Below are 115,343 nucleotides of genomic sequence, written 5' to 3' on the forward strand. Positions count from 1 at the left end.
CTGCGACTGGGTCTGGTGGCCAGCGGCGAGGCCACAGTCGCCTACAGCGCGCCGCAGCTCACGGCGCTGCTGACCGCCGCCGACCGCGCCGACACCCTCGTCGTGGCCGCCCGGCGCTGAAGCCGGTGCCCGGTCCCGGCCACCGGCCGCGGACCGGCCCGACAACCACCCCGCGCAGCCGCCTGGTTCAGGCGCCGCGCGGGGCGAGGTCCAGGCGCGCCCAGTCGCGGAAGTCCATCTCGAAGCCGCGCAGGCTGGTTGGGCGCGACAGCCCGACCCCCCGGTCGTCCAGCGTCAGCACGCTGAACCCCTGCGCAGCGGCAAGGTCTCGGCACCGGGCACGCCGGGGTGGGAAGCCTTCATCGGGGGGCCTTCGGGCGCTGGCGGACGGCGACACCCCCACCCGCAGCACGAGGCCGGCGGGATCGGCCGCGAGTTTGGTCACGCCGGCGGCGCCGTTGTTGAGCACCCAGGAGCGTGGGCGGCGTTCAGCGTGCGGGCGCGGGGTCGGTGGCGGGGCGGAAGCGGCCCATGAAGCCGCTGTCGATGTGGTCCTTCCAGTGCCAGGCCCAGCGGCCGTGGGCGCCGAAGGGCCCGCGCGCGGCGATGGCGCGGCCGTCGGCCGTGGCCAGCAGCGCCAGGAAACGGCGCTGCGGCTCGTAGGTCTGCAGCGCACCGCCGCTGAGTGCGGCGCGCAGGTTGTGCAGCAGCACCGGACCCTGGCGCACGGCGTAGACGCCGGCCTTGGGCAGCGCCGGACCGGGCGCCCAGTTGGCGCCGTCGCCGACGGCGAACACGCTGGGGTGGGAACTCGAGCGCAGCTGTGCGTCGACGTGGATGAAGCCCTCGTCGCTGGCGGCCAGGCCGCCGCGGCGCGAGGCCTCGCGCTGCCAGTCGTGGGCCTGCGCACCGGTGGCCCACAGCACGACGCCAGCGCCGGCCAGGGTGGTGGCGTCGCCGGCTTCGCCCAGCTTGAGCGCGATGCCGGCGGCGGCCAGCGCGCGCTCGGCGGCGCGGCGGGCCGGGGCGGCAAAGCCGGGCAGCAGCTCGGCGCCGCGGCTGAACAGCGCGCCGCTCACCCGGCGGTCAGGCCGCAGGCGGCGCAAGTGGGCCACCACCGCGAGCACGCTCTCGACGCCGGCCGCGCCGCCGCCCACCGCGGCCACGTCCAGCGGCGCGGTCGAAGCGGCGGCCTGCCACCCGTGCAACAGCGCCTCCCAGCCCGGCCGCAGCGCCGACAAGGGGCGCAACGACAGCACGTGCGCATCGGCCAGCACCGGCGGCCGCAGCGTGGAGCCGACGTTCAGCGACAGCAGCGTGTAGGGCAGCACCTCGCCATCGGCCAGTTGCGCGCGCTGCGCCGCGGCGTCGAGCGCGTGCAGCTCACCGGCCACCCATCGCGCCCCAGCAGCGCGCGCCAGGGCCTGGAAGTCGATGACGATCTCGTCGTAGCGGTACAGCCCTGCCAGCCAGCCCGGCACCATGCCGGAGTAGGGCGCCAGCGCCTGCGGCGACACCACCGTGAGCGCCACGCCCGGCAGCGGCGCGAGCGCCCAGCCCTGCAGCACCTGGGCGTGCGCGTGGCCGGCGCCGACGAGCAGCAGCTGCTTCACGGCCGTGCCTCGGACCAGCCAGCCGGCAGGTGGGCCAGGTCGGCGGGCTCGTCGATGTCGGGCAGCGGCGCGAGCAGCGCCGTGCGCAGGCCGAGCCCCGCGGCACGCTCGCGCGTAGCGGCCATCACCGCCGCCGTGCTCCAGGCGATGCCGTCGAACAGCCGCGCGGGTGCCGCCGGTTGGCGCGCGAGCCCCACGAGCGCGTAGCCGCCGTCGAGCGCCGGCACGAACACGGCATCGTGCGCGGCCAGCGCCGCGGCGGCGTCGTGCAGCACGCCCGTGTCGAGCGCCGGCGCATCGGTGCCGATCAACAGCACGCGCGCATGCGTGGCCAGGCGCCGGCTCAGCGCCCGCTGCATGCGTGCCCCGAGGTCGCCGTCGCCCTGCTCCGTGAGGGCCGCTCCGTGCGCCTGCGCCGCGTCCACCAACGCCGGGTGGCTGGCGTCGGGCGCCGCGCACAGCTCCAGGGTCCCGAAGCCGGCCGCCGCGCCCTGCGCCAGCGTGTGCCGCAGCATTCGCGCCGCCAGCGCCGCCGCCGCCTCGGCGCCCAGCGCGGGGATCAGCCGCGTCTTCGCCTGCCCTGCCACCGGTGCCTTGGCGAAGACGATCAGCGCCGTGTCCGGCCTCTCACTCATCGCGCAGCTTCATCCGCGCTCCCAGGCGTGGTACTTCGCCACCCACCGCAGCAGCCTTTGCGGCGCGCGGGCGCGCTTCCACGCGCCGGCCGCGTACTTGTTGGCCTCGGCCAGCGTGGGATAGGTGTGGATGGTGGCGAGGATCTTGTTCAGGCCCAGCCCATGCTTCATGGCCAGCACGTACTCGGCCAGCAGGTCGCCGGCGTGTTCGCCGACGATGGTCACGCCCAGGATGCGGTCCTTGCCCGGCACGGTGAGCACCTTGACGAACCCGTGCGCCGTGCCATCCGCGATGGCGCGGTCGAGGTCGTCGATGCCGTAGCGCGTCACTTCAAACGGCACGCCCTGTTCCCGGGCCTCGGTCTCGCACAGGCCCACACGCGCCACTTCGGGGTCGGTGAAGGTGGCCCAGGGGATCACCGAGTAGTCGGCCTTGAAGCGCCAGAAGCGGCCGAAGAGGGCGTTCACCGCCGCGTACCAGGCCTGGTGCGCCGCCGTGTGCGTGAACTGGTAGGGCCCGGCCACGTCACCCACAGCGAAGATGTTGGGGTACAGCGTCTGCAGATAGGCGTCGGCCTCGATGGTCTTCTTCGGCGTGAGCGGGATGCCGAGCTCCTCGAGCCCGTAGCCGGTGACACGCGGACTGCGGCCCACGGCGCACAGCAACTGGTCGAACGGGATCGCGAGCTCCTGCCCGCCGTGCTGGGCGATCAGGCGTCTCTGCCCCTCCACCACCTCCACGCGCACCGCCCGGTGGCCCGTGAGCACGGCCACGCCGTCCTCGCGCAGCGCGCTTGCCACGAGCTCGGAGACCTCGGGGTCCTCGCGCAGCAGCACGCGCGGCGCCATCTCCACCTGCGTGACCTGGCTGCCCAGCCGCGCGAAGCTCTGCGCCAGCTCGCAGCCGATGGGGCCTGCGCCCAGCACGACCAGGCGCTCGGGGCATTCGGTCAGGCCCCACAGCGTGTCGCTGGTCAGGAAGCCGGCCTCCTTCAGACCCGGGATCGGCGGCACGAAGGGGCTGGCGCCGGCGGCGATGACGATGTTCTTCGTCTTCAGCACCTGTGTCGTGCCGTCAAGCAGCGTCACCGCCACCGTCCAGGGGCTGGTGATGCGGGCGTGGCCCTGGAGCACCTCCACGCCCAGGCCGGTGTAGCGCTCGACAGAGTCGTGCGGCTCGATGTCGGCAATGACACGGTGCACGCGCTGCATCACGGCCGCGAAGTCGACGCGGCCCTTTGCATCGGCCACGCCCAGGCCCTGGGCCCTCTTCAGCTGCTTGGCAAGCTTGGCCGAGCGGATGAGCGCCTTGCTCGGCACGCAGCCGAAGTTCAGGCAGTCGCCGCCCATCCGGTGGCCCTCGATCAGCGTGACCCGGGCCTTGACGGCCGCCGCGATGTAGGCACTGACGAGCCCGCCCGCGCCCGCGCCGATGACGACGAGGTTGCGGTCGAAGCGCGCTGGTCTGGGCCACTTCGCGTACACCCTGCGCCGCTGCAGCCAGCCCACGCCGGCCTTGGCCAGCAGCGGGAACAGGCCCAGCAGCACGAAGCTGCCCAGGAGGCCCGGCGAGACGATGTCGCGCGCCGACTCGATGGCCGCGAGCTGCGTGCCCGCGTTCACATACACCGCCGTGCCGACCAGCATGCCGACCTGGCTGACGAGCGCGAAGCGCCACGGGCCCATGGGCGTGAGGCCCATCAGCAGGTTGACGAGGAAAAACGGGAACACCGGCACCAGGCGCAGCGTCAGCAGGTAGAAGGTGCCGTCCTTCTTCACGCCCTCGTTGATGGGCGCGAGCTGCTGGCCGAAGCGCGACTGAACGGCGTCGCGCAGAAGGTAGCGAGCGGCCAGGAAGGCCAGCGTGGCGCCCAGTGTGGACGCGAAGCTCACGACCACGAGGCCCAGACCGAGCCCGAACATCGCACCCCCGGCCAGCGTGAGCACCAGCGCGCCCGGTATCGACAGCGCGGCGGCCAGCACATAGAGCGCGAAGAAGCTGGCCACGGTGACCAGCGGGCGCGCCTCGTAGGCCCCCACCAGCGCGTCGCGGCTGGCCTTGAGCTGATCGAAGGTGAGCAGTTGCCCCAGGCCGAAGTGCCGCCAGGCCAGCACGGTGGCCAGCGCCAGCACGGCCACCACGGTCCAGACGACGGCCTTGTTGGGGCCAGGCTTGGCGGCTTCGGCCATCACGCGGTTTCGGCCATCACGCGGCCTCGGCCATCACGCGGCCTCGGCCATCATGCGGCCTGGGCCAGCGGATCGGCCGGCGCCAGCGCGCCGCCGCAGCTGCTGCCCTGCCCGGCCGTGCAGCCCCAGCAGTGGTCGGCCACGCGGATGGCGCTGCCGGCGCCGTCGGTGTGCAGCAGCTCGCGCAGGTGGGCGCGGCCCGTCGTGGAGCCCAGCCGAGCCGGCAGCGCCAGCATCTGGTTGAAGTCGCAGTCGAACAAGAAGCCCTGCCAGTCGACGCTCACCAGGCTGCGGCACATCACCGTCTCGAGGTTCTCGTCGCGGTGGGCGCCGCGCAGCAGCGCCATGTAGCCCTCGAACGTGCCCTTGCTCACCAGGGTGCTGCCGAAGCGCCGGATGGGCATGTTGGCCAGCGCGAACAGGTGGTTGAAGCGGATGCCGAAGTGCTGCATCAGCTCGCGCTGGTAGTCGGCCTGCAGCGGGCCCTGCGGCGGCGGCAGCGACGGGCCCTGTGGGTTGTAGACGAGGTTGAGCACGAGGCCCGAGCCCGAATCTCCAGCCGGTGCGCCGTAGCCCAGCGCGTTGAGCGCCTGCAGGCCGGCGATGCTGCGCTCGAAGACACCGTCGCCGCGCTGGCGGTCGACGTTGGCGGCCGAGTAGCAGGGCAGCGAGGCCGTGACCTCCACGCCCTGCGCAGCCAGAAACCCGGCGAGGCCTTCCTGCCCGGGCTCGGACAGGATGGTCAGGTTGCAGCGGTCGATCACGCGCACGCCCAGGGCGCGCGCCGCCGTCACAAGACGGCGGAAGTGCGGGTTGAGCTCGGGCGCGCCGCCGGTGAGGTCGAGCGTGGGCACGCCGCGCGCGGCCAGCACCTCGAGCACGAGGTCGACCGTCTCGCCGTCCATCTGCTCGGTGCGCTGCGGGCTGGCGGCCACGTGGCAGTGCAGGCAGCTCTGGTTGCAGGTGTAGCCGAGGTTGACCTGCAGCGTCTCGAGGCGACGGCGCACGAGCGGCGGGAAGTCGGTCTTGATCAGCAGCGGCAGCGTCGGGTGCATGGGCAGGCGCGCCAGGGGCGCGGGTGGCGGGCCGACCACAGGCCCGATCACCCTTATACGCGCACCCCCGGCCGGAGGTAACAGCGGCCGCGTCAATCGCAGGGCTGGTCGGCGGCCACAAAGCGCAGCGCGGCGAAGCCGCTGTGGGCCGAGCCGCCGGTGTTGTCGGTGTCGGCGGCCACGGCCAGCTGCACCAGGCGCGCTCCGGGGCCGTGCAGGCGGCGGATGTCCGCGGCCACGTCGCGCCGCTCGGCCAGCCAGCGGCCGCGCTCGGCGCCGCCGCTGCGAAGCACCACCATGGTGGTGCGGCTGGTGTAGGCGTTGGGGTGCTCGCTGCCCACGGGCTGGCGCTTGTCCCAGACGTAGTTGATGGCGGCATCGGGCACCTGCTCGCCGAAGCGCGAGCGCGCCAGCGCCAGGGCGAGGCGGTCGCCAAGGCCCAGGCGATCGGGGGGCAGCGCCAGGCCCAGGTAGACGCGCGCAGCCTGGTCGTCGCCGGCCTTGCGCGTGAGGTCGGCAGCCTGGAGCACGCGCTCGATGCGCCAACGCCAGCACAGCACCGGCGTGCGCGCCAGGTCGACCTCGACCGCGCGCGCCATCAGCGACATCGCGCCTTCGGAGCGCACCTCCAGCGCGTCCTGCCCATCCCAGCGCCGCAGCGGCTAGGAGTGTGGGCGGCAGAAATCCAGCCCCGCGTTGGGCCGACTTCGGGGCCCAGGCCAGGCGCCGCGCGCAGCCCGGCCCAGGGCGCCAGGCCGGTGTCGAAACGGCCCACCCAGTCAGCGGCCTGCGCCGGTGCGGGTGCCGGCAGCAACAGGGCGACCGTCGCAGCGGCGGCGCAGAGGTTCAGGGTCATCGGCAAGTTCGGCGTTGGCGCTGGCCAGCCCCGGGAGCAGGGCCGGCGCGCATTCTGGCAGCGCGCCACGGCGCCGGCCGTGGCGGCAGGCCGGGCATGGTCGGAGCCGGCAGGGGCAGCGTGAGCATCGGTGCGGACGCGAGGCGACAGCGGGGATTCGTCCGAGGTGGCCGCAGGGTTACGGCCCCCGTGCCGCACACTGGCGGCATGAGCTTCGAATCCGCGCCCTCCGTCACCGCCGACACCGCCTTGGTGCTGCCGCCCGCCGCTTTCCCGCCCTTCGACAACAGTTACGCCCGCGAGTTGCCGGGCTTCGCCGTGGCCTGGCGGCCGGTGCCGGCGGCGCGACCGGCCCTCCTGCACCTGAACGCGCCGCTGGCGGCCGAGCTGGGGCTGGATGCCGAGGCCCTGCTCGGGCCTGCGGGCGCGGCGGTGTTCGCCGGCAATCTCGTGCCCGAGGGCGCCGAGCCGGTGGCCCAGGCCTACGCCGGACACCAGTTCGGCGGCTTCTCGCCGCAGCTCGGCGATGGCCGGGCGCTGCTGCTGGGCGAGGTGCTCGACCGCCAGGGCCGGCGCCGCGACATCGCCCTCAAGGGCTCGGGCCGCACACCGTTCTCGCGCGGTGGCGACGGCCGCGCCGCCGTGGGCCCGATGCTGCGCGAGCTGCTCATCGGCGAAGCCATGCACGCGCTGGGCGTGCCCACCACGCGCGCGCTCGCGGTGGCGGCCACCGGCGAGTGGGTGCTGCGCAACGAACGGCTGCCCGGCGCCGTGCTCACGCGCGTGGCCGCCAGCCACCTGCGTGTGGGCACCTTCCAGTTCTTCGCCGCGCGCGGCGAGCACGACCGGGTGCGCCAGTTGCTGGCTTACGCCGTGGCGCGCCACGACCCCGATCTGGCCGACCTGCCCGAGCCGGCGCGGGCGCTGCGCTTCCTGGAGCGGGTGGCGCAGCGCCAGGCGGCGCTGGTGGCGCGCTGGATGGGCCTGGGCTTCATCCACGGCGTCATGAACACCGACAACATGACGATCTCCGGCGAGACCATTGACTACGGCCCCTGCGCCTTCATGGAGGCCTACGACCCCGGCACCGTCTTCAGCAGCATCGACCACCAGGGTCGCTACGCCTACGCCAACCAGGCGGCCATCGCGCGCTGGAACCTGGCGCGGCTGGCCGAGACCCTGCTGCCCCTGCTGGACCCCGAGGCCGACGCCGCGCTGGCCCGCGCCACCGCCGTGATCGACTGCTTCCCGGGCTGGTACGAGGCCGAGTGGCGCGCCGTCTGGCGCTGCAAGCTGGGCCTGGCGCTGCCCTTCGACGACGAGGGCGACACCCGGCTGGCCGAGGCCTGGCTGCGCCTGCTGCAGGCGCAGGCGGTGGACTTCACCCAGGCCGCCCGCGCGCTGGCCCCGGCCGCCGAAGGCGACGAGGCACCACTGCGCGCCTTGTTCGCCGCCGCCGACGGCGGGCCGGCCGGCATCGACGCCTGGCTGCGGCACTGGCACGCCCGCGGCAGCCACGACGGTGCGGCCCTGCGCGCGGCCAACCCGCGCATCGTGCCGCGCAACCACCGTGTCGAGGAGGCGCTGGCGGCGGCCACGGCCGGCGACCTGAGGCCCCTCGAAACCCTGCTGGCCGCCCTGCGCAGGCCCTTTGACGACGATCCCGCGCTGGCCCCCTACGCCGAGCCTGCGCCGGCCGCGTTGACGGCGGCCTACCAGACCTTCTGCGGCACCTGAACGGGCAGACCGGTCATGGACGGCCGGCCGCGATCAGGCCGGCAGCTTCAGCACCGCGACGAGCACGACGACGATGCCGATGGCCAGGTTGACGCCCACCCAGCGACGCAGCGCGGCCAGCTGCACGGCGCCCAGCGCCCAGTCGGCCGCCGCCACGGCCAGCGACAAGCGCTTGTAGAGCACAAAGCGGATGTGGCCGAAGATCAGCATCATCAGCAGACCCAGCAGCGCCATCAGCGTCCAGCTCGGTGGCATCGAGAAGCTGCCGCCGCCCTGCACCACCTGCTTGGCCACGCGGCCGATCATCCACAGTCCGGTGGCCAGCGTCACGGCGGCCGCGGCCAGCACGGCCGCGAAGAAGCGCCCCAGCACGGCCTGCATCAGCGGCAGCCGCTGCGGCGGCGGCAGCGCGGCCACCGCCGGACGCAAGAAGAAGTGCGCAAACACCATGCCGCCGACCCACACGACAACCGCGAGCACGTGCAGGGCATTCAAGAGGGCATACAGCATGGGGAAGCGTCCTTGCGCGTGGCGCGCACCGTCGGGCCCGGCGGGACCGCCCGGCCAAGCTCGGCATTCTCAACGGGCCGCGCTTGCCCCCGGTGGCGTCGGGCTCAGCCCTCGCTCTCGCTCTCGCCCTCGCCCTCGGTCGGAGCCGAAGCGGCACGGGGCAGGTGCAGCAGCTTCGTGTCGGGGTGCAGCACGAACTCCACCTGTAGGGACGTGAGCATGAGGTCGACCTTGGCGGTGAGCGTGACCGGACCGTCGACGATGGGCCGGGCGCGCAACTCCTCCGCGGCGAGCGCGAGCATGTCGCGCATCTGCGCCACGGCCTCGCGGGTGGCGGCGTTGCCGGCGCGGTCGCCCAGCTCGAAGGCCTTGCGCTTGGTGGCGCTGACCGCGTCGCCGGCCTGCGCGACCACCGCGCCGGCGCCGTCCTTGACGGTGACGGCCACCTTGGCGGCCGAGCTGGAGAGCTGGCCCCCCAGTTCCTTGATGCGATCGAGCATGGCGTGCGGGCCGCGGCAGCGGACAGGGAGGCAAGGAACCGCAGTGTCGCGGCGCGCCGCGGCGGCGGCAAGCGCACAAGGGGCGTGGGTGGATGTGGTGTCGGGGGCGGCACGGCCCCGGGGTCTCGGCCGGCTTCATCGCTAGACTGCGCATCCGCCGCCCGCCCGCAAGCCCGCATGAACACCCACCCCGACACGCGCCCGGTCATCGTCTGCGGCGGCGGCATCGGCGGCCTGGCCGCGGCGCTGGCGCTGGTGCGGCGCGGCCTGTCGGTGGTGGTCCTGGAGCAGGCGGCCGAGATCGGCGAGATCGGCGCCGGCATGCAGCTCGGGCCCAACGCCTTCCACGCCTTCGACGCGCTGGGTGTCGGCCCGCAGGCCCGCAGCCGCGCCGTCTACACCGACTGCCTGGTCATGCACGACGCGGTCGACGAGTCGCTGGTGGGCCGCATCGAGACCGGCGAGGCCTTCCGCCGCCGCTTCGGCAACCCGTATGCGGTGATCCACCGCGCCGACGTCCACACGGCGCTGCTCGAAGGCGCGCAAGCCAGCGGCCTCGTCACCCTGCACACCCACACGCGGGTTGCGCGCATCGAGCAGGACGCGGCGGCCGGCACCGTGACCGCGATCGATCAGGCCGGCCGCCGCTGGACAGGCTGCGCGCTCATCGGCGCCGACGGCGGCAAATCGGTGGTGCGCGCGCAGTACGTGAACGACCCGCCGCGCGTGACGGGCCACGTCGTCTACCGCGCCGTCGTCGACAAGGCGGCGTTTCCGGAGGACCTGCGCTGGAACGCCGCCAGCCTGTGGGCCGGCCCGCGCTGCCACCTGGTCCACTACCCGCTGCGCGGCGGCGAGCAGTACAACATCGTCGTCACCTTCCACAGCCGCCAGCCCGAGCAGTGGGGCGTCAGCGACGGCAGCAGGGACGAGGGGCGGCTGTATCACGCCGCGGGCGTGGAGCGTCTGGTGCGCAACGCGCTGTGGAAGGGTCGCTCGCAGGAGCGCTTCTACGATGCCCTGGACTGGCTCTACCGTTGGAACGTCGACAACTGCCTGCAACAGGGCTGAGAGCGTGAGCCCCGGAGACACCTCGCCATGACCGAACTCGGCCGCCTCGAAGACCTGCCCCAGGACTACCGCGACGAGCTCGCCCGCCGCAACCTGGTGCCGCTGTGGCCCAGCCTGCGCGCCCTGCTGCCGCCGGGCGTGCCCGGCCGCCAGACGCGCCCCACCCACTGGCCCTACGCCTCGTTGCGCCCGCTGCTGATGCGGGCCGGCGAGCTGACGCCCATGCACAAGGCCGAGCGCCGCGTGCTGGTGCTGGCCAACCCGGGCCACGGCCTGGACGCGATGAAGGTGAGCCCGGCCATCTACCTGGGCATGCAGCTGCTGTTGCCGGGCGAGCGTGCGCCCAGCCATCGCCACACGCCCAACGCCGTGCGCATGGTGGTCGAGGGCCGCGGTGCCAGCACCACGGTGGACGGCGAGCGCTGCCCGATGGAACGCGGCGACCTGATCCTCACGCCCACGGGCCTGTGGCACGAGCACGAGCACACGGGCGACGCGCCGGTGGTGTGGCTGGACGTGCTCGACCTGCCGCTGATGCACTATGCCGAGGCCTCGTATGCCGTTGAAGGCCCTCGCCAGGCCGTGGTACCCGGCCGCGGCGACCAGGTCTACGCCCGCGGCGGCGTCGTGCCCTCGCCCGCGTTCGGCCGCAGCGGCAAGGCCTACCCGATGCTGCGCTATCCCTGGTCCCAGGTGCGTGCGGCCCTCGTGGCGCTGGCCGCCGACCGCGCGGGCGACGATGCGGTGCAGGTCTCCTACGTCAACCCCGAAACCGGCACCGACGTGCAGAACAACCTCGGCTTCCATGCCCTGATGCTGCGCCCGGGGCAGACGCTGGCGCTGCCGGCACGGTCGCCCGCCAGCGTGTTCCACGTCATCGAAGGTGCGGCCGAGGCCGCCATTGACGGCCACACCCTGGCGCTGGCCGAGGCCGACACCTGCTGCGCCCCCGGCTACACCCCGGTGGCGCTGCGCAACCGGCAGGCCGACGCGCCGTGCTTCGTGTTCATCGCCGACGAAAGCCCGCTGCACCGCAAGCTGGGCGTGTACGAAGTGCGCGCCTGAAGACCGCGCGCCGAGCGCGAACGGACGCTTCGGCGAGCGCGACGGCCGAGGATCTGCGGACCGTGCGCGAGCCGCTGTGCGGGGCCGTCAGACCTCGGGAGCCTGGGTGAACAGCGAGTGGCCGTCCTGGCCGTTGGGGGGGTACGGCACACACACGCCCACGCCGCCCTTCGGCGACGGAGGCCAAGAGACCTTCACCGCTGACCTCCTGGTTGAGCCGGTTCCAGGATGGATCTGGCGGCGGTGCCGGACTGTCGGAGTCGGAACTTGTAGAGCTTGCCGCTGCCCACCGTGGGGTAGTAGACGGTGCCGCCGCAGTCCGGGGTGATCACCAGTCCGGCGCCGCGTTCCACCCATGGCCCGCTGGCGAGTTCAGCACCGGTGGAAGCTTCACGCCAGACCACCCTTTCGCGCTCGTAGTTGAAGCGCCCGTTGGCTTCGGTGGCCGATGAGATGAACACGCGGTCACCCGTCGGGCCGATCAGGGCCGAGAAGCTGAACGAGCTTTGCTGCGCCTGCCAAAGCTCGGTCAGTCCCGAGTCCAGGTTGAACTGCAGGGCCACGAGACGGTTGGCGCCACCATCGAAGGAAAAGACGGTTTGCGCGTCGGGATCCACCGTGGGCATCGAGGGCATGAACGAGCCGGGTCGATCGCGAAACGGCTGCAGCCGCCAGACACGCTGCGCATCCGCCTGCGAGATGGCCAGAATCGACATCGGGGTGCGCGACGGCAAGGCGTTGGTCTGCAAGACAACGACCGCCCCCATGGCGGCCGCCGCGGTCGCCGTCGTCTGACCCTCCAGCCGGTAGGCGACGGGGCCCCACGATTCGTCGCGTCGCAGCTGCGCACCTTCCCACACAAATCGGTGGACAAAGTCCTGCCCGGGGGCATAGATCAGGTCTCGGCCGTTCCAGGCGGTCGCAGTGATGCGCCCACCCAGCGCCTCAGGGGCCTGCAACACGGAGACGACCTTCATCGACTCCGGGTCCACCGCCACGAGCATCGAGGGCGGAGTCGCCGCACTCCCGCAATCTCCCATCACCGCCCGAAAGCCATCGACCGTGCAGCCTGGCACACGGTGCAGGGACTTCATGACCAAGGTCCCGTCCGAGGTTGCGACGAATCCGTTGTACGCGACATCCGCGGGGCGCTGTGCCGTGGGCAGCACGGTGATGGCCAGGACACGCCCGCTGGCGGCATCGAGCTTGGCCAGCCGGTAGCCGAACAGCGCGTAGAGAAACCCATTGGCGTGGATGCCGACCGAGCCCGGGTAGTTCCACTCTCCCGTGGTGCCGGGAGGAAGCAGGCGCGTGCGCCATTGCTCCCGCAAGGAGTCCGCATCGAGCATGGCCACGAACGGGCCGCCCGCGCTGCCCGTATTGGCGCCCAGCGCACCGGCCAGCACCACGAGCTCGCCCGGTCCCCGGGTGGCGAGGTTCCAGATGCCCGGGAGGTTCTCGGCCAACTGCACCTCGACCTCGATCGCCTTCCCGCGCAACTGCGATGCGGAGGGCTCGGTGACGGCGGCAAACAAGTGCGACCGCGAAGAGTCCGCATGTTCGAAGGGCGCGGCCGACGGGAACCAAGGCCCGACCGCGGGGCGATCACGGACTGGGCACCCGACCGCTGCCACCGCGCATGCGAGCGTGGAGGCGGCCAGTGTGGCCTGCAAAGCCGCTCGAGCACGCACGGAAGCTCCTTACTTGGCGAGCACGGTCAGGCCGTCGACGGCACCCCTCAGGTACGGAGAGAGGCCGTCCTGACTGAGTGTGCTCGCGGCCTGCGCATCACGCTTGAGGTGAAGGTCGAAGAATCGCAACGTGGCCACGCGCACGATGGGCTGCACGTCGGCCCGGGTGGACGAAGGCGCGACGAACTCGCCCTGTTCGGGCGCGGAAGTGAAGTCGAGATGACGGGCGTTGTTCATCCACACGAAGCGGTGCCTGCCTTCGTTCTCGGGCCAAACGGAGAAGGCCTGCAGGCGCCCGATCGGCGGATGGTGTCCCTGTTGTCGGTCCAGGGTTCCGGAGATGCCCAGAAGCGGCATGGCCAGCGAGCGAAAGCTCTCCGCCACGAAGAAGGGTTCGGCCACACCCTGAGGGGAGAGCGCAACACCACAGGAAACCCGCCGATCGCGCAAGTCCGGTCCCAAGGTGTCGCCTTCGCCCCGGGCAGGCTGGAGCCACTTCAAGGCTGGCCGCATCCCCCCCACGACCATCGTCGTGTAGGCGCCGAAGGAATGCCCCATCAGGCCGATGTGCCTCACATCGAGCTTGCCGCGAAGCTGCGGGTGGGACCTGTTCCATTCCTCGGCACGATCGATCGCGAAGCTGACATCCACCGGTCTTCCGAGCACTTCCTCCCGGTCGACGATCATGTCCATGAGGGTCTGCATCATGCGCAGCCCGCCCCGCCTGAGCCGCTCGGTGTTGCTGCCGACATGTTCCAGCGCCAGCACGACGTATCCATGGGAAGCCAGGTGCTGGTTCTGCCCGGCATGGGTGTCCCAGTTTCCTCCCGCGCCATGCGACACGATCACGACCGGAAAGGGGCCGTCTCCCTGAGGAAGGTGGACCTTGATCGGTAACTCGCGGCCACCACGCGAAGCATCCATTTCCCTTGGAAACGGCATCACCCGCACTTGGAATGCCCCTGGCGCCGCCCAGTCCTGGGCGAGCGCAGCGCTTGGCAGCGACAAGACGAGCCAGAGCAGCAGCCCCATCGATCGGATGAAGGCTGGCCCCACGGTGAGCAGGCGAGATCGGTTCATGAGTGTGTCGGCTCAGTCGACGGTGAGCAAGGACACCACGGTCGCGCCTCCAATGCCCTGGTTGTGGCACAGGCCGGCGCGGGCGCGAGGAACCTGGCGCATGCCGGCTTCTCCTCGCAACTGTTGCACCACTTCAACCACCTGCGCGACTCCGGTTGCACCGAGAGGATGGCCTTTGGAGATCAGGCCGCCAGAAGGATTGACCACCCAGCGCCCGCCGTAGGTGTGCTGGCCATCGTGGATCAGCCGGACCGCGGCGCCGGCATCTGCCAATCCCAAGGCCTCGATGGAGACGACGGCGTTGATGGCGAAGCTGTCGTGAAGCTCGACAAGCTGACAGTCGGCCACGCCCAACCCGCTCGCCTCATACACCGCCGCGGACGCCCGGCGGGACTCGTCTGATCCCATCAGGGCCATCGCCGAACCGGATTCGAAGGTGGCTGGCAGGTCCGTGGCCATCGAGATCTCCCGCAGGGCGGGGCCGCGCGTGAGCAGGCCGCGCCGTTGCGCAAAGTCGTGCGAGCTCAGGATCAACGCGGCTGCGCCGGAGGTTGGTGCGCAGCACTGCAGGCGCGTGATCGGCTCGCACACCGTGGCCGACCGCAGGACGTCCTGCGCGCTGACCTGCTCTCGAAAGACTGCGACCGGATTGTGCGCGGCGTGTCGCCTGAACGCCGATACCACCTCTCCCAGCACCGCACTCGTCTGGCCATGCAGGGCCAGGTATTCGCGCGCCGCGGCCGCATAGAACTGAGCCGTGACCGACAGGCTGGGGTCAAAGTCCATGAGTCTGACCAGCGACTCGCCGTGGCGCCTCAGGGGAGACGGGTGGTGCGGAAAGGCCGACTGCAGCGCCCCGGGCAGCATCTGCTCCATTCCAAGCACGAGGATGCAGTCCGCACCCGCCCGGATGGCCTGCGCACCAAGATAGAGAGCACTCGCGCCCGAGGCGCAGTTGTTGTTGACGTTGACCACCGGCAGCCCCGTCATGCCCACCCCGTACAAGGCGGACTGGCCGGACGTGCTGTCACCGTACACATGCCCGACAAATGCCTGCTGCACATCCGCGTAGTCGAGGCTGCTGTCCGCCAGCGCCAGCTTCACGGCTGCACTGCCCATGTCGTGCAGGGAGGCGCCGACGCCCGGCTTCGCGAACGGCAAGACCCCGGCACCGACGACCCTGACCCAATGGCTCATCAGGCTTGCGGCGACGCCGACTCGCAGCGTGCGTCCGACTCGATCGAAGAACTGGCGCTGGCGCCTTCGAGGCAACGGGTCACGAACGCGAAGCAATCGTCCGCGAACTCTGCCGGGCACTCCAAGGGCGGGCAATGTCCTGCCGTCTCGTATTGGGTCATGCGCGCGCCCAGCCTCCCCGCCATCGCCTCGGCCTGGGTTGCCGAGAGGACCGTGTCGGCGCCGCCGTGCGCCACCCAGATGGGCGTGCTGATCTGTCCGACGGTGGCCCTCTGGTCGTCGCGGGTGACCACGGCCCTGATCAGGTTCGACATGCCGGGAAGGTCGAAATGCCGCACCTCCTCGTGCCACAGAGAGACCCAGTTGGGGTATGCATCCAGGTGCCGCTTCCCCACCAGCGAAGCCGCGTAAAGCGCAGCGGTCTCTTCCGACCAAATCAGCGGCAGGAACTCGGAGGCACGCTGGAGCTCGGTCGCCTGCGTGGGGTCGAAGGGTGCATCCGTGGTTGCCACGAGTGCCAGACCCGCGAGGCGCTCGCCCATCAGGGCCGCCAGCTCAATCGCGATCATCCCTCCCATCGAGTGGCCCACGACGATGCAATGCCGAACATCGCGTCGCTCGAGTTCCTTCAGCAGCTCCCCGGCTTCTTCGCGCAGCGTCCACCCGGCTGGCGGCGCGACCCGGTCTCCGTGTGACCGTTGCCACGGCGCGATGCACGGTATGCCGGCCCGCTCCAGCCTTTGCACGCACGGGTCCCAGATGGCCGGCGACATCAGGTAGCCGTGGAGAAACACCACCGCCGATGCTGAGGACCCCCGGGCGTGGTGGCTCGTGCGGGCCGGTCTCACACCCGGATCTCGAGACAACAACCGACCCGTGGCCGCCGCGCGCAAGAAGCGCCCGCAGGCACTGAAGAAGAGTTCCGGATCTTCCCAGAGAAAGAGGTTGCCGCCCCGGGGAACAGCGGCCAGGGACGCATTCGGAATGCGGGACTGCAGCCGTCGCAGCGTATGGATGGGTGCCCAACCATCGAAAGCCGGTGCCACGATCAGGACCGGTGTGGCGTTGTCCTGGAGCTCGCTCGGACGAAAGAAGTCCGAAAGCTGAAGCTCCATCCAGCGGCGCACGCGGGAAGGGTGAAAGCGCCCCTTGTCGGCCTCGAGCCTGCGATGAACGATGGCCTCCAGCGCATCGAAGTGCCGGTCGGCGAACTCCGGCGTGACGCTGGAGAGCAGCCACCACCACGTGTAGTGTTCGAGATCGTCCGATCCTGTGATGCTGTCGACGAAACGCATGGCGAGGTCGCGGATGCGGGGGTGCTCCCCGGTGCGGGTCGGGGGCGAAATGAGCACCACCGAGGCCAATCTGCCGGGATGCTCGACAAGCATCGTCAGGGCGATGCAGGCGCCGCCGGTCCAGCCGACGAGATGAAAGGCCGGGTTGCCCAGTTCCTCCGCCATGGACACGAGCAGCTGTCCATAGCGCGAGAAGAGCTCGCGCGCATCCTGGGTCTCGTCCACCCAATCGACGGGTAGGTTGGGCGCGACCAGGCTGAAGTCCCTTGCGAGCTCGCTCCAGATGCCAGCCCACAGATTCATGCCCACTGGCGCGGCCCGAACCAGGAAAAGAAGGGGCTTGCCGGCTCCCAGCTCCACTCGGGCGCCCACACCGCAGATCACCGCCTCGCGCGGTAAGGGCGCGGCGGCGTCAAGCTGCAAGGGGCTCATCCCTGCCTCACTGGAGGCGCGAGCCCAGACCACTGTTCCCGCAGCGCGCGCTTGAGTACCTTGCCGAGCGCGTTTCGCGGAAATTCCTTCACGAACTCCAACGAGGCCAAACGCTGGATCTTGCTGACCCTGTCGTTGCACCACGCGCGCAGCGTCTGGGCATCGACCTCGGCACCGGGCTTCGGGATCACCAACGCCAGCGGCGTTTCTCCCCATTTCTCGTCAGGCACGCCGATCACGGCCGCTTCACGCACGTCGGGGTGTGTCATCAGCACCGCTTCGATGTCCGAGGGGTAGACGTTGAAGCCACCCGAAATGATCATGTCCTTCTTGCGGTCGACGATGTGCAGGTTCAGGTCCCGATCGAGATAGCCGATGTCGCCGCTGCGAAAGAAGCGCAGTCCGTCTCTATCGCACCACACGCAGGCGGCATCCAGGTCGGGCTTTCGGAAGTACCCGGTGAGCAAGACCGCGCTACGGCCAACGATTTCCCCGACTTGCCCCGAAGGCACTTCCTGGTCCGACGAGTCGATGATCCGCAGCTCAGTCCCCGCCATCGGCGACCCCACCCCGCATTCCAGCGGCTGCTCCTCCCGGGCGGGCCGCACCAAGGTGCCGAACCCCTCCGTCATGCCGTACAGCTCCACGAAGGCCGGGCCCACCACCTCGAGCCACCGCTGCTTGATGCCTTTGGCGAGTGCGGCGCCGCCGCAGACGAGACCCTCCATCGACTCCAGGTGGTCTTTGGCGAACTGAGGCGAGCCGAGGACGACGGCGCACTGCAGGGGCACGACAAAGGTGTGTGTGATGCGGGCCGTCTTGCAGGTGGAGAGAAAGCCATCCACCGTGAACACCGGCATCACGTGCAGGGTGCCCCCCATCAGGAGAGTGGGCAGGATCATCAGCCAGGCGCCGTTGCTGTACATCGGGGTGGTGAGCAGCACGCGCGACCAGCGGCTGATCGAGAGTTCGGCGGCCATTCCCAGAGCGAACATGAGCCGCCCGTGGTGGGAGTGGGCGATCCCCTTGGGCAAGCCGGTGGTGCCCGAGCTGTAGAGGAGGGAACACGCGTCACCGGGCTCGAGCGCGGACGGGCTGAATGCGCCGAGGTCCTCCCGAGGCCGCGTGAGATCGTCGACGGCGAGGACTCGGGCAGCCGTCGTGCTCGCGAGGGTGGCCAAGGCGCCATGCAGCGGGTCGCGCAGCTCATCGGAGCAGACGATTGCGTGCAGGTCTGCATCCTCGATCAGCCTGCCCAGGGCGTCTGCAGGCAGCATCGTGGAAAAGGGCACCACGACTCCGCCAGCCAGCCAGATTCCGACCATCAGGGGCAGGAAGCTCAACTCGTTGCCCATCAGGACGCCCACCCGGCCGCCGCGGGACAAGCCCGTGGCCGACAACGCGGAAGCGACAGAACCGCTCTGGGCGCTGAGTTCCGCGTAGCTCATCGACTGCGACCCACGCTGCGCGCAAGGTCGTGCGGGCGTGCTGCGCCCATGAAGCCAGATGGCGTGCCCGACGTGATCGAAGAGAGCCTCGGGAGAAGGCGAAGAAGGCGATTTCATGAGGAGCAACCGACAGCTCGTGGGGAGAAGGACTCAGCAAAGTCTCGCGGCGAGCTCACAGATCGACAACTCGGATTCGGCATCCCGCGCCAGGCGGCGCGCGATGCGTCCCTGCTCACGTGTGCAGCGGACCCATGTCGCCGTGAATGGTCCGCAGCAAGCTGTCTACGCTTCGTTGACGCACCTGCGGACTGACCAGCTCGCCCGCTCCGCCCAGGCCGCCCATGATGGCCCTCTCAATGTGGGCGAGCAGCTGGTCGTGACACCTGGCAGCCGTGTCCGCCAGTCGGCGCTCGCGCTCGCGGCCTGGCGGGAAATGAGCATCCAGAAGGCGTTGCCAGCGCCAGGAGAATTCCCGGGCGCAGCGTGCGCACTGCTCGTCCGTGGAGATGGCGTACACGGCATGCGCGATCTGGCGCCACACGTGCAGCTTGTGCGCATAGCGTTGGAAGACTCCCGCGACGATCGCATCGACCTGCACCTCCAGCGTGCTGCCGCCATCGTCATCGAGCAGCCGGTCGAAGTCCGCCAGCAGACGGCTGCTGTGGCTGTACAGCCAAAGGGCGAGCACCGTCTCCTTGTTGGAGAAGTACTCGTAGAAGCTGCCAATGCCCACTCCGGCCAGATCGGCGATGTGGTTGGTCGTGCAAGCCTCGAAAGACTGGGTGCCGAGCACCTTCTCGAACGCCTCCAGGATGGCCTCGCACACGGACCGTGAGCTGCTGCGGACCGGTCTACGCCTCAATCGGACCTTGTTGCTGCGGGTTCCGACCCCGGCTTCGAGTCCGCCGCGGGCCGCGGCCGCGCTGGGCCAGGCGTGCGGCATCCGGGCGGTGGGTGACGTCGACCCTTGGCGGGTGTGGTTCATGGCATGTTGCCCTCTGCCTGGATGCCTCGGGATCCGGCCCCTGCCCGGAAACCGCCGAAGGCGGCAATCGCGAGACCCAGGCTACGGCGTCGCGGACGACTGTAGGCAGGCCATCACTTTCAGTCCAATGATATGATTTGAACAAGTAATCAATTCATCCAATACGTGCAGGAAGACCTGCCCCAGTCGAAAGTCGCCTTCCTGAGGTTGCGCGACCTGTACATGCTCGACCTCATCGCGGAGGCAGGCAGCCTGAGCGGCGCCGCGGAGCAGCTCCACTTGACGCAACCCGGCGTTACCCAGGCGCTTCAGGCACTGGAGGCGGCCTTCGGGGTCAAGCTCGTCGATCGCGGCAGGCGGGGCCAGCGTGGGGTGGCCTTGACGGCGGCCGGGCGGGCGGCCCTGGTCAGGCTGCGCCTGGCCAGGCGCGAAGTTTGGGCGGCGATCCAGGCTTCGCGTGCACCGGAAATCGCCTCGCTGCGTATCGGCACGCTGGCCACTTCGCTGGTGGACCTGCTTCCGCGCGCGTTGGGTCGACTCCAGGAGGCTGTTCCGTCTCTGGAGGTGGTCTTGGTCGAGTCCAACGTCCCGGACCTGTGGAAGCGGCTTTCCACAGGCGATGTGGACGTCATCGTATGCCGCCTGCCCGAGATCGAGCAATGGAGCGCCCTGCTGCCCTTGATCATGTACGACCGGGTCCAGGAAGAGCGCCTGGTGCTCGTCGGCGCTGCGGATCACCCAGCCGTCCGCAAGCCCGCGCGGAGCTTGCAGCAGCTGCGTCAGCACCCCTGGGCACTGCCACCCAGCGGCTCCTTCACCCGCGCGGCCTTCGAGCAGCTTTACCTGCGCGCGAACCTCGAACCACCACGCCCGGCGGTGACTTGCCTGTCGTTTCACGCCAACCTCCAGCTGGCCTGCCGCAGCCCGTTCCTGACAGTGGCGCCGTTGAGCGCTGTGGAAGCCTATCAGCGGGCGCTGCGCTTGAAGGTCATCGACGTCCCCTGGGGAGACCACCACGCCGAGATCGTGGTCGCGTTCCGACGCGTGGACGCCGGCCATCCCCTGATCTCCGAGTTTCGACGCTGCATCACGCCCGTTGCTTGAGGCTGCGCGGGCAGGTCCTGCAACGGTCGCTCGTGATCCACTGCCCGACACATGCGCTCGATCTGCGGCACATGTCGAGTTCCCGCGAACCCGAGTCGCCACGGCCCGTTTCACTCTTAAGATCGCCTCACCCTGACGCGCGATGTCGAGGGCGACAGCCCGAAGTGTCTTTTCCCGCCGCCGGTCTCGTGTCGCCACGAACCCTCATCCAATGGATGCCGCCGACCCTTACCTCGATGCCTTCCTCTACACCTTGCCCGTCTATGAAATGGCGCGTGTACGCCATGTGGCTGTTGGTGGCGCGGAGGGCTCCAGCCGGGGGCGAGTCAATCGGCTCGGGCACCGGCGCACGCTGAGCGACCACCACGCCCGCAGCGTCACCACACCGAACAACGACACCCTTTACTCGAGCGCCTGGCTCGACCTCGACGGCGGACCGCTGCTTTTTCGCCTGCCCCGCATCACCGGCAGATATTGGTCGGTCCAGTTCTTGGACATCTACACCAACAACGTCGAGATAGTGGGCGGAAGAAGCAGTGCGCTGACGGCGGAAAGCAGTGAGCTCAAGCTGTGGATCGCCCTGAAGGGCGACCCCACGCCCGTGCCGGCCGGCCACCAGGTCGTCCGATTGCCCGGGCGAGATGCTTGGATGCTGGTACGCATGGAAGTTCGATCGGATGCCGACTTGAAGGAACTCCACGTGCTGCAGGACGCCATGATCCTGAGTGCGCCGGAGACCAACCGGCCCCCGTCAGGCGCAACGGTGCCTGTGCGCAGGGAGGCAGGCCCGCGCGCGGGCGCCGAGTACCTGGCGGTGGTCAACAACATGCTGCTGCGCAACGGCGTACCTGAACCGGAGCAGGGCCTGGTGGCGCGCTGGAAACCGTTCGGCATCGGTGTCACGCAGGAGCCCGAGGCCGAAGGTGTCGCACTCGAGTGGAGTCGAAGGCTCTCCGACCTCCACGCCTACCTGGCACGGCCCGACCCGGCCCAGGACCGCCCATCCGGCGGATGGAAGCATCCGGACCCTGCCGTCGGCGACTTCGGAGCCGACTATCGACTGCGCGCGCAGGTGGCCCGCGAAGCGCTGGCCTCCCTTCCGGCCCGCGAGGCGGTCTACTTCACGGCCCGCACGGACGCGGGTGGCCTGCCACTGGACGCCGCCGCGTCGTACCGGATTCGGTTTCCGACTGGCGGCTTGCCTGCCGACTCGTTCTGGTCGGTATCGATGTATCAGGTCGAGCGCGACGGCAAGCTCTTCTTCTCCGACAACCCGCTGCGCCGGTACTCGATAGGCTCCCGCACGGAAGGCCTCGTTCGCGAGGCGGATGGATCTTTCGAGATCGTGATGCAGCGCACCGCCCCGGAGGGTGCACAGGGTCGGGCCAACTGGCTGCCAACGCCCGGCCCGGAGCACACCCGCTTCCATCTGGTTCTTCGTGCCTACCTGCCCAGGCCACAGCTGCTGATGGACCGGAACCTGCTGCCGCCTATCCGGCGGGTGGACTGACAGGCCAACGGGCCGCCAGCCTGGCCCCAGCGGTGGGTCAACCTGGCTTGAGATTGGCGCGGCGAACGGCCTCGCCCAACCACCTCAGGTCCCGCTCGATGAGCCTGCCGAACTCCTCTGCACCGGCAAATTGCGACGACATGCCCAAGGGTGTCAACCGCTGCTGCAACCCAGGTGTGCGCGCAGCCGCGGCCAGGGCGCCTTCGAGCGTGGCCAGCACGTCGCGCGGTGTGCCGGCCGGTGCTGCCAGGCCGCCCCAGTACTGGACCGCGGGCACCTCCACGCCCTGCTCCCGGGCTGTGGGAAGGTCCGGCAGGGAAGCAGAGCGCTGGTCCGAGAGCACCGCGATTGCGCGGAACCTTCCAGGCGCCTGGACGAGCACGGAGACGGCCATGGTCATGGCATCGATCTCGCCGCGTGCCAGGGCCAGTGCAGCCTCGGGCCCGCCCTTGAAGGGAATGTTGCTGGCGGCGGCCGCTTCCTGGCCGAGGATGCTCACCATCATCAGGTGATCCATGGATCCGGGGCCCAGCGAGCCGTAGCTGAGCTTGCCCGGGTTCGCCTTGTTCCAGGCCACCAACTCGGGCAGGGTGCGAAATGGCGCCTGGTTGGAGACGGCGAGCACCACGTCGGACGCTCCCATCCGGCCCAGCGGAGCAAACTGTCGCAGCAGGTCGAACTTGCGAGTGGACGCTTGCACTGCGCACATGGTCACGTTCAGGTGGATGAGCGTGTAGCCATCCGCCGGTGCAGACAGCGCACCTTGCACGCCTATCGTGTACAGGCCCCCCGGCCTGTTGTCCACGATCACGCCCTGGCCCAGGTGGGGCCGCAAGTACTCGCCCAGGATCCGGACGGACTGGTCGGCCGCGCCGCCGGGCGGCAAGGGAACGATGATCCTTACCGGCCTGTTCGGGAATGCCGCCTGCGCAAAGGCCTGCCAAGGTGTCGGCAACAGGCTCGCACAGCTTGCCTGGACGAGTCGGCGGCGGGATCGAGAGTGCGACATGGCAGCTAGGCTCTTCGCGGGCGGGGCGAAACGCGTGACGACCGCTAGAAGCGCATCTTCGCTTCCACTTCCACCGTGCGAGGCTCGCCGATGTAGGCTTGGAATGTCCCTGGCTGGGCGGTGCCCGCGAAGACGATGGTGCGGTAGTAGACATTCGTCAGGTTCTGACCGAACGCCGACACTTCCCAGGCTCCGCGCGGTGCCCGCATGCCCAGCCTGGCACCCACGAGCGTATAGCCCACCTGCTCGGCATCGGCCACCAGCGAGGTGCTGGTGTTGACGCCCGATTGCTGCTGCGAATTGACGTTGAAGAAGACGCGCACACCAGCCTGTGCCCAGGGATGCTCCACCTCGACCTGGTTTTGCCACACGCGCTTGGGCGCGTTCACGATCTGACGGCCGCGCAGGTTGGCGTCGGCCGTGGCGGGCCCATAGACGGCCGTGTTCGAAAGCAGGCTCGAGCTCAGGCTGAGCCAATGGAACGGGCGCCAACCCGCCTCCACCTCCACCCCCTTGCTGTTCACTTCCGCTGCATTGGAGATGACGAAGGACGTGCCGTTGAACGCGTTTTGCTGGAAGTTCTGGATGTTGGCCGTGAAGTACGTGACGCTCAGGCGGGCCATTCCCTTCAGGAAACTTGCCTTGGCGCCCACCTCCTGACTGTCGACGATTTCCGGCTGGAACGTGGCCCCCGAACTGCCGCCGAGGCCAGCGGACCGATCGAGGTTGATGCCGCCGGCCTTGTAGCCGCGGGAGGTGCTCGCGTAAACGATCGCGTTTCGTCCGGGCTCGTAGGAGAGCGCGGCTGTGCTCACCGTGGCACTGTCCTTGAAGGTGCTGTCGAAGTCGGGAACCGGGCAAAGCGACTGCGCGCCGGCGGGCACCCCGGTCTTGCACGAAGGACTGTTGAAGGTGAAGCGCCCACCACCGTCCTTGGACTCCGACAGCGCTCGTGCACCGAGGGTGACCTTCCAGCCTTCTGCGACGGTGATGATGTTGTGGGTGAACACCGAGGTGCCGCTGGACGACTGAAAGAAGTTGCGTGCGGTGTCGCCGCCCCCAACGGGGTAAAGAGGCGCAAGCAGCGTTGCCTGCGCAGGGAACAGGCTCTGGAAGAACTTGGCCAGGTCGGCGCCGTACACGAGCGAGGAAGCCTGGTCGGTCTTCTGCTGGAAGTAGTAGGCCCCGACCAGCCAGTCGAGCCTCCCTGCTTCGCCACGCAGGGTCGTCTCGGCAGTGACGAAGCGCTCCCGAGTGTTCTCGCCGGGAAGCTGCAGCAGGTCCAGATTGATGTAGTCCGCAGCATCGCCCGCGCGCAGCGACTTGTAGTCTCGATAGGACAGGATGGTCTTCCAGGTGGCCGAGCCCAGGTTGACCAGCGACTGTGCAGAGATGCCGGATTCCTTCGTATTGGCCACGTAGCCGCCGTTGGCGCCCACGTCCAGCCCATACGGGTTGGTTGGGACGAATCCACCCAGGTTCCTGATGATGGTCGTCCGTGAGCCGTTGACGATGGTCGTGGCTGCGCAGCAGTGCTCTTTCTTTTCCGCGTAATCTGCGATCAGCCGCAAGGAGATGTTCGGGGAGGCCTCGACACGGAGCTGTCCCCTCAGGCTGACACGGTCACGGTCGTTGTACTTCTCCCCGGTGCCGACATCGTTCAGGTACCCGTCACGCTTGTTGACGACGCCGGAGACCCGGAAGGCCACCTTGTCGTCGACCAGGCTGCCCCCGTAGATTGCGGTCACGCGCAACGCATTCCTCTGCCCAACCGAGACGGAAGCCTGTGCCTCGCGCGCGAACCCGGGCTGTCGCGTCTGAATCAACAGGGCGCCAGCCGACACGTTCTTGCCGAACAGGGTACCCTGCGGACCTCGCAGCACCTCGACCTGCGAGATGTCGTGCAGTTCGGACAGGGCGATCCCCTGCCGTGACAGGTAGACGCCGTCCACGAACACGCCAACGGATCCCTCGAGACCCAGGTTGCTCCCGCTCGTGCCCACGCCGCGCAGGCGGATGGTCGACGAGGTGGCCTCGGCCCCACCCACCGTGATGACCAAACCGGGAGCCAGTCGCGTCAGGTCCTGCGTATCGCGTACTGAAGCGGCGTCCATCGCGTCGGCCGAAAGTGCCGTGACGGCCATCGGTACGGAATCGACCGTCTGAGTCCGGCGGTTGGCCGTGATGACGATGGTGGTGCCCGCATCGGCCTCGGTCGCAGTGGCTGTCTGTGCCGTGGCCGCGCTTGGCACGCAGACGGCCACCAACGGAGCCGACAACCATGCGAAAGCTTGGCTCGCAAAGTTCTTGCTGGCGATCGGCCGATGCGTGGGGTTGATGCGCCCGCGGGAAGCGCCCGATGCCGGGCTGCGATGGCCCAAGAGCCGTCGCGCAATCCTACGGTCTTTGCCCATGTTTTGGATCTCCAAATTGTCGAAGCGGCTTGCTGCTGTGAGCCGCGTTCCCGGCGATGAATCGGCTTTGGCTCTGGTGCGAACCGATCGCACACCTGCCAAGGACCAGTCTTAGTCAAGGGAAACGGCCTGGCAACTCGGATTTGGATCGACGTGTTGGTGCCGTCAGACTATCGGCAGCATCAAGAGACTGGCGGCTTACCACCGGTACTGCGCAGTGATTGCGGCCGCGGCTTTCACAGGGCGTGCGGCCAATCGGTGCTGGTGCTGACCGACCGCACCTGAAGGCACTGCTGAATTCGAGGGCTGGCCCTCATTGGCCGCACCCGCTGCATGGTGGCCCCTCACTCCACAGCATGCCTCGCCCAGACCAGGTCCCGCGCTGGCGGCGGCGTTGCGCGTGGTAGAACCGCCCGCCAAGGGCAACTTGGGTGGTGTGCCGATCGCCACGCGGCGCGGGCTTCTGGTGCCTGACGAGTCGACGCGGTCTTCACCGCTGGCGCGGCATGCAGCGCCCCCGGCCCATTTGTCGGTCTCCTGAATCCCCCTGTCGCCCGTGTCCCGAGCATGACCCCCACCCGCCGCCGCGTGCTCCAGGCGGTGCTCTATGAAGCGGGCGCCATCGCCTTCGTCGGGCCGGTGCTGGGCCTGGCCTTCGGCAAGCCGGCCAGTTCCACCTTCCTGCTGGCCGTGGTGCTGTCAGGCATCGCGCTGTGCTGGAACTATGTCTTCAATGCGCTGTTTGAGCGCTGGGAGTCGCGGCAGGCCGTCAAGGGCCGCGGGCTGGGGCGGCGGCTGGCCCACGGCATCGGCTTCGAAGGCGGGCTGACGCTGATCCTCGTGCCGGTGATGGCGTGGTGGCTTGAGACGGGCTTCTTGGCAGCCTTCCTCGCGAACCTGGGGCTGCTGGCCTTCTTCTTCGTCTACGCCATCGGCTACACCTGGGCCTTCGACCGGATCTTCGGGCTGCCCCAGTCGGCCCGGGCCGCCACGGACCGGCCCTGAGACGGGCGTCTAGAGTCCCGGTTCCCCAACCCAGGAGACAGGCCCATGTTCAGTCACGTGATGCTCGGCACCAACGACATCGAGCGCGCCCGGCGCTTCTACGACGCCGTGTTCAAGCTGTTGGGTGCCGGCGATGCGGTCGAGAACACCAACAGGACCGGGCAGCGCCGCCTGTTCTACCGCCACGAGGGGGCCACGTTCTGCCTGAGCGAGCCCCTCGACGGCCAGCCCGCCAGCGTGGGCAACGGCAGCACCCTCGGCTTCAAGTGCGACAGCGCCGAGCTGGTGCGCCAGTTCCACGACGTGGCCGTGGCGGCCGGCGGCAGCTCCATCGAAGAGCCGCCCGGCCCGCGCGCAGGGCCGTCCGGCGTGCTGCACCTCGCCTACGTGCGCGACCCCGACGGCCACAAGCTGTGCGCCCTGCACCGCCCACGCTCCTAGGCTGAAGTTCCCCCACACCCGAGCCGAATTGCCCTTTTCCATCAACCACTTGCGATGGATTTCGGGTTTGGTTTTCTGACTACGGCTGGATGGCCTGTATCAGCGCCATGGCGCGCTGTTGGTGTGCCGTGGCGGTGGTGAGCACCTCGAAGGTTGGCGCATCTGCGCCAGCGCTCGGTGCGCGGCAGGTGTTGCGCACGAGGGTGGACATCTCTGCCATCAGGGTTGCGAAGCTATGCGCAGGCTGCTCGTCCTCGAGCACCTTCGATGCAGCCTTGGCGCTTGCCGAAGCCGAGCGCATGGCTGGCGCTACTGGATCGCGCGTGGCCTTGGCGGCCTGATCGGTGTCGGCGAACATCAGCTCGCGCCAGGCCTCGCGCATGTGCCACTCGACGTAGAACGCCAGCATGCACAGCAGGATGTGCGCGCGCACCCGGTCGGCCAACCGATGGTGGATGGGCCGCACCTTCAGGTCCACCGTCTTCAATGATCGGAACGCCCGCTCCACGTTGGACAGGGCCTTGTAGCTGCGCACGCAATCCGGTGCGTCCATGCGCTTGGCGTCCAGTGAGGTGCGAATGACATACAGCCCGTCCAGTGCCGCCTCGGCGTTGATGGCGTCTTGCCTTCTCGCCCAGTTCAACGCCGCATCTCCGATGCTCAGCTCGAAGTGCTTGGCCACCTTGTGGCGGTTGATGATCTTGCCCACCTGCACGCCGATCTTGTCCTGCCCGGTGAGCCGGCCCGCATCCACGCTGGCCTTGACCAGGCCCAGCAAGGCCTCGGTGGACTGCAGCAGGCTCTCACGCTTGTGCGCCCGCAGCCTGGCCAGGGCGTCGTTGCGGCAGGCTACCAGGCGCTCGCCGGGATAGTCGGGCGACGTGATCTCGGCCAGGTTGCGCTGATCGAACAAGCCCAGCTGCAGATGGCCCTGCTCGACCAGGGAGCGGATCGAGACGCTCTTGAGCGCTGTGATCCAGTCGATGCCGCCTTGGCCGCGAAGCTCGTCGATGGCCTTTTGCGACACCATCCCGCGGTCGCCCACCATCACCACCTGCGCCAGGCCGAAGCGCTCGCGCACACGCTGCACGGCGGGCAGGAAGGTCAGGCTGTCCGACGTATTGCCCTCGAACACCGAGACGGCCACAGGGCAGCCACGCGCATCGGTGAGCAGCCCGTAGTTGACCTGCAACGTGCCGGGCCGGCCATCGCGGCTGTAGCCCCGCTTGGCCAACGGGCAGGTGCTGCCCTCGAAGTAACTCGAAGACAAGTCGTACAGCACCAATGCACCCTCGCGCAGGTGACGTGCGGCGAGCTTCTTCTCGATGGCGTCCTGGCGCGTCAGCAGCCAATCCATGGCGACATACAGATCGTCCTCGGTGGCGTCAGCAACGCCGAAGTCCTCGGCCAGGGTCGAGCTGTGCCAGCGCCTGGAGGTGGCCAGCTTGGTGTCGGGTTGCACGATGCGCGAGGCCACCATGGCCAGCACCAAGTCGCGTTCACGGCTGGGCGTGGAGGCGATCACCCAGGCCAGCCCCAGACGCTGCATGGCCACAGCGACGGCCTGCACGTGGCCATGAGCGCGGGAGCGCAAAACCTCGAAGGCCTGGGAGGCGGGAACGAAGGTCTCGCCCTGTAGCGAGCGCCGGATGATGTCGATCAGCGCATCGGGCAGGTGGGACAGGTTGCCCAGGGTTTCGTTCTTGACCTTGCCGTCTTCGCGGTAGCTGCGGCGCAGCAGGTGGGTGAAGTAGACCTTGTCCTTGTACGCCCGCTTGGTGGTGACGACGTGAGCGGTTCCTGTGCGGGATGCCATGCTGGCAATTCTGCCTCAGAAGGCGCACAGAAGCAACACGTTTTCGTGACTACACAGTCAGGCACAAAAAAGGCCCGGAAGGGCCGAAATTGTGAGTCGTGACAGGTACTTGGCTCAGCCACGCCTTACGTTGGGGCGGGGAACTTCAGCCTAGGAGCGTGGGCGGCCAGTCGGCCCCAGAGGTCGAGCTCGTCACCCACGACCAAACTGGCGCCGACGCTGCGGGTGGTGGTGGCAGGCAGGGGGTCGGGTGGTTCCAGCGCGCGGTTGGCGGCTTCGGCACGCGCCAGCAGGGCCTGCAGTTCGGGATCGGCGGGGTGGCGCGTCACCCGATCGGGCAGCGCGGCAAAGCCGGTGTGGTCCAGGGTCATCGCGCGCATCGTGCCGCATCGCGCGGCGGGCGCTGGCCGATAGAGTGAACGCCATGCGCCAAGCCCCCTGGAACCTCGGGCCGCGCTGCTGCCGGCCGCCGCTGGCGCTGGCGGCCGCCGCGCAGGCCGCCCCGATCGACTGGCAGCGCGTCGGCGCCTTCGAGATCGCCCGCACCGAGACCACCATCGCGCAGTTCCGCGCCTTCGCGCAGGCCACCGGCGCCGTCACGGCCGCCGAGCGGCGCGGCGGCGGCCAGGTCTACGAGGCCGGCTGGGTGACCCGCAAGCCCGGCTGGACCTGGCAGCGCGCCCTTCGGCCCCGGCCACGCGCCGGCCGACGACGAGCCCGCCGTCCACCTCACCTGGCACGAGGCGGCAGGCCTTCTGCCGCTGGGCCGGCGGCCGGCTGCCCACCGACGCCGAGTGGGCCGGCGCCGCCTATACCGAGCAGCGCGCGCAGCCGCCCGCCCCCTTCGAGCGCGGCCGCCGCTATCCGCTTGCCCACCGGCGATGCAGCGCGCGCGGCGCGCAGTGCCTGGGCGATTGCGGCCCCGAGGCCGCGGCGCGCGCCGTGCGCCACGGCGCGGCGCTGTCGCGCGGCGACTGGGCCATGCCCGCGCCGGGCGCACGCCAGCCGGGCGTGAACGGCCTGTTCGACATGGGCGGCAACGCCTGGGAGTGGGTGGACGAGCCCGCCCGGCGCGGCCGTGCTGACGCCGAGCGCCGCACACGCGGCGGCTCGTGGTGGTACGGCACCGGCGCCGATGCTGCGCCGGTCACCACCAGGCCAAGCCGGCCGACACGGCGGTGGTCTACATCGGCTTCCGCTGCGCACGCTGATCGCGCGGCTCGCGCGGCGTGGGGCGTGAGGACCACGCCCCGATGGACTTGCCGGCCTTCGGCGTGGCGCGCTCCGCCGTGTCGCTGCCGCACACGCTGCTGCCGGGCTCGGTGCTGTGGCGCAGCACGCGGCGGCGGCCGGCCGCGGGTACGCCCCCGCAGCGGTGCCGCCCCCCGCGGCCCGGTTGCGGCAACATCGGCCCCCCGCCCACTACCCGCCCGCGCCGTGTTCCGCCACCAGTACATCGACAACGACCAGCTCACCGATCAACTCCAGCGTTGGGCGCAGCAGCACCCCGGCCTCGTCCACCTGGGCTCGCTGGGCCGCAGCGCCGGTGGCCGCGACATCCCGCTGCTGACCATCGGCCCCGCCCCGGGCGAGCCCGGCCGCGCGCGCCCGGCCGTCTGGGTGGACGGCAACATGCACGCCAGCGAGGTCTGCGGCACCAGCGTGGCGCTGGCCATCGCCGAGGATCTGATCGCCATCCACGGCGGCGCCACCACGGCCGGTGGCCAGCCGCTGCCCGCCCCGATGCTGCAGACGCTGCGGCAGACGCTGTTCTACGTGGCGCCGCGCCTGTCGCCCGATGGCGCCGAGGAGGTGCTCTCGCGTGGCCGCTACGTGCGATCCAGCCCCGTGGACGACCGCGTGGCGCAAGGCCACGCGCACTGGGTGGCCGAGGACCTCGACGGCGACGGCCACGCCGGCTACCTGCGCAGGGCCGACCCCGACGGCGACCTCGTCGAGCTGCGCGGCGACGACGGCAAAGCGCTGGTGCCGCCGGTGATGGTGTCGCGCATGCCCGGCGATGAAGGGCCGTTCTACCGCCTGTACCCCGAGGGCCGCATCGCCCACTTCGACGGCCGCACGGTGCCCGACGCCGGCTTCCTGGGCGACAACGCCTACGACTTCAACCGCAACTTTGCCTACGCCTGGGCGCCCGAGCCGCAGCAGGCCGGCGCCGGCCACTACCCCGGCAGCGCGCCCGAGGTGCGCGCGGTGATGGACTTCGCCAGCCGCCACCCCAACATCATGGTGTGGCTGAACCTGCACACCTTCGGCGGCGTGCTGATCCGCCCGCTGTCCGACCAGCCCGACGGCAAGATGAACCCCGACGACCTGGCGGTGTACCAGCAGGTCGAGGCCTGGATGAGCGAGCACACCGGCTACGCCACGGTGAGCGGGTTCCACGAGTTCCTGTACGAACCCGACAAGCCGGTGTACGGCAGCCTGTCGCAGTACGCCTACCGCCAGCGCGGCGCGCTGGCCTATGTGGTGGAGCTGTGGGACTTGTTCCACCAGCTCGGCATCGCGCGCAAGAAGCCCTTCGTCGACCACTACTCGAAGTTGACGCGGGCCGACCTGCGCGCGCTGGCGGCGTTCGACCGCGAGCACAACGAAGGCCGCATCTTCCGCCCCTGGCGCAAGGTGGCGCACCCGCAGCTCGGCGAGGTGGAGGTGGGCGGCTTCGACCCCCGCATCGGCATCTGGAACCCGCCGCTGGCGCGGCTGGCGCCCACCTGCGCGCAGCAGAGCGCCGCCTTCCTGCGTGTGGCGGCGCTGGTGCCGTGCCTGAGTGTGCAGGTGCTGGAGCAGGCGCCCGAGCAGGGCCACACGCGTGTGACGCTGCGCGTGGCCAACCACGGCTACCTGGGCAGCTGCGGGCCGGCCTCGGCGGCCGGCCTGCCGCACGCCGAGCCGCTGCGCCTGAAGGCCCAGGCTGCGGGCGGCGCCACGCTGCTGGCGCCCACCGAGGCCGTGGTGGAGCTGGGCCACCTGCAGGGCTGGGGGCGCGGACTGCATGGCACGTCGATCTTCTCGCCGTGGTCGCGCGGCAACGGGCACGAGCGCTTCGTCACGCTGCGCGTGGCCGGCACGGGCACCGTGCGTGTCGAGGTGGGCAGTTGCCGCGTGGGCTTTGAGGTGCTGGAGATCGCGGTGGCTTGAGCCGGCCGCTGCGCCTGGAACCCTGGGCCGGAAGGGCCCGCCCGGGGGTGGGGGCAATCCGGCCGACTGGCCAAACCGGGGCCACGGCCCTTAGTCTCCGCAGTGGTTGCGGCGCTGCAAGAGTCAGGCAGCGCGCGTCCACTACCGGAGAAACCGAAGCCCATGGATCGTCGACAGCACCTTGGTGCGCTGCTGGCCGCTGCGGCCGGCACCACGCTGCCCCTGGCCGCCCGCGCGCAGGCCTATCCCAACAAGCCGGTGCGCCTGATCGTGCCCTTCGCGCCAGGCGGCACCACCGACATCATCGCCCGCATCGTGGCGGAGCGCATGAACGCCACCATCGGCCAGAACATGGTGGTCGAGAACCGCGCCGGTGGCGGCGGCACCGTCGGCACGCTCGAGGTGGTTCGCGCCGCCCCCGACGGCTACATCCTGGGCATGGGCACCGTCTCCAGCACCGCGGCCAACCCGGCCATCAACCCGCGCATCCAGTACGACCCGCTGGTGGACCTCACCCCCATCAGCAACATCGCGGCCACCCCGAACGTGATCGCGGTGCATCCCTCGTTCCCGGCCAAGGACTACAAGGGTTTCGTCGAGGTGCTGCGCCGCAACCCCGGCAAGTACAGCTATGCCAGCTCGGGCACCGGTGGCAACAACCACCTGCTGATGGAGCTGTTCAAGGTGCTCACCAAGACCTTCGTGCTGCACATCCCGTACCGCGGTTCGGGGCCGGCCATCAACGACACCGTCGCCGGCCAGGTGCAGGTGCTGTTCGACAACCTGCCCTCGTCGCTGCCCTTCATCCGCGACGGGCGCCTGGTGCCCATCGTCGTGGCTGCACCCAACCGGCTGAGCGTGCTGCCCAACGTGCCCACCTTCAAGGAGATGGGCCTGGATCCTGTCAACCGCATGGCGTTCTACGGCTTCGTGGGCCCCAAGGGCCTGCCGCGCGAGGTGGTCGACCGCATCCACGGCGCCACCCGCACCGTCGTGCAGGATGCCGGCGTGCGCAAGCGCATCGAAGACACCGGCTCGGTGATCCTGGCCAACACGCCGGCCGAGTTCGCGGCGCAGATCCGCGCCGAGCTCGAGGTGTTCCGCCGCGTCGTGCGCGAGCAGAAGCTGACGCTGGAGTAAGCCGCGGCGCGGCTGGCCGAGAATCCAGCGTGCGCGGCCTGCCGCCGCCCGCCGGAGCCTCATGAACCCGCCTGTCCTTCGCCTTCTCGCCGCGGCCGGCGCCGCGCTGCTGCTGCCCGCCGCGTTTGCGGCCACCGTGGCCGGCGTCGCGATGCCGCCGCCCTTCGCGCCCTGCCCGGTGGTCGACACCCACTGGGGCGAGAAGATCGAAGACCCCTACCGTTGCCTGGAGAACACCGCCGACCCGGCGGTGCAGGCCTACATGAAGGCGCAGGCCGACGCGACGGCGCAGGTGCTGTCGCGGCTGCCCGGGCGCGAGCGGCTGCTGCGGCGCATCCAGGAGATCGACGCCGAGGTGCCGGCCAACGTGACCGACGTGACGCGCGACGCGCGCGGCAACCTGTTCTACGAGAAGCGCACAGCGAGCGACAACCAGTTCAAGCTCTACATGCGCCGCGGGCTGGACGGCCCCGAGACGCTGCTGGTCGACCCCGAGCGCCTGTCCCAGGCCGGTGGCCCACCCCATGCCATCGGCGGCTACGCCACCAGCCGTGACGGCCAGCGCGTGGCCTACACCGTCTCGGCCGGCGGCGCCGAGATCGGCAGCTTGCACGTGCTCGACACCGACAGCGGCCGTGAGCTGCTGCCGCCGATCGACCGCATCCGCGGCGGCGGCATCGTGAGCTGGCTGCCCGACGGCAGCGGCTTCTTCCACACCCGCCTGGCGCCGGACTGGAGCCAGCGCCCGCGGGCCGAGCGCTTCCTGGACAACAGCGTCTTCCTGCGCCGGCTGGCCGAGCCCGCGGCCGAGGTGGCGGTGTTCGGGCCGACCGTGCACCCCGAGCTGGGCCTCGCACGATCGGACAACGCGCAGGTCTTCGTGCTCGACAGCCTGCCGCTGGGCGTGGCCGTGGTCTATCACGGCGTGAGCCGCTATCGCTCGCTGTACCTCAGCGACCGCGCCGCGCTGCTGGCGGGCAAGCCGGTCTGGCGCAAGGTGTTCGATCAGTCGGCCCTGGTGGGCGAGGTGGCCGTGCACCAGGGCTGGCTGTACCTGCGCACGGCGCAAGACGCGCCGCGCCACCGCGTGCTGCGTGTGGCGCTGCCCGCGGCCGACATGACCCGGGCCGAGGTGCTGGTGCCGGCGGGGCCTGGGGTCGTCACCGCCGTCGCCGCGGCGCCCGAGGGGCTGTACGTCACGCGCCGCGAGGGCGCGGTCAAGAAGCTGTTCCGCCTGCCGCACGGTGCGCCGCCCGGCACTCAGCTGCAAGCCATTGCGCTGCCCTTCGAGGGCAACGTGACGCTGGCCGACGCCGACCCGGCCATCCCGGGCGTGGTGCTGGGCCTGTCGGGCTGGACGCGGGCGCTGCGGCACTACGTGCTGGAGCCGGGCGAGACCACACCACGCCCGCTGGCGCTGGCGCCGCCGGGGCGCTTCGACGTGCTCAGTGGCGTGACGGCGCGCGAAGTGATGGTGCGCAGCCATGACGGCGTGGAGGTGCCGGTGTCGATCATCGCGCGCAGCGACCTCAAGCTCGACGGCTCCAACCCGACGCTGCTGTACGGCTACGCCGCCTACGGCACCGTCGAGGAGCCCGCGGTCAACCCGCGGCTGCTGGCCTGGCTGGAGCAAGGCGGCGTGTTCGTCATCAGCCACGCGCGCGGCGGCGGCATCTTCGGCGACGCCTGGCACAAGGCCGGCCACAAGGCCACCAAGTTCAACAGCTGGCGCGACGGCATCGCCACCGCCGAGTGGCTGATCGCGCAGGGCTACACCTCGCGCAAGCGGCTGTCGGTGATCGGCGGCAGCGCGGGCGGCATCTTCGTGGGCCGCGCCGTGACGGAGCGGCCCGACCTGTTCTCGGCGGCCGTGATCAGCGTGGGCAACCTCGACCAGATCCGCAGCGAGACACGCGCCAACGGCGTGGCCAACATCCCCGAGTACGGCAGCGTCAAGGTCGAGGCCGAGTTCCACGCCCTGCGCAACAACAGCACCTACGAGCACATCCGGCCGGGCACCGAGTACCCGGCGCTGCTGTTCGAGCACGGCGTCAACGACATCCGCGTCGACGTGTGGATGAGCACCAAGACCGCGACGCGCTTCCTCGCCGCCCAGGCGCCGGGCCGCCCGGTGCTGATGCGGCTGGAAAACGACGCCGGCCATGGCGCGGGCGCCACCCGGGCGCAGGCGCAGCAGCGCACCGCCGACCGTTGGGCCTTCCTGCTGTGGCAGGCGGGGCTGCCGGAGTTCCAGCCCACAGGCCCGAAGGGCCCGTGACCCGGCGCCTGTTCAGGACTGCCGAAGCTCGCGGCGCAGGATCTTGCCGACGTTGCTCTTGGGCAGCTCGTCGCGGAACTCGATGTACTTCGGCCGCTTGTAGGCGGTGAAGTTGTCGCGGCAGTGGCGCATGAGGTCGTCTTCCGACAGGGTGCCGTCGCTGCGCACGACGTAGAGCTTGACGGCTTCGCCGGACTTGTCGTCCGGGATGCCGATGGCCGCGCACTCGAGCACGCCCGGGTGGAGGTTCACCACCTGTTCGATCTCGTTCGGGTAGACGTTGAAGCCCGACACCAGGATCATGTCCTTCTTGCGGTCGACGATGCGCACGTAGCCGCTGTCGTCCATCACGCCGACGTCGCCCGACTTGAAGTAGCCGTCGGGCGTCATGACCTTGGCGGTCTCGTCGGGCCGGTTCCAGTAGCCCGCCATCACCTGCGGGCCGCGGATGCAGATCTCCCCCGGCTGGCCCAGCGGCACGTCGCGGCCGTCGTCGTCGCGGATCGCGATCTCGGTGCTGGGCACGGGCAGGCCGATGGTGCCGCTGAAGGAGGTCAGGTCCAGCCGGTTGCTGGTGGCCACCGGCGAGGTCTCCGACAGGCCATAACCTTCGACGACCGGGCAACCGGTCACGCGCAGCCACTTCTCGGCCGTCGCCTGCTGCACCGCCATGCCCCCGCCGTTGGAGACCACCAGCCCGGAGAAATCGAGCCGGGCGAAATCGGGGTCGTTGGCCAGGGCGTTGAACAGGGTGTTCACGGCCGGGAACATGTTCACGCGGTGCTTCGACAGGGTCTTGATGAAGCCGGGCAGGTCGCGGGGGTTGGGGATCAGCAGGTTCATCGCACCGAAGTGAGCCCCCATCAGCGCGCAGATCGTCAGCGCAAAGATGTGATACAGCGGCAGCGCGCAGACGATGGTCAGCTGCTGGTCGGCCACCTTCTGCAGCATGGGCTTGAACCAGGCCTCGCATTGCATCAGGTTGGCGACGACGTTGCGGTGCAGCAGCGTCGCGCCCTTCGAGACCCCCGTGGTGCCCCCGGTGTACTGGAGGAAGGCGACGTCGTCGGGTGAGATGTCCACGCGCCGCAGGTTCATCCGCGATCCACGCTCCAGGGCCTCGCCGAAACGGCAGACCGTGCGCCCGCCGTCCAGCGGCAGCGTGAACTCCGGCACCATGCGCCGCACGTGGCGAACCGCGAAGTTGATCAGCCGCCCGCGCCAGAAGCCCAGCAGCTCGCCCAGCGACGCCAGCACCACGTGCCGCACCTCGGTGCGCTCGATCACCTCGCTCAGGGTCGACGCGAAGTTTTCCAGCACCACGATCGCCTTGGCGCCGCTGTCCTTGAGCTGGTGCTCCAGCTCCCGCGCCGTGTACAGCGGGTTGACGTTGACCACCACGTAACCGGCGCGCAGCACCGCGGCCATCGCCACCAGGTACTGCGGCACGTTGGGCATCATCAGCGCAACGCGGTCCCCGGGCTCCAGCCCCAGGGTCTGCAGCCAGGCACCGAATGACGAGGACAGTTCGTCAAGCTCGCCATAGGTGAGCCGGCTGTCCATGCAGGACAGCGCGTTGCGCTTGGCGTTGCGGCGGAAAGCCGCTTCCAGCACATCGGCCAGGTTCCGGTAGGCCGTGATGTCGGCCTCGGCCGGGACACCTTCGGGGTACTGCAACAACCAGGGCTTTTGCACGTCAGGACAGGGCGTGGAACACGGTTGCGCATGGTGGCGGCAGCGCGCCGCCCCGCGCACCCGGGCTTGCACTAGGAGCGGGCGCTGGATTTCTGCCGCCCCCGCTCCTGGGAGCGTGGGCGATCACCCCAGATCGGGCGCCGCGCCACCGCCGAACAGCCGCAACGCCAGCGCGCGCTCGCGCGATGCGATGGTGTCGAGGAAGAACTCTGCCCCGGCCATGTCGCGGAAGGTGTCGAACCCGCGCTCGAGAAACCCCTGCAGGGCCGCCAGCCCTGCCGCCGATGCCGGCCCGCGCATGAGGCGCAGCGTCTGCCGCAGCCAGGCGTTGCGGGTGTAGCGGTCCAGGGCCTGCCCGACCGAGACCATCAGCCCGATCTGTCGCTCGCGCGACAGCGGCTCGCCCACGTCGCGCCAGGCCAGGCCGTAGGCCGCGCCGCCCGGCGCCGCCGCGTCGGGCGCGCGGGCGCGCCAGGCCCGGGCCATGGCGGTGTCGAGCCGCTCCGACAGCGCATGCAGCTCCGCGAGCTCCGAGACGGTGTGCACGATGTGCTCGGGGAACAAGCGCACCAGCGCCGGCACGATCCGCGCGAACTGCGCGTCCCGATCCGCGAAGTCGGCCGGGCCGTAGAGATCGGTGAGGAAGAACTCGGCCGCACGCGCGTAGCGTGGCTGCGCCATCAGGTCGGCGTAGGTCATGCCGAAGCGGGCGTGCTGGTAAAGCTTGATCGCGCGCACCGCCGCGTCCAGCGGCGCATCGGATGCCCGCAACGCGCGCTCCGCGGCCACGGCGCGCAGCCCCTGCAGGATGCGATCTGCCGCCGATGACATGGGCCTTCTCCTGCGCAGTCGCTTAGTTGATCCACCCTAGAGCGCGGGCCCGCGATGATGCAACACTCCGCGCATGCAGCGCCGTACCCTGCTCCGCGTGGGCCTGGCCGCCGGACTCGCCCTCGGGGCCGGCGCCGGGCTCGTGGCCCTGATCCAGCCCGGCCGTGCCGAGGGCCGCCTGAGCACCGCCGGGCGTGCGCTCTATGCGGCGGTGGCGCGCGGCGTGCTCGGCACCCTGGTGCCGGCCGACGCCGCCGCGGCACAGACGCTGCTCGATGCGCACCTGGTGCGCCTGGAGCAGGCCATCGCCGGCATGCCGCCCGCGGTGCAGGCCGAGATCGACCAGCTCACCACGCTGCTGGCCAGCGCGCCGGGCCGCCGGCTGCTCGTCGGGCTGGCCACGCCCTGGGCCCAGGCCTCGGCCGCGGAGGTCGAGGCCGCGCTGCAGGGCCTGCGCCACTCGCCCCGGTCGCTGCGCCAGCAGGTCTACCAGGCGCTGCGCGAACTCACGAACGCTGCCTTCTTTGCCGACAGCGCCACCTGGGCCTTGATGGGCTACACCGGTCAACGCCCGGTGCCCAACCTGCCGCCGGCCTGAGCGAGGCACCCGACGCATGAACGAACCCATCCACGACCCCGTGCGCGCCGGCCTGGCCCGTGGCTGGAAGGTGCTCGGCGGCCCGCATGGTGCCGCGCCGGCGGAGCTGAGTTGCGATGTCGCCATCGTCGGCAGCGGCGCCGGCGCCGGCATCACCGCCGAGCTGCTCACCGCCGCCGGGCTGCGGGTGGTCATCGTCGAAGAAGGGCCGCTCAAGTCCAGCAGCGACTTCCGCCAGCTCGAGGCCGACGCCTACGCCACGCTCTACCAGGACAGCAACGGCCGCAAGACGGCCGACAAGGCCATTGCCATCCTTCAGGGCCGCTGCGTCGGCGGCTCCACCACCGTCAACTGGACGAGCTCGTTCCGCACGCCGGCCGACACCCTGCAGTACTGGGCCGACCACTACGCCCTGCCCGAGATGAACGAGGCCGACATGTCGCCCTGGTTCCGGCAGGCCGAGGAGCGGCTGCACATCGGCGCCTGGCTGGTGCCGCCCAATGCCAACAACGACAAGCTCAAGGTCGGCGCCGCGCGGCTGGGCATCCCGGCGGCGGCCATCCTGCGCAACGTCAAGGCCTGCTGGAACCTGGGCTCCTGCGGCCTGGGCTGCCCCACCAACGCCAAGCAGTCGATGCTGGTGACGACCATCCCCACCGCGCTCGACCGCGGCGCCACGCTGCTGGTGCAGACGCAGGTGCACACGCTGGAGCTGCAGGGCGGCCGTGTGCAGGCGCTGCGCTGCCGGCCGGTGGCGATCAACGGCACGCCGGGCAGCGGCGGCGCGCGCATCGTGGCGCGCCACGTCGTCGTGGCCGGCGGGGCCATCAACTCGCCGGCCCTGCTGCTGCGCTCGGGGGCACCCGATCCGCACGGCCGCCTCGGCCAGCGCACCTTCCTGCACCCGGTGGTGGCCACCATGGCCACCTTCGCCGAGCGCATCGAGGCCTGGAACGGCGCGCCGCAGACCATCTACACCGACCACTTCCTGGGCACGCAGCCCATCGACGGCCCCATGGGCTACAAGCTGGAGGCGCCGCCGCTGTACCCGCTGATCTCGACGATCGCGATGCCCGGCATCGGCCAGGACCAGGTCGAGGCTCTGAAGCGCTTCCCGCACACGCAGGCGCTGCTGGCGCTGCTGCGCGACGGCTTTCACGAGCAGTCGCCGGGCGGGCGCGTCACGATCAAGGGCGACGGCACGCCCTCACTCGACTACCCGCTCACCCCCTTCGTCTGGGACGGCGCGCGCCGCGCGCTGCTGAGCATGGCCGAGATCCAGTTCGCGGCCGGGGCCGAGCGTGTGATGGCGCTGCACGAGAAGGCCACCTGGCTGACAAGCTGGCGCGAGGCCCGGGCGCAGATCGGGCAGCTGCCGATGGCGCCTTACCAGACACGTGTGCTCAGCGCCCACGTCATGGGCGGCTGCGGCATCGCCGGCAAGCCCGAGCTGGGCGTGGTGCGGCCCGACGGGCGGCACTGGCAGCTGGAGAACCTGTCGGTGCACGACGGGTCCCTCTTCCCCACGAGCATCGGCGCCAACCCGCAGCTGTCGATCTACGGCCTCGTCACCAAGCTGGCCACGGGGCTGGCACGCGAGCTCTCGGGCCGCAGCGTGCAGCTGGGCTGATGCTGGCGCGGCTGCTGCAGGGCGTCGTCGCGCTCGTGCTGCTGCTGGCGCTGGGCGGCGCCGCCTGGGCCTGGCAGCACGGCTGGCACGGTTGGGCCTTGGCCTGGGCGGTGTTCGTGCTGGGCTTCCACGCCTGGGTGATGGCGCTGGAGTTCGTGTGCCTGCGCCTGGCGCACGGCGCCGACCCGGCGCCGAAGGCCACGGCCGCGCAGGTGCTGCGCGCCTGGGGGCACGAGGCGATCACCGCCCCGCAGGTCTTTGGCTGGCGGCAGCCGTTTCGCAGCCAGGCCGAGCCCGACTTCCTGCCGGCCGACGCTGCCGGCCGCCGCGGCGTGCTGCTGCTGCACGGCTTCGTCTGCAACCGCGGCCTGTGGACGCCGTGGCTGCGCCGGCTGCGCGCGCAGGGCACGCCCTTCATCGCCTTGAACCTGGAGCCGGTGTTCGGCTCGATCGACGACTACGGGCCTCTCATCGCTGCCGCGGTGGAGCGGCTGCATGCGGCCACGGGCCGGGCGCCGGTGGCCGTGGCGCACAGCATGGGCGGCCTGGCGCTGCGCGCCTGGTGGGCGGCCGACGGGCGTGACGAGCGGCTGCACCACGCCATCACGCTGGGTTCGCCGCACCACGGCACCTGGCTGGCGCGCTTTGCGATGACGCGCAACGCGCGCCAGATGCAGCAGCTCTCGCGCTGGCTGCAGACGCTGGCCCCGCGCGAGACGGCAGCCCGCCGCGCACGCTTCACCTGCTTCTACAGCCACTGCGACAACATCGTGTTCCCGCCGTCCACCGCCACCCTGCCCGGCGCAGACAACCGCCACGTCCCGGGCCACGCCCATGTGCACCTGGCCTGTTTCGAGGGCTGGTGGCAGGAGCTGCAGGGCCGGCTCAAGGGTTGAAGCGGCGCTCGCCCGGCAGCACGGTGCCGGCCTCGATCTCGCCCTCGCGGGCGATGCGCCCGCGCACCTCGGCGTAGATGGGCGTGAAGTCCGGCGCCGTGGCGTCGAACAGCTGCTGGAACGAGTCGATCACGAAGTACGTGGCCTGGAAGGTGTCGATGCGGTAGCGGCTGCGCATCAGCCGCTGCAGCCCAAAACCGACGCGGCGGGGCTCGGGGCTGGCCACGCTGTAGGGCAGTTCACCGGCCGAGCTGAGGATGCCGGCACCAAACGCGCGCAGGCCCTGCGGCGTGGCGATGAGCCCGAACTCCACCGTGTACCAGTACAGGCGCGCCAGCAGCTCACAGGCGTCGAGCCGGCTCGCCTTGAGGCCGCCCGCGCCGTAAGCCTGCATGTAATCGGCAAAGGTGGGGTCGAACAGCAGCGGCACGTGGCCGAAGAGGTCGTGGAAGACGTCGGGCTCGACGACATAGTCGAACTCCTCGGGCCTGCGGATCCAGTCCGTCACCGGGAACCGGCGCGCCGCCAGCAGCGCGAAGAAAGCCTCTTCCGGGATGAGCCCCGGCACGCCGACGATCTGCCAGCCGGTGGCCTGCTGCAGCCGCTCGCTCACGGCCTCGAAGCGCGGGATGCGCTCGGGCGTGCCGAGCTGCTCAACGGCGGCGATGAACTCGTCGCAGGCGCGGCCGGGCAGCTGCTGCAGCTGCCGGGTGTAGAGGCGCCGGTAGGTGTCGTGGTCGGCGGCGCTGTACTGCGCCCAGTCCTGCTCGCAGGTGTAGTCGGCGCGCGCCTTGGCGTAGTCGCCGCGTGGCGGGCGCTCGCCGGAGCCGTAGGTGACGGGGGCCACCCCCTGGTTCACGCCCTTGGCGATCCGCCGGTCCATGTTCAGGCCTTGGCGAGGACGCCGCGGCGGAGCTGATCGAGCTCGATGCTCTCGAACAGCGCCTTGAAGTTGCCTTCGCCGAAGCCCTGGTCGCCCTTGCGCTGGATGAACTCGAAGAAGATCGGCCCGAGCTGGTTCTCCGAGAAGATCTGCAGCAGCAGCGCGCCCGCCTTGCCGTCGACCAGGATCTTGCGCCTCTTCAGCTCGGCCACGTTCTCACCATGGCCGGGGATGCGCCGGTCCACCAGCTCGTAGTAGGTGTCGATGGTGTCCAGCAGCTTCAGGCCCTGGCCGCGCAGCGCATCCACGGTCTTGAAGAGATCGGTCGATCCCAGCGCGATGTGCTGGATGCCCTCGCCGTGGTAGGTGTCGAGGTACTCCTGGATCTGCCCGGCCTTCTCGTTGCCCTCTTCGTTGATGGGGATGCGGATCTGGCCGCAGGGGCTGGTCATGGCCTTGCTCTTGACGCCGGTGACCTGGCCCTCGATGTCGAAGTAGCGGACCTCGCGGAAGTTGAACAACCGCTCGTAGAACTCGGCCCACTCGGCCATGCGGCCGCGGTGCACGTTGTGCGTGAGGTGGTCGATGTAGGTGAGGCCGTGGCCGGGCGGGTTCAGCCCCGCCCGGGCGGCCCCGGGCAGCGGCTCGAAGTCGACGTCGTAGAAGCCGATGTTGCCGATGTCGCCGTCACCCGCACCGTTCTTGCCGCGCCAGCGGTCCACCAGGTAGATGAGGCTGTCGCCGATGCCCTTGATGGCCGGGATGTTGAGCTCGCCCGGCCCGGCCGTGCCGGCAAAGCCCCAGGCGCCCAGCGACAGGGCGCGCTCGTAGGCCGCCTTGGCGTCGGCCACGCGGAAGGCGATGGCGCAGATGCTCGGCCCGTGCTGCCGTGCAAAGCGCTGCGCAAAGCTGTCGGGCTCGGCGTTGACGATGAAGTTGATCCCGCCCTGGCGGTACAGCAGCACGTTCTTGCGCCGGTGGTGCGCGATGGCCGTGAAGCCCATGCGCTCGAACAGTGCGCCCATGGCCGCGGGGTCGGGCGCGGCGTATTCGATGAACTCGAATCCGGCCGTGCCCATCGGGTTGTCCCAAGGCTTGAAGTCCATCGTCGTGTCTCCGGTGCGGGCTGTCGAAAACGCCCACTGTAGGGGGCCTGGAGCGGCTTTGCACCAAAGAGCGCAAGAAGTTCCACGACAGCGGCCTGCTGCAAGAATGGACCCCATGTTCGAATGGATCACCGCACTGCAGGCGTGGCTGCAAGGCTGGATGGGTGCCGAGGCCGGGCTCTGGGGCCTGTTTTTCTCGGCCTTCGTGTCGGCCACGCTGCTGCCCGGCAGCAGCGAAGTGGTGATGACGGCGCTGGTGACCGCTTTCCCCGCCATCGCCTGGCAGGCCTTTGCGGTGGCCACCGCGGGCAACGTCATCGGCTGCCTGCTCAGCTACGGCATGGGCCACGGCGCACGGCAGGGCTTCCAGCGCTTTCAGCGCGTGAAGGTCGACCTCGAGCATCCGCTGGTGCAGCGGCTGCGGCGTTTCGGGCCGCCGGCCCTCTTTCTGAGCTTCCTTCCACTGGTGGGCGATGTGCTCGTGGTGGCCGCCGGCTGGCTGCGGCTGCCGCTGGGCCGCAGCATGCTGTGGATCGCCGCCGGCAAGGCCACCCGCTACCTGGTCTTGGTGCTGGGCCTGCTGGGGGTGCTGTCGCTGGCCTGAGCAAGCCAGGCTCAGTCGGCGTCGATCTCGTGCAGCAGCCGCGTGGTCGCGTCGATCGACAACTGCAGCAGCTCGGCGACGTCGCGCACGTCGTCGGGCAAGGCGGCGTTGTCCCAGCCCGCCGCGCTGTGCCGCGCCACGCGGATCGCCAGCAGCACGTTGCGCAGCTGCGGCGTGCTGCGCAGGGCATGGTCGTCGGTCAGCTGCACCAGCAGGCCGGGCAGCCGCCACTGCTGCATCAGCGCGTGCTGCAGATCGGCCAGCTCGATGCCCAGCACCTGCTGCTGCGCCACGGCCGAGCGCAGCGCGGGATCGGCAGCCTGCATCGCCGCGATGCGCAAGGCCAGCCTCGGCGCGTGCAGCCACAGCAGCAGCTCGGCGAAGTCGTGCAGCAGCGCCGCCTCGTGGATGAGCGGCGCGTCGTGGTCCATGCGGTGCACGGCAAAGCCGATGGCAAAACGTGCCGCGCGGTGCGAGCGGCGCAGGACGCCGCGCAAGCCCTCCAGCGCCTCGGGCAGGTCGGCCAGCTCTTCCTCGGCCACGGCCAGGTCGGCAAAGTGCAGGAAAAAAGGCGGGATGCCGATCATCACCAGCGCAGCGGTCACCGTCTCCACCTCGGTGGCCTCGCGGCCCCGCAAGAGGTGGCCCACGTGGGCCAGCAGCCGCAGCGTCAGCAGCGGGTCGGCGGAGACGGTCTCGCTCAGCAGGTGGGCGTCGACGGCGTCTTCGTGCCCGCGCAGCTCCTCCAGCCGCGAGGCCGTGTCGGCCAGCACGGGCAGGGCCTGCGGCCGGAACAGCGCCGTCCAGCCGCGCAGGTCGCGCGGCGGCTGCTCGATGCGGGCGAGGCTGGGCATGGTGGCGAAGGACTCCGGCTCTACCGGGGTTTTCGGCCGCGCGCGGCGCGGGCTTGAGCCGGCGCCCGCCGTGCTCAGCGCAGCGACAGCATCACACCCTCGCGGGCGTCGGCCGTGCCGTCGAGCAGCGCACGATAGGCCGCCTCGGCGGCCTCGGTACCCGGGCGGGTGACGATGCGCACCCAGGGCTGCGAGCCCTGCTGCACGGTCGCCAGGAAAGCCCCCCAGGCCTGCCCCAGGCGCTGGCCGAAGGCCTCGGCGCCCCAGCCTTCGGGCGGGGGTGCGCTGCGCTTGCCGGCCTGGGCCGGCGCAAAGAACAGGGTGGGTCGCGGCCCGGGCAGGCCGCCGCCAGCGCCCAGCGCGCGCCAGTGCGTGCCGCCGATCGAGCTGCTGTAGGCCAGCCGATCGCCCCAGTGGCCGTGCACGCGGCGGCGCAGGCTGGCATCGCCCGCAAAGTCGACATAGACCGCGGTCTCATCGGCCGGCAGGGTCTCGACGGCGTCGTAGCCCAGCACGCGGTCGTAGCAGCCCAGGCCCTGCACGAAGCCGGTGCGCGCGGCCGAGGTCAGGCCCACGATTTCGGGCCGCGCGGCGCGTGGGCGCTGGGCCAGGCAGAACGCCGTGGCGTAGGCCGTCTTGCTCGAGGCGCTGGACAGCAGCAGCCGCCGCGCGCCGAAAAAGCCGCCCTCGGCCAGGAAGTCGTCGAGCAGGAAGGCCGTCATGAACAGCGGCTTGAGCACGGCCTGCAGGCCCTCGAGCGCGGGGCTCCAGGCCGGATCGGCGTCGCAGAAGGTGTAGGACTGGTAGGCCGCGGCGAGCTCGGCGCGGTGCGGCGAGCGCTCCATGAAGCCCCCCGCGCGCAGCCGGCCCGGCTGCACCACCAGGTGCGTGCCCAGCGGCAGGAAGCCCCAAACGCGCCGGCCCACGGCCAGCCCTTCGGCCTGCGACTCCACCACGGTGGCAAAACCCCAGGTGGGCAGGCAGCCGTGCGCCGCATCGGGCGCGGGGAAGAACTGCCAGTACTTCATGGCCTCGCCAAAGGCGGCGTAGGTGATGTTGTTGGCGGTGAGCGCCACCTGCTCGATGGCCAGGCGGGCCTGCCCGGGCTCGAGCGCCCGCGTGGCGTCGGGGTCGGGCACCCAGGTGGTGCGGTGGGGGTCGCCGCGGGCGATCAGCAGGCGGTGCGAAGGGGTGCGGTCCATGCCGCGATCGTGCACCGACTCGGCCGCTCTGCCCACAAAGAAAAACCCCTCAGGGCGGACCCTGAGGGGTGTGCCGTTGGCCGCGTCACGGCCTCACAGCCGCGTCACGCCGAGCACGCGGCCGACGAGCTGGCCGTTGACGTACAGCGCGCCCTCGGGCGCAGCAGCGTCGGCGTGGAACTCGAGCACCGGCTCGGTCACGGGCGGCTCCTCGACGAGGGCCACCTTCTCGGCCAGCGTGTCGAGCACGCGGCTCAGGCTGCGCAACGCCGCGGCAAAGAAGCCGCGGGCCTTGCGCTCCTCGGCGGGGACGGGGAAGTAGAACAGTTCACGCGTCGTCATGATCGATCTCCATCGGGCTGGCCGATTCACCCCGCGCTGCGGGCGTGGCGGGGCGTTCAGGGGCTGGGCTTCAAGCGGCTGAGTTCGCCGCGCAGCTCGCGCTGCATCTGCTGGCGGCGCTTGCCACCGCCGTGGCGGCCGGCGCTGCGGGAGCGGGCCAGGGCCACGAACGGGTTGCGCGGCTTGCGGGTGTCGAGGATCGGCTTCATCGGAGGCTCCTTTCGTGGGCGGGTGGGTGGGCGGGTCGGTGGGCGGGGGCAGAAAACAACAAGGCCCGGGTGCTGGCGCAGCCCGGGCCGTGGTGGAGGTGGCGTGTGCGGTGCGGGTGCGCTACCGAATGCGCCACCGCCTGGCTCGCCGGTTCACCGGCACCCGGGATGGGGTGAACGACAGGTTCAGGTCCATGGTGTCGGTTGAAGGATGGATGGGCTGTGCGGGCGAGTGCCGGACCGGTGAGCGGCTGGGCAAGTCGTCTTTCACAGGATTGATCAAATGATAAAGCCTTGGTTATCAGTCAGCAAGGGGAAAGAGACCCGGGAAAACCCGCGCCTCGTCCTGTCTGCCGGGGACCGGCATCGATGCCGGAAGGTCGACGGCGACGCTGCGCTATCGCTTGCGCTTGAGGGGGGCCACGCCCTGCTGGCTGCGCAGCCACAGCGTCTGCGGGTCGTCGGCGGGCGGGCGCGGCAGGGGTGAGGCCGGGCCGCCGAGGCGAGGGCCGGCCGTGGACGCGGCGGGTGCGGCCGGCGGGGGCGTGAGCACCTCGCCGAGCAGGTCGAGCAGCCGGGTGCGTGCGCGCTGAGGGTGGCGGCGGTAGTAGGTGAGCACGAGGCCGACGATGAAACGCTCATCGTCGTCGGCCGGCAGGCTGTCCTCACGCGGCGCGGCCGGCGGCGGGGCCGGCTGCGCGGGGCCGGCCGCGCGGTAGTCGGCCGGCAGCGTGGCGCCCAGCGGCGGGGGCAGCGCCTCGCTGCCGGGGCCGTGCGGCACGTCCATCCAGCCGCGCGGTTTGTGGCACTGCTGCTCGAACTGCCGCGCCAGGCGCTCGCCGATCTGGCGGCTGCGGCCCTTGATCTGGCTCCAGTAGCTGGGCTGGATCAGCACACGCTCGGCAAAGCGGCGCTCCAGGCCGCGCAGCGTGGCGGCGTCGGCGTGGCGCGCCGTCGCTCGCACGAACTCCTCGAACAGGGCCAGCGCATTGCCCAGGCGCACCTGGGCGAGATCGGGGGGGCTGGCCTGCATCGAGCGCGGATGATAAATCCGCGTTCACCTGGACAAGGGCGCTCAGCCGCGGTCGGACGCGCCGTCGGCGTCGTCGATCTTCGGCGCCGTCTTCACGCTCCAGATCATCGTGATGGCCAGGATCGCGACCACCACGCCCAGGCTCCACGCCACCGGGATCTTGTAGACGTCGATCAACACCATCTTCGTGCCGATGAACACCAGGATCACCGCCAGGCCGTAGCTCAGCAGGTGGAACTTGGCGGCGATGGCGGCCAGCAGGAAGTACATCGCACGCAGGCCCAGGATCGCGAAGATGTTGCTCGTCAGCACGATGAACGGATCCATCGTGATGGCGAAGATCGCCGGGATCGAGTCGACCGCGAAGATCACGTCGGTGATCGCCACCAGGATGATCACCAGGAACAGCGGCGTGGCGATCTTCTTGCCGTTCTCGAGGGTGAAGAACTTCTCCCCGTCGAAGTTCTTGCTCACCGGCATGAGCCGGCGCAGCAGCTTCAGCGCCGGGTTGCTCTCGAGGTCGGGCTCCTGGCCCGCCGCCCACCACATCTTCACGCCCGTGAGGATGAGGAAGGCGCCGAAGACGTAGAGGATCCAGTGGAACTGCTGGATCAGCCAGGCGCCCACCAGGATCATCACCGTGCGCAGCACGATGGCGCCGATGATGCCGATCATCAGCACGCGCTTCTGGAACTCCGGCGGCACCGCGAAGTACGTGAAGATCATCAGGAACACGAAGATGTTGTCCACCGCCAGGCTCTTCTCGATGAGATAGCCGGTGAGGAACTCCATGCTCTTGGTGTTGGCCAGGGCGACGCCGTGGTCCTGGTAGACGGCCCACCAGAACAGGCCGTTGAAGGCGAAGCTCAGCAGCACCCAGACGATCGACCAGTTCAGCGCCTCCTTCACGGAGACGGCGTGCGCGCCCTGCTTGCGCAGCACGACGAAGTCGACGAACAGGGCCACCAGCACGGCAGCCACGAAAAAGATCCAGAGCCAGGTCGGCGCAATGGTGTCCATGGACACGCTCCCTCGGGTTGAAGGTTGTTGGAATAAGAACCGCGAGCGCGCCGAAAGGTCTTGCGATTCGGCCGGGGTGGCCGAGTTGCGGTCCCGGGCGGGGGCCAGACAGCACCACACGCCGGATTGACGGGGCTCCGCGGCCGCGTTGCACGGCCTGCTACTCCCCTTTCGACGAAGGGAGTATGCCGAGGCGCAACCGGTGGCCGGCGCCCCGCCCCGAATAGCCCCGCGTGGCCGCGGGGCACCGCGCGAGGAGAAACCTGCGCGTCCGCTCGCGTCTGGAGCCAAGCGTTGGCGCGCGCGTTGCCGCTTGCTTGCGCAGGAGATCCAGCCTGGCCAGGGCGGTGAAGGAGCCGTTGCGCCGCATCAGGCCGCGAGCCAGAACCACCTGCGCGGGGCTCAATGCCTGGCGGCCACGGTCGAAGCGGAGGGTGCGGCGCCGCGGCACAATTTCGCAGACACCCACCGCGCGACAGCCCACACGAGAGTTCCGCTCGCATGGACTCCCCCTCCATCACCCAGACCTTCCTGGCCCTGGTTCTGCTCTCGACCGCCGTGCAGGCTGGGTTGGCGCGTCGCCAGATGCGCCACGTGGCCCGGCATCGGGTTGCCGCGCCGGCGCTGCTCCAGAAGACGGTGCCGCTGGAGTCGCACCAGAAGGCTGCGGATGACACCTTGGTGCGAGTGCGCTTCGGCCTCGTCAGGCTCGGCGTCACGCTCGTGCTCATGCTGCCGCTGGCCGCGCTGATCCTGTGGCTCCTGGGTGCGGCCGGGCCGGCCGGGTGGCGCTGGGCGTGGGGGGCCTATCTGGCGTTCACGCTGCTGCTTGTGGCCATCTTCCCCACCCTCATCGCGCCCTTGTTCAACCGCTACGAGCCGCTGGCCGATGCCACGCTGGCCGAGCGCGCGCCAGGCCTCATGGACCGCTGCGGATTCGCTTCGCGCGGCTTGCTCGTCATGGAAAGATCCAGGCGCTCGGCGAAGTCCAACGCCTGCTTCACCGGGCTCGGGCGCGCCAGGCGCGTGGGGCTCTGCGACACGCTCATCGCCCAACTGACCCGGGGCGAACTGCTGGCCGTGCTGGCCCACGAGCTGGGGCACTTCAGACTGCGCCACATCCCCAAGCAGCTCGGCATCTCGCAGCTCGCGGCACTGGCGGTCTTCGCGGCCCTGGGCTGGCTCGCCGCGCAGCGCGCGTTCTGCGTCGGCCTCGGCACCCCGCCCGTGGCCGGGCTGCCGACCGAAGCACTGGCGCTGGTGCTGTTCATCGCCGCCGCAGGATTCGTCGGCGTGTTGTTCTCGCCGCCCGGCGCGCTGTTCTCGCAGGGCCTCGAGTTCGAAGCCCATGCCTACGCCGCCACGCACGCCGACGGCGGCAATCTCGCCATGGCGCTCGTCAAGCTGTACCGCGAGAACCTCGGCACGTTGACGCCCGATCCCGTGTACTGGCGCTTCTATGCCTCGCACCCGACGGTGCTCGAACGCCTTTCGAGGCTGCCGCAGCCGCAACCGACCCGGGTCGCTCATCCTTGAAGGCGCACCCTCAGCCCCCCGTTCTGCCCGCCATCGTGCTGGCCCAACTGGGCGGCACCTCGAGCTGGTTCGCCGTCAACGCCGTGATGCCCGACCTGCAGGCCGCCTTCGGCTGGGATGCCGCGGCCGTGGGCACGCTGACCGCCGCGCTGCAGGGTGGCTTCATCGCCGGCACGCTGGTGTTCGCGCTGCTGGCCGTGGCCGACCGCTTCCCGGCGCGCGCCGTGTTCCTGCTGTGCGCGCTGCTGGCCTCGGCCACGACGCTGCTGGCGGCCGTGGTGGCGCACTCGGTGCCGGCGCTGCTGGCCTGCCGCGTGGCCACGGGCTTCTTCCTGGCCGGCATCTATCCCGTGGGCATGAAGATCGCCGCACAGTGGCACCCGCAGGGCCTGGGCCCGGCGCTGGGCTGGCTGCTCGGCGCGCTGGTGCTGGGCAGCGCCAGCCCGCACGCGCTGCGCGCGCTGGCCGCGCAAGGCGCGGGGCTGCCCTGGCAGGCGGTGTTTGTGGCCGTGGCGGCCGTCACGGCGCTGGCCGGGTGGCTGCTGTGGGCGCGCGTGCCGGCCACGCCGGTGGCGGCCGGGCGCGGCCCGGGCCTGCGGCTGCGCGCGCTGGCCACGCTGGTGACCGACCGCCGCGTGCGCGCCTCGGTCTTCGGCTACTTCGGCCACATGGTCGAGCTCTACACCGTGTGGGTGCTGGTGCCCACCATCCTGCTCACGCGGCTGCAGGGCGCGGCCGTGTCGTGGGCGGCCTTCGCGGTGCTCGGCGCGGGCGCCCTGGGCTGCGTGCTCGGCGGCCAGTGGGCGGCGCGGGTGGGCAGCGCGCGTGTGGCCGCCACCATGCTGGCCGGCAGCGGCCTGTGCTGCCTGCTCGCGCCCTGGGCGCTGGGCGCGCCGGGCGGGCTGTTCGGCGCCTGGCTGGTGCTGTGGGGCGTGACCGTGGCCGGCGACTCGCCGCAGTTCAGCGCGCTCACCGCCACCAACGCCCCGCGCGAGGCCGTGGGCAGCGTGCTCACGCTCACCAACAGCATCGGCTTCGCGATCAGCGCCGTCAGCATCGAGCTGTTCGTGCGGCTGGCGCAGACGGTGCCGCTGGCGCAGCTGCTGCCCTGGCTGGCGCTGGGGCCGGCGCTCGGGCTGCTGGCGCTGCGGCCGCTGCTGCGCGCGGCCTGAGCGGGGCCTGACCGGGGCCTGAGCGGGGCCTGGGTGCAGCCAGAGCGCGGCCGGCTGCCGCTGCCGCCAGCCGAGCAGCGGCCGTCACAGCACCTTCACGAACGGCGCCGAACATCGGGCGTTTTTCGCGCTTCGGCGCCCACACGACACCGCCATGCCTCAAATCTCCAGCCATCCTGCCCCCCGCCGCCGGCACCCACTGCGCTTGCTGGGCGCCTTTGCCCTTGGCGTCGCCCTGCTGAGCGCCTGCGGCGGTGATGACGACGTGGAAGAGACCTCCACCGAGGCCACGCCCGTGGCCATCAGCCTTGCCAAGATCGGCGGGTTCAACGGTGGCGCGGCAGGGGCTGCCGAGATCACGGCCTACGAGGCGGCCAGCAAACGCCTGTTCGTCGTCAACGGGGCCAACGGCACGCTCGACGTGCTGGACCTGGCCGACCCGACGCAGCCCAAGCTCATCAGCACGATCGGCGTGACCGCACTGGGCGGCTCGGTCAACAGCGTGGCGGCCGATGGCGGTCTGGTGGCCGTGGCCATCGAGGCGCAACCCAAGACCAGCCCCGGGACGGTCGCGTTCTACAACGCATCGAGCTTGGTCCTGCTGGGCACGGTCGCGGTCGGCGCTCAGCCGGACATGCTCGTGTTCACGCCGGACGGCAAGACCTTGCTGGTCGCCAACGAGGGCGAACCGAACAGCTACGGCCAGGCGGGTTCGATCGACCCGGAAGGCTCCATCAGCGTCGTCACCGTCAACGGCGGAACCAACCCCAGCGTGGCGACGGCCGACTTCAAGGCCTTCATCGGCCAGGAGGCCGCGCTGCGGGCGCAGGGCATCCGCATCTTCGGCCCCGGCGCCAACGCCGCGCAAGACCTGGAGCCGGAGTACATCGCCATCAGCGACGACGGGAAGACGGCGTATGCCACGCTGCAGGAGAACAACGCCGTGGCCGTGGTGGACATTGCCACGGCCAAGGTGACGGCCATCAAGCCGCTGGGTTTCAAGGACCACAGCCTGCCTGGCATGGGCCTGGACGCCAGCGACGAAGACGGCGGCACCAACACCAACAGCGGCACGGCGGCCATCAAGATCGCCAACTACCCGGTCAAGGGCCTGTACCAGCCGGATGCGATTGCGCACTTCTCGGCCAACGGCAAACGCTACCTGATCACCGCCAACGAAGGCGAGGCGCGCGCCGACTGGCCGGGCTACAGCGACGAGACCCGTGTTCGCAGCCACTGCAGCGCCGGCCTCGACCCGACGGTGTTCCCGGATGCCGCGAACCTGATCCTGGACTCCAACCTCGGCCGGCTGCGCATCACCGCCAACCCCAATGGCAGCAGCACCGGCAAGAACGCGGCCGGTCAGTGCACCGAGCTTTACAGCTTCGGGGCCCGCTCGTTCACGATCTGGGACACCGAGTTCGTGCGCATCCATGACTCCGGCGACGAGTTCGAACAGCGCACCAAGGCGCTGAGCAACGTGCCGTTCAACAGCAGCCACGACAACGCCACCCTGGACGGCCGCAGCGCCTCCAAGGGGCCCGAGCCTGAGGGCGTTGCGGTAGGAACCATCGGCAAGAAGACCTTCGCCTTCATCGTGCTCGAGCGTGTCGGTGGCGTGATGGTGTACGACATCAGCACGCCCGCGCAGCCCGTGTTCATGACCTACCTGAACACCCGCGACGGCGTCAACGGCGACCGCGGCCCTGAGGGCGTGGTGTTTGTGCCTGCGGCCAAGTCACCGAACGGCAAGCCGCTCCTGATCATCGGCCATGAGGTGAGCGGCACCACCTCGGTGCTGCAGCTCAACCTGAGCTACTGATCAGCCGCTGCGCGATCGCGCAGGGGGCCGCGGGCAGACCGCGCTCCGCCCCTTGGGCGCCCTGTTCACCCCTTGGGCGCTACCCCTTGGGCGCCCTGTCTGCTACTGGAACGCCACCTCGGCAAAGCTGCGCAGCTTGCGGCTGTGCAGGCTGCCGGGCCGCTCCTGGCGCAGCAGCTCCACGGCGCGCATGCCGATGCGCAGGTGCTGGTCCACACGCTCGCGGTAGAAGTGGTTGGCCATGCCCGGCAGCTTGATCTCGCCGTGCAGCGGCTTGTCGCTGACGCACAGCAAGGTGCCGTAGGGCACGCGGAAGCGGAAGCCGTTGGCCGCGATGGTGGCGCTTTCCATGTCCAGTGCCACGGCGCGGCTCTGGCTGAAGCGGCGCTCCGGGCCGCTGGCCGGGAGCAGCTCCCAGTTGCGGTTGTCGGTGGAGACCACCGTGCCCGTGCGCAGCACGCGCTTGAGTTCGTAACCGCTGAGCTGGGTGACCTCGGCCACCGCCTGCTCGAGCGCGAGCTGAACCTCGGCCAGCGCGGGCACGGGCACCCACAGTGGCAGGTCTTCGTCGAGCACGTGGTCCTCGCGCATGTAGGCGTGGGCCAGCACGTAGTCGCCGAGCTGCTGGCTGTTGCGCAGCCCTGCGCAATGGCCCAGCATCAGCCAGACGTGCGGGCGCAGCACGGCCACGTGGTCGGTGATGGTCTTGGCGTTGGCCGGGCCGACGCCGATGTTCACCATGGTGATGCCCGAGTGCCCGGCGCGCTTGAGGTGGTAGGCCGGCATCTGCGGCAGGCGCGGCGGCGGGGTGCCGTTGGCGTCGCCCACTTCGGCCGTCAGACCCGCGCGCCGCGTGAGCACGTTGCCGGGCTCCACAAACGCCTCGTAATCGCCGGCCGGGTCGGCCATCAACGCGTGGCCGAGCTTGATGAACTCGTCGATGTAGAACTGGTAATTCGTGAACAGCACGAAGTTCTGGAAGTGGTCGGGCACCGTGCCGGTGTAGTGGCGCAGGCGGTGCAGCGAGTAGTCGGTGCGCGGCGCGGTGAACAGGGAGAGCGGCTCGGGCTCGCCCGAGCGGCGGGGCCAGGTGCCATTGGCGATGCTGTCGTCCATGGCGGCCAGGTCGGGCAGGTCGAAGCGGTCGCGCATGAGCAGCCGGCGCTCGGCGCTCAGGCTGCCTTCGAGGTGATCACCATCGGCCAGCGAGAAGTGCACCGGGATCGGCTGGTTGCTGGTGCCCACCTCGAGCGCGACGCCGTGGTTCCTGAGCAGCAGCCGGAACTGTTCGTGCAGGTAGCCGGCAAACAGATCGGGCCGCGTGATCGTGGTCTCGAAGGTGCCGGGGCCGGCCACGAAACCGTAGGACAGGCGCGAGTCGGCACGCGCCACGGTGTCGGTGCGCACGCGCACGAAGGGGTAGAAGGCGCGCACGGCCTGGCCATCGTCGGTGCCCGAGACGAAGCGCTGCAGGGCCGTGCGCAGGTGCTCGACGCTGTCGCGGTAGACGAGTTGCACCTGGGCCAGCGCCGAGTCGGCGTCGGTGTGGCGCGTGGGGGCGATGAAGAGGGGCAGCGAAGGCATGCGGGGTCCTGTTCTGTTGTTGTGGGATCCCCGGCGCCGCGGCGGTGCGTGGTGGACGCTGCGTCACAGCGCCGGTCGCGGATTATCCGCGCTTTGCGATGACGCCGCCGTGGCGCCGGGCCGGCGTGCGCGCGTCGGTCACAGGATGTAGCGCGACAGATCCACGTTGTCGGCCAGTTCGCCCAGGCGCCGGTTCACGTCGTCGGCATCCAGCGTCACCGTCTGGCCCGACAGGCGCGGCGCGTCGAAGCTCAGCTCGTCGAGCAGCCGCTCCATCACCGTGGCCAGGCGCCGCGCACCGATGTTCTCGGTGCGTTCGTTGACCTCGAACGCAATCTGCGCGACGCGCCGGATGGCTGTCGGCGTCAGGGCCAGTGTCACGCCCTCGGTGGCCAGCAGCGCGGCGTACTGCTTGACGAGACTCGCCTGCGTGCTGGTGAGGATGGCCTCAAAGTCATCGACGCTCAGCGACTGCAACTCCACGCGGATGGGCAGCCGGCCCTGCAGCTCGGGGATCAGGTCCGAGGGCCGCGCCAGGTGGAAGGCACCGCTGGCGATGAAGAGCATGTGGTCGGTCTTCACCGGCCCGTACTTCGTGCTGACGGTGGTGCCCTCCACCAGGGGCAGCAGGTCGCGCTGCACGCCCTGGCGTGAGACATCCGCGCCGCCGTGTTCGCTGCGCGTGGCGACCTTGTCGATCTCGTCGATGAAGACGATGCCATTGCCTTCGGCGTTCAGCAGCGCGGCGGCACGGATCTCTTCTTCGTTCACCAGCTTGGCGGCCTCCTCGTCCACGAGCCTGGGCCAGGCCTCGCCGATCTTCATCTTGCGCTTGCTGCGCTTGCCCGCGCCCATCTGCGAGAACAGGCCCTTGAGCTGCTCGGCCATCTCGTCCATGCCGGGCAGGCCATGTCCCGCAGCGGGCCCCAGCACCTCGAGCGTGGGCCGCGCATCGGCGACGTCGATCTCGATCTCCTTGTCGGCGAGCAGGCCCTCGCGCAGGCGCTTCCTCAGCACCTGCCGTGCCGTGTTGTCGGCCGGCGGCGGTGCGGTGTCGAAGCCGATGGCGCCCGCGCCGCGTGGCGACGGCACCAGCGCGTCGAGGATGCGCTCCTCGGCGGCATCCTCGGCGCGCGTGCGGTGCATCCGCACCTGCCGCTCGCGCTCCTGCTTGACGGCCACGTCCACCAGGTCGCGCACGATGGTGTCCACGTCCTTGCCCACATAGCCCACCTCGGTGAACTTGGTCGCCTCCACCTTGATGAAGGGTGCGTCGGCCAGCCGCGCCAGGCGGCGCGCGATCTCGGTCTTGCCCACGCCCGTGGGGCCGATCATCAGGATGTTCTTCGGCGTGATCTCGCCGCGCATCGCGCCCGGCACCTGCTGGCGCCGCCAGCGGTTGCGCAACGCAATCGCCACCGCGCGCTTGGCCGCGGGCTGGCCCACGATGTGGCGGTCGAGCTCGGAGACGATCTCCTGCGGCGTCATGCCCAGCGGCGCGCGCTCGTTCTCGGCACTCATGCGCCGTCTCCCAGCGTCTCGATGGTGTGATTCTGGTTGGTGTAGATGCACAGGTCGCCCGCGATCGTGAGCGCCTTCTTCACGATGGCCGAGGGCGGCAGCTCGGTGTGCTCCAGCAGCGCACGCGCGGCGGCCTGCGCGTAGGCGCCGCCGGAGCCGATGGCCACGATGCCGAACTCGGGCTCGAGCACGTCGCCGTTGCCGGTGATGATGAAGCTGCCCGTGCGGTCGGCCACCGCGAGCATGGCCTCGAGCCGGCGCAGCACGCGGTCGGTGCGCCAGTCCTTGGTCAGTTCGATGGCGGCGCGCTGCAGCTGGCCCTGGTGCTTCTCGAGCTTGGCCTCGAAGCGCTCGAACAAGGTGAAGGCGTCGGCCGTGGCGCCCGCAAAGCCGGCGAGAACCTGGTCCTTGTAGAGCTTGCGCACCTTGCGGGCGCTGGCCTTGATGACGATGGTGCCGAGGGTGACCTGGCCGTCACCGCCCAGGGCGACGAGCGGGCCGCGGCGCACGCTGAGGATGGTGGTGCCGTGGTAGGAGTCCATGGCGGCAGCATAGCCGCACGCGGCGGCTTGCCGCTGTCTGCGTCAGTCCCTGCGCAGCTTCACCTTGGCATGCTCGTTGAAGCCCATGGCCCCGAAGAACAGCGCCAGCAGGCGGTGGGCCTCGACGAAGTGCACCGAGCGCGACTCGCCGCGGCGGGCCAGCACCCAGTTCAGCAGGTCGCCGGCGGCGATGAAGTCGACACGGATTAGCCGCGCGCACGAAACGCTCACCGCCGTCGCCAACCCGATCTGGCCCTGCAGCCTGGTCAACGTGGCACTGATGTCGCCGATGAGCTGGCCCGACAACTCCACGTGTGCCACTGCCACGCCGCCGTCGGCACCGTCGGCCCGTTCGCTTTCGAGGAAACGGGTGGAAACCTCGGAGACCATCGACATCGGCGGGCTGCGCGTGCTCATCGCACCGCCGCTGATGTGAACGGCGCAGCGCGTGGGCTCCCAGGAGGGCGGGCTCACCTCGTAGGTGACGCAGTAGTCGATCGCGGCTTCTTCGAACTGGTCGGCGCGGTTGGCCAGGCGAAGGGCGTCCAGCCGCGTGAGCCAGAAGGCCGGATCGGCATCGCGCACCCCGGTGGGCGCCGACTCGGCCAGCACCTGGAACAGCCGGTCGCCGTCAAGCCAGCGCATCGAGAGCTGCTGGCCGGCCCAGAGCCGGAAGACCATCGACAACTGCATCGCCGCCTCGGGGTCGATGGCGCGCAGCCTGCCCCAGTCGAAGATCCAGGGCAGCGGCATCTGCAGCGTCTGCGCGCGCAGCCGCGTCGCGGCCTCGATGTCCAGCAACTCGGGGCAGACCCAGCCGAAGTCCCCGCCGGAGGGGCTGCCGGTGCCGTCCGGACGACGCACCTCGGGCCCTTCGGCCAGCTGATCGGCCACCAGCTTGGGCAGGCTGTACCACTGCGGCGCGCTCCAGCCGAACTGCCGGGCGTAGTCGAGTGCCAGGCTCTCGAAACGCCGCTGCTGGCCGGTGGCGCGGTACAGGTCAAACAGTGCCCGCCAGGTCTCGGCGTGCCGCGCGCGCGCGCCGCCGGGGCCGATGAGGGCCTGCAGGGCGTCCTCGCACGGGCCGAAGTCGGCATTGGCAAAGGCAATCACGGCCTCGTCCAGCTCGGGGTCGTGCCCGACCTCGCTCACCTCGACGGCAAAGGGGCTCGACGGTTCGGTCGGCGGGCTGCCGGGCGGCAAGGCCGAACGCTCGCCGAAGTGCATTGGCAAGGTGGCGTGGCCGTCTGCGGACAGGGGCGACAGCGGTGGCAGGTCCGGGGCCACCGGCACCGGCGCCGGGGCGCCGGCCGGAGAACCGGGCAGGGGGAAAGCCGCCAGGCGGCTGCTCAGATCGAGGCCACCGCGCCGCGAAAAGCCAGCCGACAGCCCACCCTCGACGACCATCTGCTGCTCGATCTCGTCGATCTTGGCCTTCACGCTGTCGGCGCGCGGCGACACCGCCCCGGAACTGCGCGAGTCCGCGTCGTCCAGCCGCGACGAGCTGCCCAGGGCCCACAGCTGCTCGGGCGAGAGGCCCTCGCGCCGCAACTGGCGCAGCACGTCGAACTCGCGCCTGCGCACGAAGTCGTTGCGCCGCTTGCGCTCGATCATGGCCTTGAGCTCGTTCTTCTCCTGTTCGAGCTGCTGGGTCTCTTCCTGGCGCGCACCGAGATCGGACCAGTGGGTGGCGGGGTTGACGACGAACCTCACCACCTTGCGGTAGAAGCTCTCGTTCTTCTCTTGCTCGGCCATGGCACGCGGATACTACCCCGGGGTCCTGCGCCGCCACGCCCGCACGAAGGCCCGCAAGGGGGCCTTAATCGCCGAACATCTTCTGCTTCATCTCGCGGCGCTGCTGTGCCTCGAGCGTGAGCGTGGCCGTGGGCCGCGCCATCAGGCGCTGCAGCCCGATGGGCTCGCCGGTTTCGTCGCAAAAGCCGTAGTCGCCGTTGTCCAGCCGGGCCAGCGCCTGGGCGATCTTCTTCAGCAGCTTGCGTTCGCGATCCCGCGTGCGCAGCTCCAGCGCGTGCTCTTCCTCGATGGTGGCACGGTCCACCGGGTCGGGCACGATGGAAGTGTCCTCGCGGAGATGCTCGGTGGTCTCGTCGGCGCTGGACAGCAGCTCCGCCTTCTGCATCTCCAGGCGGGCGCGGAAGAAGTCGAGCTGCTTGTCATTCATGTACTCCGACTCCGGCATCGCCAGGAGTTCGGCTTCGCTCAGATCGCGTCCGGCCTTGGTTTTCCAGGCGTTGATGAGCTTGGGGTCTTTGGGAGCGGTTTTGGGCAACTCAGCCGACTCAGGCATCTGTCGGTGTGCGGTCTTGGCTGCCGGGCCGAAGCGCTCGGCGAAGCCGTGCCGGGCGCCGGGAACCGGAGAGTCGGCGGGTGGGATGTCCTTGGCGCCGACCGGCGCCGCGGCGCGCGAAGAGCCGCGCGAAGAGGCCTTGGGTGGACTCTTCGGCGGCGACACCGCCGCGGCGGGGGGCGTCTTGACGACGGTCGTGACCTGGGCCGGCGCCGGGGTGGCCGTTGCCTTCTTGGGTGCGGCGGCGGCCTGGGGCGCCGCCGCCGCAGCGGGTTTGGCGGGGGGCGCCGACTTCGGGGCCGATTTCGGGGCCGGCTTCGGCGCCGGCTTGGCGGCGGCGCTTTTGCCGGGTGCGCTCTTGCCGGGTGCGCTCTTGCTGGGTGCGCTCTTGGCCGGTGCCTTGGCAGCCGGACTCGTCTTGCTGTCGGCCGCTGCCTTGGCCGTTGACTTGCTCACGGGGACCTCCTCCCCTTTCGGGTACGTCCTGGATCGGTGGTTCTGGCCCGGGCGCACTGCACGCCGCCCGGGCCACCCCCTTCGAGGCGCGCGGATTGTAGCCACGCGTTCCAGGGGCATCCGGCCCGCCCGGCGGGGGGCGCGGAAACGCCTTCAGGGGCTCAGACGAGGCACTGCGCCAGCCCCTGCAGCAGCACCTCGCGCGGCAGCTCGATGCCGATGAAGACCAGCTTGCTCTGCTTCTTCTCGCCCGGCACCCACTTCGGGCCCAGGTCGGACCCCATCAGCTGGTGCACGCCCTGGAACACCACCTTGCGGTCGGAGCCCTTCATGAAGAGCACGCCCTTGTAGCGCAGCATCTTCGGCCCGTAGACCTGGACGATGGCGCCGAGGAAGTCCTCGAGCTTGGCCGGGTCGAAGGCCCGCTCGCTGCGGAACACGAAGCTCTTGACGTCGTCGTCGTGCGCGTGATGGTGGGCGTGCCCGGGCTGGTGCGACGGGTGGTCGCAGTCTTCGCCGTGGTCGTGGTGATCGTGATGGTGGTCGTGCCCGCCGTCCTGCAGGAAGTCGGGGTCGATGTCGAGCTTGGCGTTGAGGTTGAAGCCCTTGAGGTCGAACACCTCCGACAGCGGCACCTCGCCGAAGTGCACTCTGCGCTGGCGTGCGCGCGGGTTCATGTGTTTGAGGCGGTGCACCAGCGCCTCGACCTCGGCCTCGGCCACGAGCTCGGTCTTGCTGAGGAAGAGCTGGTCGGCAAAGCCGACCTGGCGGCGGGCCTCCTGGCGCGTGTCGAGCTGGCCGGCCGCGTGCTTGGCGTCCACCAGCGTGAGGACCGAATCCAGCAGATAGCTCTCGGCGATCTCGTCGTCCATGAAGAAGGTCTGCGCCACCGGGCCGGGGTCGGCCAGGCCGGTGGTCTCGATCACCACGCGGTCGAACTGCAGCTCGCCCTTGCGGCGCTTCTCGGCCAGGGTGGCGAGCGCGCTGCGCAGGTCTTCGCGGATGGTGCAGCAGATGCAGCCGTTGCTCATCTGGATGATCTGCTCCTCGGTGTTGACCGAGAGGATCTCGTTGTCGATGTTCTCCTCGCCGAACTCGTTTTCGATGACGGCGATCTTCTGGCCGTGGGCCTCGGAGAGCACGCGCTTGAGCAGCGTCGTCTTGCCCGAGCCGAGAAAGCCGGTGAGGATGGTGGCGGGGATCAGGCCGGTGCTCATGGTGGGCGGTGGAATGCGGGTCGTCGGTGTCAGCGGGCCGTGGCCGAAGGCGGCGGAGCCCAGGCCTGCAGGTGGGGCAGGAGCGCGCGGTAGGGGGCCAGCAGCACGGCGGCCATCAGGGCCTTCACGGCCAGGTCGCCGGCGGCAAGCATCAGCCAGTTCAGGTCGGTACCGGCGAAGGCGAGGAAGAAGAACACCGCGGTGTCGACCACGCTGGCCACCAGCGAGCCGATGAGCGGCGCCTTCCACCAGGTGGCGGCGCGCCAGCGGTTGAACACCGCCACGTCCATCAGCTGCGCAAACAGGAAGGCCGCACCCGAGGCCACCGCGATGCGCCACGGTGCCAGCGCCAGCGACACCGCCACCGCGATGGCAAAGCCGATCCAGGCCACGCGCCGCGCCACCTGCGGGCCCAGCGCCCGGTTGGTGAGGTCGGTGACGAGGAACACCAGCGGGTAGCTGAAGGCACCCCAGGTGAGCCAGTCGTTGATGGTGTGCTGCACCAGCACGTTGGACAGCACGATCACCGCGGCCATGGCCGCCACCGGCAGGGCCAGGCGGCGCAGCGTGTCGGGGATCGGGGACGTGGCGTTCACAGGCGGGTCGGAGGTCTGAAATGGCGCTGCATTGTCGCCGCAGGCGCGACGGCGGCGGGGGCTGGGGTATTCTTCCGCCCTCCGTGACTGCCGGCACCCTCCCAGTGTCCGACCCAGCCCCTACCCGGCGCGGCCCTGACCGCAGCCCGGGCGAACCGCGCGACAAGCGCGGCTCCGCCTCCGCAAGCCGCGACCCGCGCGGTCTGTTCGAAAGACTCATCGAGTTCGTCTCGCCCGGCCCCGACAGCAAGGCCGAGCTGATCCGAACGCTCGCCGACGCCGAGAGCCGTGAGCTCATCGAGCCCGAGTCGCGCCTCATGCTCGAGGGTGTGCTGCGCATGGCCGACCTCACCGCCGGCGACGTGATGGTGCCGGCCACGCGCATGGACCTGCTGTCGATCGACTCGCCGGTGGAGGACATCCTCGCCACCGTCATCGACACCGCGCACTCGCGCTTTCCGGTGCACGAGGGTGGCCGCGAGAACATCATCGGCATCCTGCTGGCGAAGGACCTGCTCAAGCTGCACCGCGCACCCGAGCTGAACCTGCGCACGCTGCTGCGGCCGGCGGTCTTCGTGCCCGAGAGCAAGCGCCTGAACGAGCTGCTGCGCGACTTCCGCTCCAACCGCAACCACCTGGCCGTGGTCATCGACGAGTTCGGCAACACGGCCGGGCTCATCACCATCGAGGACGTGCTCGAGGAGATCGTCGGCGAGATCGAGGACGAGTTCGACGAGCAGGAGCAGGAAAACGGCATCTACACGCTGGCAGACGGCAGCCACCGCGTGGCCGGCGACGTGGCCATCGATGCCGTCAACACCGCCTTCGGCACGCAGCTGCCCGAGGACGGCTTTGACACCATCGGCGGGCTGGTCGCGCAGGATCACGGCCGCGTGCCGCGGCGTGGCGAGACGGTGGTGGTGGGCGGGCTGGCCTTCACGGTGATGATCACGCGCGGCGGCGCAGTGCGCTGGTTCCGCGTGGCGCGCGCGAGCGACACGCCCACGGTCGAAGGCGGTGACGTCGACTGACACGGCGCCGGCCCGCCGGCCCTGGCCGGTGGCGGCCGACGCGCTGCTGGCCGCTGCGCTGGGCGCGGTGCAGACCCTGGCCTTCGTGCACCCGGCGGCCTGGGCGATGCCGCTGGCCACGCTGTCGCTGCTGGTGTGGCGGCTCGATGTCGCACCGCCGCGCCGCGCCGCGCTGCTGGGCTGGCTCTACGGCACGGCCTGGCTGGCCGCTGGCACCTGGTGGCTGTTCATCAGCATGCACCACTACGGCGGGCTGCCGGCACCGCTGGCCGCTGCCGCCGTGGCGGCGCTGTCGGCGGCACTGGCGCTGTACCTCGCGCTGGCGGCCGTGCTGTACGCCAGGCTGCGGCGCGGCAGCGGCTTCGACGCGTTGCTGTTCGCCGCGCTGTGGCTGCTGGCCGAGCTGGCCCGCGGCGTGCTGTTCACCGGCTTCCCGTGGGTGGCGGCCGGCTATTCGCAGGTCGACTCGCCACTGGCGGCCCTGGCGCCCTGGCTGGGCGTGTACGGCATCGGTGCGGTCATGGCGCTGGCCGCCGCGGGCGTGGTGCAGCTGCTGCGCAGCCGCGGCAGGCACTGGCCGGCGGCCACGCTGGCGGCCGGCGTGGTGGCGCTGGCCCAGGTGGCGCCGCGCGACTTCACCACACCGGTGGCCACGGCCGGCGGCCCGATGGAGGTGGCGCTGCTGCAAACCAATGTCGCGCAGGACGAGAAGTTCGCCAGTGAGCACCTGCCGGCCCAACTGGCCTGGGTGCAACGCGAGTTGCTGCACGCCACCGCCCCGCTGGTGGTGGCGCCGGAGACGGCGGTGCCGCTGCTGCCGGAGCAGCTGCGCGAGTTTGCGCCCGGCTACTGGGAGGCCCTGGAGGTGCACTTTGCGGACCGCTCCAGCGGCGGCCGTGCCGCGCTGGTGGGCGTGCCGCTGGGTGACCTCGGCACCGGCTACACCAACAGCGTCGTCGGCCTGTCGGCCGCGCACCAGACGCAGCCGCACCGCTACGACAAGTGGCACCTGGTGCCCTTCGGCGAGTTCATCCCGCCGGGCTTTCGCTGGTTCACGAACCTGATGAACATCCCGCTGGGCGACTTCGCGCGCGGCGTCACGCACCCACCGCCCTTCGTGGCCCTGGGCCAGCGCTTCGGCCCCAACATCTGCTACGAAGACCTGTTTGGCGAGGAGCTGGCGCGCCGCTTCGCCGACGCGCGCACGGCGCCGACCGTGCTCGTCAACCTCAGCAACATCGGCTGGTTCGGCCGCACCATCGCCGTCGAGCAGCACCTGCACATCTCGCGACTGCGCAGCCTGGAGCTGCAGCGGCCGATGCTGCGCGCCACCAACACCGGCGCCACCGCGGTGATCGACCACCGTGGCGCCGTCACGGCGATGCTGGCGCCGCACACGCGCGGCGTGCTGGTGGCGCGCTTCGAGGGCCGCGAGGGGCTGACGCCCTATGCGCGCTGGGCTTCGCGCTTGTCGCTGTGGCCGCTGGCACTGGCCGCCACCGCCGTGCTGCTAACCGCGCTGTGGCGCAAGAGGCGCCCAAAAGGGCGCTATACTGTCGGGCTCTGACGCGGGGTGGAGCAGCCTGGTAGCTCGTTGGGCTCATAACCCAAAGGTCGCAAGTTCAAATCTTGCCCCCGCAACCACAAAAATATCTAACAAAAACAACAACTTAGAACTGAATATGCGCCGCCCCAAAAGGGCGGCGTTTTGCTTTGTGCCCAACCTGTGCCCACTTTGTGCCCAGGCTGTGCCCAGCGGTTTGCGGACCCGGGCCAAGTTGACCGTTGGGTCATGTGCCCGGAAGTCGCTCTTCTCCTGTGAGGCCGAAACTCGTCTCGACGGCATAGAAAAATTGCGATACTGACCATCCGATGGTGAGTTCTCCTAGCCTTCTATTCCGTCAGGCGCTGGCGTCGCTACCCCGGGGCGCGCCTTTGTCGACCCGCTTGCTGCAGGATCGCGGCCTGAGCGCGAAGCAGGTGGGGCGCTTGGCGGAGAGTGGCTGGCTGCGGCGTCTGGGTCGCGGCGTCTACCTGCTGCCCGGCGACGAACTCAACCGTGATGCGTCCTTGGCCTGGCTGGTGACGCAGGTTCCCGGTTTCCATGTCGCGGGCAAGACCGCCCTGGGCTGGCGCGGCGTACGCCACAACCTGCCCTTCAAGGAGCGGCTGGTGCTCTGGGGAGATGTGCCCACGACGCTGCCGACCTGGTTCACAGACGCCTTCCCCGCCGCCTACCAGGCCACCCACCTGTTCGACAGCACGCTGCCGAGAGCCGTAGGCCTGGCGCCTTTGCCGGGCGGCCGCGCCGACCTCATGGTGTCCGCGCCCGAGCGCGCCGTGCTCGAACTCCTGAGCGACGTTGGCAAGGGGCAGGGACTGGAGGAGGCTCGCCATCTCGTGGAGGCTGCGCGATCCTTGCGCATGGACGTGCTGGACACCCTGCTGGCCCATCTCAAGCGGATCAAGGTGGCCCGGCTGGCCCACTCGTTCGCCAATGAGCTGGGTCTTCCTTGGGCTGACCTGGCGCGCCGCCACAGCAGGCGCCTCGGTGGAGGCCGGCGCTGGGTGTCGGCCACGAAGACCGGCGAACGCCTCAACTTGAAGCGCCCCTCATGAACGCCGACTACGTCCGCACCGTGCAACTGCTGCTGGCCGTGGCGCCGGCGGTCTTCGACACGACAGCGTTTGCGATGAAGGGTGGCACGGCCCTGAACCTCTTCGTCCAGGACATGCCTCGGTTGTCTGTGGACATCGACGTCGTCTTCGTCCCGCACGGGCTGCCGCGCGAGGAAGCGTTGGGGGCCATCGGTGCTGAACTGGCAGCAGCCCAGGCGCGGGTCGAGGCCCTTGGGTACTCTGCCGTCCTTCGCAGGTCCAAGGATGGAACCGAGGCCAAGCTGTGCTGGTGGCGGCGCTCGACCGACAGCACCCGCGAGATCTCTTCGACGTGCAACTGATGCTGGCCGGCGGCGGGTGGGGCGAGGACCTCCTGGACTTTTTCGTGGTCTACCTGGCGGGCCACAACCGCCCCACGCATGAGGTGCTGTTCCCGAACGAGAAGCCGCTCGACGCGGTCTTCGAAGCTGAGTTCGTCGGGATGACGTCGGCCCCCGTCGACCTCGGCGAGCTGGTGGCGACGCGCCAACGCTTGATGCACGAGCTGCCGCGCGCCTTGCTGCCTCGACACCGCCAGTTCCTGTTGTCGGTCGTGCGCGCCGAGCCTGAGTGGCAGCTGCTGCGCCATGCACACATCGCGGAGCTGCCGGCGCTGCAGTGGAAGCTTCACAACCTCGCGAAGCTGAGGAAGAACGCCGACAAGTTCAGGCTCCAGCACGACGAGCTCGCTGCGCGTCTGGCACGAGCGCAGTAGGCCGGCAACGGCGCCGCTTGCAGCGTGCCTTGAGCGGCGATCACGAGTCTTGATCGAGCGCCCGGGAGCAGCTTCGGCGTGTTGCCGACAACCTTGCCGGCGAGCTCGCTGCCAGCGCAGTACCATCATCCTGCGCGTGGTGGTCGGTAGCTCCGTCCGTGCAAGCTCAAGCGATGGCCCAACTGTCATCCGGTGAGCACTCCGTGAGCGGGGCGTTCGGGGGCCTGTCCGGCGCCAAGTGGCGAAGAGAGGCGAAAACTGCGGCCGGGTCCCGTGCCCACTTTGTGCCCGGGTTGGGCCCGGCGCCTTTCTTCGACGCATCGAAATGACCGTTGGGCTTTGTGCCCTGGCGTGATTCCGGGCACCTCTGCGGCGACCACTGGGAAGTGCATCTGGCATCTGGCGGGCCGGCGCTGTGTTCCGGTTGTCTGGGTGGTCCGCCGGACGTCGGGGAGGGCCAACGAGCTTCAGGTCCACTGGCCGCGCGGATTCCGGGCTCGCAGGGAACCCGAACGGGTGATCCCGTCAGCCATCGTTGCCCCAACCAGAGCCCGGCCTACAGCCCGATATCCCAGGCGCGCACCTGCTTCTTCAGCCCGTCAACGATGCTCTCCGTCATCCTCTGGGGGAACCCGGCAGGCTGCGTCATGGCGATCTGTGCCTGAACGGCATCGATGGCAGCCGGCACGCGGGCAACCAGGGCCTGCATCGCCGGCCAGGCTCCCTCTGCGCCACTGCGTTCTGCCAGCGCCCGCCAGTGCCGGGTCTGGATCCGCGCCAGCTGGTAGTGCGTGTTCTTCGACCGCACCGCCATGGCGAGTTTGGCTTCCTGCCAGGCAACCCGGTTGGCGCCGTCGCCGATGATCGGCCACGCCGAGATGACGTCGTACAAGGGCGTCATCCGATACCGGCCGCCGGGCAGCAGGAAGACCGAGAAGTTCTTGGCGTGCCCGTCCGTGGCCGCCAGCAACCAGAACGCCAGCTGCGCGCACAGGAAGTTCCGCGTGTCGGCCGCGGCCGTGGCGCCGCCCCGCAGCACCTCCAGGCAGCGGGCCATGCCGGGGCCGCCCTGTGCCTCGTACTTGTCCTCCGACGGCAGGCCCAGCACCTGGCAGAAGTCTTCCTGCGGGATGCGGGCAATCCAGCGCTGCGGCCATCGCTGCGATGCTTCCTGCCATTGCCGGTCGAAGCGTTCGACCACCAGGACGGTCTGGTCGTCGAAGTGCCCGATGTCGGTGGTGGCCACCGGCAGGCCCAGCTCGCGCAGCAGCTGCGCGCACAGCCACTCGTTGTAGACCGACTCGCTCAGGTCCAGCCTGCGACCACCCACCAGGCCCAGGGGCAGCTTCAGGATGTGCGTGGTGGGCGTTGCCCCCAGCGGCCGGCACCACTGGCCATCGACGCGCAGCAGGGCCGTCTTTTCCTGGGCGCCGGCGATCGAGATGCGCAGAGGGTCGTCGTCGCCCCCATCCTCAAGGGCATTACCCAGCCCAGGCGTGGCCGCCACGCCGCGCAGGTGCCTCGCGACGGCCTGGTCGTCCATCGGCTCGGCCTGGACCTGGTCGAACCCGGTTGGAGGCTGCTCCGGCGGCAGCAGCTGCACAGCGCCGACGCAGTCACGCCCGATGGCCTGCAGGAGCTCGAGCACGTCGGTTGAGCCCAGCTTGAAGCGGGCGCTGACGCGGCGCCGGATACGCTCGTCGTCGGGCAGCAGGTTGTCGAAGTAGTGGCTGACCACCGGGCCGCTGATCGTTCGGTCGGGCGTGAGGGGCAGCGACAGCGACAAGGGGCGGACCCTGGGCGACGCGATCCATGACGGCTCGTAGATGAATCGATGCCCGCCGGTGCGCGTGCGCTGCCAGGTGCCGACGCGCTCGCCGTTCATCCACACCCCGAGTTCGCGCGCCTCAGCCATGACGCGCCCTGGCTGCCGATGGCCGGCCTGGTCTCGACGAATCGGTCATGGGTTCAATGCTCCAGTCCCGCGCTTGAGGCCCTTACCACTGGCCGCGCGGCGGCGCCCCGGGGGCATCGGTCGAACCCGATGCTGCCGGGTCGTCCGGGGCGTGGCCGGGCGGCACTGATGGCGCTGTCTCTCTCACCACCAGTTGTGCACCGAGCACGGACAGGACGTTCATCAGTTGCTCGACACTCACGCTCCCGGGCTCGCGTTCGATGTCGGCGACCCGCGACTGCACCACGCCCAGGCGCTGCGCGAGTTGCGCCTGCGTCATCTGACGGGTCTTGCGCAGCGACTTCAGCAGTTGCCGCAGTTGGCTGTTGAGCTGCAGGGGGTAGTCCATGGGAAAATCGGCCAAAGGCGATTTCCGAACTATATCGCTCCGATGCGATATCTGCAACTTATCGCTTGAAAGCGATCAAGTGTATGACCACCTCTTGGCGCGGAAGAGCCCAGCGACGCTTGCTTTGTCGTTCACCCATCCCCGCGAGCCTCGGCGGCGTCCATCAGCGCCGCGCCCAGCGATCCAGCAAGGCCAGGTGCTGTGGCAGCAAACGATCCAAGGCGTAGCGCTCCAGCACCGTTTCGCGCGCTTGGCGGCGCAGGCGCTGGCCCTCGGCGCCGCTGTCCAACGCTGCTTCGAGACGCTGGGCCAGTTCATGGTGATCGAAAAAATCCACCAGCCAGCCGTTTTCGCCCTCGCGAATGACTTCCTGCACCGGCGCCGTGCGCGAGCCGATGACCAAACAGCCACACGCCATGGCCTCCATCAGCGACCACGACAGCACATACGGATACGTCATGTACACATGCGCCGAAGACGCTTGCAAGATCGACCGATACGCGGCTTTATCCAGCCACCCGGTGAAATGAACGCGAGACACATCCAATTCTCCCGCCAATTCCCGCAACATGGCCTCCTTGTAATTCTCGGCGCCCACGGGGGCCTTGGAATAAAAAATCTCCTCGGTGCCGACAATCACGGCATGGCAGTGAGGCCGGCGTTTTTGCAGCTGGGCCAGCGCCCGCATGAATTCCGGAAATCCCCGGAAAGGCTCCATGCCCCGGGTGGCATAGGTGACGATCTCGGTCACGCCTTCTGAATTCACGCCGGGCAGCGTCAACCCGCCCGGCGAGCCTGCGGGGCGGGGTTGGTAAAACTCGGTGTCCACGCCATCGTGCAAGACACTGAGATGGGGCCGGTAGGGCGCGGGGAACTGCTGCTGCTGCCAATGCGTGGGCGTGACTCCGTGATCGCAGGCTTGCAAGTCCAGCAAAATGTTGCTGTTGGCCAGCCGCATCGCTTGCTGCGACTCGAAGGACAAGGGCTGTTCCGGGTCAAAGTTGTATTCGGAGCCAAACGGATTGAGAAACCACTCGAAATACCCCAACAGCGGGGTTTGGGGGAAAAGATCCTTCATGAACAGCGTCGGGCCCCGGCCGGTGTAGCCGTAGATCAAGTCGGGTTCAAACCCTTGGTCCAAGATTTTTCTGACGGCGCCCAACACCGCTTGGCCGTGTTGAATGGTGCTGTCCAGCCGCTGCGCGCAGGTTTGGGTTTTTTTGGAGGTGGCATCGGGCAGTTGGTAGCGTATCTTTTTCACGCCGGGAATCGCGGCCACCGAAGACATCATCGAACAGTGAACCACCTGATTGGCGGGATCCCGCGCCAGGGTTTCCATCACTTTGGTGAATTGGCCCGGAAACACCGGATGCAGAAAAAGATACCGCATACACCACCCATAAAAAAACCGGTCACCGCCGGTCAGATGCGCCAAATGACCAATTCCGACCCGGACCGGTGTCCGCGGTGTGGCATGGCGTCCCGCGCGCCACGGCTCACACGGGTCAGGTTTCCTTCGCTCTCAGTCCTTGAAGGCCGACTGGGTCAAGCCCCTGATGGGTGAGAGCAAGTACTGCAGAACCGTTCTCTGCCCCGTCACGGCGTCTGCGGTCAAGGTCATGCCTGGGGTGAGCGGCCTGCCGAACCTGGCCACGCTGGTGGGGTCCAGCGACATGGCGATGCGGAAGTAGAGATTCCCGTGCTCATCGGTCAAGGTGTCGGCGCTGATCTCCGTCACGGTGGCCTCGATCGATCCGTGCGTGGTGTAGTCGAAGGCGGCAATCCGCACGATGGCGGCCTGCCCGACCTGGAGCGAACCGCGTTCTGCGGGCGACGCCTTGGCTTCGACAAACAGGTCGCCCGTGGCCGGGGTCAACTCCAAGAGCGTGTCGCCGGGTTTCACGACACCACCCACCGTGTTGAACAACAGCTTGTTCACGGTGCCATCGGCGGGGGCTGTGACCTCGGTGCGCCTGACGCGGTCCGAGTCGGCGGTCAGTTCCTGGGTGAGGCGTTCCAGCTCCACGCGCGTGGCGGCCAGGCTCGCGCGCGCCTCACTTCTGACCTGTGCCGAGGCTTGCGCGAGCCGTGCCTTCAGCTCAGAAGCCGCAGCGGCCAGGCGAGGCGAAGCGGTTTCGGCTTCCTTGAGCTGGGTGGTCAGCCGCTCCACGCGTGCACGTGCGTCCAGTGTCTCCATCTGGGACGCCGCGTTCCTGGACTGAAGCCCGGCCATCACCGCCAGCTGCTGGCGGGCCACGTCCAACTCGTTCAACAGGCCGCGCTTGCGCGCCTCCTGCTCAAGCTGCTCCTGCTCCTTCTGCTTGATCTGCTCCTCGAGCACCTTCAGGGTCTGGGACAGCGTGGCTTGGCGCGCAAGGAAAGAGTCCTTCTCGTTGCGGAGCTCCACGGAGCGCGCAGGCAGCCCGTTCGGCGCCCCCATGCCCAGGCCCTCGGCCTCAGCCTGCAGCCGGGCTGCGCGGGCGATCAAGCCATTCAGCCGCGCCTGCTTCTCCCCCCGGAAAGAAGACGCCAGCAGGTCCGACACGGCGATCAGCGGCTCGCCCTTCACCACCCGGTCGCCCTCGCGCACGAAGACCTTGGAGACGATGCCGCCTTCCAGGTGCTGCACCAGTTGCGGCTTGGCCGCGGGAATCAGGCGTCCCTGGGTCCGCACCAGCTGATCGACCTCGAACAGGCCCATCAAGACCAGCGACACGGTCACCAGCAGCAGCCCCGAGTACATCAACCAACGCGGGCGGCGCAGGGTCCGCCCATCGCCGAGCAGGCCATCCAGGCTTCCCGCCAGAAGGTCCAGCGCACCGGCTCCTGGCCGGGCAGCGGCATCGGCAGACGTGGCCTCAGCCCCACCGCCAGCGCGCACCAAGGGCTGCGCACGGCCGCTCACCGGGCGCCCCCGGGCCGCTGCAGCACCCGCCGTGTGCGGCGATGCCCTGGCTTCGTCATGTCTTCTGCAGGTCTTGCCGGGGCGACCGGGCTGCGGGGCTGCCCTTCTTGACCTTTGCGGGTGCCTCCCCGCCGGGCCGCTCATCCGTGCTGCCAGGCTTGCCCAAGAGTTTGGAGGGCGGCCTGTCGGCCACCAGACGGCCGCCATCCAACACCAGCACGCGGTCGGCGATCTGCATCACCTCGGTGGCGTGCGTGGTCACCACCAGGCAGCGTCCGGCCTTCATGCTCTGCAGGCTCTGCAAGACCTGGTCTTGCGCCGTGCGGTCCAGGCCCAGCGTGGGCTCATCCAAAGCGAGCATGTGGGCGCCCGACAGGAAGGCCCGGGCCAGTGCCACCATCTGCCGCTGCCCGCCAGACAGCTCCTGGCCGTTCAGCCCCACCTGGGTGTTCAGGCCCAGCGCACCCCGCTGCAGGGCAGGCCCCAAGCCGGCGCGGGTCAGGGCCAGCTCCACGTCGGCCGGGGCGATGTCCGGTCTGCCGGCCGTCACCACCTCGGCCAGGGTGCCGGGCAGGAACACCGGGTCCTGGGGCTTGTAGGCCGTGCGCTCGGCCAGCCAGCGGCGGTCCTTGTCGCTGGCGATCACGTGGCCTCCCACGGCCAGCCGGCCCGTGCTGGGCGCGACGTGTCCGGCCAACAAGCGCAGCAAAGAGGACTTGCCCGAACCGGAGGCACCGACCACCACCGTGAGTTCCCCCGCACGCAGCTCCAGGTTGAGCTTGTGCAGCGCCGGCTCGCTGCGGGACGGGTAGACCAGCGCCACCTCCACCATCAAGGCTCCGACCGAGGGCAATCGCTCGTCATGCAGGGGCGGCGCAGGGCGCTCGGCTTCGGTCTGGATCCACTGCTTGAGGTCCAGCAAGGCCCTGGAGAATTCCTTCCAGCGCGTCACGATGGGAACCACTGAACAGCACACGCCCAGGATCCGGCTGCTGAGCAGACTGACCGAAATGAGCCCCCCCACCGTCAGGGCTTGCGCTTCGACCCGGTAGACGCCCGCCACCAGGAGCGTCACCGTGGCCAGCGTCATGCCCAAAGGCATGGCCTGCCCGCCCAGTTGCGACCAGAAACGGGCCTTGGCGGCACTGCGGGCGGAGCGGATGGAAGGGCCCTTGAAGCGCTTTACCGCAGCGCCCGCCGCGGTCGGGATGCTCAGGCTTTCGCGGGCCATCAAGATGTTCACCAGGTTGGTCAGCTTCTCGCTGTGCCCTCGCGTGGCGTCCAGTTGGCGTCGGTAGCTCATGGCATGCGCAAAGGCCGAGATGCCAATCAGGCCCAATCCAAAGAGCACGGGCACCCACACCAGGGGCCCACCCACCATCGCGACCACCACCACAAAAATCAGAAGGAAGGGAACGTCCGCCAGCGGCAGAAGGAACTGCGCACTCAGGAAGTCTCGGGTGATGGAGAGTTCACGGTACTTCGAGACCACGTCGCCCACAGGTGCGGCCCGGCTGGTGGGCTGGCGCAGCAGGCCCAGCACCAGGCGCTGGTCCAGCTGCACGTCCCAGCGGCTGCTGCCATGCTCCACCAGCAAGACGCGCGAATAGCGCAGCAGCGCCTCGATCATCAGGATGAGCACCATCCCGGCGGCCAGCGCCCACAGCGTTTCGTGCATCTCGTTGCCGATCGCCTTGTCGTAGATCAGCATGGAGAACATCGGCACTGCCAGCGCAAAGCCATTGACCATGGCCGTGGCCAACAGCATCTCGGCCAAGTGTCGGCGGTTGGCACGCGCAAACAGCAGAACGGCTGACTTCATCGCTTCAGTGGCTCAAGGGCCGGGCTGGCCGGGCGGCACGTAGACGTGCAAGGTGCCGCTTTGCTGTTCTCCTGTGAAGAGCCGGTAAGAGGTGTAGGCCTGGCCGGTGTTGCTGTCGATGCCCGAGCCGGTGACTTCGTAGGGCGACTGGATGGTCAAGGTGTCGCCATCGTCCAGATACAGCACCAGGTCTGCGCGGCTGTCCGTCATGGCCGACAGCGTGGCGGCATCCAAGAGGATGTCGCTGTCCTGCTCGTCCCGCAGTTCAAGGGCCTCGATGCCTGTCACCCGGCCCACCAGGGTGGCCAGGTCCAGCGCGCCGCCCACGGTGCTGAGGGCCAGCACATCGTCGCCGGTGCCGCCGTCCGCCTGGGCGATGTGGGTCTGCGCGTCGAACGCCAGCCGGTCGTTGCCCGCTCCGCCCAGCAGGGTGTCCACACCTCCTCCGCCCACCAGGATGTCGTTGCCGGAACCGCCTTCGAGCTGGTCGTTGCCCGCGCCGCCATCGAGCGTGTCGTTGCCAAGGCCGCCGGTCATCGTGTCGTCGCCGCCGAGCCCGTTGAGCTGGTTGTTGCCGTCGTTGCCCTCCAGCACGTTGGCCGTGGCGTTGCCGGTGGCGTTGTTGCTGGCGCCGCCGGTCAGCACCAGGTGCTCCACGAAGCTGGGCAGGGTGTAGCTGACGCTGCTGCGCACCTGGTCGTTGCCGCCTTGATCGACCCCGCCGCTGGTCTCGTCGACGACGTCGACGACGCCGCCGGTGCCGTCCACCCAGTAGGTGTCGTCACCGCCCATGCCGCGCATCGTGTCGGCGCCGCCGAGGCCGTCGAGCACGTTGGCGGCGGCGTTGCCCACGATGGTGTTGGCCAGCTCGTTGCCCGTGCCGTTGGCCGCCGTGCCGGTGAGCGTGAGGTTCTCCACCAGGCCGGGCAGCGTGTAGCTGATGGCGGCCTGCACCAGGTCAAGGCCGCCGTCGGCGCCGGATGGCTCCACCACCAGGTCGAGGGCGTGGTCCACCACGTAGGTGTCGTTGCCGGTGCCGCCTTCCATCTGGTCGGCACCCGCGCCGCCGTTGAGCGTGTCGTTGCCGCCCAGGCCCTGCAGCAGGTTGGCCCCGGTGTTGCCGGTGAGGCTGTTGTCGGCCGCGTTGCCGGTGCCATTGAGGTTGGCGCTGCCGGTGAGCACCAGGTTCTCCACGTGGTTGCCCAGCGTGTGGCCGATGCTGCTTTGCACCGTGTCGGTGCCGGCGTTGGCGGCTTCGGTCAGCGAGTCGCCCGCATCGTCCACCACGTAGGTGTCGTTGCCGGCGCCGCCCGCCATGGTGTCGGCCCCGGTGCCGCCATTGAGCGTGTCGCCATTCATGCCGCCGGTCAGGTTGTCGTTGCCATCACCGCCGTTGAGCGTGGCGCCCAGGGTGGTGGTGGCCAACTGCGGCGCCGCATTGCGGTAGGGGTGGTCTGCCGGCAGCAGCGCCTGGTGGCCCCACTTCCAGGCCAGGTAGCCTTCCACGAACTGGCGTTCGGTGGTGCCCATCGTGCCCGAGACCAGGATGATCTCCGGGATGGACCCGCCATAACTCGAGCCGTTGGCCGTTCCAAGTAGGGCGCTGCTGTTGTTGCTGGCAAAGCCGAACTGCAAACCGCCACCCAGCGTCAGAGGCTGGTTCACGGCAGCGACGGTGGTGGTGATGTTGTTGAGTGCCGAGTAAACCGCCCCCCGGGTGGCCCAGGTGGTCGCCACACCGTCTTTCCAGAACGTGCTGAACGCGCCGTAGCCGCCCCCATTCACATCGGTCTGGGTGCTGCCATTCTGCGCAGCCAACATATAGCCAGTAGAACCGCCTTGGTTGCTGCCCATCAGGTAACCGGTGTCGGTGGTGTTCTGCACCCAGAACAGGCTCTGGATCTGCGAGCTGGACGACGGCACCCCGTTGACGACGATGTAGTCGTCCCCGCCGTCAAAGCGCACCACCGGCAGCCCGTTGATGGCGTTCTGCACCAGCGTGGGCGCCTGAAGCTCGCCGTAAACCTCGCCGTTGCGGCCATTGCCGCTTTTGTCCACCCACAGCGAAAGGCGGTTGCCGTTCAGGCCGCCTTCGGCCATGCCTTCGCGCACGCCGTCGCCGTCGGCGTCGGCGCCGTCCAGCCACACGGCCAGGCGGCCTGCACCCAGCTGGTCCGGCGTCCAGGGGTCCAGCACGCGCAGCGTGTCGTTGCCTTCGTCGCCGTTGAGCGTGCTGCCACTGGCGGCTTCCAGCACGTCGTCACCCTGGCCGCCGTTCAGCGTGTCGATGCCGCCGTTGCCGTGCAGCGTGTCGTTGCCACCCAGGCCCGAGAGCACGTTCTCAAAACGCGTGCCCGTCAGCACGTTGTTGCCATTGCTGCCGGTGCCGTTCTGCGCACCCGGGCCAATGAGCGTGAGGTTCTCGATGTTGGCGTAGGCGGCCTGCGAAAGATCCAGGTTCAGGCCGGAGGTGGCCATCAGCGTGTCGGCCGTGCCTTCGCTGTCGCCGGCCAACTCCGTGACGATGTCGGCATTGGACTGCACCACGTAGGTGTCGTTGCCCGTGCCGCCCACGAGGGTGTCCGTGCCGCCCGCGCCTTCGAGGTAGTCGTTGCCGGCCCCGCCTTGCAGCGTGTCGCCTTGCGTGTCCACCGGCACGGCGCGGCCGTAGCTCAGGTTGGCAGCGGGTACTGGCACAAAGGCCGCGTCAACAATCGGTGCGTCGGCGGTGTCGTTGCGCTGCCAGCTGATGTCGACCGACAGGGGGTTTCCAGTCCGGTCCGAGATCGGCACGGTGATGAAGGCAGAACCCGCCTCCAACCACATCGGGCGTGAGAGGCTCACCGCAAGGCCGTCCGCCGTGCCTTCGGTGACGCGCAGACCGCCCACGGTCAGACTGAAAGCAGAGCCCTGCACTGGCGCGCGGAAGGTGTACCAGCCCGACTCGCTGATGAGCAGGTTGCCCGAGAGCCAAACCCTGTAGCCTTCGGTGGGCAGGCCCGCAACCGGGGCCACACCGGAGGCCACCTGGTAGTTCAAACCCCCGTTGTAGACGGTGTAGGCCGAGACGGCCACGGTGCTTTGGGGCAGCGTTTGGAAGTCCATGCGCAGGCCGGCCACCGGGCCGCCCGCCAGCCAGGGCTGTTCGGGCAGCTGGCGGAAGCCGGAACGCAACTGGTCGTTGCCGTCGCCGCCCGCCAGGGTGTCCGTGCCGCCGCAGCCGTAGAGCACGTCGTCCCCGATGTTGCCGTTCAGGCTGTCGTTGCCCGCGGTGCCGGCCAGCAGATTGGCCGCCGTGCTGCCATTGGCCGTGGCGCCGCTGGTGCCGGTGAACTCCACGTTCTCGACGTTGGCGTAACGCGGGGCGGTCAGGTCGATGCTGCCCAGGTTGGTGCGGATGGTGTCCACACCGGCGGTTTCACCGGTGACGGTGTCGGTGGCGTCGTCGATGACGTAGACGTCGTCACCGGCACCGCCGGCCAGCGTGTCGGTACCACCGCCGCCGTGCAGCACGTTGTTTTGCTCGTTGCCGGTGATGGTGTTGTTGGCCGCATTGCCAAAGGCGTCCATGCTCCCCCAGCGGCCTGGCAACACACCGGCCACCAGCGTAAGGTTCTCCACGTTCACCGGCAAGCGGTAGCCGAATTGGGCTTCCACCGTGTCCACGTCACCCGGCGCCAGGCTGTTGTCCACTTCCTGCACGGCGGTGAAGACGGTCTGCACGCGGTAGGTGTCGCTGCCCAGGCCGCCCGCCAGAGTGGTTGGGTTGCCGCCTGAGTACCCGATGCTGCTTCCCGAAGTCCCCCTGATCCAGTTGTTGCCCGCGTTGCCCATGGCGTTCACCCGAGACGACCCGTTGAGGTCCAGGTTCTCGACGTTGTCCGGCAGCGTGTAGGTCATTGCCCTGTCGAAGGTATTGAACGACACCGTGTCAATGCCGTCAGCGGTGCCGTTGACTTCCACGATGGTCGGCATCACGGCGGTGGTGCCCTCGATGCTGTAAGTGTCGTTACCCCCACGGCCGATGAAGGTGTGGGTGACGTTGAGGCTTTGCCACGGGAAAAGGCGGAACCACGTGGCGGCGACACTGCCTTCACCGCCGTCAATGGTGAGGGCCGTTGGGCCGATAGGCACGATCTGTTCGACGTGGGCCGGCACGCTCAAGTTGACCAAGGTGTACACCAGGTCGGTGCCTTCGCCGGCGTTTTCGACCACCGTGTCGGCGGTGTTGTCCACGTAGTAGGCGTCGTCATTTGACCCGCCTGCCAGTATGTCGGCGCCGCTGCCACCGTCCAGCGTGTCATTGCCGGCCCCGCCCGAGATCGTGTCGTTGCCTTCGGCACCCGCCAGAGAGTTGTTGGCCGAGTTGCCAGTGATCACGTTGGCGCTGGCGTTGCCGTAGCCGTTGATGGCGGCTGAGCCCGTGAGCAGCAGGTTCTCGACGTTGGTGGGCAAACCGAACGTCACGGAAGCCTGCACCACGTCTGCCGCACCAGCGGAGGCGCCAGAGCCTTCGTCCACCACATCGGTGGCGGAACTGACCACGTAGGTGTCGTTGCCGTCGCCGCCGGCCAGGTAGTTGGTGCCGGCGCCACCGACCAGCCTGTCATCGCCCGTGTGGCCGATGAGCGCGTCGTTTCGGTCACCGCCATTGAGTATGTCGTTGCCGGCGCCGCCGAGCAGGATGATGTCGAACTTGCCGGTGCCACGCACCGGCGCCGTGCCGTAACTGGCGGTGAGTGTGTCGTTCAGGTTTGCGGTGGTGTCGCCAAACAACATGGGCGCCTGTTGCCAGGTGGGGTCAAAGCCGATGGCCCCCAGAGCCGGGTTGTAGCCGGGCATATCCACCACCGAACCCGGGCCCCACTTGCGCTGCAGTTCGGCGCTGACCTGGGCCACTTCCAGAGCGCTCAAGGCCCGGTTGAAGACCAGCAGTTCCTGCACCTCGCCCCTGGAGGCCTCCCAGCCGTTGTTGTAGGCGCCCAGCGAGATTTGGCCGGGGCCCCCGATGACCTGGCCGTAAGGCGTCAGCAACTGGCCATCGCGGAAAAAGCTGCCCTGAGCATCCTGGGCCACCGCCGCATGCACGCGCGTGGTGTTGAAGACGACCCCGGTGTTGGAGGTGAAGCCGGTGACCCAATTCTGGCCGTGGAACTTGTCCTCCGAATTCCCCCAGTAACCCATGAGCCAGTTGACATTGCGCGAGCTGACCAGCCGCTCCGCGTCTGTCACACCGTCAATCTGGGTGAGCTGGTTGACGGCAATGACGGTGTAGGTCGAACTCGTGATGTTCAGGGACGAGGCGAGTTGGTCGCTGCCGTCAAAGCGCACTGCCGCCTGGCCGGTGACCCCCGCCGCCTGCCAGGTGGGCCGCCAGCTGGCGCCGTTAAAGGCGGTGAAGGTGACGCCGTTGCCGCTCTTGTCTCTCCAGGTGTCCACGGAGTAGGAGCCGTCCGGCTGGAGCGTCAGGCCGGACTCGAGCGTTCCTTCCTGAAAGCTGTCGCCATCGAGATCGCGCGCGTCCAGCCAGGTGATGATGCCCGACATGCCGTTGATCACGCTGGGCGGCGCACTGGTGATGAAGTTCACGCCCCAATGGGTGGTGAGGTCGATTGTGTCCGGCAACACCAGCAGGTTGTTGCTTACCGCCAGCGAAACCCCCGCAGCGCCCAGGGCGCCGAAGAAGCGGCCGCTGGTGCCGTCCGACAGGGTGGTTTCAGGGGCGGTGTTGTTGAAGAGGTTGCTGAACTCCGCCATGCGCAGCAGCACAACGTCGCGCCCTGCCGTGCTGCCGGTGCCGTCACCGACGATCTCCAGCCTGCCGCCGCCTTCGGCGCCCACCAGGCCGTGGTTGTTGAGCGCATCCGCAGTGATGCGCACGCTGCTGGCCGCAGCAGAAGGCGAGCCGGCCGGCAGCGTGTAGCCTGCGAAGTCCAGCCGCTCGACGTTGGTGACCTTGCCTGCGAGCTGGCTCAGGTTGGTGATGCCGGCGCGGTCGAGCGCCACGGTGTCAAACCCCTGGCCGCCACTGGCGGTGTTGAAGGCGGTGTCACCCAGGATGATGCGGTCGTTCCCCGCGCCGGCATCGATGGTGTCGAAGCCGCCCGCGCCGTTGAGCACATTGGCACCACTGTTGCCCGTGATCTGGTTGGCACCGGCATGGCCCGTGCCGTTGATGGGCGCAGTGCCCGTGAGCACCAGGTTTTCGACGTTGGCCGCCAGCGTCCAGTGGACGCTGGACATCACCAGGTCGGTACCGGCACCGGGGTTCTCCTGGGTCTGGTCGCCGGGGTTGTCGACGATGTAGGTGTCGCTGCCGATGCCGCCCTCCAGGGTGTCGGCACCACCCTTGCCATCCAGCACGTTGTTGCCCATCGTGCCCGTGATGACGTTGGACAGGTCGTTGCCCGTGCCGTTGAGGTTGGCGGTGCCCAGCAGCACCAGGTTCTCGACGTTCACGGACAGCGTGTGGGTAACCGAGCTGTAGACGGTGTCGGTGCCGGCCCCTTCGGTCTCCAGGGCGCTGTCGCCGGCGTCGTCGACGTAGTAGCTGTCGTCGCCAGCGTCGCCGCTCATCGTGTCGGCACCGGCCTTGCCGTCGATGATGTTGTTGCCGACGTTGCCCTTGATGACGTTGTTTTGGTCGGTGCCAGTGGCGCTGAAGTCGCCCGTGCCGCTGAGGGTCAGGTTCTCGAGGCTGCCCACCAGGATGTAGCTGGCGGAGGAGACCACAGTGTCCGAGCCCTGGCCCGGCTGTTCGTCGATGATGTCGCCAGAGGAATCCACAACGTAGGTGTCGTCGCCCAGGCCACCAACCAGGGTGTCGTTGCCCTGGCCACCATCCAGAACGTTCTTGCCGTCGTTGCCTTCAAGGCGGTTGGCCAAGGCATTGCCGGTGGCGTTGATGTCGCCCGTGTCGGTGAGCACCAGCTCCTCGAGGTTGTTGCCCAGGGTGTAGCTGACGGAGGCCCGCACGATGTCGCGGTCGGCGAGGCTGGTCTCGATGACACTGTCGCCAGCGTTGTCGACGATGTAGGTGTCGTCACCCTGGCCACCCATCAGCAGGTCGGCACCCGTGCCGCCGTTGAGCGTGTTGTTGCCGCTGTTGCCCTGGATGGTGTTGTTCTGGCTGTTGCCGGTGCCGGCGAGGTCTGCAGAACCCTGCAGTTCGAGGTTCTCGACGTTGGCCGTGAGCTGGTAGCTGAAGAACGCAAGCACCCGGTCTGCCGTACCGCCACCGAAGTCCTCCACCACCAGGTCACCGGCGTCATCGACGACATAGGTGTCATTGCCACCCAGCCCCTCCATGCGGTCTGCGCCCAAGCCGCCGTCCAGCCTGTTGTCTGCTTCGTTGCCCAGCAGCTTGTTCGCGGCACTGTTGCCGGTGCCATCGATGGCGTCACTGCCCGTGAGGGTGAGGTTCTCGAAATCGGTGGCCAAGGTCCAGCTGATGAAGGACCGCACGGTGTCGTTGCCGCCGCCGGCGCTTTCGGAGATCTTGTCGCCCGTGGAGTCCACCACATAGGTGTCGTCACCCAAGCCGCCGGTCAGGATGTCGTCGCCCAACCCGCCGTCCAGCGTGTTGGCGGCGGCATTGCCGAGAATCACGTTGTTGGCCGCATTGCCGGTGCCGTCGATGGCGTCGCTGCCGGTGAGTTCCAGGATTTCCAAGTTGTCCGTCATCACCCAGCTGACGCCGGACTGCACGGTGTCGGTGCCCTGGCCGGACAGCTCGGTCAGCGTCGTGTTCGCCACCGTGACGATGTAGGTGTCGTTCCCGGCCCCGCCCATGAGCACGTCGCCAGAGCCGCCGCCACCGTTCAGGATGTTGTTGCCGAGGTTGCCGACGATGACGTTGGCGCTTAAGTTGCCGGTGCCGTTGAGGTTGTTGGTCCCCTCCAGTTCCAGGCGCTCGATGTTGTCGTTGTAGGCAATGCTGTAGCTGATCTGCGCTCGCACGCGGTCATTGCCCCGGTTGACGCTTTCCACCACCACATCGGCGGCGCTGTCCACCAGGTAGGTGTCGTCACCGGCGCCGCCATCCATGACGTCGTCGCCCAGGCCGCCGTCCAGCTGGTTGTTGCCGTCATTGCCAACAAGCATGTTGGCGGCTGCGTTGCCTGTGCCGTTCAGGTTGGCCACACCCGCCAGCTTCAACACCTCGACGCCCGAGCCCAGGGTATAGCTGATCGACGCCAGCACACTGTCGTTGCCCCCGTCGGGGGCGTCGCCCTCCACCACGGAGTCGTTGGCGTCATCCACATGGTAGGTGTCGTTCCCGGCGCCACCCACCAGCACGTCTGCGCCACCGCCCCCGTCGATCACGTTGTCGGCACTGTTGCCGAAGATCTGGTTGCTGACGCTGCTGCCGGTGCCATCGATGGCGGCCGTGCCCGTGAGCGTGAGGTTCTCGACGAAGCTGCCCAGCGTATGGCTGACAGAAGCAAACACGGTGTCCATGCCGCCCTGCTGCTCTTCGATCACCTGGTCGCCGGTGTCGTTCACGTAGTAGGTGTCGTTGCCGCCGCCGCCTTCCATGCTGTCTGCGCCCAAGCCACCATCCAGCACGTTGGCGCGCGCGACACCGGTCACGGTGATGTGGTTGTTCAGCGCGTTGCCGGTGCCGAAGACGGCATTGCCGGTCAGAACCAGGTTCTCGACCTCAGGCACCAGCGTGTAGTCAATGCTGGACTGCACCGTGTCGATGCCCTTGCTGGCGGCCTCGCTGACCACATCGCCTTCGTTGTCGACCACATAGGTGTCGTCCCCAGCACCCCCGGCCATGCCGTCTGCGCCCTGGCCACCGTCGATCACGTTGGCGCCGTCGTTGCCGGTGATCTGGTTGTTCAGCTTGTTGCCCGTGGCGTTGATGCTGAGGGACCCGAGGAGCTCCAGGTTCTCGACCTGATCGGTCAAGGTGTAGGTGACTCGGCTGCGAACGGTGTCCAGGCCGCCACCGGCGTCCTCAGCCACGGCGTCGCCAGCGTTGTCCACGAGATAGATGTCGTTTCCTTCGCCGCCTTCCATGTAGTCGGCCGCAGCACCACCGTCGAGCAGGTTGGCGCCGCTGTTGCCGATGAGCCGGTTGGCCAATTGGTTGCCGGTGCCGTCGATGTCCTGGCTGCCGGTGAGCGTCAGGTTCTCGACGTTGGGGCTGAGCTTGTAGCTGACGCTGGCGCGAACCAGGTCCGTGCCTTCACTTTCCGACTCGATGACAAGGTCCTGCGCGTTGTCGACCTCGTAGGTGTCGCTGCCGTCACCACCGACCAGCACGTCGCGGCCGCCGCCACCGTCCAGCAGGTTGTTGCCGTCGTTGCCGGTGAGGGTGTTGGCGGCGCTGTTGCCGCGGCCCTCCAGGTCGCCAGCGCCGGCAGCGAGCACCAGGTCCTCGACGTTGCCGGGCAGGGCGTAGCTCACCGATGCCTGGACAACATCCGTTCCCTCGTCCAGCAGTTCAATGACGACATCCTTCTCGTCGTCAACGCCGTAGGTGTCGTCACCATCGCCGCCCTGCATGGTGTCGGTGCCGCCACGGCCGTCCAGGAGGTTGGCAGCCTCATTGCCGACCAGCCGGTTGGCGCCGCTGTTGCCAGTGGCATTGATGCTGGCCGTGCCCGTGAGCGTGAGTTCCTCAAGGTTGTTGACCAGCGTGTAGGAGACCGAACTCTCCACGCGGTCCCTGCCCCCGTTGCCGGACTCGACAATGATGTCGCCCACGTCATCCACCACGTAGACATCGTCACCGCGCCCACCTTCCAGGACATCCGCACCCTGAGCCCCATCCAGCCGGTTGTGGCCTTCGTTGCCCTTCAGGCTGTTGGCCAGTTGGTTGCCGGTGCCGCTGATGTCACCTGCCCCAGCACTCAGTTCCAGGTTCTCCACGTTGGCTGAGAGCGCGTAGGACACCGAAGCCACCACGGTGTCCGTCCCTTCGCCCAAGGACTCCGACACCGCGTCACCGGCCGCGTCCACGATGTAGGTGTCGTTGCCGCGCCCACCCTCCATGATGTCGGCGCCACCTTGGCCATCGAGCACGTTGCTGGCGGCGTTGCCGGTGATGCGGTTGTCGGCGCTGTTGCCCGTTCCGTTGATGTTGTCCGAGCCCGTGAGCACCAGGTTCTCGAAGTTGTCGCGGAGCACGTAGCTGACGCTGGAGCGGACCGTATCGGTGCCGGAGTTCGAATCCTCCAAGGCGAGGTCGCCGCTGTGGTCGACCAGGTAGGTGTCGTCGCCCGCACCACCCTCCATGCGGTCGGCGTCTGCGCCGCCGTCAAGGGTGTTGTTCCCACTGTTGCCGATGAGCGTGTTGGCCAATTCGTTGCCGGTGCCGTTGGTGCTGGCAGAACCCAGCAGTGTCAGCTCCTCGACATGGGCCGTCAGGCTGTAGCTGACGCTGGAGAACACGGCATCCAGGCCGGCGCCCTCGGCTTCGGTGACCAGATCCCCGGCGGCGTCCACCACGTAGGTGTCGTCACCGAGCCCGCCGGCCATCGTGTCGGCACCGCCCCCGCCGTCGAGCCGGTTGTTGCCCGCGTTGCCGCTGAGCTGGTTGGCCCGGGCGTTGCCCGTGGCGTCGATGTCGCCCGTGCCGGTCAGGACGAGGTTCTCCAGCGCCGCACCCAGGGCATACGTGACCGCGGATCGCACCGTGTCGGTGCCGGCGTCGTCCGCTTCCTCCACCTTGTCCAGGCTGCTGTCGACGACGTAGGTGTCGTCGCCATCGCCGCCCGCCAGGGTGTCGGCCCCGAGGCCACCGTCGATCAGGTTGTTGCCGGCATTGCCGGTGATGCGGTTGGCGAGCGCGTTGCCGGTGCCGGCGATGTCGGCGGTGCCGGTGAGCTCGAGGTTTTCGACGTTGGCCGACAGCACTTGGCTGACGCTGGCCCGAACGGTGTCGTTGCCTAGGCCGGCCGCCTCCAGCACGGTGTCGCCCGCGTCGTCGACGATGTACACGTCGTCGCCGCCAAGGCCCTCCAGGGTGTCGGCGCCGGCGCCGCCGTCGAGCCGGTTGGCGCCGGCATTGCCCACCAGCCGGTTGGCAAGCGCGTTGCCGGTGCCGTTGAGGTCGGCGTCGCCCGTCAGCGTGAGGTTCTCGACGTGGGCCGACAGGGTGTGGCTGACCGAGGCGATGACCGTGTCGGCGCCCGCATTGGCGGTTTCGACCACCGCGTCGGACACGTTGTCGACGAGATAGGTGTCGTCGCCCAGCAGACCGGTGAGGGTGTCGGCACCCCCCCTGCCGTCCAGGATGTTGGCGGCCCCGTCACCCGTGATGCGGTCATCTTCCGCGCTGCCCACGACGTTCTCGATGGACTCGAAGGTGTCGCCCTGGGCGTCACCCCCTGAGGCGGTGGAGGCGCCCAGGTTGATCGTGACGGCGGCGCTGCCGGAGTAGTCGATGGTGTCGCTGCCGTCGCCGCCGACGAGCTGGTCGGCACCGGCGCCGCCGATCAGCGTGTCGCTGCCGCGCCCACCGTCGAGGCGGTTGGCGGCGGCATCGCCGAGCAGCCGGTCGCTGAAGCGCGAACCGAGCAGGTTCTCGATGCGCTCCAGGATGTCGCCTTCGGCGTCTCCGCCCTGGCCGGCTGCGCCGGCCACGAGGCTGACCGCGACCCCTTGAGAGGAGCCCGCATACGATGCGGTGTCGACGCCGTCGCCGCCGTCGAGCTGGTCGCTGCCGGCGCCACCGAGCAGCACGTCGGCGCCCGCAGCACCCGAGAGCTGGTCGTTGCCCGGGTTGCCCCACAGGGTGTTGTCGGCGGCGTCGCCCAGCAGCGTGTCGTCGAACTCGGAGCCTTCGAGGTTCTCGATGCCGCTGTAGGTGTCGCCGACGGCATCGCCGGTGTTCAGGCTGGCGTCCGCCAGGCTCACGATGAGGGCGGTGAGCGCGTGCGCGTAGCCGGCCGTATCACTGCCATCGCCGCCGACGAGCTCGTCGGCGCCGGCCCCGCCCTCGAGCAGGTCGTCGCCGAGCCCGCCGTCAAGCCGGTTCGCCAGCTCGTCGCCAACGAGCTCGTCGTTGTGGCGCGATCCGGTCAGGCTCTCGATCTCCTGCAGCAGGTCGCCCGACGCGTCGCCCGCCGAGCCGCGGCCGGACTGCAGGCTGACCACGACGCCGAGCGCCGAGGCGCTGTAGCTGGCCGTGTCGGTGCCGGCGCCGCCCATGAGCACGTCGGCGCCCGCGCCGCCTTGCAGGGTGTCGTTGCCGGCGGCACCGTCGAGCGTGTTGGCCACCGCCGAGCCCGTGAGCACGTCGTTGAAGGCGCTGCCGACGAGGTTCTCGATGCCGCTGAGCAGGTCACCTTCGGCATCGCCGCCGCTGCCGGTGCCGGCGGCCAGGTTGACCGTGACGCCGCCGTCGGAGCCGGCGTAGTCGGCCGTGTCGGTGCCGTCGCCACCGTCCAGGCGGTCGGCGCCGCCGCGGCCGATCAACCAGTCGTTGCCCTCGCCGCCCTGCAGGTGGTTGGCCGTTGCGGTGCCTGCCAGGCGGTCCGCGTAGGCGGAGCCCGTGAGGTTTTCGATGTTGACCAGCGTGTCGCCCGCGGCATGCCCGCCGCTGGCCGTTTCGGCCTGCAGGTCGATCTCGACGGCCCCGTCGGACCCCGCGTAGACGGCCGTGTCGATGCCGGTGCCGCCGTCGATGGTGTCGCTACCCTCTCCGCCTTCGATCACGTCATCGCCGGCGCCACCGTCGATGTTGTCGTCGCCATCGCCGCCGAGCACGCGGTCGTGCCCGACCAGGGCCTTGATGATGTCGTTGCCGGCACCGGCGCGGATGTCGTCGCCCAGGCCGAAGGCGGCGAACACGACGCCGTTCTTGCCCGCGACCGAGTAGTCCATGTCTGCCGAGGAGCGCACGTCCCGCAGCACGGCGGGGATGGACGAGGTGCCGGTGATCTCCTTGCCTTCGAGCACGCCGGTGGCGGTGATGCGCAGATCAAACGCGGTCTCCGCGAAGGGCACGCCGTCCGGAGCCACCGGGTACTTGAGCAGCAGCGAGACGGTGTTGCCACGCTCGGCCAGATCCGGCGGCAGCGTGACCAGCCAGCTGGAGCCGCTGCGCACGGCGCCCACGACCTCGAAGTCGCTGGGCAAGCCGGAGATGGTCAGGGTCGACACGGCGAGATCGGCACGTGCCAAGGCCTGGATGGTGAGCAGCCGGGCGAAGCCGCTGCCCATGTTGCCGCCGCCGTCGCCGTCGATCAGATCGTTGCCCGAGCTGCCGATGAGCACCTCGGGCGCCGCCTGCGCCGAGGCCGAAAGATCGTTGGCCGACTCGGCCGAGCCCGCTGAGCCCTGGATGCTCAGGCCGCCGCCTTCGATGGCCGAGGTGGTGACCCCGGTCAGGTTGCGCACCGTGGTGCCCAGACTGATCTTGTCAGGCGCGGGCGGCGGAGCAGGCGGAGCGCCCGGCGTGCCGGGGCTGCTGTCCGAGCCCGGCGTGACGATGACGATGAACGAGGGCGGCGCCGGCCGGTCGAGGGCCGATGCCTCCTGGCTGAACGCGGCACCCAGGTCGGGCAGGGTGATGCCCGCCGGCGCCTGCACCTGGGCCGGGCGGGCCGACTCGCTGCCGCTCTGGTCGGGGTTGCGCGGGTCGGCGACCTCGTCCGACTGCTCGACGCCAGACCGCTTGCCCTTGCCTTCGAGCAGGGCGTCGGGCAGGTTGGCCACCAAGGATCGGGCGCTGGTTTCGGTGAACTGCACCGCGCCGGCCGTGTTGATCAGCTCAAAGGCCTCGGCCTCGCGGTCGGAGAATACGATCTTGAAGGCGGGATTGAGCGCCGCCTGCAGGGCCGCCCCCTTGAGCAGCATCTGCTCGCCGCCCCGCAGCAGCAGGATGATGTCGGTGCCGGCGATCTGGACCTTCTCGACGCGCGAAGAGGCGATCGGCAGCACCAGCGCGAGGTCGGCGCCGGAGGTGGGGACGGTGAAAACGGTGATCTTGCTGGTGCTCATGGCTTCTCTCTTGGACGGGGCCCAGGTCTGCTTGAGACCAGGCTCCGTGGGGTGAGCGTGTACGTCATCGCCGTGTCGGGCAGACGAACGGCAGCGCGCCGGGGATTGCGGCCCACATCAGGCGCGGCGGATGATGAGTTTCTCGCCCGACTGCGGGGCCATTTGGGCCGCGAGGCGCAGCAAGGGCGAGCTCACCTGGAAAGAAGTCGACTGGTTCCGGGCCGTGGGGCTTCATCAGGGCTGTGATGCGCGCAGGCAGGCAGCAAAGTCGGCTGCAACCGACCTTCATTCTAGGCTACTGGGGCTGCTGCGGATTGCCAAAAAATGCACGGCGCGGGCGAACTGCGCAGGGCCTGGGGGAGCGGACAGGATGGTGGATTTGCCTGGGTCGGGCACTGCAGGTTCAAACCAATGCACCCGGTGTGACGAGGGTATAGGGCGTCGTGCCCTCGCCGAGATAGGCGTTGTTCTGCTCACGCAGCCGCGCCGCCGCATCGTCGTACAGAAACGGCAGGAAGGCAAAACGCCGGCCGCGCGTGACGGGCGTCACCATGTGCAGCAGCGAACAGGAGAACACCACGGCCGCGCCGGGCAGCGGCTTGTAGCTGCGCGTTCCATACTCCGGAAACCGCAGTTCTCCGCCCTCGAAATCGGCGTTGAGATTGATGGACACCGCAAAGCATCGGTGCGCCGTACCCTTCGTGGTGTTGTCGCGGTGCGGCCGGAAGTGCCCGCCCGTCTCGGCTTCGTAACACCCGATGAGATGGCGCTCCATGCGGGTTGCATGGAAACAATGGACCTTCAGGATCTCCGGTGCAATCGCCAGGCGCACCCGCTTTTGGACCTCGGCAACGAGCGCAGGGGCTTCGAGCGTCCGGTCCATGCGCCGCTTGAAGGCGTGATCCAGCTTCAAGGTGGTCAGGCCGTCCTTCTCGACCATGAAGCCGCTGTCCTGCCCGCCATGCTGCTCGTAGTAGGCCATGAGGCGGGCACACAGATCGGCATCGAAGACCTTCGGCAAGTGCAGCACCGGCGCCGCAATCGGATAGCCGGCCGCCCCGTCGACCGCCGGCAAGGCGTCCAGGAGGGTCTCGATGCGGGCAGGATCCTGCGCTTGCAGGCCCGTCAGGGTGTGGCGCACCCGCAGGTCGGGATCGAGAACCATCCACAAGGGCCGCAGCCTGGCCGGCGCTCCCGCCTGGCCCTCGATCGGCAGCGCGCCATAGAGCCTGCCCAACTCGCCGCCCGTGTCCCAGAAGAAGCGCACGCCGGGCAGCATCTCGCGAACGCGGCCCAGACGCTCGTCCTCAGGGTCCTGGCTGACGCCGAAGAACGCGAGGTGCTCGTCGTCGAACAGGGCCCGGCGCGCCACCAGGGCGGACAGCATACGGCGGCCCACTTCGGTGCCCGCTGAGCCGAAGAAGCACAAGACCAGGTATCGGCCCGCCGCCGAATCGAAGGTGTACTTCTCGTTGCTGGTGCAGCGCGCCAGGAAGCCTGGCGCGGGTTCGCCGGGCGAGATGCTCCGGTACTTCAACTGTTCGGTCGTGAGGGTGGGCATAAAGACATCCCAACGTTCATGCAGAAACAGCCAGCGGCCGGCGCTGCGGGCGGCCGGGCCCCCGGGGCCCGCGGCGTCAACGCGGCAGGGCCGCGCCCAGCCTGGTCAGCACTTCGCGGACATCGTGCAGCAGCGTTCTGACACCCGCGCCATAGCCCAGCTCACCCGAGGTGAACATCGACTCGCAGTGGCGCAGGTAGGACGAAGCCCGCTTCGCGCCGACGATGTGGGCCGAGGTGATGAGTTCATGAATCGACTTCAGCACCGGCTGCAGGTCGATCGCATCCGACTGGTCGATGATGGAGACGGCCTTGTCGATCTGCCTGCCGAACCCGGCGCAAACCGCGCGGTAGGTGTCCACATCCTCATCGAGATCGCGCAAGGCCGCAGCCTGGTCGATCTCCAGGTGCTCCGACAGACTGAAGTTGATCGCCGGTTTCAAGACGTTCACCTCGTGGCTTGGTGCAGCCCGCGCTCGATCAGGCTGGCGAGCCTCGAGATCAGGATCTGCTGGCTCAGTGGCTTGGACATGTGGTCATTCATCCCGGCGGCCAGGCAGGCGTCGCGGTCGGACTGCATGGCATAGGCCGTGACGCCGAGTATGGGCACGCGCCGGAGGTAGCCGTAGCGCTGGGGGTTGGTCAGGGAGGTGGCCCTGAGCAGCTTTGTGGCGTCGATGCCGCTCAGGCGCGGCATCGACACGTCCATGAGGATGGCGTCGAACTGCTCCTTCATGGCCTGCCGGATGCCCGACTCGCCATCGGAAGCCAGGGTCACCTTGACGCCCCTCTTCTTCAGCCAGGTGGCCACCAGGGCCTGGTTGACTTCGTTGTCGTCGACCAGCAGCACCGAACGGCCGGCCAGGACGTCCTCCCGCGCCTCCTCGAGCGGGTCCGCCGGGGCCGTGTCCTCGAAGCGATCGGCCACACCCACCAGGGAACGGATGCGCACCGTGAACGTGCTGCCGACGCCGATGGTGCTCTCGACGCCAATGGTGCCGCCCATGAGCTCCACGAGCTGCCTGCACAACGCAAGCCCCAGGCCCGTGCCGCCATACTTGCGCGAGATCGACTCATCGCTCTGCATGAAGGGCGTGAACAGCTTGGGCAGCGCCGAGGCGTCGATGCCCACGCCGGTGTCCTGCACCACGATCAGCGTGTGGCAATAGTCCTCGTCATCCGGGTCGGTGCTGGTCTCCACCCGCAGCACGACCGAGCCGGACCTGGTGAACTTCAAGGCGTTGTCCATCAGGTTGGAGACCACCTGAAGCAGACGGTTCGGATCGCTCGTGATGTAGATGTGCTGCAGGCGCGTCACGAAGCGCAGATCGATGCCCTTGCTCTGCGCCAGAGGCTCGAACAGCTTGAAGCATTGCTCCACCTTGGCCGGCAGGTCGAAGGTGATGCTCTCGATCGCCATGTGGCCGGCTTCGATCTTGCTGAAATCGAGAATGTCCACCAGCAGCGTCATCAGCCGCCGTGCGCTGGACTTGAGCAGACGGACTCTTTCGTGCTGCTCCGCCGTGAGGGTGGAGTCTTCGAGAAGGTCGACCATGCCCAGCAGGCCGTTCAAGGGCGTGCGGATCTCGTGGCTCATGTTGGCCAGGAACTGGGCGCGCAGGTCGCCCGATCGCTGCGCCTCCGACAGCGCGGCCTCCAGGGTGCGCTGTGCGCGGAACTCGTCGGTCCGGTCCCGGAAGCTGTAGATGACCACAGGCCCGGTGCTGAGCCGGACAAAGCCGCTGCGGCCCGAGACGGGCATGTCGTCGCCCTCGGGGCGGCGCAGGGTCGCATCGAATCTCGAACCCGCCCGTTCATTGCTTTCCTTTTGCCCCGCCGCCGGCTGCCGGGCCCCTTGGACGAGCAGCTCCTGAAGATGCATGTCCTTGAGCCGGGCAGCGGTCGTGCCCAGAACCCTCAGCAGCTCCTGGTTGGCGGCCAGTACCTGGCCCTGCCGGTCGGCCACCACCAGAAAGTCCGACAGCTCCTCGGCCAGCACATGCAGCTTGTGCGAGTCGTCCTTGAGCGCCACCAGCGTGTCGGCCTGGGACCTGACCGCATCGAGCAGCGCGCCGTCGGCAACGATGGGCGCTCTTCGAGAGCCCGGTTCAGCGGGCGCCAGGAGTTCGAGCGACCGCTTGAACTCCGACGTGGCTTCGAGGAAGTCTCGTACCGCACGTCGGCTCAGGTACAGCCTCCACGAGAGCACGGTGCAAGCGGCCACCGCCAGCAGCGCGGCCGCAGCCAGGAACCAGTTCGGGTTCATGTCGTTCATCGTCTCCGGACGCCGTGGCGTCGCTGCGTGGCGAGCCGATGCGCACCCCGCAGGGCGTCACGAGCCAAGATCGCTCCAGGTCACGGGGTCGGGCATCCAGTTCACGGCGGCTTGCGGGTGCTTGCTGCTGGACGCCGGATACTGCCGCCAGACTTGGCGTATCTCCGGCATGACGGCCGCCAGATCCGCCACCAGCGTCGGGTCGAACAGACGCCCCGAGTGCTCGCGCAGAAAATTCAGCGCTTCGTCCATGCGGGTCTCGTCCAGGCCGTGGCCGCTCATGAACCGGTCGAAGCAATCTGCGACCGCAACGATGCGGGCCGACAGCGGAATCGCATCGCCAGCAAGGCCGTCCGGGTAGCCATGGCCGTCCCACTGCTCGTGATGCGAGCGGGCAACCTCGGCGGCCAGGGCAAAGGTGATGCCTTCATGGGCGGACAGGATGGATTGGCCGGCCCGCGCATGCGACTTCATCACCTCGGCCTCTTCGACGGACAGCGGGCCGACCTTGCGCAGGACCGACTCTGGCACGGCGATGTGTCCGATGTCATGCAACATGGACGCCAGCCCCAGGGCCTCCGTGGCCGGCTCCGGCATGCCCAGCCGCGCGGCGATGCGCTCTGCGTACTTCGCCACGCGGGTGGTGTGGCTGGCCGACGGCGTGTCGCGCAGCGTGGCCAGCCTGCAGAGGTTGCGTATCGTCCGCAGCTCCCGCGGCGGCGTCCGGTAGTCGCGCAGGCGCAAGGCCTGGTGCACCGAGAGCAGGCAGCCCGTGCTCGGTGGATCGGCCTGCTCCCGCACCCACTCCAGGCAGTCCAGCGCAACGCCGGAGCTGTTCACGACCAGCAATTGCGTCTCGCTCGTGGGCGAGCGCAGCTCCGTCGTGGCCTGGGAGACGTTGACGACGAAGATCTTGGTCCGGCTCTCGGGGAACAGCTTGCGGAAGGCGACGGTCCACTGCTCCGGGGCGGGGTCGGTGAGATCGCGCGACAGCATCACCACATCGGGCATCTTGCGCGCGGCTGAAGCCAGCGCCATGTGCCCGTCGACCTCGTGGCGCAGCGCGGTCGGCGCGTCTGCATAGAGGGCAGCTTCGCGCAACATCCCCGAGAACGTGGGATAGCGGTCCACCACCAAGAGGTCGAGCGGCTCGCTCAGGTCTGACATGCGATTCTCATCCGTTCGAATCGGGAGCATAGAACACTTCGATCGATGCACCCGCTCAGGGGCGAGCTGCCGAGCTCACCACGTCACGGCGCTTTCGGGTGCCGTGAGCCGCCGGACTGTCGCCCACGGCCTGGTGCAGACCCGTTGCCCCCTATTGCACCACGTGCCCGCTGGGGGCTGCCAGGAAAAAGGCATCGAGGAAGCCCTCAAATCGCTCCTGCACCAGGGGCTTGCGGTACACGATCACGCCGGGGGGCAGGCCACCCCGCTCGCTGATGGCCGCCGGGGACAGCGCCGACACCACCAGCACCTTGATGCGCGACAGCTCCGGCGAGCGCCGCAGCACCTTCAGCAGGTGGAATCCGTCGAAGGGTTCCATCACCAGGTCGGTGATGATCAGCATCGGCCGGGTGCGCTCGATCAGCAGCAGGGCCTCGGCGGCATCACTGGCGACATGCAGCGTGACGGGGGCCGCGCACCGCACGAAGGTCTTTTCGTACAGCGCGACCATGCTGGGGTTGTCTTCCACCGCCAGCACCGAGAGGCTGCCCGATGGCCGGGCGTTGCTGCGCTTGCCCCGGGCCATGGCTTGCGCGGCCTTGATGGGAATGCGCCGATGGCCGCCGCGCGTCTTCCAGGCGGGAAGCAGGCCGGACTCCACCATCTTCTGAACCGTCGAGGTCGAGACCCCGATGATCTCAGCCGCCTCCCGCGTGCTGATGTGGCTTTCCGCGCCCGGCTGTTCAGCCGCGTCGGTCGAGGCGGCGGACGGTTGGGGTCTCGGCATGGGCGGGTGGGCGTTCGTTCGCAAAGACGCACATTCTGCGCGACTCTTGCGTTAGCGCCCACGCTCCTAGGAGCGTGGGCGGCAGAAATCCAGCCCCGCGTTGGGCCGACTTCGGGGCCCAGGCCAGGCGCCGCGCGCAGCCCGGGCTGTGCGCCCGGGCCAGCGTGGCAACGCCGCATGGGCCCCGAAATCGGCCCAACCCGAAGGGCCGGGGCTGGATTTCTGCCGCCCACGCTCCTAGACCTGCTCGACTTCTTCGGTGAGCTCCGGCGCCTCGATGACGCCGCTGATGGCCGGCCCGGTGACGGCCGCCACGCCCATCGAGAGCATCGAGTCGGCGTCGATGCCGCGGCGGATGCCCTGGCCGATCACCTTGATGGACATCGAGCTGCACAGGTCGACCACCTGGCGCACGAACTGCTGCTGCCCGAGGGAACTCGAGAGATTGACGCAGAAGCGCTGGTCCAGCTTCACGTAGTCCACCAGCAGGTGGTGCAGCGTGGGCAAGGCCGAGAAGGCGATGCCGAAGTGGTCGACACCCAGCTTCACGCCCCGGGGGCGAACCATCGCGGAGAACCTTTCGAGATCGCCCGGGTGGTCGATCAGGCCCAGTTCACTCACCTCGATCCACAGCCGCTTGGCGCGGTCACCGGCCTTTGCGAGCAGTTCATCGACCTGATTGACGAAGAAAGGACGCGTCAGCGAGTGCGGCGACATGTTGATGGCCACCGGCGTCGGATCGGTCTGCAGCCTCGCCAGGGCCAGCTCGAGCGCACGCAGGTCGAGGTCGAGGATGCGGGCGGTGCGTATCGCAGGCGGGATGAACGCGCTGGCCGGCATCACCGTGCCGTCGGGGCCGGCCATGCGGAGCACCGCCTCCATGTGCAAGATCTGGTGGCCGATGCCGACCACCGGGTAGTACTCCAGGGTCACCCGGCCGGTGTCGAGCGCATTCTCGATCAGCACCCGCCACTGGGCGATGGCGATGTAGTGCATCGGCTGTGCCGGCGAGGTGATGCAGAAGCGCTCGCGCCGCGCTTCAGAGGCGCCCGTCATGGCATCCACACGCGCCAGCACCTCCGAGGTCGTCTCGCCGCGCACATAGGTGGACGCACCGATCCAGGCCACGCATTCGGTGTCCGACACGCGATCCGTGTGCAGCTGCTTCAGGCCGTCGGTCACGCCCTCGAGCCAGTCGACGAGCGCGGAGCCCTCGATGTCTTCCAGGAGGATGCCGAAGTCTGAGCCGTTCAGGCGGCCCAAGGTGGGCTGCCGGGGCGAGAACCGGTACAGACGCGAGCGGATGGTGACCGCCACCGCGCGCAGAAAGTCATCGGCCCGCGCACGGCCGGCCAGGCGGTTCATCTCCACCAGCCCGTGGACATGGACGATCACCACCGATCCCGTGTGCGAGGCCTCGGAGTCGTCCAGCGCCCGCTGCAGGTCGCGCATGAACCGGCTGCGGCTCGACGCGCCGGTCAGGGGATCGTGGTCCAGCTCTTCGCGGACATCCAGGATCTCGGTCTGCTTCTCCTCAAGCATGGCCTGCACGCGCCCGATCATCACGTTGATGGTCTTGGACAGGGGCACCCACTCACGCAGGCTCGGCTGCGGCTCGAAGACAAAGCGGCGCTCGCCCAGCGCTTGGATCTGCCCCGAGAAGGTCTTCACGGGCCCGAGGGCCCACGTCAGCGCCCAGCGCAGCCCGATCACCAGCACGATCAAGAAGCCCAGCGCGGCCACCACGACGCCGCCCATCAGGGCGCCGGTCGCCTCGGCCCAGCGCGCGCTGCCCGCCTCCACCTCCAGCGCAGCCACCGGCCCGTCGGCATTCGCGAGCTTTTGCCGCAGAGGAGGAACGGCGTTGTCGAGCCGCAGGGGGTCGCTCGACGGCGGGGCCTGAGCCTGCCCCAGCGTGGCCAGCACGCTGCCCTTGGCGTCCAGCAGGCGAACCTGCACGTCGACCGGCGGGCTGGGCAGCCGGGCCGCGAAGGCCGCCACGCCTTCCTGGGGGTCCATGCGGGCGAGCTCGCGCTGGTAGGTCGTCGCCACCGCGCTCTGCAGCACCTCCACATCGCGGGCCACCTGGGGCGCGAGGTACGACCGGGTCAGGGCCAGCACGCCCAGCACGACGCACGCCATGCCTAGCACCAGGGCCAGAAGCCCCATCCGGATCACACCCATAGCGGGCTCCTCTTGCGGCACACAGGGCCGATTAACGCCAAGACGACAGAGCCGCCCGCGCGGCAGGCCGCCATCATTCGCCCCTCTTCGGGTCCGTGCCGTGGTCGGAGAAGGCGCTGCGCAGCGAGGTCTTGCCCAAGCTCCAGACGGCGGCGTCCAGGCTGCGGGTCACTTCCTTCTGCATCGAGATGTCGGCCGACATCTCTGCCGTCGTGCCCTTGATCTCGCCCATGTCGCGCCGCAGGTTGATCACCAGATCACGTGTCTCTTCGAGTTGCTCCGCAATGCGCGCCTGCTGCGGCATCAGCTCCAGGATCTTGCCCACGCGCGTGCTGGCCGCCCGGCTTTCGCGGAACACGCCGTCGGAGGCCTGCGACAACTCGCGCAACAGCGGAATCAGGTCGCGGATGGCGCTCACCCCCGTGGCCGTGCGCTCCAGCGCCTCTTCGTGGGAGGCCACGCGCCGGCCGAGGTTGAGCGTCTCGACCGCGGCGTCGGCCACGCTGGGTGCCAGCTTGCCGATCTCCCGGGTGAGGGCAGACAACTCGCCCACGGTCAGGCGGTGCTGCTCCTTGATCTCGCCGCCGATCTCGTGCAGGGCTTCTGTCGTGGCCCGGCTCACCTGCGGCAGCAGGTCTTGCAGCGAGGTCGTCACGTCCTTGAGCTGCTGGCCCGTGATCTTCTGCTGCTCCAGGAAATCGGCCAGCAGCGTCGCCAGGAAGCGCTCGGTGATCTGCACGTTGGAGCTGACCTTGGACTTCTCGGCCAGCGACAGCACGTCGTCGCGCGCGTGGTCCACGAAGGAGCCGCTGCACTTGCGCACCACCACCATCTGGAAGCCCAGCATGATGGAGCCCACCAGGCCGAACATCGACGCCGAGAAGGCCGTGCCCATGGCGGCCAGCGGCTTTTCGAGGCCGCCGACGACGCGGGCGAACTCCGACTCGATGCTGCCGCTCGTGCCGGAGCCCGAATTCGCGATCGTCGCGATCAGCGAGCTGGTGGCCAGCAGGGTCTCCAGCAGGCCCACGAAGGTGCCGAGCAGGCCCAGGCCCACCATCAGGCCGACGAGGTACTGCGAGAGTTCCTGCTTCTTGTCGAAGTACTGTTCCAGCGACGTGAGCTCGGGCTCCATGGCCGCGCTCTGCACATAGACCTGGTGCCCCAGGCCCAGTTTCTGCAGGCGGCTCAGCATGCCCAGCACGTGCGCCTTCGGGCCCAGCGCAGGATCGGGCTCGTCGCTCCAGGCGCCCATGCGCAGGTAGGACAGGCCAGACCTGAAGACGGCCTCCTCGCGGTACACCCGCATGACGTTGGTCACCATCGTCCACGAGCCCCAGAGCATGGTCGCCAGGATCATGCCGTTCAGGCCGGGGTTGGACTTGAAGGCAAAGGACACGAACTGCCAATAGCCCAGGGCTCCGGCCACCGTCACCATCAGGGGCAGCCAGATGAGCTGCTTGTAGGTGGTGGTGAACGGCCGCTGATCGGAGGCCAGGTCAGCGGCGGTTGCGGGTTTGTTCACAGCGATGTCGTTCATTTTCTGTCCCTGAAGGCTGATTGTGCGAGGCCCTTGATGGGCGACAGCACGTACTCGAGAATCGTTCTCTGACCCGTCACCGAGTCGGCCGTGAGCGTCATGCCCGGCGTCAAGGGCTTGCCAAACGCCGCCAGGCTGTCGGCATCCAGCGCCATCGCCACCCGGAAGTAGCGGTCGCCGCGCTCGTCGGTGAGCGAATCCGCACTGATCTCGGTCACCCGGGCCCTGACCGTGCCGTGCGTGGTGAAGTCGAAGGCCGCAATCCGCACGATCGCGGTCTGGCCCACCTGCAGCACCCCCCGCTCGGAGGGCGATGCCTTGGCCTCGATGAACAGGTCGCCGTTGGCCGGCGTCAGCTCCAGCAGCGTCTCGCCCGGCCTGACCACGCCGCCCACCGTGTTGAACAGCAGTTTGTTCACCGTGCCGTCGGCCGGTGCCACGACCTCGGTGCGGAGGATGCGGTCGGCGTCCGCCGTCAGCTCCTGCGTGAGGCGCTCAAGCTCCACGCGCGTGTCCGCCAGCGCGGAACGCGCCTCGCTCCTGAACTGCGCCGTCGCCTCCGAATAGCGCGCCTGCAGTTCCGAGGCCGCCGCCAGCAGGCGGGGCAGCGCGGTCTCGGCCTCCTTGAGCTGGGTGGTCAGACGCTCCACGCGCGCCCGGGCCTCCAGCGTCTCCATCTGCGAGGCCGCATTCTTGGACTGCAGGCCGGCGATCACGGCCAGCTGCTGGCGTGCCACCTCCAGCTCGGCCGACAGCCCCCGGCGGCGGGCCTCCTGCTCGACGCGTTCCTGGCTGCGCTGGTTGATCTGCTCCTCCAGCACCCTCAGGGTCTGCAACAGCGTCGCCTGCCGGGCCGAGTAGGCCGCCGTCTCGTTGCGCATCTCTTCGGAGTCCGCTGCCAGCCCCGGCGGGGGCTGGATGCGGGTGCCGTTGGCCTCGGCCTGCAGCCGGGCGGCGCGTGCGTTCAGGCCGTTCAGGCGCGCCTGCCGCTCGCCGCGGGACGACGAGGCCAGCAGATCGGACACCGCCACCAGCGGATCGCCCTTGCTCACCCGGTCGCCCTCGCGGACATGGACCTTGGAGACGATGCCGCCTTCCAGGTGCTGCACCAGCTGCGGCTTGCTGCCCGGGATGAGCCGCCCCTGGGTGCGCACCACCTGGTCGACCTGGGCCACCGCCATCCAGCCGATGAGCGCCGCCAGGAAGACGAGCGCCAAGTACAGGTACCAGCGGGGCCGGCGCAGGCGACGGCCCTCGCCGAGCGGGCCCTCCATGGTGCTCATCAGCACCTCGAGCGGTGCCGGCTTGGTGGGAGTCAGCGCTGCCGTTGTCATCGCCGCTCCGCGCCTTCGAACGACAGGCTCACTATCGCGGAGTTGGTCTCGCGGGCGGTGTCGATGCGAACCCCGATGGTGTCGGCCCGGCGCCCCTGCTCGATGAGCAGGTTGCGCACCGCCATGACGCGGAGGTAGGCCACGCGCTGGTTCTCGCTGAGCTGCATGCCCGGGCCCTGGGCCACCAGCTGGATGCGGCCGTTGCGGACGGCTTCGGGCTCCGCGGCCAGGGCCGCCAGCAGACGCTTCTTGGCCGCGTCATCGAGCGTGACGGCTTCATCCGCAAAGTCCAGGATCAGCCGGGCGCTGCTCTGCGTGAGCGTACCGCCGGCCGAGTCGGGCTTGGGGCCCGTGACGGCGATGCGCGTCGTCACGGTCCCGACCGACGGCGCGCCCACCACCACCTGCTGGTTGGCCAGCGCCGCCGCGACGGCGGGCAGGGGCGCCACCAGCTCGGCCGCCCGCTGCTCGCGGACCATCTTCTCGGCCATGCGCTTGGCGGCCAGCTGGGCCGAGAACGACAGGGCGATGGCCAGCACCACCACCACGAAGATCATCGCAATGACGACGTTCGTCAGTGCGTCCACCATGCCCGGCCAGTACTCGCCGGTGTGATTGGAGCTCTTTGCCATGCGGGTCTCCTCAGCGCGGGGGGGGCGCGCTCTCGGCCAGCCCTTCCAGCAGCAGGCCGGTCAGGTGGGCGATGCGGAGCTGGGTCTGGGTCTCGCCCACCGCCAGCTGCAGGATGTCGAGCTTGGACTGGTGGAAGCGCTGATAGGCATCCAGCACGTCGAGCAGCGTGCGGTTGGCACCGGTCATCTGCTCCTGGAAGGCCTTGACGACGGCGGCGTTGGCGGTCAGCTCGTCGCGCGCCGCGGCAAAGCGCTGGTCGAAGGCCTCGAGGTTGACGTAGCCGGCCTCGAGCTCCTGTGCGAGCTTGCGCTCCACGTTCGCGGCCCGCGCCGTCTGTTCGCTCAGGCGCGCTGCCGCGCCGCGCATCTGGGCCTGGTCGGTGCCGCCGTTGAGCAGGGGCACCGTCACCATGAACATCAGCTTGGCATCCTGCACGACCGCGGGCGAGCCGCTGATGTTGCGCGTCTTGGTGACCGACATCTCGAGCTCGGCGCGCGGCTCGAAGCGCCCGCGGCTGCCCTCGACCTCCAGGCGGATGGCATCGATCTCCTTGGCCGAGGCCAGCAGGTCGTGGTTGCGCTCGCGCGCCACCTCGCGGGCGGCCGTGGCCTCGGCCGGCACGCGCAGCCCGGTCGGCAGCACGAAGACCATGGACTTGGCCTCGTCGCCGATCAGCCGCCGCAGGTTGAGTTGCGCCACCCGCCCCACCGCCTTGGCGTCGGCGATGCTGGCCCGCGCGTTGGCCACCCGCGCCTTCACGCGGTCCTGATCGGCCTTGCTGGCGGCGCCGGCCGCCGTGCGCGCGTCGATGTAGGCCAGCAGGTCGATCAGCAGCTTTTCGTAGCCCTGGCTCAGTTCGGTGGCCAGCCGGGTCTGCAGCACCTGCAGGTAGGCGCCCGACACCTCCAGCGCGGTTGACGAGCGCGTGCCGTCGAGCTGGATGGCGGCCGAGCTGGTGAGCACCTTCTGGCGCTGCCATTCCTTGCGGGCGGGCGTGTCCCACACCGGCTGCTTCAGGGTGAGGGCGCTGTCAAGGCGGTCCAGGCTCTGCCGCGGGTCGCCGGTCTCCAGCCGGCCCACGCCGCTGCCCACGCGCAAGTCGAGCTTCGGCAGCAGGGCGCCGCGCGCGGCGCGGCGGGTCTGGTTGAAGCTCTCGTAGCGAAACTCGCCGGCTTCGACCTCCAGGCTGTGGTCCAGGCCCAGGCGAACGGCGTCGATCAGGGTCATGGGCACGCCCACCTCCCCCTTGCCCGCGGCCGTGTCGTCCGCCGGCAGCACGCTCGGCACGCCCAGCAGGGCCGGCAGGGTGTTCAGGCGCGGCTGCCTTTCGGGGCCGGCCGCCGGGCGAGGGGCCGCCGGGGTGGCCTCCGGGGTGGCCGCCGGGGTGGCCGCCTCGGCGCCGGCCGCCGGGGGTGGGGCCGCCGGGGTGGCCTCCTCAGCGCCGGGTGCCGGGCGCGGGGCCGCCGGGGTGGCCGCCTCGGCGCCGGGTGCCGGCTCGGGGGGGGTCTGGGCCCCGGCCAGGCCGTGCAAGCCGTACAGGCTGGCGATGGCCGCCAGGATGGCGAGGTGTGGGATGGATTTTATTTTGCTCATGGTGAACGTCTGGGCACCGATCATTGCGCCGCTGCTTGTTTGTCTGGCGACGGACCGGCCAGGTCCGCCACTCGATTGTCGGTCTGGGCCACCGAAGGCTTGCCCAGCAGTTTTCCCGGTGGCGCATCGGCTGCCAATTGGCCGGCATCGAGCACCAGCACGCGGTCAGCGATCTGCATCAACTCGGTGGCATGGGTCGTCACCACGAGGCAGCGGCCGGTCTTCATGCTCTTCAGGGTCTGCAGCACCTGGTCCTGCGCCTGGCGGTCCAGCCCGGATGTGGGCTCGTCCAGCACCATCAGCTCGGCGTCCTGCAAGAAGGTGCGCGCCAAGGCCACCATCTGCCGCTGGCCGCCCGAAAGGCTCTGGCCGTTCAGCCCGATGCGCGAGTTGAGCCCGAGCACGCCGCGCTGCAGCGCCGGGCCCAGCCCGGCCCGCGTCAGCGCCCGCTCCACTTCTTCTTGCGTGACGTTGCTGCGGCCACCCGCCACCACATCGGCCAGCCGGCCCGGCATGAAGACGGCGTCCTGCGGCTTGAAGGCTGTCCGCTCGGCCAGCCAGCGCCGGTCGGCGTCGGTGGCGATCAAATGGCCGCCAACAGCCAGCCGCCCTTCGGCGTGCGCGGCATGCCCGGCCAGCAGGCGCAGCAGTGACGACTTGCCCGAGCCCGAGGCCCCCACCACCACCGTCAGCTCGCCGGCCCGGATCTGCAGGTTCAGCTTGCGCAGCGCCGGCTCGCCCCGCCCCGGGTAGCTCAGGCTCGTGTCCACGAGCACCGCGCCGGCCGTGTTCAGGTGCTCGTCCTGCAGCGGCACCGCCGGCACCTCGGTGGACACCGTCAGCCACTCCTGGAGGTCGGCGAGCGCCTTCGAGAACTCCTTCCAGCGCGTGACGATGGGAACGATCGAGCAGAAGATGCCGACGATCCGCCCGCTCAGCAGGCTGGCCGAGATCAGCCCGCCCACCGTCAGCGCCTGCGCCTCCACGCGGTAGACGCCGGCCACGAGCAGGACCACGGTCGTCATCGTCATGCCCATGGGCATGGCTTGCGTGGAAACCTGGCTCCAGAAGCGGGCCTTGGCGGCCGCGCGTGCGCCCGTCATCGAGGGCGTCTGCAGCCGCCTGAGCGCCGATTCCGCGGCCTCGGGCCGGGCCAGGCTCTCGCGCGACAGCAGCATCTCCACCATGCCGGTGACCTTCTCGCTCTGGGCCCGGGTGGAGTCGATCTGGCGGCGCAGGCTCATGCTGTGCAGCAGCGCCGTCAGGATCAGCAGGCCCACGCCAAAGCCCAGCGGGATCCACACCAGCGGCCCCGCCACCAGGGCCACCACGGCCAGGAAGAGCACCATGAAGGGCACATCGGCCAGGGGCAGCAGGAACTGTGCGCTCAAGAAGTCGCGTGTGGCCATCAGCTCGCGGTAGCGCGACACCACCATGCCCACCGGCAGGTCTTTGCTCGTGGGCACGCGCAGCAGGCCGCGCAGCAGCCGCTGATCGAGGTGCACGTCCCATCGGCTGCTGCCGTGCTCCACCAGCAGCACGCGCGAGTAGCGCAACAGCCCCTCCAGCGCCACCAGCACCACCATGCCGGCGGCCAAGGCCCAGAGGGTTTCGTGCATCTCGTTGCCGATGGCCTTGTCGTAGACCAGCATCGTGAACAAGGGCACCGCCAGCACAAAGACGTTCACCAGCGCACTGGCGAGCAGGAGCTCGGCCAGGTGGCGCCGGTTGGCACGGGCGAACAGCAGCAGCGATGACATCATCGTCAATTTTCCTCACGGGCTCGGGCCCGGGCCGTCACATCAGACATTGTCAGGCGGCGGCGGCAGGTACACGTTCAGCGTGGCCGTCTGCACCGAGCCCGTGAACAGCAGGTACTCGGTGTAGGTCTGGCCGGTGTTGGCGTCCACGCCGCTGCTGCCGATGACGAAGGGCGAGTTGATGGTCAGCGTGTCACCCGAGTCCAAGGACAGCTTGAGCACGGCGTCGCTGTCGGTCATGCCGACGATGGCGTTCGCGTCAACGCTGATGCTGGAGTTGGCGCCGTCGCGCACGTCCAGCGCCTCGATGTTGTCCACCCGGCCCGCCAACGTGCCCAGGTCGAGGGCGCCGCCCACGGTGCCCAGGTCCAGCGTGTCCGTGCCCGAGCCGCCGTCGGCCAGGCCGATGTCGGCTGCGGCGCCGAACTCCAGCATGTCGTCACCCACGCCGCCGTTCAGCGTGTCCACACCGCCGGCGCTCACCAGGGTGTCGTTGCCACCGCCGCCATTGATCTGGTTGTTGCCCCCGTTGCCCACGATGACGTTGTTCAAGGCGTTGCCGGTGCCATCGAGCGGTGCGCTGCCCGCCAGCGTGAGGTTCTCCACGTTGTCCGACAGGGTGAAGTTCACCGAGGCGCTCACCACATCGGTGCCGGCGCCCGAGGCCTCGAACACCTGGTCGCCGCCGTTGTCGACGACGTAGATGTCGTCGCCCGCGCCGCCCGCCATCTGGTCGGCCCCCTCCTTGCCGTTGAGGGTGTTGCTGCCGCTGTTGCCCGTCAGCACGTTGTTCTGCGCGTTGCCGAAGGCGGTGAGGTTGCCGCTGCCCAGCAGCGTGAGGTTCTCCAGGTTCGGGAGCAGCTCCAGCGAGTAGCTGATCGTGCTCTGCACGGTGTCGATGCCCTGATTGTCGGCCTCGACGATGACGTCGTTCAGGTCGTTCACCACATAGGTGTCGTTGCCGCCCAGGCCGGTCATGGTGTCGGCCCCGCCGCCGCCGTCGATCACGTTGTCGCCATCGTTGCCGGAGATGAGGTTGTCCAGCCCGTTGCCGGTGGCGTTGAGCGGCGCCGTGCCGGCGACGAGCTGCAGCCGCTCGACGTTGTTGCTGAGCGTGTGGCTCACCGAGGCCACCACGAGGTCGCTGCTGCCCTGGCCGGCGCCGGCCAGCTCGGTCACCACGTCCAGCGTGTCGTCCACGAAATACGTGTCGTTGCCAAGGCCGCCGGTCATCGTGTCGGCGCCGCCGAGCCCGTTGAGCTGGTTGTCGCCGTCGTTGCCCTCCAGCACGTTGGCCGTGGCGTTGCCGGTGGCGTTGTTGCTGGCGCCGCCGGTCAGCACCAGGCGCTCCACGAAGCTGGGCAGGGTGTAGCTGACACTGCTGCGCACCTGGTCGTTGCCGCCTTGATCGACCCCGCCGCTGGTCTCGTCGACGACGTCGCCGGTGCCGTCCACCCAGTAGGTGTCGTCACCGCCCATGCCGCGCATCGTGTCGGCGCCGCCGAGGCCGTCGAGCACGTTGGCGGCGGCGTTGCCCACGATGGTGTTGGCCAGCTCGTTGCCCGTGCCGTTGGCCGCCGTGCCGGTGAGCGTGAGGTTCTCCACCAGGCCGGGCAGCGTGTAGCTGATGGCGGCCTGCACCAGGTCAAGGCCGCCGTCGGCGCCGGATGGCTCCACCACCTGGTCGAGGGGGTTGTCCACCACGTAGGTGTCGTTGCCGGTGCCGCCTTCCATCTGGTCGGCACCCGCGCCGCCGTTGAGCGTGTCGTTGCCGCCCAGGCCCTGCAGCAGGTTGGCCCCGGTGTTGCCGGTGAGGCTGTTGTCGGCCGCGTTGCCGGTGCCATTGAGGTTGGCGCTGCCGGTGAGCACCAGGTTCTCCACGTGGTTGCCCAGCGTGTGGCCGATGCTGCTTTGCACCGTGTCGATGCCGGCGTCGGCGGCTTCGGTCAGCGAGTCGCCCGCATCGTCCACCACGTAGGTGTCGTTGCCGGCGCCGCCCGCCATGGTGTCGGCCCCGGTGCCGCCATTGAGCGTGTCGCCATTCATGCCGCCGGTCAGGGTGTCGTTGCCATCACCGCCGTTGAGCGTGGCGCCCAGGGTGGTGGCAGCGAGCTGCGGCGCCGCATTGCGGTAGGGGTGGTCCGCTGGCAGCAGCGCCTGGCTGCCCCACTTCCAGGCCAGGTAGCCTTCCACGAACTGGCGTTCGGTGGTGCCCAACAAGCCGCTCACCACCAGCACCTCGGGGATCTGGCCACCGAAGGTCCACGAGCTCTGCGTGTTGGTCTGGCCGAGCCACCAGTTCGACGTGCTGACGTGCCCGAACTGGAGGCCGCCGTGGAAGTTAAACGCCTGGTTCACCACCCCCACCGTGGCGGTGATGTTGTTGAGCGCCGCGTGCACGTCACCGCGGGTGGACCACGCCGCCACCCCGCCGTTTTGCCAGAACGCGTTGGCCGTCAGGCTGCCGTAGCCGGACGCCGTCACCAGGGTGTCGTTGGTCGACCCAGCGGTGGCGAGCAGCATATGGGTGCTCGTGGAGACATTGGTGTTGCCATTCGTGCCGAACGCGTAGGTGGTGTCGGTGGTGTTCTGCACCCAGTACAGGCTCTGGGTCAGGCTGCTGGCCGACGGCACCCCCGGCACGGCGATGTAGTCGTCCACGCCGTCGTAGGTGACCGAAGGCAAGCCGTTGAGGCCCCCCTGCACCAGCGTCGGTGACTGCTGCTCGCCGTAGACCTCGCCGTGGCGGCCGTTGCCGCTCTTGTCGCGCCAGACCGTGATCAGGTTGCCGTTGAGCCCGGCTTCGGCCAGGCCCTCGCGGATGCCGTCACCGTCCAGGTCGGCGGCGTCCAGCCACACCGACAGGCGGCCGGCACCCAGCTGATCGGGGGTCCAGGGGTCGAGCACGCGCAAGGTGTCGTCACCCGCGTCGCCATTGAGCGTGCTGCCGCTGGCGGCCTCCAGCACGTCCTGGCCCTCGCCGCCGTTGAGCGTGTCGATCCCGCCGTTGCCGAGCAAGCTGTCGTTGCCGCCCTGGCCGCTGATCACGTTGGCCGCCGGGGTGCCGATGATCGTGTTGGCGCCGGCGTTGCCGCTGCCGTTCTGCGCGCCGCTGCCGATGAGCGTGAGGTTCTCGACGTTGGCGTAGTTCTCCAGAGAGAGGTTCAGGCCGGTGGTGGCCATCAGCGTGTCGGCCGTGCCTTCGCTGTCGCCGGCCAGCTCCGTGACGATGTCGGCGTTGGACTGCACCACGTAGGTGTCGTTGCCCGTGCCGCCCACGAGGGTGTCCGTGCCGCCCGCGCCCTCCAGGTAGTCGTCGCCGGCCCCGCCTTGCAGCGTGTCGCCGGTGGTGTCGGAGGGCGTCGCCTGGCCGTGGCTGAAGAGGTTGGTGGGGATGACCGAGAAGGTGGTGTTGGCCAGGGCCAGGTCATAGGTGTCGCTGCGCTGCCAGCGCACATCCAGCTCGGTAGCGACGGTGGTTGCCGTGGTTGGGTCGGTCACCCTCACCGTGATCGGCACCAGGCCGGCCTCCAGCCACACCGGCAATGAGACGGCGGTCTGCCGCGTGCCGAGGCCCGCAGCGTCGTAGTTGATCACCTGCTGCGCGTCGATCGTGAGGACCAGGGCCGTGGACGTGCTGCGGAAGGTGTACCACCCGGCGGTGGTCACGTTGAGGTCGCCGACGAGCTGCAGACGGTAACCGTTGGCGGGCGCGCCGGCCACCGGGGGCACATCGGAGCCGTAGCTCAGGCTCAGGCCGTTGGTGTGCGTGCCCACAAATGCCGCCACCGTGCTCAGCGTGGTGGTGTAGGTCTCCATGCGCAGCCCGGCTGTCGGCACGCCTTCCATCCAGGTCCGTTCGGGCAGGGGGCGGAAGCCCGAGCTCAACTGGTCGTTGCCGTCGCCGCCCGCCAGGGTGTCGGCGCCGCCGCCGCCGTAGAGCACATCGTTGCCGGCGTTGCCGCTGAGCGTGTCGTTGCCCGTGGTGCCGGCCAGCAGGTTGTCGGCCGCGCTGCCGATGCCGGTGGCGCCCCCGCTGCCCGTGAACACCAGGTTCTCCACGTTGGCGTACTGCGCGGCGTTGAGGTCGAGCGTGGCCAGGCCGGTGTTGATGGTGTCCCGGCCACCGGTGGCGGTTTCGGTGATGGTGTCGGTGCTGTCGTCGATGACGTAGTTGTCATTGCCTGCACCGCCCACGAGCGTGTCGGTGCCGCCGGCACCGTCGAGCCAGTTGCTGAACCCGTTGCCCGTCAAGGTGTTGTTGGCGGCGTTGCCCCAGGCCTTGAGGCCGGCGGTGTCCGGGTTCTGGGCATTCGCCACCAGGGTCAGATTTTCAAAGTTGGGCAACAGGCGGTGGCTGAAGTTGGACTCAACCGTATCCGTGCCCTCGCCGGCGATCTCCAGCAAGCGGGTGTATACGTTGCGAACAACGTAGGTGTCGTCGCCCGCCTTGCCTTCGAGCCTGCTGGGCAACCCGTTGTAGTAATGGTGGGATTGCGACCCGCCACCCATCAGCAGGTTGTCCAAGCCATTGCCGGTGGCGCTCCACCGGTAGGTGTTTCGGATGTCCACGTTTTCCACGTTGTCAGGCAGCACATAGGTGCTGACCGCATCATGGTTCTGCAGGACCACGGTATCTACGCCGCCACCGGCAGCCTCAACCACGGTGTGGATCGCGTTTCGGTTGTCGAAGTTGTAGGTGTCGTTTCCGCCCATGCCGACCAGGGTATGCGCAACGTCCAGGGAAGACCCCAGGGCGCCACCCGTCAGGACGTTGGCGAGATCGTTGCCGGTGAGTGTCGTCGGCGTGAGGCCGATGGCGCGGGCGTTCTCGACATTGGCCGGCAGGGAGGGCAGGGAGGCGGTGGTCATCACCTCGTCGGTGCCTTCATCGGCAAGCTCCTGCACCAAGCCGGCTTCGCCGGTTTCGTCCAGAATGTAGATGTCATCGCCCGTTCCGCCGATCATCGTGTCGGTGCCGGTGCTGCCGTCCAAGATGTCGTTGCCGCCACCGCCGATGAGGGTGTCATCGCCGCCCGCCCCCACCAGCCGGTTGGCCGCGCTGTTGCCGGTGATGGTGTTGGCCCCGTCGTTGCCCGCGCCATCGAGCGCCGCCGTGCCCGTGAGCGTGAGGTTCTCGACGTTCTTGGCGAGGTAGTAGCTGACCTCGGCCTGCACCAGGTCGGTGCCGGCACCGGCGGCTTCGAAGACCGTGTCGGTGAGGGAGCTGACGATGTAGGTGTCGTCCCCCACGCCGCCCGCCAGGTAGTTGGTGCCGGCGCCGCCGGCGAGGGTGTCGTTGCCCGTGTGGCCAAAGAGGCCGTCGTTGCGGTCGCCGCCGGTCAGCGTGTCGTTGCCGGCACCGCCCAGCAGCAGCAGATCGAGCCTGCCGGCGCCACGCACAGGGGCTGAGCCGTAGTCGGCGGTGAGCGTGTCGTCTTTGTTGGCGCTGCCATCGCCAAAGACGAGCGGCGCGTCGTACCAGGTCGGGTCGAAGCCCACCGCGCCCAGCACCGGGTCGATGGTGAGATCCGGCGTGGGTGTGACCCACTTGCTGCGCAGGTAGGCCTCGACCACCAGGCGTTCGGCGGCCACCAGGGCGCGGTCAAAGACCAGCACTTCCGACAGCTCCCCGCGACTGGCCGCGCTTCCCGTGCCCTGCGCGCCCAGCGCGAGGGTTCCGAGGTTGCCGCCACCTGCGTTATAGCTCGTGATGTCCGACGGGGTGCTGTAGTAGTTCAACGCCGTGCCGTCGCGGTAGGCCGCCGTACTGGGCCCGAACGAGACCACGGCGTATGACAGCGCGGTGTTGTAGACGGGGGCCACGGGGGGGCTTGCGTACGCGATCCAGCTGGCGCCGCCCGTTGCAACGTCCTGGAGACCGTTCGACCAGCCCAAAGCCCAACTCGAGTCCCGGGAGGTGACCAGCCGCTGGGCCAGCCTGGCACCCGAGATGTCCGTGAGCTGCCCCACGGCAAAGACCGTGTAGCTGTGATTGGGCAGCGTGAGCGAAGACACAAGTTGATCGGTGCCGTCGAAACGCACCGCGGCCTGCCCGGTGACGCCGGCGGCCTGCCAGGTGGGCCGCCAGCTGGCACCGTTCAGCGCCGTGAAGTTGACGCCGTTGCCGCTTTTGTCGGCCCAGTTTGAGACGAACAGCGGGCCCGACTGCGGCAGCCCCGCCTCGCCGGCGAACTCGGCAGTGCCGTCGCCGTCCAGGTCCGTGGCATCCAGCCAGGTGCGCAGGCCGCCAAAACTGTCGGGCAGCAGCCGCGCGCCGGTGTAGTTGACGCCCCAGCCGGACGCCAGCTCGTTCGGGTCGGCCAGCACCTTGACGTTGGCGCCAACCACCAGGTCGTGCTGGGACTCGACCACCGACGCAAACAGCCGGCCGGCGCTGCCGTCGGACATCACCACCGAGGGCGCACCGTTGGTGAACAGGTTGCTGAACTCGGTGGCGCTGAGCAGCAGGACGTCGCCCCCCAGGCCGTCCGACGGGCCGTCGCCCACCACCTCCAGCCGGCCGGCCCCTTCGGCACCCAGCAGGCCCGGGCTGTTGAGCGCGGTGGCGTCGATGCGGAAGCTGTTGGCATGGGCGGCCGGCGCCAGGCCCTCGAGCGTGAAGCTGGCAAAGTCCAGCCGCTCGATGGCGCTGGCCTTGTTCACGAGCTGCGTCAGCGAGTTCAGGCCGGAACGGTCGAGCACCAGCGTGTCGCTGCCGGCGCCGCCATTGGCCAGGCTGTAGGCGTTGTCCACCAGGATGATGCGGTCGTTGCCGCCGCCCGCCACGAAACTGTCGGCCCCGCCAGCGCCAAACAGCACGTTGGCCTGCGAGTTGCCGGTGATCTCGTTGGCACCGGCATGGCCCGTGCCGCTGATGGGGCCGGCGTCCTCCATGAGCTGCAGGTTCTCAAGGTTGATGCCCAGCGTCCAGTTGATGGTGGCCCGCACCGTGTCGCTGCCCTCCAGGGGGTTTTCCTGGGTCTGGTCGCCGGCATCGTCCACCACATAGATGTCGTCACCCAGGCCGCCGGTCATCACGTCGGCCCCGCCCCGCCCGTCGAGGATGTTGCTGCCGCTGGTGCCGATGAGGGTGTTGGCAATGGCGTTGCCCGTGCCGTTGATGGAATCGAGGCCCTGGAGTTCGAGGCGCTCGATGAAGGGCTCGAGCGTGAAGCTCGCGCTGCTGAAGACGACATCGTTGCCGCCGCCCAGCGAGGCTTCCACCGCGCGGTCGTTCGAGTCGTCGACGTAATACTGGTCGTCGCCGTCGCCGCCGGACATCACGTCGACGCCTGCGCCGCCGATGATGATGTTGTTGCCCGCGTTGCCGTTGATGACGTTGTCCGCGGCGCTGCCTGTGGCCGTGAAGTTGCCGGTGCCCTGCAGCGTGAGGTTCTCCAGGCTGCCCGTCAGCGTGTAGCTGCTGCTGGCCAACACCGTGTCGATGCCTTCGCCATCGAACTCCTCGATGATGTCGGCCGCGACGTCGACGACGTAGGTGTCGTTGCCCATGCCGCCCCTGAGCGTGTCATTGCCCAGGCCGCCATCGAGCACGTTGTCGCCGACGTTGCCGATGATGACGTTGTCCAGCTCGTTGCCGAAGCCGTTGATTTTGCCGGTGCCGCTGAGCTGCAGGTCTTCCACCAGCGCGCGCAGCGTGTAGCTGGCGCTGGCGATCACGCGGTCGCGGTCGGTGGTGTTGGTTTCGACGGTGTTGTCCGCCGATTCGTCGACGATGTAGGTGTCGTTGCCGGCGCCGCCCAGCAGGGTGTCGACGCCGCTGCCGCCGTCGAGCGTGTTGTTGCCGTTGTTGCCGAAGATGGTGTTGGCCAGGTTGTTGCCGGTGCCCGACAGGTTGGCCGAGCCCAGCAGCTCGAGAATTTCGACCTCGGCCGACAGCGTGAAGCTCGCCGACGCGTTCACGCGGTCGAAGTCCCCGCCCTGGAAAGCCTCGACGACGGTGTCGCCCGTGTCATCCACGACGTAGGTGTCGTTGCCGCCCCCGCCTTCCATACGGTCGGTGCCCGTGAGGCCGTCGAGGAGGTTGTCGCTGCTGTTGCCCCAGAGCGAGTTGTTCAGCTCGTTGCCGGTGGCGTTGAATTCGCCGGTGCCGGTGAGCCGGAGGTTCTCGAGATTGCTGCCGATGCCCAGCGTCCAGCTGAGCGAGGCCTCCACGGTGTCGGAGCCGCCGCCGCCCAGCTCGGTGATGGAGTCGCCGAGGGTGTCGACCACGTAGGTGTCGTCGCCGCCGCGCCCGGTCATGACGTCATTGCCACCCAGGCCGTTGAGCACGTTGGCGGCGTCGTTGCCCCTGAGCACGTTGCTGCCGCCGTTGCCGATGCCGTCGATGGCGAGCGTGCCGGTGAGCTCCAGCACCTCGAAAGTGACACCCAAGGTCCAGGTGACCTCCGAGAGCACGGTGTCGACGCCCTTGCCCTCCTCTTCGATCAGCGTGGTGCTGGCCGTGCGCACGATGTAGGTGTCGTCACCGGCGCCGCCGATGAGCGTGTCGCCGGAGCCGCCGCCGCCGTCGAGCGTGTTGTTGCCCTGGTTGCCGACGATGACGTTGGACAGGCCATTGCCCGTGCCGGACAGGTTGTCGCTGCCCTGGAGCTCGAGCCGCTCCACGTTGTCCGCGAGGGTGTGGGTCAGCCACGCGCGCACGGTGTCAGAGCCGCGATTGGGTTTCTCGATGACGTCGTCGCCCTCGCTGTCGACGACGTAGATGTCGTTGCCCGCGCCGCCGTCCATCGTGTCGGCGCCAGCGTCGCCGTCGAGCCGGTTGTTGCCGTCGTTGCCAAACAGCTCGTTGTTGCCGCCGTTGCCGGTTCCCTCCAGGTTGCCGGCGCCCGTCAGGCGCAGCACCTCCAGGCCGTCCGTCAGGGTATAGGAGATGGCGCTCTCCACCGTGTCTTTGCCCTGGCTCTCATCGTCAACCTCGGTGACGAGGTCGTCTTCGTTGTCGACCCGGTAGGTGTCGTCGCCGGCTCCACCGATGAGGGAGTCCGCGCCACCCTTGCCGTCAAGGATGTTTTTGCCGGCCGTGCCGAAGATGGTGTTGTCGGCGTCGTTGCCGGTGCCATCGATGGCGGCCGTGCCCGTGAGCGTGAGGTTCTCGACGTTGGCATCGAGCGTGTGGCTCACCGAGGCAAACACCGCGTCAGTGCCTTGCCCGTCGGCGGCCTCGACGACCCGATCGCCGGTGTTGTCGACAAAATAGGTGTCGCTGCCGTCGCCGCCTTCCATCGTGTCGGCGCCGGCGCCGCCGTTGAGCACGTTGTTGCGGGCCTCGCCCTCCACGCTGATGCGGTTGTTCAAGGCGTTGCCGGTGCCGTTGAGGGCGGTGCCGGTGAGGACGAGATCCTCGACTCCGGCGGCGAGGACGGCAACGCTCACGCTGGCGCGCACGGTGTCGAGGCCCTGTTCGGCCGCTTCGGTGACCGCGTCGCCGAGGTCGTCGACGATGTAGATGTCGTTGCCCAGGCCGCCGGCCAGGGTGTCGGCACCCGCCGCGCCATCGAGCGTGTTGTCGGCTTCGTTGCCGATGAGCCAATTGGCCAGGGCGTTGCCGGTGCCGGAGATCGGGGCCGTGCCGAGCAGCTCGAGGTTTTCGACGTTGTTGCCCAGCGTGAAGCTCACCGACGCGTTCACGCGGTCGGTGCCCGCACCGAAGCCTTCGATCACCTGCTCGCCCGCTTGATCGACCACGTAGACGTCGTCGCCGCCGCCGCCTTCCATGCGGTCGACGCCCGTGCCGCCGTCCAGGGTGTTGGCGGCACTGTTGCCGATGAGGAGGTTGGCCAGCGAGTTGCCCGTGGCGTTGATCTCCTGGTGGCCGGTGAGCGTGAGGTCCTCGAGCTGGGCACCCAGCGTCCAGTTGATCGAGGCCCAGACGGTGTCGCGGCCCGCGTCGGCGAACTCGGTCACCTTGTCGGATTCGTTGTCGACGACGTAGGTGTCGTTGCCTTCGCCACCGATCAGGGTGTCGGCGCCGGCACCGCCGTCCAGCAGGTTGGCCGACTCATTGCCCGTGATCACGTTGGCCCCGCTGTTGCCGGTGCCTGAGAGCTCGCCCGCGCCGGCCAGCAGCTCCAGGTTCTCGGTGTGGTCCCCCAGGGTGTAGCTGGCACTGGCCTGGACGAGGTCGGTGCCCTGGCCGGACTGCTCGGTGACGGTGTCCTGCGAGTCGTCGACGACATAGGTGTCGTCACCAAGACCGCCCAGCAAGGCGTCGGCGCCGCCGCGTCCGTCGAGCAGGTCGTCGCCCTCGCCGCCCTCCAGGCGGTTGCCGGTGGAGCTGCCGATGAGCGTGTCGCCCGCGGTCGAGCCGACGAGGTTCTCGATGCCGGCCAGCGTGTCGCCCTGGGCGTCGCCGCCCGACCCGCGGCCGGTGGTGAGGTTCACCGTGACCGCACTCGCCGATGCGGCGTAATCCGCGGTGTCGCTGCCTGCGCCGCCGATCAGGGTGTCGGCGCCGCCACCGCCCACCAGGGTGTCGGCGCCCGCGCCACCCTCCAGCCGGTTGCCACTGCTGCTGCCCACGAGGCGGTCGGCATGGCTGGACCCGGCGAGGTTCTCGATCGAGTCGAAAATGTCGCCTCCGGCATCGCCGGTGTTGTCGGCCACCGCCTCGAGGCTGGCCGTGACGCCCGCGGTGGACGATGAATAGGACGCGGTGTCGGTGCCGCTGCCGCCCCGCAGGCGGTCGGCCCCGCCGCCGCCCACGAGGATGTCGTCGCCCTCGCCGCCTTCGAGCTGGTTGTCGCCGGCGTCACCGGCCAGTTCGTCGGCAAAGCTGGAGCCGATGAGGTTCTCGATGCTGTCGAAGGTGTCGCCGTCGTCGGCGCTCGCGTCGTCAAGCCGGGCCACCACCGCACCCAGCGCGTCGGCGTAGCTGGCGGTGTCGGAGCCCGTACCCCCCTGCAGCTTGTCGGCACCCAGACCGCCCACCAGAAGGTCGTCGCCGGCATCGCCGGCCAGGGTGTTGTCGCCGTTGTCGCCCGTCAGCGTGTCGGCGAACTGGGAGCCCCGAAGGTTTTCGATGTCCTGGAACGTGTCACCCTGGGCATGCCCGCCGGTCGCCGTGCCGGTGCGCAAATTGATCGCGACCGCGGCATCCGATGCGAAATAGCTGGCCGTGTCCAGCCCGGCATCACCGCGCAGCACGTCGGCGCCGGCCATGCCGGCCAGGGTGTCGTCGCCGGCCCCGCCCTCGAGCGTGTTGGCCGCCGCGTCGCCGGCCAGAGTGTCATCGAACTTGGAGCCGATGAGGCCTTCGATCGACACGTAGACGTCGCCGGCGGCCTCGCCGGTGTTGGCGCCCGAGACGGACATGGACGCGTTCACGCCCGCCTGTGCAGCGGCATAGCTGGCGCTGTCGTTGCCTGCGCCGCCTTCGAGCACGTCGGCGCCCTGCCGGCCCTCGAGCACGTCGTTGCCGTTGCCGCCGACGAGCAGGTTGTTGCCGTCATCGCCGGTCAAGGTGTCGTCGAAGGCGCTGCCGGTGATGTTCTCGATGCCGGCGAGCACGTCTCCTTCGGCGTCGCCGCCGGCGCCCACACCGGTGCTCAAGTTGGCGATCACGCCGGATGCCGAGCCCGCGTAGCTGACGCGGTCCATGCCGGCACCGCCTTGGAGCGTGTCGCCCCCGGAGCCGCCATCGAGGGTGTCGTCGCCGTCGCCGCCGAGCAGCGTGTCGTTGCCGACCAGGCCTTCGAGCGTGTCGGCGCCGGCACCCCCGTCCAGGGTGTTGGCCGAGCCATCCCCGATGATGGAGTCGGCCCCGCTGCTGCCCACGACGTTCTCGATGGACTCGAAGGTGTCGCCCTGGGCGTCACCCCCTGAGGCGGTGGAGGCGCCCAGGTTGATCGTGACGGCGGCGCTGCCGGAGTAGTCGATGGTGTCGCTGCCGTCGCCGCCGATGAGCTGGTCGGCACCGGCGCCGCCGATCAGCGTGTCGCTGCCGCGCCCGCCGTCGAGGCGGTTGGCGGCGGCATCGCCGAGCAGCCGGTCGCTGAAGCGCGAACCGAGCAGGTTCTCGATGCGCTCCAGGATGTCGCCTTCGGCGTCTCCGCCCTGGCCGGCTGCGCCGGCCACGAGGCTGACCGCGACCCCTTGAGTGGAGCCCGCATACGATGCGGTGTCGACGCCGTCGCCGCCGTCGAGCTGGTCGCTGCCGGCGCCACCGAGCAGCACGTCGGCGCCCGCAGCACCCGAGAGCTGGTCGTTGCCCGGGTTGCCCCACAGGGTGTTGTCGGCGGCGTCGCCCAGCAGCGTGTCGTCGAACTCGGAGCCTTCGAGGTTCTCGATGCCGCTGTAGGTGTCGCCGACGGCATCGCCGGTGTTCAGGCTGGTGTCCGCCAGGCTCACGGTGAGGGCGGTGAGCGCGTGCGCGTAGCCGGCTGCATCACTGCCATCGCCGCCGACGAGCTCGTCGGCACCGGCGCCGCCCTCGAGCAGGTCGTCGCCGAGCCCGCCGTCAAGCCGGTTCGCCAGATCGTCGCCGACGAGCTCGTCGGCCTCGCGAGAACCGATCAGGTTCTCGATGTCCTGCAGCAGGTCGCCCGACGCGTCGCCCGCCGAGCCGCGGCCGGACTGCAGGCTGACCACGACGCCGAGCGCCGAGGCGCTGTAGCTGGCCACGTCGGTGCCGGCGCCGCCCTTGAGCACGTCGGCGCCCGCGCCGCCTTGCAGGGTGTCGTTGCCGGCGGCACCGTCGAGCGTGTTGGCCACCGCCGAGCCCGTGAGCACGTCGTTGAAGGCGCTGCCGACGAGGTTCTCGATGCCGCTGAGCAGGTCACCTTCGGCATCGCCGCCGCTGCCGGTGCCGGCGGCCAGGTTGACCGTGACGCCGCCGTCGGAGCCGGCGTAGTCGGCCGTGTCGGTGCCGCCGCCACCGTCCAGGCGGTCGGCGCCGCCGCGGCCGATCAACCAGTCGTTGCCCTCGCCGCCCTGCAGGTGGTTGGCCGTTGCGGTGCCTGCCAGGCGGTCCGCGTAGGCGGAGCCTTGGAGGTTCTCGATGCTGGTGAGCGTGTCGCCGGTGGCCTCGCCTCCGCTGGCCGTTCCGGCCAGAAGGTCGATGTCGACCGCGGCGTCAGACGATGCATAGACCGCGGTGTCGACACCGGTGCCGCCGGTGATGCTGTCGGCCCCGGCGCCGCCCTCGATGATGTCGTCGCCGGCGCCGCCGTCGATGATGTCGTCGCCGTCGCCGGCCAGAACCCGGTCGTGCCCGACCAGGGCCTTGATGGTGTCGTTGCCGGCACCGGCGCGGATGTCGTCGCCCAGGCCGAAGGCGGCGAACACGACGCCGTTCTTGCCCGCGACCGAGTAGTCCATGTCTGCCGAGGAGCGCACGTCCCGCAGCACGGCGGGGACGGACGTGGAGCCGGTGATCTCCTTGCCTTCGAGCAAGCCGGTGGCGGTGATGCGCAGATCAAACGCGGTCTCCGTGAAGGGCACGCCGTCCGGAGCCACCGGGTACTTGAGCAGCAGCGAGACGGTGTTGCCACGCTCGGCCAGATCCGGCGGCAGCGTGACCAGCCAGCTGGAGCCGCTGCGCACGGCGCCCACGACCTCGAAGTCGCTGGGCAAGCCGGAGATGGCCAGGGTCGACAAGGCGAGATCGGCACGTGCCAAGGCCTGGATGGTGAGCAGCCGGGCGAAGCCGCTGCCCATGTTGCCGCCGCCGTCGCCGTCGATCAGATCGTTGCCCGAGCTGCCGATGAGCACCTCGGGCGCCACCTGCGCCGAGGCCGAAAGATCGTTGGCCGACTCGGCCGAGCCCGCTGAGCCCTGGATGCGCAGGCCGCCGCCTTCGATGGCCGAGGAGGTGACCCCGGTCAGGTTGCGCACCGTGGTGCTGAGGCTGATGGTGTCCGCCGGGGGGCGCGGCGGCGGGGGCTCACCCGGCGTGCCGGAGCTGCTGCCCGAGCCCGGCGTGACGATGATGATGAACGAGGGCGGCGCCGGCCGGTCGAGGGCCGATGCCTCCTGGCTGAACGCGGCACCCAGGTCGGGCGGGGTGATGCCCGCCGGCGCCTGCACCTGGGCCGGGCGGGCCGACTCGCTGCCGCTCTGGTCGGGGTTGCGCGGGTCGGCGACCTCGTCCGACTGCTCGACGCCAGACCGCTTGCCCTTGCCTTCGAGCAGGGCGTCGGGCAGGTTGGCCACCAAGGATCGGGCGCTGGTTTCGGTGAACTGCACCGCGCCGGCCGTGTTG

75 protein-coding genes, 1 tRNA gene and 2 pseudogenes (2 of these 78 cut by a window edge) are annotated in these 115,343 nt (G+C 69.4%); 24 read left to right on the forward strand and 54 right to left on the reverse strand.

Going from position 1 to position 115,343, the window contains the following annotated elements; translation table 11 throughout:
- A protein-coding gene (locus KA711_02980; GenBank protein ID MCM0607948.1) for a hypothetical protein crosses the window boundary here: on the forward strand, positions 1–120 show its end. It extends 282 nt beyond the left edge of the window; only the last 120 of its 402 coding nucleotides appear in the window; the start codon falls outside the window, past its left edge; the stop codon is at positions 118–120.
- A 67-nt stretch (positions 121–187) separates the two neighbouring features.
- Here KA711_02980 and KA711_02985 read toward each other — a convergent pair whose 3' ends face one another.
- From KA711_02985 to KA711_03010, 6 genes are all read right to left on the reverse strand, one after another.
- Positions 188–469, reverse strand: a complete 282-nt coding sequence (locus tag KA711_02985) for a hypothetical protein (protein MCM0607949.1) — start codon at positions 467–469, stop codon at positions 188–190.
- 19 nt (positions 470–488) lie between these two features.
- Complete coding sequence (locus tag KA711_02990; GenBank protein MCM0607950.1) at positions 489–1,613, reverse strand: FAD-dependent oxidoreductase; 1,125 nt, start codon at positions 1,611–1,613, stop codon at positions 489–491.
- Positions 1,610–2,248, reverse strand: coding sequence for a TIGR04282 family arsenosugar biosynthesis glycosyltransferase (locus KA711_02995; protein ID MCM0607951.1), 639 nt, complete (start codon positions 2,246–2,248; stop codon positions 1,610–1,612). Before KA711_02995 ends, KA711_02990 begins: the two co-directional genes overlap by 4 nt.
- A 9-nt stretch (positions 2,249–2,257) precedes the next feature.
- Positions 2,258–4,438, reverse strand: a complete 2,181-nt coding sequence (locus KA711_03000) for an FAD-dependent oxidoreductase (protein MCM0607952.1) — start codon at positions 4,436–4,438, stop codon at positions 2,258–2,260.
- Between the two features lie 50 nt (positions 4,439–4,488).
- Positions 4,489–5,493 carry an arsenosugar biosynthesis radical SAM protein ArsS gene (arsS, locus tag KA711_03005; protein ID MCM0607953.1) on the reverse strand — a complete coding sequence of 335 codons (1,005 nt, stop codon included), beginning with the start codon at positions 5,491–5,493 and terminating at the stop codon, positions 4,489–4,491.
- A gap of 92 nt (positions 5,494–5,585) precedes the next feature.
- Complete coding sequence (locus tag KA711_03010; protein ID MCM0607954.1) at positions 5,586–6,119, reverse strand: DUF3047 domain-containing protein; 534 nt, start codon at positions 6,117–6,119, stop codon at positions 5,586–5,588.
- 437 nt (positions 6,120–6,556) lie between these two features.
- Here KA711_03010 and KA711_03015 point away from each other — a divergent pair, with 437 nt between their 5' ends.
- Entirely contained in the window at positions 6,557–8,086 is a 1,530-nt protein-coding gene (locus KA711_03015; GenBank protein ID MCM0607955.1) for a YdiU family protein, read from the forward strand.
- A gap of 33 nt (positions 8,087–8,119) precedes the next feature.
- Here the strand turns inward: KA711_03015 and KA711_03020 are convergent, their stop codons facing one another.
- Positions 8,120–8,596: a CopD family protein gene (locus KA711_03020; GenBank protein ID MCM0607956.1), complete on the reverse strand. Its 477-nt coding sequence runs from the start codon at positions 8,594–8,596 to the stop codon at positions 8,120–8,122.
- A 104-nt stretch (positions 8,597–8,700) separates the two neighbouring features.
- Complete coding sequence (locus KA711_03025) at positions 8,701–9,096, reverse strand: hypothetical protein (GenBank protein ID MCM0607957.1); 396 nt, start codon at positions 9,094–9,096, stop codon at positions 8,701–8,703.
- 177 nt (positions 9,097–9,273) lie between these two features.
- Here KA711_03025 and KA711_03030 point away from each other — a divergent pair, with 177 nt between their 5' ends.
- Positions 9,274–10,167: an FAD-dependent monooxygenase gene (locus KA711_03030; GenBank protein ID MCM0607958.1), complete on the forward strand. Its 894-nt coding sequence runs from the start codon at positions 9,274–9,276 to the stop codon at positions 10,165–10,167.
- A 27-nt stretch (positions 10,168–10,194) separates the two neighbouring features.
- On the forward strand, positions 10,195–11,232 hold the full coding sequence (locus KA711_03035) for a cupin domain-containing protein (protein MCM0607959.1): 1,038 nt from the start codon (positions 10,195–10,197) through the stop codon (positions 11,230–11,232).
- Positions 11,233–11,426: 194 nt separating this feature from the next.
- Here KA711_03035 and KA711_03040 read toward each other — a convergent pair whose 3' ends face one another.
- The 6 genes from KA711_03040 to KA711_03065 all read right to left on the reverse strand — a co-directional run bounded on the left by KA711_03040 (position 11,427) and on the right by KA711_03065 (position 19,360).
- A complete protein-coding gene (locus tag KA711_03040; GenBank protein MCM0607960.1) occupies positions 11,427–12,767 on the reverse strand; it encodes a hypothetical protein in 1,341 nt (446 codons plus the stop codon).
- Positions 12,768–12,932: 165 nt separating this feature from the next.
- The gene (locus KA711_03045; protein MCM0607961.1) at positions 12,933–14,003 is read right to left on the reverse strand and encodes a dienelactone hydrolase family protein; all 1,071 of its coding nucleotides are present in this window, start codon (positions 14,001–14,003) and stop codon (positions 12,933–12,935) included.
- Positions 14,004–14,015: 12 nt separating this feature from the next.
- The gene (locus tag KA711_03050; GenBank protein ID MCM0607962.1) at positions 14,016–15,200 is read right to left on the reverse strand and encodes a lipid-transfer protein; all 1,185 of its coding nucleotides are present in this window, start codon (positions 15,198–15,200) and stop codon (positions 14,016–14,018) included.
- Entirely contained in the window at positions 15,200–16,927 is a 1,728-nt protein-coding gene (locus KA711_03055; GenBank protein ID MCM0607963.1) for an alpha/beta hydrolase, read from the reverse strand. Before KA711_03055 ends, KA711_03050 begins: the two co-directional genes overlap by 1 nt.
- A complete protein-coding gene (locus KA711_03060; GenBank protein MCM0607964.1) occupies positions 16,924–18,492 on the reverse strand; it encodes an AMP-binding protein in 1,569 nt (522 codons plus the stop codon). The genes KA711_03055 and KA711_03060 overlap by 4 nt, the downstream gene beginning before the upstream one ends.
- Positions 18,493–18,607: 115 nt before the next feature.
- Complete coding sequence (locus KA711_03065; protein ID MCM0607965.1) at positions 18,608–19,360, reverse strand: TetR/AcrR family transcriptional regulator; 753 nt, start codon at positions 19,358–19,360, stop codon at positions 18,608–18,610.
- A 165-nt stretch (positions 19,361–19,525) separates the two neighbouring features.
- On the opposite strand from KA711_03065, the gene KA711_03070 reads away from it, so the two are divergent.
- Both KA711_03070 and KA711_03075 read left to right on the forward strand, forming a co-directional pair.
- On the forward strand, positions 19,526–20,464 hold the full coding sequence (locus tag KA711_03070) for a LysR family transcriptional regulator (protein ID MCM0607966.1): 939 nt from the start codon (positions 19,526–19,528) through the stop codon (positions 20,462–20,464).
- A 211-nt stretch (positions 20,465–20,675) separates the two neighbouring features.
- Complete coding sequence (locus KA711_03075; GenBank protein ID MCM0607967.1) at positions 20,676–21,974, forward strand: DUF1254 domain-containing protein; 1,299 nt, start codon at positions 20,676–20,678, stop codon at positions 21,972–21,974.
- 37 nt (positions 21,975–22,011) lie between these two features.
- Here KA711_03075 and KA711_03080 read toward each other — a convergent pair whose 3' ends face one another.
- Both KA711_03080 and KA711_03085 read right to left on the reverse strand, forming a co-directional pair.
- Positions 22,012–22,983: a tripartite tricarboxylate transporter substrate binding protein gene (locus KA711_03080; GenBank protein ID MCM0607968.1), complete on the reverse strand. Its 972-nt coding sequence runs from the start codon at positions 22,981–22,983 to the stop codon at positions 22,012–22,014.
- A gap of 44 nt (positions 22,984–23,027) precedes the next feature.
- Complete coding sequence (locus tag KA711_03085; GenBank protein ID MCM0607969.1) at positions 23,028–25,397, reverse strand: TonB-dependent receptor; 2,370 nt, start codon at positions 25,395–25,397, stop codon at positions 23,028–23,030.
- A gap of 567 nt (positions 25,398–25,964) precedes the next feature.
- On the opposite strand from KA711_03085, the gene KA711_03090 reads away from it, so the two are divergent.
- Both KA711_03090 and KA711_03095 read left to right on the forward strand, forming a co-directional pair.
- The gene (locus KA711_03090) at positions 25,965–26,402 is read left to right on the forward strand and encodes a PACE efflux transporter (protein MCM0607970.1); all 438 of its coding nucleotides are present in this window, start codon (positions 25,965–25,967) and stop codon (positions 26,400–26,402) included.
- A 45-nt stretch (positions 26,403–26,447) separates the two neighbouring features.
- Positions 26,448–26,843: a VOC family protein gene (locus KA711_03095; protein MCM0607971.1), complete on the forward strand. Its 396-nt coding sequence runs from the start codon at positions 26,448–26,450 to the stop codon at positions 26,841–26,843.
- 79 nt (positions 26,844–26,922) lie between these two features.
- Here the strand turns inward: KA711_03095 and KA711_03100 are convergent, their stop codons facing one another.
- Both KA711_03100 and KA711_03105 read right to left on the reverse strand, forming a co-directional pair.
- On the reverse strand, positions 26,923–28,659 hold the full coding sequence (locus tag KA711_03100) for an IS1634 family transposase (protein MCM0607972.1): 1,737 nt from the start codon (positions 28,657–28,659) through the stop codon (positions 26,923–26,925).
- 125 nt (positions 28,660–28,784) lie between these two features.
- Positions 28,785–29,030 (reverse strand): hypothetical protein, encoded by a 246-nt coding sequence (locus KA711_03105; GenBank protein ID MCM0607973.1) that lies wholly within the window; start codon positions 29,028–29,030, stop codon positions 28,785–28,787.
- A gap of 53 nt (positions 29,031–29,083) precedes the next feature.
- Here KA711_03105 and KA711_03110 point away from each other — a divergent pair.
- Positions 29,084–29,870: pseudogene (locus KA711_03110) on the forward strand (formylglycine-generating enzyme family protein).
- On the opposite strand, the gene KA711_03115 reads toward KA711_03110, so the two are convergent.
- Positions 29,843–30,067, reverse strand: a complete 225-nt coding sequence (locus tag KA711_03115; GenBank protein MCM0607974.1) for a hypothetical protein — start codon at positions 30,065–30,067, stop codon at positions 29,843–29,845. The pseudogene KA711_03110 and the gene KA711_03115 overlap by 28 nt on opposite strands.
- Positions 30,068–30,096: 29 nt before the next feature.
- On the opposite strand from KA711_03115, the gene KA711_03120 reads away from it, so the two are divergent.
- The 3 genes from KA711_03120 (at position 30,097) to KA711_03130 (ending at position 35,236) form a co-directional block, all read left to right on the forward strand.
- On the forward strand, positions 30,097–31,818 hold the full coding sequence (locus KA711_03120; GenBank protein ID MCM0607975.1) for a hypothetical protein: 1,722 nt from the start codon (positions 30,097–30,099) through the stop codon (positions 31,816–31,818).
- 162 nt (positions 31,819–31,980) lie between these two features.
- On the forward strand, positions 31,981–32,958 hold the full coding sequence (locus tag KA711_03125) for a tripartite tricarboxylate transporter substrate binding protein BugE (protein MCM0607976.1): 978 nt from the start codon (positions 31,981–31,983) through the stop codon (positions 32,956–32,958).
- Positions 32,959–33,019: 61 nt separating this feature from the next.
- On the forward strand, positions 33,020–35,236 hold the full coding sequence (locus tag KA711_03130; GenBank protein MCM0607977.1) for a S9 family peptidase: 2,217 nt from the start codon (positions 33,020–33,022) through the stop codon (positions 35,234–35,236).
- Positions 35,237–35,248: 12 nt separating this feature from the next.
- On the opposite strand, the gene KA711_03135 is transcribed toward KA711_03130, so the two are convergent.
- Positions 35,249–36,931, reverse strand: a complete 1,683-nt coding sequence (locus tag KA711_03135; protein ID MCM0607978.1) for a long-chain-fatty-acid--CoA ligase — start codon at positions 36,929–36,931, stop codon at positions 35,249–35,251.
- Positions 36,932–37,054: 123 nt separating this feature from the next.
- Complete coding sequence (locus KA711_03140) at positions 37,055–37,762, reverse strand: hypothetical protein (GenBank protein MCM0607979.1); 708 nt, start codon at positions 37,760–37,762, stop codon at positions 37,055–37,057.
- A gap of 73 nt (positions 37,763–37,835) precedes the next feature.
- Here KA711_03140 and KA711_03145 point away from each other — a divergent pair, with 73 nt between their 5' ends.
- From KA711_03145 to KA711_03155, 3 genes are read left to right on the forward strand one after another with little or no spacing between them, the layout of a single operon-like run.
- Complete coding sequence (locus KA711_03145; protein MCM0607980.1) at positions 37,836–38,360, forward strand: hypothetical protein; 525 nt, start codon at positions 37,836–37,838, stop codon at positions 38,358–38,360.
- 16 nt (positions 38,361–38,376) lie between these two features.
- Complete coding sequence (locus KA711_03150; protein MCM0607981.1) at positions 38,377–39,990, forward strand: GMC family oxidoreductase; 1,614 nt, start codon at positions 38,377–38,379, stop codon at positions 39,988–39,990.
- The gene (locus tag KA711_03155; protein MCM0607982.1) at positions 39,990–40,886 is read left to right on the forward strand and encodes an alpha/beta fold hydrolase; all 897 of its coding nucleotides are present in this window, start codon (positions 39,990–39,992) and stop codon (positions 40,884–40,886) included. The genes KA711_03150 and KA711_03155 overlap by 1 nt, the downstream gene beginning before the upstream one ends.
- On the opposite strand, the gene KA711_03160 is transcribed toward KA711_03155, so the two are convergent.
- Both KA711_03160 and hppD read right to left on the reverse strand, forming a co-directional pair.
- Positions 40,876–41,769, reverse strand: coding sequence for a phenylalanine 4-monooxygenase (locus tag KA711_03160; GenBank protein MCM0607983.1), 894 nt, complete (start codon positions 41,767–41,769; stop codon positions 40,876–40,878). The genes KA711_03155 and KA711_03160 overlap by 11 nt on opposite strands.
- A gap of 2 nt (positions 41,770–41,771) precedes the next feature.
- Positions 41,772–42,875, reverse strand: a complete 1,104-nt coding sequence (gene hppD / locus KA711_03165) for a 4-hydroxyphenylpyruvate dioxygenase (GenBank protein ID MCM0607984.1) — start codon at positions 42,873–42,875, stop codon at positions 41,772–41,774.
- Between the two features lie 115 nt (positions 42,876–42,990).
- On the opposite strand from hppD, the gene KA711_03170 reads away from it, so the two are divergent.
- Positions 42,991–43,479, forward strand: coding sequence for a DedA family protein (locus tag KA711_03170; GenBank protein ID MCM0607985.1), 489 nt, complete (start codon positions 42,991–42,993; stop codon positions 43,477–43,479).
- 11 nt (positions 43,480–43,490) lie between these two features.
- On the opposite strand, the gene KA711_03175 is transcribed toward KA711_03170, so the two are convergent.
- The 6 genes from KA711_03175 to KA711_03200 form a co-directional block, all read right to left on the reverse strand.
- Complete coding sequence (locus tag KA711_03175) at positions 43,491–44,333, reverse strand: HDOD domain-containing protein (protein MCM0607986.1); 843 nt, start codon at positions 44,331–44,333, stop codon at positions 43,491–43,493.
- A gap of 74 nt (positions 44,334–44,407) precedes the next feature.
- Positions 44,408–45,535, reverse strand: a complete 1,128-nt coding sequence (locus KA711_03180; GenBank protein ID MCM0607987.1) for a DUF2855 family protein — start codon at positions 45,533–45,535, stop codon at positions 44,408–44,410.
- 93 nt (positions 45,536–45,628) lie between these two features.
- Entirely contained in the window at positions 45,629–45,877 is a 249-nt protein-coding gene (locus KA711_03185) for a hypothetical protein (GenBank protein MCM0607988.1), read from the reverse strand.
- Positions 45,878–45,933: 56 nt separating this feature from the next.
- On the reverse strand, positions 45,934–46,086 hold the full coding sequence (locus KA711_03190) for a hypothetical protein (GenBank protein MCM0607989.1): 153 nt from the start codon (positions 46,084–46,086) through the stop codon (positions 45,934–45,936).
- A gap of 397 nt (positions 46,087–46,483) precedes the next feature.
- Positions 46,484–47,119: a hypothetical protein gene (locus KA711_03195; protein MCM0607990.1), complete on the reverse strand. Its 636-nt coding sequence runs from the start codon at positions 47,117–47,119 to the stop codon at positions 46,484–46,486.
- Positions 47,120–47,161: 42 nt separating this feature from the next.
- Positions 47,162–48,139 (reverse strand): TerC family protein, encoded by a 978-nt coding sequence (locus KA711_03200; GenBank protein MCM0607991.1) that lies wholly within the window; start codon positions 48,137–48,139, stop codon positions 47,162–47,164.
- 501 nt (positions 48,140–48,640) lie between these two features.
- On the opposite strand from KA711_03200, the gene KA711_03205 reads away from it, so the two are divergent.
- The 3 genes from KA711_03205 to KA711_03215 all read left to right on the forward strand — a co-directional run bounded on the left by KA711_03205 (position 48,641) and on the right by KA711_03215 (position 52,669).
- A complete protein-coding gene (locus KA711_03205) occupies positions 48,641–49,675 on the forward strand; it encodes a M48 family metallopeptidase (GenBank protein ID MCM0607992.1) in 1,035 nt (344 codons plus the stop codon).
- Complete coding sequence (locus KA711_03210; GenBank protein MCM0607993.1) at positions 49,672–50,847, forward strand: MFS transporter; 1,176 nt, start codon at positions 49,672–49,674, stop codon at positions 50,845–50,847. Before KA711_03205 ends, KA711_03210 begins: the two co-directional genes overlap by 4 nt.
- Before the next feature lie 154 nt (positions 50,848–51,001).
- A complete protein-coding gene (locus KA711_03215; GenBank protein MCM0607994.1) occupies positions 51,002–52,669 on the forward strand; it encodes a YncE family protein in 1,668 nt (555 codons plus the stop codon).
- Between the two features lie 102 nt (positions 52,670–52,771).
- On the opposite strand, the gene KA711_03220 is transcribed toward KA711_03215, so the two are convergent.
- From KA711_03220 to KA711_03250, 7 genes are all read right to left on the reverse strand, one after another.
- Positions 52,772–54,253 (reverse strand): AMP nucleosidase, encoded by a 1,482-nt coding sequence (locus KA711_03220; GenBank protein ID MCM0607995.1) that lies wholly within the window; start codon positions 54,251–54,253, stop codon positions 52,772–52,774.
- A gap of 138 nt (positions 54,254–54,391) precedes the next feature.
- A complete protein-coding gene (gene hslU, locus KA711_03225) occupies positions 54,392–55,741 on the reverse strand; it encodes an ATP-dependent protease ATPase subunit HslU (GenBank protein MCM0607996.1) in 1,350 nt (449 codons plus the stop codon).
- Between the two features lie 29 nt (positions 55,742–55,770).
- Positions 55,771–56,316 carry an ATP-dependent protease subunit HslV gene (gene hslV, locus KA711_03230; protein ID MCM0607997.1) on the reverse strand — a complete coding sequence of 182 codons (546 nt, stop codon included), beginning with the start codon at positions 56,314–56,316 and terminating at the stop codon, positions 55,771–55,773.
- A 42-nt stretch (positions 56,317–56,358) separates the two neighbouring features.
- Complete coding sequence (locus KA711_03235) at positions 56,359–58,071, reverse strand: hypothetical protein (GenBank protein MCM0607998.1); 1,713 nt, start codon at positions 58,069–58,071, stop codon at positions 56,359–56,361.
- Between the two features lie 64 nt (positions 58,072–58,135).
- Entirely contained in the window at positions 58,136–59,080 is a 945-nt protein-coding gene (gene dksA, locus KA711_03240; GenBank protein ID MCM0607999.1) for an RNA polymerase-binding protein DksA, read from the reverse strand.
- Positions 59,081–59,241: 161 nt separating this feature from the next.
- Entirely contained in the window at positions 59,242–60,297 is a 1,056-nt protein-coding gene (locus KA711_03245) for a GTP-binding protein (GenBank protein MCM0608000.1), read from the reverse strand.
- Positions 60,298–60,326: 29 nt separating this feature from the next.
- Entirely contained in the window at positions 60,327–60,833 is a 507-nt protein-coding gene (locus KA711_03250) for a VUT family protein (protein ID MCM0608001.1), read from the reverse strand.
- 80 nt (positions 60,834–60,913) lie between these two features.
- On the opposite strand from KA711_03250, the gene KA711_03255 reads away from it, so the two are divergent.
- The 5 genes and pseudogenes from KA711_03255 (at position 60,914) to KA711_03275 (ending at position 65,297) form a co-directional block, all read left to right on the forward strand.
- Entirely contained in the window at positions 60,914–61,924 is a 1,011-nt protein-coding gene (locus tag KA711_03255; GenBank protein ID MCM0608002.1) for a CBS domain-containing protein, read from the forward strand.
- A gap of 106 nt (positions 61,925–62,030) precedes the next feature.
- Entirely contained in the window at positions 62,031–63,491 is a 1,461-nt protein-coding gene (gene lnt, locus KA711_03260; GenBank protein MCM0608003.1) for an apolipoprotein N-acyltransferase, read from the forward strand.
- Positions 63,492–63,568, forward strand: a tRNA-Met gene (locus KA711_03265).
- A 228-nt stretch (positions 63,569–63,796) separates the two neighbouring features.
- Positions 63,797–64,543, forward strand: coding sequence for a type IV toxin-antitoxin system AbiEi family antitoxin domain-containing protein (locus KA711_03270; protein ID MCM0608004.1), 747 nt, complete (start codon positions 63,797–63,799; stop codon positions 64,541–64,543).
- A pseudogene (locus KA711_03275) lies at positions 64,540–65,297 on the forward strand (nucleotidyl transferase AbiEii/AbiGii toxin family protein). The gene KA711_03270 and the pseudogene KA711_03275 overlap by 4 nt, the downstream one beginning before the upstream one ends.
- 556 nt (positions 65,298–65,853) lie before the next feature.
- On the opposite strand, the gene KA711_03280 reads toward KA711_03275, so the two are convergent.
- The 18 genes from KA711_03280 to KA711_03365 form a co-directional block, all read right to left on the reverse strand.
- Positions 65,854–67,182 (reverse strand): type II toxin-antitoxin system HipA family toxin, encoded by a 1,329-nt coding sequence (locus tag KA711_03280; GenBank protein MCM0608005.1) that lies wholly within the window; start codon positions 67,180–67,182, stop codon positions 65,854–65,856.
- Positions 67,183–67,294: 112 nt separating this feature from the next.
- Positions 67,295–67,600 (reverse strand): helix-turn-helix transcriptional regulator, encoded by a 306-nt coding sequence (locus KA711_03285; GenBank protein ID MCM0608006.1) that lies wholly within the window; start codon positions 67,598–67,600, stop codon positions 67,295–67,297.
- A 163-nt stretch (positions 67,601–67,763) separates the two neighbouring features.
- Positions 67,764–69,035: a glycosyltransferase gene (locus KA711_03290; GenBank protein MCM0608007.1), complete on the reverse strand. Its 1,272-nt coding sequence runs from the start codon at positions 69,033–69,035 to the stop codon at positions 67,764–67,766.
- 87 nt (positions 69,036–69,122) lie between these two features.
- Positions 69,123–70,481 carry an HlyD family type I secretion periplasmic adaptor subunit gene (locus tag KA711_03295; protein MCM0608008.1) on the reverse strand — a complete coding sequence of 453 codons (1,359 nt, stop codon included), beginning with the start codon at positions 70,479–70,481 and terminating at the stop codon, positions 69,123–69,125.
- Positions 70,482–70,560: 79 nt separating this feature from the next.
- Positions 70,561–72,327: an ATP-binding cassette domain-containing protein gene (locus KA711_03300; GenBank protein MCM0608009.1), complete on the reverse strand. Its 1,767-nt coding sequence runs from the start codon at positions 72,325–72,327 to the stop codon at positions 70,561–70,563.
- A 12-nt stretch (positions 72,328–72,339) separates the two neighbouring features.
- Positions 72,340–86,286, reverse strand: a complete 13,947-nt coding sequence (locus tag KA711_03305) for a hypothetical protein (protein MCM0608010.1) — start codon at positions 86,284–86,286, stop codon at positions 72,340–72,342.
- A 403-nt stretch (positions 86,287–86,689) separates the two neighbouring features.
- Positions 86,690–87,847: a 2OG-Fe(II) oxygenase gene (locus KA711_03310; protein MCM0608011.1), complete on the reverse strand. Its 1,158-nt coding sequence runs from the start codon at positions 87,845–87,847 to the stop codon at positions 86,690–86,692.
- Between the two features lie 76 nt (positions 87,848–87,923).
- Positions 87,924–88,289: a hypothetical protein gene (locus KA711_03315; GenBank protein MCM0608012.1), complete on the reverse strand. Its 366-nt coding sequence runs from the start codon at positions 88,287–88,289 to the stop codon at positions 87,924–87,926.
- Positions 88,290–88,294: 5 nt separating this feature from the next.
- Complete coding sequence (locus tag KA711_03320) at positions 88,295–90,112, reverse strand: response regulator (GenBank protein MCM0608013.1); 1,818 nt, start codon at positions 90,110–90,112, stop codon at positions 88,295–88,297.
- 66 nt (positions 90,113–90,178) lie between these two features.
- Positions 90,179–91,288 (reverse strand): HD domain-containing protein, encoded by a 1,110-nt coding sequence (locus KA711_03325; GenBank protein ID MCM0608014.1) that lies wholly within the window; start codon positions 91,286–91,288, stop codon positions 90,179–90,181.
- 151 nt (positions 91,289–91,439) lie between these two features.
- The gene (locus KA711_03330) at positions 91,440–92,099 is read right to left on the reverse strand and encodes an excisionase family DNA-binding protein (GenBank protein ID MCM0608015.1); all 660 of its coding nucleotides are present in this window, start codon (positions 92,097–92,099) and stop codon (positions 91,440–91,442) included.
- A 213-nt stretch (positions 92,100–92,312) separates the two neighbouring features.
- Complete coding sequence (locus KA711_03335) at positions 92,313–94,259, reverse strand: EAL domain-containing protein (protein ID MCM0608016.1); 1,947 nt, start codon at positions 94,257–94,259, stop codon at positions 92,313–92,315.
- A gap of 73 nt (positions 94,260–94,332) precedes the next feature.
- Positions 94,333–95,799 carry a hypothetical protein gene (locus tag KA711_03340; protein ID MCM0608017.1) on the reverse strand — a complete coding sequence of 489 codons (1,467 nt, stop codon included), beginning with the start codon at positions 95,797–95,799 and terminating at the stop codon, positions 94,333–94,335.
- On the reverse strand, positions 95,796–97,133 hold the full coding sequence (locus KA711_03345; protein MCM0608018.1) for an HlyD family type I secretion periplasmic adaptor subunit: 1,338 nt from the start codon (positions 97,131–97,133) through the stop codon (positions 95,796–95,798). The genes KA711_03340 and KA711_03345 overlap by 4 nt, the downstream gene beginning before the upstream one ends.
- Positions 97,130–97,765, reverse strand: a complete 636-nt coding sequence (locus KA711_03350; GenBank protein MCM0608019.1) for a hypothetical protein — start codon at positions 97,763–97,765, stop codon at positions 97,130–97,132. Before KA711_03350 ends, KA711_03345 begins: the two co-directional genes overlap by 4 nt.
- A gap of 10 nt (positions 97,766–97,775) precedes the next feature.
- On the reverse strand, positions 97,776–99,383 hold the full coding sequence (locus KA711_03355; GenBank protein ID MCM0608020.1) for a TolC family protein: 1,608 nt from the start codon (positions 99,381–99,383) through the stop codon (positions 97,776–97,778).
- Positions 99,380–101,122, reverse strand: coding sequence for an ATP-binding cassette domain-containing protein (locus KA711_03360; GenBank protein ID MCM0608021.1), 1,743 nt, complete (start codon positions 101,120–101,122; stop codon positions 99,380–99,382). The genes KA711_03355 and KA711_03360 overlap by 4 nt, the downstream gene beginning before the upstream one ends.
- 39 nt (positions 101,123–101,161) lie before the next feature.
- Positions 101,162–115,343 carry the 3' portion of a hypothetical protein gene (locus KA711_03365; protein MCM0608022.1) on the reverse strand. 236 nt of this gene lie beyond the right edge of the window, so only the last 14,182 of its 14,418 coding nucleotides appear in the window; the start codon falls outside the window, past its right edge; the stop codon is at positions 101,162–101,164.

Origin of the sequence: Ideonella sp. WA131b (assembly GCA_023657425.1) — a bacterium.
In the GTDB taxonomy this organism is placed as follows: domain Bacteria; phylum Pseudomonadota; class Gammaproteobacteria; order Burkholderiales; family Burkholderiaceae_C; genus Rubrivivax.

What these genes read in the sequence shown, in the direction of transcription:
- KA711_02995 (MCM0607951.1), bottom strand. Translation starts at nt 2,248, where the DNA reads ATGAGTGAGAGGCCGGACACGGCGCTGATCGTCTTCGCCAAGGCACCG.
- KA711_03000 (MCM0607952.1), bottom strand. Translation starts at nt 4,438, where the DNA reads ATGGCCGAAGCCGCCAAGCCTGGCCCCAACAAGGCCGTCGTCTGGACC.
- arsS (MCM0607953.1), bottom strand. Translation starts at nt 5,493, where the DNA reads ATGCACCCGACGCTGCCGCTGCTGATCAAGACCGACTTCCCGCCGCTC.
- KA711_03015 (MCM0607955.1), top strand. Translation starts at nt 6,557, where the DNA reads ATGAGCTTCGAATCCGCGCCCTCCGTCACCGCCGACACCGCCTTGGTG.
- KA711_03020 (MCM0607956.1), bottom strand. Translation starts at nt 8,596, where the DNA reads ATGCTGTATGCCCTCTTGAATGCCCTGCACGTGCTCGCGGTTGTCGTG.
- KA711_03025 (MCM0607957.1), bottom strand. Translation starts at nt 9,096, where the DNA reads ATGCTCGATCGCATCAAGGAACTGGGGGGCCAGCTCTCCAGCTCGGCC.
- KA711_03030 (MCM0607958.1), top strand. Translation starts at nt 9,274, where the DNA reads ATGAACACCCACCCCGACACGCGCCCGGTCATCGTCTGCGGCGGCGGC.
- KA711_03035 (MCM0607959.1), top strand. Translation starts at nt 10,195, where the DNA reads ATGACCGAACTCGGCCGCCTCGAAGACCTGCCCCAGGACTACCGCGAC.
- KA711_03045 (MCM0607961.1), bottom strand. Translation starts at nt 14,003, where the DNA reads ATGAACCGATCTCGCCTGCTCACCGTGGGGCCAGCCTTCATCCGATCG.
- KA711_03050 (MCM0607962.1), bottom strand. Translation starts at nt 15,200, where the DNA reads ATGAGCCATTGGGTCAGGGTCGTCGGTGCCGGGGTCTTGCCGTTCGCG.
- KA711_03055 (MCM0607963.1), bottom strand. Translation starts at nt 16,927, where the DNA reads ATGAGCCCCTTGCAGCTTGACGCCGCCGCGCCCTTACCGCGCGAGGCG.
- KA711_03060 (MCM0607964.1), bottom strand. Translation starts at nt 18,492, where the DNA reads ATGAAATCGCCTTCTTCGCCTTCTCCCGAGGCTCTCTTCGATCACGTC.
- KA711_03065 (MCM0607965.1), bottom strand. Translation starts at nt 19,360, where the DNA reads ATGAACCACACCCGCCAAGGGTCGACGTCACCCACCGCCCGGATGCCG.
- KA711_03075 (MCM0607967.1), top strand. Translation starts at nt 20,676, where the DNA reads ATGGATGCCGCCGACCCTTACCTCGATGCCTTCCTCTACACCTTGCCC.
- KA711_03080 (MCM0607968.1), bottom strand. Translation starts at nt 22,983, where the DNA reads ATGTCGCACTCTCGATCCCGCCGCCGACTCGTCCAGGCAAGCTGTGCG.
- KA711_03085 (MCM0607969.1), bottom strand. Translation starts at nt 25,397, where the DNA reads ATGGGCAAAGACCGTAGGATTGCGCGACGGCTCTTGGGCCATCGCAGC.
- KA711_03090 (MCM0607970.1), top strand. Translation starts at nt 25,965, where the DNA reads ATGACCCCCACCCGCCGCCGCGTGCTCCAGGCGGTGCTCTATGAAGCG.
- KA711_03095 (MCM0607971.1), top strand. Translation starts at nt 26,448, where the DNA reads ATGTTCAGTCACGTGATGCTCGGCACCAACGACATCGAGCGCGCCCGG.
- KA711_03100 (MCM0607972.1), bottom strand. Translation starts at nt 28,659, where the DNA reads ATGGCATCCCGCACAGGAACCGCTCACGTCGTCACCACCAAGCGGGCG.
- KA711_03105 (MCM0607973.1), bottom strand. Translation starts at nt 29,030, where the DNA reads ATGACCCTGGACCACACCGGCTTTGCCGCGCTGCCCGATCGGGTGACG.
- KA711_03115 (MCM0607974.1), bottom strand. Translation starts at nt 30,067, where the DNA reads ATGTTGCCGCAACCGGGCCGCGGGGGGCGGCACCGCTGCGGGGGCGTA.
- KA711_03125 (MCM0607976.1), top strand. Translation starts at nt 31,981, where the DNA reads ATGGATCGTCGACAGCACCTTGGTGCGCTGCTGGCCGCTGCGGCCGGC.
- KA711_03130 (MCM0607977.1), top strand. Translation starts at nt 33,020, where the DNA reads ATGAACCCGCCTGTCCTTCGCCTTCTCGCCGCGGCCGGCGCCGCGCTG.
- KA711_03140 (MCM0607979.1), bottom strand. Translation starts at nt 37,762, where the DNA reads ATGTCATCGGCGGCAGATCGCATCCTGCAGGGGCTGCGCGCCGTGGCC.
- KA711_03145 (MCM0607980.1), top strand. Translation starts at nt 37,836, where the DNA reads ATGCAGCGCCGTACCCTGCTCCGCGTGGGCCTGGCCGCCGGACTCGCC.
- KA711_03150 (MCM0607981.1), top strand. Translation starts at nt 38,377, where the DNA reads ATGAACGAACCCATCCACGACCCCGTGCGCGCCGGCCTGGCCCGTGGC.
- KA711_03155 (MCM0607982.1), top strand. Translation starts at nt 39,990, where the DNA reads ATGCTGGCGCGGCTGCTGCAGGGCGTCGTCGCGCTCGTGCTGCTGCTG.
- KA711_03160 (MCM0607983.1), bottom strand. Translation starts at nt 41,769, where the DNA reads ATGGACCGGCGGATCGCCAAGGGCGTGAACCAGGGGGTGGCCCCCGTC.
- hppD (MCM0607984.1), bottom strand. Translation starts at nt 42,875, where the DNA reads ATGGACTTCAAGCCTTGGGACAACCCGATGGGCACGGCCGGATTCGAG.
- KA711_03170 (MCM0607985.1), top strand. Translation starts at nt 42,991, where the DNA reads ATGTTCGAATGGATCACCGCACTGCAGGCGTGGCTGCAAGGCTGGATG.
- KA711_03175 (MCM0607986.1), bottom strand. Translation starts at nt 44,333, where the DNA reads ATGCCCAGCCTCGCCCGCATCGAGCAGCCGCCGCGCGACCTGCGCGGC.
- KA711_03180 (MCM0607987.1), bottom strand. Translation starts at nt 45,535, where the DNA reads ATGGACCGCACCCCTTCGCACCGCCTGCTGATCGCCCGCGGCGACCCC.
- KA711_03185 (MCM0607988.1), bottom strand. Translation starts at nt 45,877, where the DNA reads ATGACGACGCGTGAACTGTTCTACTTCCCCGTCCCCGCCGAGGAGCGC.
- KA711_03190 (MCM0607989.1), bottom strand. Translation starts at nt 46,086, where the DNA reads ATGAAGCCGATCCTCGACACCCGCAAGCCGCGCAACCCGTTCGTGGCC.
- KA711_03195 (MCM0607990.1), bottom strand. Translation starts at nt 47,119, where the DNA reads ATGCAGGCCAGCCCCCCCGATCTCGCCCAGGTGCGCCTGGGCAATGCG.
- KA711_03200 (MCM0607991.1), bottom strand. Translation starts at nt 48,139, where the DNA reads ATGGACACCATTGCGCCGACCTGGCTCTGGATCTTTTTCGTGGCTGCC.
- KA711_03205 (MCM0607992.1), top strand. Translation starts at nt 48,641, where the DNA reads ATGGACTCCCCCTCCATCACCCAGACCTTCCTGGCCCTGGTTCTGCTC.
- KA711_03215 (MCM0607994.1), top strand. Translation starts at nt 51,002, where the DNA reads ATGCCTCAAATCTCCAGCCATCCTGCCCCCCGCCGCCGGCACCCACTG.
- KA711_03220 (MCM0607995.1), bottom strand. Translation starts at nt 54,253, where the DNA reads ATGCCTTCGCTGCCCCTCTTCATCGCCCCCACGCGCCACACCGACGCC.
- hslU (MCM0607996.1), bottom strand. Translation starts at nt 55,741, where the DNA reads ATGACGCCGCAGGAGATCGTCTCCGAGCTCGACCGCCACATCGTGGGC.
- hslV (MCM0607997.1), bottom strand. Translation starts at nt 56,316, where the DNA reads ATGGACTCCTACCACGGCACCACCATCCTCAGCGTGCGCCGCGGCCCG.
- KA711_03235 (MCM0607998.1), bottom strand. Translation starts at nt 58,071, where the DNA reads ATGGCCGAGCAAGAGAAGAACGAGAGCTTCTACCGCAAGGTGGTGAGG.
- KA711_03245 (MCM0608000.1), bottom strand. Translation starts at nt 60,297, where the DNA reads ATGAGCACCGGCCTGATCCCCGCCACCATCCTCACCGGCTTTCTCGGC.
- KA711_03250 (MCM0608001.1), bottom strand. Translation starts at nt 60,833, where the DNA reads ATGGCCGCGGTGATCGTGCTGTCCAACGTGCTGGTGCAGCACACCATC.
- KA711_03255 (MCM0608002.1), top strand. Translation starts at nt 60,914, where the DNA reads ATGGCGCTGCATTGTCGCCGCAGGCGCGACGGCGGCGGGGGCTGGGGT.
- lnt (MCM0608003.1), top strand. Translation starts at nt 62,031, where the DNA reads ATGCCGCTGGCCACGCTGTCGCTGCTGGTGTGGCGGCTCGATGTCGCA.
- KA711_03270 (MCM0608004.1), top strand. Translation starts at nt 63,797, where the DNA reads ATGGTGAGTTCTCCTAGCCTTCTATTCCGTCAGGCGCTGGCGTCGCTA.
- KA711_03280 (MCM0608005.1), bottom strand. Translation starts at nt 67,182, where the DNA reads ATGAACGGCGAGCGCGTCGGCACCTGGCAGCGCACGCGCACCGGCGGG.
- KA711_03285 (MCM0608006.1), bottom strand. Translation starts at nt 67,600, where the DNA reads ATGGACTACCCCCTGCAGCTCAACAGCCAACTGCGGCAACTGCTGAAG.
- KA711_03300 (MCM0608009.1), bottom strand. Translation starts at nt 72,327, where the DNA reads ATGAAGTCAGCCGTTCTGCTGTTTGCGCGTGCCAACCGCCGACACTTG.
- KA711_03305 (MCM0608010.1), bottom strand. Translation starts at nt 86,286, where the DNA reads ATGAGCACCAGCAAGATCACCGTTTTCACCGTCCCCACCTCCGGCGCC.
- KA711_03310 (MCM0608011.1), bottom strand. Translation starts at nt 87,847, where the DNA reads ATGCCCACCCTCACGACCGAACAGTTGAAGTACCGGAGCATCTCGCCC.
- KA711_03320 (MCM0608013.1), bottom strand. Translation starts at nt 90,112, where the DNA reads ATGAACCCGAACTGGTTCCTGGCTGCGGCCGCGCTGCTGGCGGTGGCC.
- KA711_03325 (MCM0608014.1), bottom strand. Translation starts at nt 91,288, where the DNA reads ATGTCAGACCTGAGCGAGCCGCTCGACCTCTTGGTGGTGGACCGCTAT.
- KA711_03335 (MCM0608016.1), bottom strand. Translation starts at nt 94,259, where the DNA reads ATGGGTGTGATCCGGATGGGGCTTCTGGCCCTGGTGCTAGGCATGGCG.
- KA711_03340 (MCM0608017.1), bottom strand. Translation starts at nt 95,799, where the DNA reads ATGAACGACATCGCTGTGAACAAACCCGCAACCGCCGCTGACCTGGCC.
- KA711_03345 (MCM0608018.1), bottom strand. Translation starts at nt 97,133, where the DNA reads ATGACAACGGCAGCGCTGACTCCCACCAAGCCGGCACCGCTCGAGGTG.
- KA711_03350 (MCM0608019.1), bottom strand. Translation starts at nt 97,765, where the DNA reads ATGGCAAAGAGCTCCAATCACACCGGCGAGTACTGGCCGGGCATGGTG.
- KA711_03355 (MCM0608020.1), bottom strand. Translation starts at nt 99,383, where the DNA reads ATGATCGGTGCCCAGACGTTCACCATGAGCAAAATAAAATCCATCCCA.
- KA711_03360 (MCM0608021.1), bottom strand. Translation starts at nt 101,122, where the DNA reads ATGATGTCATCGCTGCTGCTGTTCGCCCGTGCCAACCGGCGCCACCTG.